Origin of the sequence: Bradyrhizobium sp. 956_D2_N1_4 (assembly GCF_052076025.1) — a bacterium.
Taxonomy (GTDB): Bacteria; Pseudomonadota; Alphaproteobacteria; order Rhizobiales; family Xanthobacteraceae; genus Bradyrhizobium; species Bradyrhizobium barranii.
Genome location: NZ_CP197237.1, coordinates 976,175 through 1,091,517, shown reverse-complemented (window position 1 = coordinate 1,091,517; position 115,343 = coordinate 976,175). Strand labels below are relative to the sequence as shown.

Sequence of the window (115,343 nt, the reverse complement as noted above, 5' to 3'; positions counted from 1 at the left end):
AATCCTCGACACGCTCGCCGGTCAGCGCTTCGTACAGCCGCGTGGCGTTGGTCGCCCGCACGTCGTTGGCAAACGGGCTGCCGAGCGTGACGACGTAACGGACCATCTCGGGCGCCTGGAGCGCGAGATCGCGGGCATAGACGCCGCCGAGACTCCAACCGACCAGGCTGACCTTGCGTCCGCTCGTGGCGTGGATTTCGGCAAGGCGCTTGCGCAGGGCTTCCCTCATCCGTTCCAGCCCACCGAGATTGCGCCCCATCCGCCAGGCATGCGCCTCATAGCCGAGCTCGCTGAGATAGCGCCGCATCGGCGCCATCGAAAGATCGCTGGCAAGAAAGCCCGGCAGCGCCAGCACCGGATGGCCGTCGCCCCTGGGCGCGCGCATCAGGAGCGGCGACAGCATTACGCTGGCGTTGAATTCGAAAAGTCCACGGGCTTCGGCCAGCAGCAGGCCGAGGCTCGGCGGACGAAGCCGGCCCGACCCCTGCGGCTCGTCCGGCCCGGGCGACATTTATTTCTTCTTGTCGCCGCTGCGCGGGCTGCCGAGACCGGCCATGGTGACGAACATGTCCTGAAACCGCTCGGCGATCTTGGGATCGAAGGTGAACCAGCTCTGGATCAGCGATTCCGGCGAGACCTTGTCGATATTGGACATCATCTGCTGTTGCAACTTGTCCATCACGGCGGTCTGCATCGGCATCACGTCGGGTAGTCCGAAGAACTGGCGGGCTTCAAGGGGGGTGCAGTCAATTTCGATGTTAACTTTCATGTCCCCTCCAGATGAGATTCGAGCGGCCTGTCGCAGTATCGCCGCGAGACGGTGTGCAACGCAAGCGACCTGAGGCTGGCGGCCGGCCTTGCTTCCGCGATCGGCGGATATGGTCAATGAAATCGCGCCCGCCATGAGCCCGCTTCCTCGGCGCCCGGCGGGGCACGAGGGCCCCGCGGCCGGGGACTTCACCGATCGAAAGTCGAATATCGCCCGCGAACCCCTCGCCGCCAGATTGTCGGCCAGCATTGCTGCACAGCGGCGCAACTTGGCGCGTTCCTTGCTGGAATGGCGCTTGCACGGGTCGTGGACTCTGGGCAACATGGATTGGGACGCCCGCCGAACAATCAAAAATCACGGCGCGGCAGAGTGGAGAGGGTCAAGAATGTCAGTCGGTCGAACTCTGTTTGCGGCGACGCTCGCCGGTACGTTTGCGTTGACGGTCTCGTCGGCGTCGAGCCAGACGCTACGTTATGCCAACCAGGGTGACCTGAAGTCGCTAGATCCCTATACCCTCAACGAGAGCACCACTCACGCCCATCTCGGTCACGTCTATCAAGGCCTCACCGCGCGCGACAAGGACCTCAAGATCATTCCGGCGCTGGCGGAAAGCTGGGAAACCCCGGAGCCGACCCGCTGGCGCTTCCATTTGCGCAAAGGCGTGAAATTCCACAACGGCGATCCCTTCACCGCCGACGACGTGCTGTTCTCGGCCGATCGCGTCCGCAAGAAGGGGTCCAACATGCAGACCCGCCTTGCTCCGGACGTCAAGGTGATCAAGGTCGACGACTACACCGTCGATTTCGTCCTGCCCTCGCCCAATCCCATCCTGCATAACGCGTGGGATGTCTGGTACATCATGGACAAGAAATGGGCCGAGGAGAACAACGTCGTCGACCCGACGCCGGTGGCGGCGACCACGCCGAGCTACGCCTCGCTCCACGAAAACGGCACCGGTCCCTTCATCATCGAGAGCCACCAGCCCGGCGTGAAGACGGTGTTCAAGGCCAATCCCAATTACTGGGGCAAGGTCGAAGGTAACCTGAAGGAGATCATCTTCACCCCGATCGCCTCCGACGCCACCCGCGTCGCCGCGCTGCTGTCGGGCGAAGTCGACGTCATCGAGCCGGTGCCGATCCAGGACATCTCCCGCGTCGATTCGAGCCCGAACGCCCAGGTGCTGAAGGGGGCGGAGCTGCGCACCATCTTCATCGGCTTCGATCAAGTCCGCGACGAGTTGCTCTACTCCAGCATCAAGGGCAAGAACCCATTCAAGGACATCCGCGTCCGCGAGGCCTTCTACAAGGCGATCGACATCGAGCTGATCAAGACGCGCGTGATGCGCGGGCTGTCGACGCCGTCGGCGTTGATGATCGCTCCGGAATTGTTCCTGCTGTCCAAGGAGTTCACCCGGCCGAAATTCGACCCTGAAGGCGCCAAGAAGCTCCTGACCGAGGCCGGCTACCCCGACGGCTTCGAGGTCACCATGGATTGCCCGAACGATCGCTACGTCAACGACGCCGCGATCTGCCAGGCCGTCGTCGGCATGCTCGCCCGCATCGGCGTCAAGATCAATCTGCTGGCGCAGCCCAAGGCGCAATACTTCGCCAAGGTGTTGAAGCAAGGCGGCTACCAGACCTCGTTCTACATGCTGGGCTGGACGCCGAGCACGATGGATTCCCACAACGTGCTCTTTGACATCATGGGCTGCCGCGACGATGCCAAATCCTCGCGCGGCGAAGCCAATCTCGGCGGTTACTGCAACAAGGAGTTCGACGCCATCACCGACAAGGTGCTGGTCGAAACCGACACCGCCAAGCGCAACCAGCTGATCAAGCAGGCCTACGAAATCGGCAACAAGGACTGGTCCTACATCCCGCTGCACCAGCAGGCGCTGGCCTGGGGCGTATCAAAGAAGGTCAACCTGCCGCAGCGCGCCGACAATCTGGTCATGTTCCACTGGGCGACCAAGAAGGAATAGCGACAGTTGAACACGAGGTCCCGGCAGCGTCAGGCTTCCGGGACCTTTCCTTTTCCGGCTGACAAAGACGTCAGCCAAACGCACACCCAAGGATAGTGGAAGGCATGCTCGCTTTCACTCTTCGCCGCGCCCTTCAGGCCATCGGCGTCATGTTCGCCGTCGGCATCATCGCGTTCTCGATGTTCCGCTTCGCCGGCGACCCGGTCAACCAGATCGTCTCGATCGATACGTCGGCGGCCGAACGCGAAGCCGTGCGCAAATCGCTCGGCCTCGATGATCCCGTGCCGGTGCAGTTCGTCCGCTATTTCGGCAACGCCGCGCAGTTCAAATTCGGCGTCTCCTATCAGTTCCGTCAGCCGGTCTCTACGCTGTTGATGGAGCGCATGCCCGCGACGCTGGAACTGGCGATCTGCGCGACCGTATTCGCAATGGTGTTCGGCATCCTGATGGGCGTCTATTCGGCGCTCAAACGCGACACCGTGCTCGCCAAATTATTCCAGGCGGTTTCGCTGATCGGCATCTCGTTGCCGACTTTCCTGATCGGCATTCTCCTGATCTATCTGTTCGCGGTGACATTGGGCTGGTTGCCCTCGTTCGGTCGCGGCGAGGTGGTCAAGCTCGGCTGGTGGACGACGGGGCTGCTCACGCTGTCGGGCCTGAAGGCGCTGATCATGCCCTCGATCACGCTCGGCCTGTTCCAGATGACCCTGATCATGCGGCTGGTGCGCGCGGAAATGCTGGAAGTGCTTCGGACCGACTATATTCGCTTCGCTCGGGCCCGCGGGCTGACCACCCGTGCCATCCATTTCGGCCACGCACTGAAGAACACGCTCATTCCCGTCATCACGGTGGCCGGACTACAGTTTGGCTCGGTTATTGCATTTTCGATCATCACCGAAACCGTATTCCAATGGCCCGGCATGGGACTTCTGTTCGTGCAGGCCGTGCAAAACGTCGATATCCCGATTATGGCCGCCTACCTGCTGATGGTCTCTCTGATTTTCGTCACCATCAATCTGGTGGTCGACATCCTCTACACCGTGGTCGATCCGCGCCTGCGCTCGACCATCGGCCGCGCCGCATGAGGCAGCCTCCATGTCCGACGTAGTCGCCTCAAATTCCGACAAGCAGAGCACGCTGCCGACGCATGCCGCCCGCAGCTGGCTCAGCCGCGCGCTCGACAGCGACATTTTCTATTCGTTCCGCCGCTCCAAGCTGACCATGGTGGCGGCGGCCATTACCGTGCTGTTCTTCCTGCTCGCGATCTTTGCATCGGCACTCGCGGTGCAGAACCCGTTCGATCCGGCGCAGCTGCAATTGATGAACTCGCGGATCTCACCGCTCTGGACCGCCGACGGCCAGAGCCCGTTCCTGCTCGGCACCGACGAGCAGGGCCGCGACGTGTTCTCCGCCATCCTCTATGGCTTGCGCATCTCGCTCGCCGTCGGCGTCGCCGGCGTGGTCTTCGCCGGCGCGCTCGGAATCGCACTCGGCCTGACCGCCGGCTATTTCGGGGGCGCGGTCGACGGCGTGATCATGCGGATCGCCGACGTGCAGCTGACCTTCCCCGCCATTCTGATCGCGCTGCTGATCAACGGCATCGCGAAATCGATCCTCGGCAACCGGCTGGATGCCAACAGCATGCTGGTGGTGCTGGTGATCTCGATCGGGCTTAGTTTCTGGGTCGGATATGCCCGGACGGTGCGCGGTTCCGTGATGGTCGAGAAGAACAAGGATTACGTGGCCGCAGCGCAGCTGATCGGCCTGCCCGCGCCAAAGATCATGCTGCGACACGTACTGCCCAACACGATGGGACCGATCCTGGTCATCGCCACCATCAACCTCGCGCTTGCCATCATCACCGAGGCGACCCTGTCCTTCCTCGGTGTCGGCCTGCCCGACACCATGCCGTCGCTCGGGACGCTGATCCGCATCGGCAACAACTATCTGTTCGCGGGCGAATGGTGGATCGTCGCCTTCCCCGGGCTTGCGCTCGCCGCGCTGATCCTGTCGATCAACCTGCTCGGCGACTGGCTGCGCGACGCGCTCAACCCGAAACTTCGATGAGCAAAGCTTCGATGAAAACGCCTCGCCCATGACCGAACCCGTTCTCTCCGTGCGCAATCTTCAGGTCGAGTTCGCCTCTCGCCGCGGCACGCTGCGCGCGATCGACGGCGTCTCGTTCGACATCGCCAAGGGCGAGGTGCTCGGCGTGGTCGGCGAATCCGGCGCCGGCAAGTCCGTCACCGGCCTGGCGGTGATCGGCCTGATCGATCCGCCCGGTCGCATCGCCGGCGGCGAGATTCGTCTCGCCGGCCAGCGCATCGACAATTTGCCCGCCGAGCAGATACGCCGCATCCGGGGAAAACGGATCGGCATGATCTTCCAGGATCCCCTCACCTCGCTCAATCCGCTGTACCGCGTCGGCGACCAGATCATCGAGACGATCAAAACCCACCTGAACCTGTCCGAGACGGCCGCCCGCCGCCGCGCCATCGACCTGCTCGCCGAGGTCGGTATTCCCGCGCCGGAAAAGCGCATCGACGGCTATCCCCACGAATTCTCCGGCGGCATGCGCCAGCGCGTTGTGATTGCGCTGGCGATCTGCGCCGAGCCCGAGTTGATCATCGCGGACGAGCCAACCACCGCGCTCGACGTCTCCGTGCAGGCGCAGATCATCTCGCTGATCAAGCGGCTCGGCCGCGACCACGGCACCGCCGTGATGCTGGTGACGCACGACATGGGCGTGATCGCGGAGACCTCCGACCGCGTCGCGGTGATGTATGCCGGCCGCGTCGCCGAGATCGGCCCGGTACAGGACGTCGTCAGGAATCCGCTGCACCCTTACGCCAAGGGCCTGATGGGCGCGATCCCGACGCTTGCCGGGGACGACAAGCGCCTGGTGCAGATCCCCGGCTCCATGCCGCGCCTGTCGGCGATCCCGCGCGGCTGCTCGTTCAATCCGCGCTGCGCCTTCGCCTTCGATCGTTGCCGGGTTGAACGGCCGGAGCCACTATCGCGCGGCACACAGTCCGTTGCCTGCCATCTCTACGACACCGTGCCTGCGGAGAGCGCGGCATGAGCACGCCCTTCGTCCAGGCCACAAATCTGCGCCGCGTCTTCGACGTCTCAAAACCCTGGCTCAACCGCGTGCTCGAAGGCGGGCATCTCGAATATCTCAAGGCTGTCGATCACGTTAGCTTCGACATCAGGAAGGGCGAGACCTTTGCTCTGGTCGGCGAGTCCGGCTCGGGCAAGACCACGGTGGCGCGGATGGTCGTCGGCCTGTTGCCGCCGAGTTCCGGCAACGTGCTGATCGACGGCATCTCGATGACCGATCCACGGCAGGCGCAGGCGCGGCGAAAACTGCGCCGCCGCATCCAGATGATCTTTCAAGACCCCTATGCGAGCCTGAACCCGCGCTTCCGGGTCGATGCCATCATCTCCGAGCCGATCCGCGCCTTCGACCTGATCCAGGGCGAGCGCGACATCCAGGCGCGCGTCGGCGAACTGCTCAGCCTTGTCGGGCTGCATCCCGACGACCGGTTGAAATTTCCACACGAATTCTCCGGCGGCCAGCGCCAGCGCATCGCGATCGCGCGAGCGCTCGCCTCCGATGCGGAGTTCATCGTTTGCGACGAGCCGACCTCGGCGCTCGACGTCTCCGTGCAGGCGCAGATCCTGAACCTGATGCGCGACCTCCAGGACAAGTTCGGCCTGACCTACATGTTCATCAGCCACAACCTCGCCGTGGTCCGCCACATGGCGAGCCGCGTCGGCGTGATGTATCTCGGCCGCATCGTCGAGATCGCGGAGGGACGCGAGCTGTTCGCCCGACCGCGCATGCCCTACACCAAGATGCTGCTGGGCGCCGTGCCCGATCTCGCAATGTCGGGCCGCCAGCGTATTCCAGTGAAGGGCGAGATCCCGAATCCGATCAATCCGCCGCCCGGCTGCGCCTTCAATCCGCGCTGCCCGCTGGCGTTCGATCTCTGCCGCAAGGAAGCCCCGGAACTGATCGCCGGCGTCGCCTGCCATGCGGTGAACACCGCGCCGGTCCCGGCGTGACGCGCGCGTGCCATGCGGCCTGCGCATTGGCGGCACGGCATTGCCTGTGATCAATTGCGCGCGCGACAAATAAGGTAGCGAAATCCCATGGCCAGCAACGTCAATCCCGATCCCTTCACGACGCGCCCCGAGATCGAGGGCACATTCGGGGTCGTCGCCACCACACACTGGATCGCGACCGCGGTCGGCATGGCCATCCTGGAAAAGGGCGGCAATGCCTTCGACGCCGGCGTCGCCACAGCGTTCACGCTCCAGATCGTCGAACCGCATTTGAACGGCCCCGGCGGAGACGTGCCCATCATCGTGCATGACGTCAAACGCGCACGCACCGAGGTGATCTGCGGCCAGGGCCCGGCGCCGGCGCGCGCCACCATCGCGCATTACAAGAGCGAAGGCCTCGACATGGTGCCGGGCACCGGCCTGCTCGCGGCCTGCGTCCCCGGCACGTTCGAATCCTGGATGATGCTGCTGCGCGACTACGGCACGATGCGCGTGCGCGACGTGCTGGAGCCGGCCATCTCCTACGCGCGCGACGGCTATCCGCTGGTCGAGCGCGCCTGCGCCACGATCCAGACCGTCGAGCAACTGTTCCGCAAGCATTGGCCGACCTCGGCGGCGGTCTATCTGCCCAATGGCGAAGTGCCGAGGCCCGGCACGCTCTTCACCAACAAGACGCTGGCTGCGACCTACGCCCGCATTCTCAGCGAAGCTGAGAGCGGCGGCGGTGACCGCGACGCCGAGATCGAGCGCGCGCGAAAGGCCTGGTCGCAAGGTTTCGTTGCGGAAGCCATCGACAAGTTCTGCCGCACCCAGGAAGTGATGGATGTCAGCGGCTCGCCGCATCGCGGCGTGCTCTCGGCCGACGACATGGCGCGCTGGCAGCCGACGATCGAGGCACCGCTGACCTACGACTATGGCCGCTACACCGTCTGCAAGGCAGGCGTCTGGAGCCAGGGTCCGGTGACGCTCCAGCAGCTCGCGCTGCTCAAGGGCTTTGCGCTCGACGGGCTAGATCCGACCGGGCCGGAATTCATCCACCTCCAGATCGAATGCGCCAAGCTCGCGTTTGCCGACCGCGAAAAATTCTACGGCGATCCCAAATTCAGCGAGATCCCGATCGCGACGCTGCTGTCGGATGCCTATAACGACGAACGTCGCAAACTGATCTCAGAGAAGGCATCGCTCGACTTCCTCCCCGGTTCGGTCGAAGGTTTTGGCGGCGTGGTCAAGCTGCGCCGCGCCGAGGGGCAGCGTGAGGCGGTCGGCGCGCTTGGCGCGGGCGAGCCGACAGTCGGGCGCTTCGGCGAGGTGCGCGGCGACACCGTGCATTTCGACATCATCGACAAGGCCGGCAACATGGTGTCCTCGACGCCATCGGGCGGCTGGCTGCAATCCTCGCCGATCATTCCGGAGCTCGGCTTCTGCCTCGGCAGCCGCGCGCAGATGTTCTGGCTGGAGGAAGACCATCCCGCCGCGCTTGCGCCGGGCAAGCGGCCGCGCACGACGCTGTCGCCGACCATGGCGCTACGCGACGGCGAGCCGTATCTGGCCTGGGGCTCGCCCGGCGGCGACCAGCAGGATCAGTGGATCACGCAGTTTTTCCTGCGGCACGTCCATTGCAACCTCAATCTGCAGGAAGCGATCGACGCGCCGGCCTGGCACTCCGAGCACTTCCCGATCTCGTTCTGGCCGCGCACCGCGCGCCCCGGCGTGCTCGTGGTCGAGAACCGCGTGCCGAAGGCGACGATCGAGAACCTTCGCGAGCGCGGACACATTGTCGAGGTCGGCCCCGACTGGTCGGAAGGTCGCCTCACCGCGGCCTCGCGCGTCGGGGTGCGCCGCCGCGCCGCCGCCAACCCGCGTGGCATGCAGGGCTACGCCGCAGGGCGCTGAAGGCAGCACATGACCTGGTCGATCATCGCGCGAGACCCTGCCACCGGCCAGTTCGGCATCGCTGTAGCTACCCGCTTCTTCGCCGTCGGAGCGCGCGTGCCCTACATCGCGGCCGGTCTCGGCGCCATCGCGACCCAGGCCTTCGTCAATCCCTATTACGGCATCGACGGCGTCAAGCTGCTGCGCGAGGGCCTGAATGCGCATAACGTTCTCGCCACCCAGCTCGCGACCGACGACGGCCGCGAGAGCCGCCAGATCCACATCATGGACGCCAGCGGCGCGATCGCCGCGCATACCGGGCGCGACTGCGTCGACTGGTGCGGGCACATCGCCGGCAGCGGCTTCTCGATCGCCGGCAACATGCTTGCCGGCGCCGACGTGCTCGACGAGACCGCGAAGACCTATATCGCCAATGACAGCCTGCCCTTCCCGCGCCGCCTGCTCGCCGCCATGCGCGCGGGCGAGGCCGCCGGCGGCGACAAGCGCGGCAAGCAATCCGCTGCGCTCCTGATCCACGGCGAGGAGGAATGGCCGGCGCTGGACATTCGCGCCGACGATCATCTCGATCCGCTGGGCGAACTCGAACGGCTGGAGCGCGTCAGTCAGGAACTCTGGGTGCATTTCCGCTCTTCCATGCCGACGCGGCAGAACCCGGCAGGCAACACCGATCGCAGCGTCATCGACGCCAGCATTGCTGCGAGCCGAGCAAGGCAATCATGAGCGCAAGTCCTCTCATCGAGATCAAGGATCTGCGCATCCGCTTCCACGGCGACGACGGCCGCGTGACCCACGCCGTCGACAGCGTCGATCTCAGCGTCGCCAATGGCGCGACGCTCGGCCTCGTCGGCGAATCCGGTTGCGGCAAGAGCGTGACGTCGCTGGCGATCATGGGGCTTTTGCCGAAGCAAAGCGCGGAGATCTCCGGCGTAATCCGCTTCGACGGCTTCGACCTGCTGAAGACTCCTGACCAGACGCTGCGCGACCTCCGCGGCAACCGGCTGGCGATGATTTTTCAGGAGCCGATGACGTCGCTCAACCCGAGCTTCACCATCGGCGACCAGATCATCGAGACCATTCTGCGCCATCGCGGCGGCTCCCGGCGCAGCGCGCGCGAGCGGGCCATCGAGCTGCTGCGGCGCGTTCACATCCCCTCGCCCGAGCGGCGGATCGACGAATATCCGCACAAGCTCTCCGGCGGCATGCGCCAGCGCGTGATGATCGCGATGGCGCTGGCCTGCGACCCGCGGCTGCTGATCGCAGACGAGCCGACCACCGCGCTCGACGTCACCCTGCAGGCGCAGATTTTGGAGCTGATGCGCGAACTGAAGGCGGCGAGCGGCGCCGCTATCATCCTGATCACCCACGATCTCGGTGTCGTCGCCGAAGTCTGCGACGAGGTCGCGGTGATGTATGCCGGCGAGATCGTCGAGCGCGCGCCGGTCGACGAGCTGTTCGCCATGCCGCAGCATCCCTACACCGTCGGCCTGCTGGGCTCGATCCCGCGGCTCGATCATCGCGCCGAGCAACTGGCCACGATCGAGGGCATGGTGCCGAACATGGCGCAGCCACCCGCTGGCTGCCGTTTCGCCGCGCGCTGCCCCTTCGTGCTGGACGCCTGCACCAAGGCGCCGCCACCGCTGGTCGAAGTCAGCCCCGGCCACCTCTCGCGCTGCATCCGCGCGCCGCTCGAACTTCTGGTGTCGTGATGGCGCTTCTCGAGGTCGAAGGCCTGGTCAAGCATTTTGTCGCCGGGCGCTCGCTGTTCGGCCGGGCACTGGGGCATGTCAAAGCGGTCGATGGCGTCAGCTTCTCTCTCGACGCCGGCAAGACGCTGGCCCTGGTCGGCGAATCCGGTTGCGGCAAATCCACCGTCAGTCGCCTGGTGCTGCGGCTGATCGAGCCGGATGCAGGCACGGTGCGTTTCGCCGGCCGTGACCTGCTCTCGCTGGACGCCGGGGCGCTCCGCGCCTTCCGCCGCGAAGCACAGATCATCTTCCAGGACCCCTACGCCTCGCTCAATCCGCGCATGACGGTCGGCCAGATTCTCGCCGAGCCGCTGGCGCTGCACGATCTGGTACCGCCGGCGCAACGGCGCGAGCGCGTCGCGGAAATCCTGCGACTGGTCGGCCTCGAGCCGCGGCTCGAGCGGCGTTATCCGCACGAATTCTCCGGCGGCCAGCGCCAGCGCATCGCCATCGCCCGCGCGCTCGCGGTCGAACCAAAACTGATCATCTGCGATGAGCCGGTCTCGGCGCTGGACGTCTCGATCCGCTCGCAGATCCTCAACCTCCTGCGCGAGCTGCAGGACCGGCTTGGGCTGGCCTACATCTTCGTCTCGCACGATCTGGCTGTGGTCAAGCACATCGCCGACCATGTCGCCGTGATGAATCTCGGCCAGATCGTCGAGACTGCCGAGGCGGACGCCCTGTTCGCGGCACCCCGCCATCCCTACAGCCGTGCGCTGCTGTCCGCGATCCCCATGCCTAAACCGCGGGCAAAGCGCAGCCGGATTGTGCTGCAGGGAGAGATCCCGAGCGCGCTCAACCCGCCGCCGGGATGCCGCTTCCACACCCGCTGCCCCTACGTCGTCGACCGCTGCCGCAGTGAAATGCCGCAGCTGGTGCCGGATGGCATCGGACATGCAACGGCCTGTCACCGAACGTCGGAACTGCCGTCCTCCGCGGCGATCGTCCCGTCCGACGGCGGCTTTTCGCCGGTCCTTGAAAAATTGGTCGCCGCCTTCAGCGGCGGCCCGGAAGCAGTCCGCGGCAGCGGGGTTAGTTCATTGGGAACGGACCCGGCATAGCCGCAAAACAGAGGTTGAGAGCGATGAGTTTCATGCGTTTGACAATCCTGGCGTCGGCTGTGCTGACGTCGCTCGCGGGCGCAGCCCAGGCTCAGACCACGCTTCGCATCGGCATCGCCGAAGACCCCGACATCCTCGATCCCAGCATCGGCCGCACCTATGTCGGCCGCATCGTCTTCTCCGCCTTCTGCGACAAGCTGTTCGACATCGACGAGAAGCTCAACATCGTGCCGCAGCTCGCGCTGTCCTACGAGACCTCGGCCGACGGCAAGGAGATGACGATCAAGCTCCGGCCCAACGTCAAATTCCACGACGGCGAGCCGCTGGACGCCGAAGCCGCAAAATTCTCGATCGAGCGTCACATGACGCTGCCGACCTCGTTCCGGAAGTCCGAGCTTGCCAGCGTCGACCATGTCGAGGTGGTCGATCCGCTGACCATCAAGCTGGTGCTGAAGACGCCCTACTCGCCGCTGATCGCCCAGCTCACCGACCGCTCCGGCATGATGGTCTCGCCGAAGGCGGCGAAGGAAGCCGGCGACAAGTTCGGCCTGCATCCGGTCTGCGCCGGTCCCTACAAATTCGTCGAGCGCGTCCAGCAGGACCGCATGGTGTTCGAGAAGTTTGCCGACTACTGGAACAAGGACAACATCCATATCGACCGCGTCGTGTTCCTGCCGATTGTCGACGCGACGGTGCGCCTTGCCAACCTCAAGTCCGGCGGGCTCGATCTGATCGAGCGCGTGCTCGCCACCGACATCAAGGACGTGCGCGCCGATTCCCGCCTCGTGCTGTCGACCGCGCCGGAGCTCGGCTATCTCGGCCTGACCGTCAATATCGGAAACGACAAAACCAAGGGGCCGCTGAGCCAGTCGGCGAAGGTCCGCCAGGCACTCGATCTCTCGATCGACCGCGAAGCGCTCAACCAGGTCGTCTTCAACGGCGAGTTCACGCCTGGAAATCAGTGGGTCAGCCCGAAGCATCCCTATTACCAGAAAGCGTTCCCGGTTCGCGGTCGCGACATCGCGAAGGCCAAGGCGCTGCTGAAGGAAGCCGGCGTCACCACGCCGGTGACGGTGGATTACATGATCCCCAAGGGCGCGGAGAACGAAGCCGTCGCCCAGGTCGTCCAGTCCATGGCCGCGGAAGCGGGTTTTGACATCAAGATCCGCGCGGTCGAATTCGCGACGACCTTCAAGCAGGCTCAAGCCGGCGAGTTCCAGATCTTCCAGATCAACTGGAGCGGCCGCATCGATCCCGACGGCAATTCCTACATCTTCATGCGCAGCAAGGCGCCGCAAAACGACGGCGTGTATTCGAACCCCGAGGCCGACAAGCTGATGGAAGATGGACGCATGACGTCCGACGTCGAGGAGCGCAAGGCGATCTACGAAAAGCTGACCAAGATCCTGCTTGACGATTTTCCGATCATCTACATCTACCACCGCACACTGCTGATCGCGCACACGAAGAAGCTCGACGGCTACAGGCAGATGCCCGATGGGCTGGTGCGTGTGGTCGGATTGAAGTTCAAGTGATCACGGCAGCGGTTGGGACGCGCGTGGAGCCATGCTGAACTTCCTCGCCCACCGAATCGCGCAGATCGTGCCGACACTGTTCTTCGTGTCGGTGCTGATCTTCTCGCTCCAGCAATTGCTGCCGGGCGATCCCGCGCTGGTGATGGCCGGCGAGGAGCGCGATCCCGCCGTGATCGAACAGATCCGCCAGCAGTACAAGCTGGATCAGCCGATCCCCGTGCAGTACGTCTATTGGCTCAAGGGCGTTCTCTCAGGCAATTTCGGCGAGTCGTTGCGCAACAAGATGCCGGTGCGCGAGCTGATCGCACAGAAGCTGCCGGTGACGCTCCAGCTCGGCTCGATGGCGATCCTGATCGCGTTCCTCATCGGCATTCCCGCCGGCATCATCTCCGCGGTGAAGAAGGGCACGGTTTGGGACTATGGTGCCAACCTGTTCGCGCTGTGGGGTATCTCGACGCCGAATTTCTGGCTCGGAATCCTCATGATCTTCCTGTTCTCGATTCACCTGGGCTGGCTGCCGGCCTCAGGCTACGTGCCGCTGACCGAGGACTGGCGCGCGAGCCTGGCAGCCACCATCATGCCGGCCTTCGTGCTCGGCAACGCAATTTCGGCGGTCCTGATGCGGCACACGCGCAGCGCCATGCTCCAGGTTCTGGAGAGCGACTATGTCCGCACCGCGCGCGCGAAAGGTCTCTCCGAGCGCTCGGTGATCCTCAAGCATGCGATGCGCAACGCGCTCACGCCGATCATCACCCTCGGTGCGCTCGAGCTCGGCACGCTGTTGTCGGGCGCGGTGCTGACCGAGCAGATCTTCTCCATTCCCGGCTTCGGCAAGCTGATCGTGGATGCCGTCTTCAACCGTGACTATGCGGTGGTGCAGGGCGTGGTGCTGGTGACGGCCACAGTCTACATCACACTGAATCTCGTTGCCGACGTCGCCTATGTCCTCGTCAATCCGCGGCTGCGAGGTTAGACGATGACCGACGCCGCACTGCCAGCCAGTCCCGCCTCCCAGGCCTACGAGCTGGACAGCCCGGCGCGCCGTGCGCGGCGGCGCCTGTTCAAGCGCAAGGCTGCGGTCTTCGGGCTTGTCGTGATCACGGCCTTCATCCTGCTTGCGGCCCTTGCGCCGCTGGTCGTGCCCTATGATCCCATTGCGACGAGCTGGAGCCTGGTGCGCAAGCCGCCCACCGCCGCTCACTGGTTCGGCACCGACGATCTCGGCCGCGACATCCTGAGCCGCGTCATCTACGGCGCGCGGGCCTCGCTGATGGCGGGTCTGATCTCGGTCGCGATCGCGCTCGGGATCGGTGTCCCTCTTGGCCTCCTCGCCGGCTATCGCGGCGGATTTGTTGACGCGCTGATCAGCCGGATCACCGATGCAATGTTGGCCTGCCCGTTCCTGATCCTGGCGATTGCGCTGGCCGCCTTCCTCGGTCCCAGCCTCGGCAATGCCATGATCGCAATCGGCATCTCGGCCACGCCGATCTTCATCCGTCTGACGCGCGGGCAGGTCTTGAGCGTCAAGGCCGAAGACTATGTCGAGGCGGCGCGCGCGCTCGGCAATCCGCCGTGGCGCATTGCCTTCTCGCACATCCTGCCGAACATCCTTCCCGCGCTATTGGTGCAGGCGACGCTGTCGATCGCCGCCGCCATCATCGCCGAAGCCGCGCTGTCGTTCCTCGGCCTCGGCCAGCAGCCGCCCGCACCGTCCTGGGGCAGCATGCTCAACGCGGCGCAGCGCTTCCTGACCCAGGCGCCGTGGATGGCGATCTGGCCGGGCCTTGCGATCTTCCTCGTGGTGCTGTCGCTGAACCTGCTCGGCGACGGCCTGCGCGACGCGCTCGACCCGCGTCAGCGCTAGATCACGGTCTCGCGCATCACGCGGCGACAATCCATCTCGTATTCGAGATCGACCACTGGCGGACGGGCAAAATGCCAGGTCAGGCCGGAGCGCAACGCGCCGCGGCGGACCAGTTCGTCGACCAGCGCGTGGTGGAAATCGTGCACGGAATAGGCCTGCACGCCGGTGGTGTCCTTCCAGCCGAAGCCGAAGGCCGTCATCCGGTTTTCCATCTGCGACGTGGTGGTGAAGCGCACCTTTTCGCGCAGCCCCTCCGGACTGAGGTCGCGGTAGCGCACGGTGCGCTCGACATAGGTCCCGCCGCCCTCGCGCGTCTCGGCGCCACCGGCGATCACGAAACTTGGCGCCTTCGATGTCGTCGGACGCGTGAAGGAGAAGGCATAGAACGACGGCTCGGACGGCGGATCGATCTCCGGACAGACATTGCTGCGCGCCACCGGATTGGTGGTGCCGTCGAAGATGCCCCATTCGGACAGCGTCTTCACATAGTGCAGGTTGAATGCGCGAAAGCCGTCCTCGCTGAAGGCCGCCGGTGAGCGCAACTCGCAGGCACAGAACGCCGTCAGCGGCCGGCCTGCTTCCTGGATATACTTCGCCGCGAGCGCAAATCCCTCGGCCAGCGGCACCAGGCGGTCGAACCGAACCCGCTCGATCTCGTAGCCGTCGTCAGCGGCGGCACCCGCCGAATACTGGAACACGGACGGAATGAAACGATAGTTGCCGGCGGAGAAATCACCAATCATGTCGAACTCCTATTCCAGTTTCATGCGGACACCCTTGGCGCCGTTGAGCAGGCGCTTCAGGTGAAAGCCGGCCAGGGAATCGTCGGCGTGGATCCCGACCAGCGCGGCAAAGGCCGGCATCGCCGCGACGTCGCCGGCTTCCATCTTGGCAAAAGCCTCGGAATATTGCGCCGTCCTTGGCGCTTCGAATTTTTCCTGCAGCAACGGTTCGAACGCGCGCAGCGGTTCGCTGCGTCCGCGCAGCATCAGATCACCCACGGGACGGCCTTGAAAATGCTCGGCCGCCTTGGCGACGCTGGCACTGGCGCAGATGCGTGTTCCCAGATGCTTGTTGGCGGCCTCCAGTCGCGCCGCGATGTTGATGGTGTCTCCATACGCGGTGTAGTCGAAGAAGCGGTTGCCTCCGAAATTGCCGACCAGAGCCGGCCCGGCGTGAATGCCGATGCGGGTGGTGCCGAAGTTCACGCCCACGGCCCTCTGGCGCGCGCAGAAATCCTGCGCCCAGGCATCGAGGTCATGGGCGCAGGCGACCGCACGCGTCGCATAGTCCGGCTGATCGCCGGGCGCATTGAAGAGCACCTGGATCGCATCGCCGATGATTTTTGCGACCGTCCCCTCATGCGCGAAGATGGTTTCGGTCATCCCGCCAACATATTCGTTGAGGAGCGCGCCCAGCGTCTCGGGCGGCGCGCTCTCGACCAGGGAGGTGAACCCGGTGATATCGGTGAAGATGGTGGCGACATCGCGCCACTGCACCTCGATCCCCTCACCCTCGCCGCCAGCCACCAGACGCTTGGCGAGCTCGGGCGAGAAATGGCGCGATAGCGCGGCATGGGCCCGCTCCGCCTCCATCTGACGGCGCCGTACCTCGCGCAGCATCTCGATATGGCGAATGGTCTTCTCGATCGTGGCTTCCAGGTCGGCGAAGTCGATCGGTTTGGTGAGGAAGTCGAACGCGCCGCGGTTCATGGCGGTGCGGATGTTGCTCATGTCGCCATAGGCCGAGACGATGATGGTCGACTTCTTGTCCTCGGCCTCCTGGAGCTTCGCCAGCAGCGACAGCCCATCCATCCGCGGCATGTTGATGTCGGAGACCACCATGTCGACATGCGGGTTCTGCTCGAGGGATTCCAGCGCCTCGACGCCGTCGCGTGCAAACATGATGTCGACGAGCCCGTCGCGGATCTGCCTGCGAAACTTTTGCAGGATCAGCGCCTCGAGGTCTGGCTCGTCATCGACGAAGAGGATGGTCGAAGTCATGCGGCTTGCTCGAGCCTCGTGTCGATCTCCTGCCGCAGCAGCGCAAAATCGATCGGCTTGGTGAGGAGCCCGATGGCGCCACGCTCGATCGCCTTCCGGCGCGTCTCGGCGTCACCATAGGCCGTGATCATGATGACGGGAACGTCCGGATGCTCGGCGCGCACCTTGGGCAGCATGTCGAGCCCGCTCATGCCGGGCATGTTGATGTCGGACAGGATCAGGATCAACGAGGGGTCGCGCACCTCGGAGGCGAGCCTGAGCGCATCGGACGCGGACGGCGCGAATTCCATCTGGAAGCGTCCGGCGCGCAGGTCACGCCGGAACTGCTGCCGGAACAGCGCCTCGACGTCGGGCTCGTCATCGACGACCAGGATGTAAACGTTCAATTCTTGCCTCCGGGAGTATCGTCCGCCGCCATCTGGCGCGGCAACGTGATGATGAATTCGGTGAATACACCGGGTGTGGTGTTCACGTCGATCGTGCCGCCGTGCTGTTTCACGACGATGTCATGACTCATGGACAGGCCAAGCCCGGTGCCCTCGCCGGCCGGCTTGGTGGTGAAGAACGGATTGAACAGTTTCGCCTTCACCTCGGGCGGAATCCCTGTGCCGTTGTCGCGGATCCGGATCTCGACCTTGTCGCCGAGGTTTTTGGTGGCCGCGTTCAAGGTGGGCTCGAAGCCGTCCGTCGCGCTCTCCTTGCGCTTGGCCGCAGCATAGAAGCCGTTCGAGATCAAATTGAGCAAGACGCGCGCGATCTCCTGCGGATAGACATCGACCATCCCGGCCCCGGGATCGAACTCGCGCTCGAGCGTGACGTTGAAGGCGGGCCGTTCCGCGCGCGCGCCGTGATAGGCGAGATTGAGGCTTTCCTCGACGATGGCATTGATATCGCTGGGACGATGCTCGCCGGAACCCGCGCGCGAATGCAGCAGCATGTTCCTGACGATGGAATCGGCGCGCTTGCCGTGCTGCACCACCTTCTCGAGATTGCTCTTGAGCATGCCGGTCAGCTCGTCGACCTCCTCCTTCGTCTTGCCGTCGAGCGAAGCCGATTGCAGGGCCTGGTTGAGTTCATCGATCAGCTCGGTCGAGACCGAGGAGAAATTGTTGACGAAATTGAGCGGGTTCTTGATCTCGTGGGCGATCCCCGCCGTGAGCTGGCCGAGGGAGGCGAGCTTCTCGGTCTGGATCAGGCGATCCTGCGCGGTACGCAGATTGTCGAGCGACTGCGACAGCTCCGTGGTACGCTCACGAAGCTGCTTGAGCAGTCGAGCGTTCTCGATCGCAATCACAGCCTGTTTGGTGAAATTCTCAACCAGTGCGATCTGCTTGTCGGCGAACGGACGGACCTCCTTGCGATAGACCGCGATCGTGCCAATCAGCTCGTTCTCCTTCAGCATCGGCACGATGACGATCGTACGGGCGCCGGCGACGTCTGAGATCGCGCGAACGGCAGGCCCACCAGCAAGATAGGCAGGTGTGTTTCGCACATCGTGAACGTGGACGACCTCACGTGTCCTGACGACCTCGGCGAGCGCGCTGTTCGGACGAGGTCGGATTTCCACATCTTTTCGCGAAGCAGCGAACGCAGCCGGCACATTGTAATCCGCCGCAATCGTGAAGCTTTCACCGTCCCAGAGATTCATGACGCCGAAACTTGCGCCACAGACCCGCGTCGCATTTTCGAGCATTTTGTAGAACACGGGAGCGAGTTCGCCCGGAGAGGAACTGATGACCTCCAGCACCTCAGAAGTCGCCGTCTGTTGCTCGAGCGTTTCGGACAATTCAGCCGTCCGCCGCTCGACCTTGTTTTCCAAATCCGCATAGGATTCCTGCAATCGCGCGCCCATGTCGTTGAACTGGTCGGCGAGTCCTTCGAGCTCGTCGCCGGTCTTGATCGAGATGCGCTGCGAGAAATCGCCGCCGCCGATCCGCTCGGCGCCGCTGCGCAGGGCCTGGATCGGTCCGACCATGCGGCGTGCGAGAAAAATCCCGGCGAGCACCGCGAAGATCGACGCTGCGAGCAACACGATCGCCAGCCGCTGCAGCGAAGCATAGAGCGCCGCATAGGCCTCCTCGACCGGCAGCTCGACGAGCATGGTCCAATGCAGCGGCTCGATCGGGGCCGATGTGGTCAGCACCTTCTGCCCCTGGATATTGCGCGCTTCGGGGAGCGCGTCGGACAGGGTGCCGCCTCCAGCCTGCGCGGCGCGCACCTGCGCGAGGCCCGACATGTCGGTGTTGCGCAGCACCAGGCTGATGTCGGGATGCGCGATCAGGCGTCCCTCCGGGCCGACCACATAGGCGTGCCCGTGTTCGCCGACCTTGATCTGGGACACGACGTCCCAGATCAGCTTGAGATTGACCTCCGCGATGCTGACGCCGGCATCCTTGCGCGCGCCGGCCAGCGCGAGCGTCATGTAGGGCTCGGACTCCCTGCGGAAATAGACCGGGCCGTAATAGACCTTGTGCGCGACCGCCTCGGTGAACTTCGGGTCGGCCGACAGGTCGATCCCGCTGTCGATCGCGTCCATGGCCAGCCGCGAGACCCGCAAGCGCTCCTTGCCGGTCGCATCCACCTGGGCGAGCTCTGTGACCGCGGGCACCTGGCGCAGCAGCCGTTGTGCGTCGAACCGGCGCTGCTCGATCGAGCCCGCCGACCAGGGCAGCTGCGTGGTCCAGCCTAGCTGGCTCTCGATCTCCTTGACGAACTGGCCGATCTTGGCCGCCGCCGCCTCCGCCTGCTCATGCTGGACCCGGATCAGCGCGGCCTTGTGCTCGCGATAATAGAAGAAGACCTCGAACAGCCCGTTGGCCAGCAGCGCAATGGCGACGACGGCCACGAAGAGCGCGACATATTTGGTGAAAAGCCGGGTCCTGATCCCGCGCCCCGCCGCCTCGCCGGGCACGACGCCAGCCGCGGCCGCGCTCGGCGCCGTCCTGGCTTGCGGGGTGTCGGGGTGGAGGGAGATGCTCATCCCGGCGAATCTAGCAAGAAGGCCGGAACTTGTCTCTCGCCAACGCGGAAAGGGCTCCCCCTAAGCCTGACGGCGTCCGCAGGCTGCGGGGCAAATGAAAAGGGCGGCAACGGATGCCGCTGCCGCCCTCTGGTTCGCTGACCTGCGGCTCAGGTCGGTCGCAGCGCCTTGGAATTGAGGTCGAGATCGTTGACCTCCTTGTTCCGCTCGGAATCGGCCGCCGCGCGGTGGTCGGTTGCCAGCACGACGTAGACTGCGGGCAGCACGAACAGCGTGAACAGCGTACCGATCGACATGCCGGCGACCACCACGAGGCCGATCGAGAAGCGGCTGGCCGCGCCCGCGCCGGACGCAGTCAGGAGCGGGATCAGGCCGGTCACCATCGCGGCCGTGGTCATCAGGATCGGCCGCAGACGAATGCGGGCCGACATCTCGATGGCCGAGCGGCGGTCGAGCCGCTCGTTGACCTGGAGCTCGTTGGCGAACTCCACCATCAGGATGCCGTGCTTGGTGATCAGGCCGACCAGGGTCAGCAGACCGACCTGGGTGTAGATGTTCATGGTCGCCATGCCAAAGAACAGCGGGATCAGCGCACCCACGATCGCCATCGGCACCGAGATCATGATCACGAACGGGTCACGCAGGCTCTCGAACTGCGCCGCCAGCACCAGGAAGATGATGATCAGCGCAAAACCGAAGGTGATCGCAAGCTGGTTGCCCTCCTGCACGTATTGCCTGGAGTCCGCGAGATAATCGTGGCTGAAGCCGGCCGGCAGCTTCTTGGCCTCGCCTTCGAGGAAGTCGACCGCCGATCCGACCGTCACGCCGGGCATCGGCACAGCCGAGAACGTCGCCGAATTGAGCTGATTGTAATGCGTCAGCGAATTCGGATCAGTCTTGGTCCTGACCGAGACCACGGTCGACAGCGGGAGCTGCTGGCCCGTGTTGGTCGTCACATAATAGCCGCCGAGCGATTCCGGCGAGAGCCGGCTGCTGCGCGGCACCTGTGGGATCACCTGGTAGGACCGGCCCTCCAGATTGAAGCGGTTGATGTAGTTGCCACCGAGCAGCACCGCGAGCGTAGAGCCGAGGTTCTGCATGTTAACGCCGAGATCCTGCGCCTTGGTGCGGTCGATCGTGACCTCCACGTTCGGCTGGTTGTAGGCGAGGTCGCTGTCGGAGACGATGAACATGCCGCTCTTGCGCGCGGCGTCCTTCAGCTTCTCCATCTGCTCATAGACCGTCTGGAAGCCCGCGGTGGAATTGATCACCATCTGAACCGGCAGACCGCCGGGGCCACCCGGCAACGGCGGCAGGTTGAACGCGAAAGCCTGCACGCCCTCGATCTTGGAAAGCTCGGCCTGCACCAGCGGCTTCAACTGGATCGACGAGCGCTTGCGCTCGTCCCACGACTTCAGCAGCATGCCGGCGATGCCGCCCTGCGGGCCGTTGATGCCGTTCAGCACGAAGCGCAGATCGGTTTCGGGGAACTTCTGGAATTTCTCGTCGAGCTTCTCGCCGTAGAAATCGACATAGTCGATGTTGGCGTATTTCGGCGCCTTGGTCACCGCGAACACGATGCCCTGGTCCTCCTCAGGCGCCAGCTCTTTCGAGGTGTGCATGTAGAGGAAGCCGACCAGCCCGAGGATCGTCACCGCGAACAGACCGGTGATCGCCTTGTAATCGAGCGAGCGGTCGAGCCTGCGCCCATACCAGCGCGTCAAAGCGCCGAACACCTTGTTGACCAGCTTGGCGAAGCGGCCCTCTTCGGTATTCTTGAGCAGAATAGAGCACATCATCGGCGACAGCGTCAGCGCGATCACACCTGACACGATCACCGAGCCCGCGAGCGTAAAGGCGAATTCGCGGAACAGCGAACCGGTCAGGCCGCCGAGGAAGCCGATCGGCGCGTACACCGCCGCGAGCGTGATGGTCATGGAGATGACCGGCCCAACGATTTCGCGCGCGCCTTCCAGCGCCGACTGAACCGGCGTCTTCCCCTCCTCCAGATGGCGATGGATGTTCTCCACCACGACAATGGCGTCGTCGACCACGAGGCCGATCGCGAGCACCATCGCGAGCAGGGTCAGAAGGTTGAAGCTGAAACCCAACGCCAGCATCAAGGTGCAGACGCCGATCATCGACAGCGGAATGGTGACGACGGGAATGATGACCGAACGGAGCGAGGCCAGGAACAGGAAGATGACCACGATCACGATGATCACGGCTTCACCCAGCGTCTTCTCCACCTCGTCGATCGAAGACTGGATGAACTTGGTCGAGTCGTAGGCGACCTTCATCTTCATCGACGGCGGAAGATTGCGCTCGAGTTCGGGGAACAGTGCGCGCACGCCCTTGACCAGCGTCAGCGGGTTGCCCTGCGGCGTCGCGTTCACGCCAATGAAGATCGCATGCTCGCCATTGAAGGCGACGCTGGCATCCGTGCTTTGGGCGGCGAGTTCGACTGTGGCGATGTCCTCCATCCGCACAAAGCCGCCGTCCTTGGCCTTGACGATCATCTTCCTGAACTGGTTGACGTCAGTCAGGCTGGTGTTCGTCGAGATGTTGGAAACGATCAGATAGCCCTTGGTCTGCCCCGCTGCGGACTGGAAGTTGTTGGCGGCGATCGCGGCGGCGACATCGGCCGGCGACACGTTGCGGCCGGCCATCTTCATGGGATCGAGCCACAGCCGCATCGCAAAGGTCTGGCCGCCCAGAATGTCGGCCGAGGCCACGCCGTCGACCGTCGACAGCACCGGCTGCACCACACGCGTCAGATAGTCTGATATCGCCGAGCCCGACAGCTCTTCGGAGGAGAAGCCGAGATACATCACGGCCGTGGTCTGGCCGGTGGTCTTGGTGACGATCGGGTCGTTGGATTCCTTTGGAATCAGGTACTTGACCGAGTTGGTCTTGGCGAGCACCTCGGTGAGCGCCTGGTTCGGATCGAAGTTCAGCTTGATGTAGACCTGGATCGTCGAGGTGCCGAGCACCGAGGACGAGGTCATGTAGTCGACGCCTTCGGCCGAGGCGACCGCCTGCTCGATCGGCGTCGTGATGAAGCCCTGGATCAGGTCTGCGGACGCGCCGGGATAGACGGTCGTGATGTTGATGACCGTGTTCGACAGCTTCGGATATTGCCGGATCGGCAGCACCATCGCCGCGCGCAGGCCGATCAGCAGGATCAGCAGACTGACGACGACCGACAGGACCGGTCGCTTGATGAAAATATCGGTAAAGCGCATCGCGGCGATCTCGATTTCTTTGTCTCAAGAAAAGTGACCCGGCGAGGCCGGATCACCTGGATGTATTGGATCAGTAGCGCGGCGGCTGCGCCGGGATCTGCGGCGCCGGATCGGTCGAGATCGCAACTGGGGCGCCCGATTGCAGCTTGAGCTGGCCGACAGCGACGACCTTGTCGCCCACCTTCACGCCCTTGATGATTTCGACGCGACCGTCGACCCGGCTGCCGGTCTGCACGAACGTGCGCACTGCGGAGAGGCTGGTCTTGCCGTCCTCTTCCTTCTTCTCGGTGATCACGAACACGGAGTCGCCGTACAGCGTGTAATCGACCGCCGTTTCCGGCACGGTGATCACGGCCGGCTTCGCCGGCAGCACCACCGTCGTGGTCACGAACATGCCCGGCTTCAGGATCTTCTCCGGATTGGCGACCGTCGCCTGCACGCGGATGTTGCGGGTGTCGGCCGCGACCTGCGGCTCGATCGTGGTGATCTTGGCATCGAAGGTGCGGCCGGGGTAGGCGTCGACCTTGAGCCGGACCGGCTGGCCGACCTTGAGGTTGCCCGAGTCCTTTTCGGTCACCGTGAAGTTGGCCCACAGCTCCGACAGATCGGTCAGCGAGACGATCGCCGTGCCGGCCGTCAGGTACTGGCCGACTTCGACCTTGCGGACGCCGAGATCGCCGGAGAACGGCGCACGCACCAGCTTCTGCGAGATCACCGCCTCGGTCTTGGCGATGCCGGCCAGCGCCTGATCGTAGGCGGCCTGCGCGTTATCGACGGTCGCCTGCGGGCCGAACTGGCGCGATGCCAGCTGCTTGGCGCGGTCGAGCGAGAGCTGTGCGACGGTTGCCTGCGCCTTGTAGTTGGCGAGGTCGCCCTGCTCCGGCATGTCGAAGAACTGCACCAGTGGCGTGCCGGAATCGACATGCGTACCCGGCTCGAACTTGATCTCGGTGACGCGGCCGTTGACGTCGGCGCTGACGTCGACCTGGTGCACGGCGGCAAGGCCACCGACTGCGGTGAGCAGGTTCGGCACCACCTCGGACTTCGCCTCGGCCGCGCTGACCGCGGTCGGCGGCGGCTTGTTGTTGGCGAAGAACTGCTTGATCATCTGGCCGCGGAAGTAATTGAACCAGACGAGGCCGCCAACGAGCACGCCCAGGAGCGTGCCGACGATGATGAACCACAGCACCGGCCTGACCGGACGCTTGGGAGCCTTGGTGTCGATCGGTTCGCCCGAAATCTTGTGTTCGGTTACGATGTTCATGTCATGCGCTTTCTGCAATCGCCGTCTTGCCCGCATCCGCGGCCTGATCGCGGCCCAAATGCGAAGCAATTGCGGCGTCGTTAAGTCCGATACCCCTCAGGAGAAACTCACAGAGCTGCCGCTCCAGATCGTTCGCCTTGCCGTAGACGAGGCAGGGCGTGGCCGGCAGCCTGGTCAGCGCAGCCATCATCACCGAATGATGCGCGAACCAGAACAGGTTGAGCGGATCGCCGCTGAACGGCCGCGCGTCACCGCTGGCAACCGCGCGCTCGAGCGAGGCGAGGAAGACCGCCCCGATCAGCTTCTCGATCTTGGCATATAGCAGACGGGCGAATTCGCCGTCATCCAGATGGCTGGTGGCCATCAGTCGCAGGCGCTGCGCCTCCTCCTGATCGGGCCCGTCGGCGATGTGGAGGAAATGCTGGACCATGCCGCGGATCAACTCGACCAGCGTGGCCGTCGAGGGCTCCCGCTCGAGCAGGTCCGTCAGTGCCGGATCGGCTTCGCACTCGTCGCTGAGGATCTCGGCGTAGAGCGCCGCCTTGGACGGAAAATGCTTGAACAGCAGCGCCTCGGAAATGGCAGCGGCGGCCGCCACGCTCTTGGTCGTGGTGCCGGTATAGCCGTGTCGGGCAAAGCAGCGTTTTGCGGCACCGAGGATCAATTGACGCCTCAGGTCGCTCGTCATTCGCAGTGAGCTCATGTTAGTGAGTAAGCACTCACCCACGCAAAAGTCAAGCAGAATGCTGCGACGCAACCTACGTGGGTGCAAACTTGTTGGAAAATGGTCACACTTCCCCGCCCGGAGGGCCCGGAACGTTGCTCAGGACGGAGCCAAGCAGGGCTAGATCGGCTGGAAGCCGAGATCGCCACGGATCCGGTTGACGATGTAAGTCCCGTCCCGGACTGGGAGAATCCGGTCCAGGCTGGCGCTATCGATCTTCACATTGGCAAATCGCGGCCCCGCCGAGACGTTGTGGACGGCTTTGGCGAAGGCCTCGACCTCGGCCATGGTCGAGATCGCGCGGGCGTCCCCGATGCCGCAGGCCCTGGCGACGCCGACGAGGTCGGCAGCTGCGGAGGTGTGGCTGGTCTGGCCACCGGTCTCGCCATAGGCCTCGTTGTCGAGCACCACGATCGAGAGGTTGGACGGCTTCTGCAGGCCGATGGTGGCAAGGCTCCCCATCCCCATCAGCATCTCGCCGTCGCCGGTGATGACCAGCACCGGCAGTTTTGGTTGCGCCAGCGCCAGACCAAGCCCGATCATCGCCGCGCCGCCCATGCCGCCCCAGAGGTAGAAGTTGCGCGCGTGGTCGCCAGCGGCACACATGTCGTTGGTGGAGGCCCCGAGGCCGCCGATTGCGACGACGTTCTTGCGGTTCGCAAGCAGGGTAGACACCACCTGGCGGCGGTCGAGGAGATTGGCCTTGCTCATTTGGTGAAAACCTTGGCGCCGATCAGGCGCTGCGACAGCAGGACGGCGGTGGGCGTGAGCGCGTTGTAGGCCTGCGCTGCGGCCGCCTCCAGCACGGCCGGCACCTCGGCCGCATTGGACGCGCGCAGCACCTGGACGCCAGAGAGCTCGAACACGCAATGCGTGGTCGATCCCATCGGCACCTGCCATGGATTGAACTCGCCCCACTCGCCGCGCATGGTCACGAGCGTCAGGAACGGAAAGCGCAGGATCGGGATCAGCGACAGCATGTTGATGCAATTGCCGACCCCGCTCGACTGCATCAGAAGCACGCCGCGCTGTCCGCCGGTCCAGGCCCCGGCCAGGAGCGCGACGCCCTCCTCCTCCGTCGTCAGCGGAATGCCGCGCATCGTGGTTGAGGCCAGCACGCGCTGAATCAACTTCGAATGGCCGGCGTCGGGCACGTAAGGCGCCTGCCGGACGTCGAAGCGTTGCAATGTCGCGAAAATATCGTCGGGCCAATGCGGGGCCGTGTCGGCAGCGTCAGCGCGGGCGTGCATTTTCCTGTCCGGTCGGCTTGCAAATCACGACACGACTGTAGACGGTGAGCCGAGCCGCTCGAAAGAGCGAAAACAGCATATCGGTCTCAACCGGCGAGTATGGCGGCGATGAACGCAAGTGCGAAAGAACTGGCGGCCAATTTCGATCTGGAGAAGCTGACACCCGAATTCTACGACGATCCCTACCCGACTTATCGTGCACTGCGGGAAAACGAGCCGGTCAAGCGCCTCCCCAACGGCACTGTGTTCCTGACCCGCTATGACGATCTCGTCACCACCTACAAGAACACAAAGTCGTTCAGTTCGGACAAGAAGCGCGAGTTCGCGCCGAAATACGGCGACACCCCGCTTTACGAGCACCACACCACGAGCCTCGTCTTCAACGACCCGCCCGCCCACACCCGCGTGCGCCGCCTGATCATGGGCGCGCTGTCGCCGCGCGCGATCGCGGGGATGGAGCCCGATATCGTCAAGCTGGTCGACGGCCTGCTCGATGCCATCGCCGCCAAGGGGGCTTGCGAGCTGATCGACGACTTCGCCGCGTCGATCCCCATCGAAGTGATCGGCAATCTGCTCGACGTTCCCCACGACGAACGCGAGCCGCTGCGCGACTGGTCGCTGGCGATCCTCGGTGCACTCGAGCCGGTGGTGTCGCCCGAAGTGGCTGCGCGCGGCAACAAGGCGGTAAAGGACTTCCTCGCCTATCTCGAAACCCTGGTCGCGCGCAGGCGCCAAAAGCCCGGCAATCCCGAGCGTGACGTGCTGACGCGCCTGATCCAGGGAGAAGGCAACGGCGAGGAAAACGGCGAGCGGCTGACGGAGAAGGAGCTGCTGCACAACTGCATCTTCCTGCTCAACGCCGGGCACGAGACCACCACCAATCTGATCGGCAACGGCCTCGTCGCGCTGCACCGGAATCCGGACCAGAAGCAGCGGCTGATCGAAAACTCCGACATGATCAAGACTGCCGTCGAGGAGATGCTGCGCTACGAGAGCTCGAACCAGCTCGGCAACCGCATGACGACAGAGAAGATCGAGCTCGGCGGCGTCATGCTCGACGCCGGCACGTCGGTGACGCTGTGCATCGGGGCGGCCAACCGCGATCCCGCCCAGTTTCCGGAGCCCGAACGCTTTGACATCGCGCGCACGCCGAACCGGCATCTCGCCTTCGCCACCGGCGCGCATCAATGCGCCGGCATGGCGCTGGCGCGACTCGAAGGCGCGATTGCGATCTCGCGCTTCCTGGCGCGCTTCCCGAACTATGCCGTGAGCGGCCATCCGGTGCGGGGCGGACGGGTGCGGTTCCGCGGCTTCCTGAGCGTGCCCTGCTCTATAGGTTGAGGCCCGCGGGCATCGTTTCGAACGAGCGACGCATTATCTGTTAGAATGCGTAAGACACGTGAGCTGGAGTGACGAATGAGTAGTCCGCCAGTCGCTGATTTCATCTCGAGGGAGGCGCGCTTCGGCGCCCGCAATTACGAGCCGCTTGGCGTTGTCCTGTCGCGCGGCGAAGGCGTTTTCGTTTGGGACACCCAGGGCAACCGATATCTGGATTGCCTCTCCGCCTATTCGGCGGTCAACCAGGGCCATTGCCACCCGAAAATCCTGGCCGCCATGGTCGAGCAGGCCGGCCGATTGACCCTGACCTCGCGTGCATTCCACAACGACCAGCTCGCTCCCTTCTACGAGGAGATCGCGGAACTCACCGGCTCTCACAAGGTGCTGCCGATGAACAGCGGAGCCGAAGCCGTTGAGAGCGCGATCAAGTCCGTGCGCAAATGGGGCTATGAGGTGAAGGGGGTGCCCGACGGGCAAGCCGAGATCATCGTCTGCGCCAACAATTTCCATGGACGCACCCTCGGCATCGTCGGCTTCTCGACCGACGCGGCCACGCGCGAACATTTCGGCCCCTTTGCGCCGGGCTTCAAAATCATTCCCTTCGGCGATCTCGCCGCGCTGGAAGACGCAATCACGCCGAACACCGTCGCCTTCCTGGTCGAACCCATCCAGGGCGAAGCCGGAGTCATCATTCCACCGGCAGGCTATTTCACGGGGGTGCGCGAGCTCTGCACGGCGCACGACGTGATGCTGATCCTCGACGAGATCCAGACTGGACTCGGCCGCACCGGCAAGCTGCTTGCGGAACAGCACGAGGGCATCGAGGCGGATGTGACGCTGCTCGGCAAAGCTTTGTCCGGCGGTTTCTATCCCGTCTCGGCCGTGCTTTCCAACAACGAGGTCCTCGGCACGCTGAAACCAGGTCAGCATGGCTCAACATTCGGTGGCAATCCGCTCGCCTGCGCGGTGGCGCGGGCGGCGCTCCGCGTTCTCGTCGAGGAAGGGATGATCGAGAACGCTGCGGTGCAAGGTGAGCGCTTCCTGAAAGGCCTCAGAAGCATCCGCGCCAACACGGTGCGCGACGTGCGCGGACGCGGGCTGATGCTGGCGGTCGAGCTCAACCCTGAAGCCGGCCGTGCGCGCCGCTACTGTGAGGCTCTGCAGACCGAAGGCATCCTCGCCAAGGATACCCACGAGCACACGATCCGCTTCGCCCCGCCGCTGGTGATTACCAGTGACCAGGTTGATTGGGCCTTGGAGAGAATCGCTGCCACCCTGACGCAGGATTTCGCCTGAGCTCTGCCTGCGTCGGAAGACCGCAAGGCCGCGGGCAGTCAACAACGAACGATTTCGCCACCTGCGCGTTGAACGGTTCCGGGCGACTGGGACGAGCGTGGAGTTGCGATCATGCTTCCGCGTGCCGTGTGCCTTTCGGCGTTTTTGGTCGGTGTGTCGATGCTCACGGCGAGCGTCGGTGCGTCCGCCCAGGACCATCATGGTCGGGGTGGGCCGCCGGGAGCGGCTGCCCGACCGGCAGCGCCGCCTGCGATGGCCCGACCGGCGGCGCCACCTGCGATGGCGCGTCCCGCTGCGCCGGCATTTCATCCTCCGGCCATGCCGCAGCGACCGGCCATGGCGCCGAGTCCGGCGCCTCGCATGGCCTCACCGCCACCGCGCCCGGCCCCGCACTTCGCGGCACCACCGCAGCGAGCTGCCCCGCACGTGGCGGCACCGCGACCTGAATTCCATCGCGCGCCGGCAGCTCCGCAACGTCCGGCGATGGCACCGCCGCCGACGCCGCATATTGCCGCCCCCTCACACCCCAGCGCGCCGCCGGCCGTGAGCGAGCGGCCGGAACGGCCGCGCGAGACGCTGTCGCGCCAAGCCTCGGAACGCCAGGGCCGCATCGACCGCTTGCAACAGCGTGTGCAGACATTGCAGTCGCAAAAGCCGGAAGGCGCGGGAGCGCAACGCGAGCAGCAGCGATTGCTGCAGTCGCAGAATAGGCTGCTGGAGCGCGAGCAGCGCGTACAACAGCGTGAGCAGCACGTCGAGCAGGGACAGCGCGAGATGCTGTCGCGCCAGACCGCGGAGCGCCAGACCCGCATCGATCGCCTCCAGCAGCGTGTGCAGACGTTGCAGTCGCAAAAGCCGGACGGCGCACGCGCGCAACGCGCACAAGAACGCGCGCTGCAGGCGCAGAACCGTCTGCTGCAGCACGAGCAACGGGCGCAGCAAATCGATCTGGCGCGCCAGCAGAGGCTGGGGCTGCAGGCCCCCGCTGCATCAGTTGCAGCGGCGGCCGCCGCGCGCGGGCGGTTTGCCGCGCACTTCCGCGAGCGGGCGGCCGGACAAACCCAGGCGGCCCTCGTCGCCCGCCACAGCGGCTGGGCTCCCCGGCAGGCCTGGCGACACCGCCATCCCGCGGTGTTCGTGGCATGGCTTGGGCCCGTGTTCTGGCCTTACGCCTATTCCGACATTTTTGACTACACGTTCTGGTCCTATGCCTACGAGCCCGGCTATTGGGCGTACGCGTATGACGACTTCGTCGACACCATGTTCTGGGGCGATGACAGCCCCTATTCCGCCTATGCCAGCACCAACCCGAATGACTATCCGCAAGCCGGCGGCGGCACCCGCGCGCGCCAGCGCGCCAGCGTGAGCCCGCAAACGCTGCAGCAATTGTGCGGCACACCGGACAAGGGCGTCACCGCTTGGCCGCTTGACGATATCACGCGGGCAGTGCGGCCGACGGCGGAGCAACGCGCGCTGCTCGACGCGTTGAAGACCGCGGCGGCCAACGCCGCCGGTGTTTTCAAGGACTCCTGCGCAGAGACATATGCACTGACGCCGCCTGGCCGCTTGCGGGCGATGATGAACCGCGTCAGCGCGACACTGGATGCTGTCAAGATCGTGCGACCGGCACTGGAGACTTTTTACAACTCGCTCAGTGACGAGCAGCAGGCCCGCTTCAACGCGCTCGGCCCCAAAATCGGCGACCGCTCGCCTCGGCAGCAGGAAGCCAATGCCCAGGAAGCCAGTGCCGAAGGCTGCGGCGATCCGAAGTCCGGCCTGACCCAGTTGCCGATCCAGAGGATCGAGGCTGTCCTCCACCCCGCGGGCAAGCAGAAGGAAGCGCTCGACCGCCTCGGCGAGGCGACGGCGAAGGGCGTTGAGGGCCTACAGGCGGCCTGTCCGAACGATGTACCGCTGACGCCGGTCGGACGACTAGAGGCGATGCAGCACCGGCTCGAGGCCATGCTTCAGGCCGCCAAGCTGGTCGAGCCCGCCCTGGACGAGTTCTATGCCACGCTGAGCAGCGAGCAGAAGGCGCGCTTCAACACGCTGCAACAGCTCGCAGGCCCGTGACGGCAGCAGCGTCGCATTCCCTCGTTGCAATGTGCGCAGCGGCCGAGCGACGCGGGGTGCCATCATCGCCCTGCTCCACAGTTCGGCCAGAACATACGTGTCCGGGCCGCTTCTCTCTGTGAGAAATGCGGTGGCACGGAATGCAAACAACCGCCTCGCCTTGACCTCACGCGACGGAAATCGTCTTCGGTCCAGCGTCAGTCGCGGTTGGGATCGCTTGAGGCCGCTCTTTCTCATCCGAGCTGATGGCGCTGCATTGCTGGGAGTGAGCAGACAACTCAAGATCGGCCAGGTGGTCCCAGTATTCTGCTTCTGCGAGCAGCTTCCATTTGTTCATGCTGTTGTACGCGGCCTGTTGGCGGCACAGCGAACTCATCGCACGCAAGCGCTGCACTCTCTCCACTGCCTCCACTGCGAACCTCCCTTCGCGCCAGCTTGTTTACAAGCGCACTTATGTTGTCACAATTTCGCAGATTGAATTGACGAGTGATAGTCCGGTGTTTGACGGTCAATCGATGATAGCGCAATCGTCTGACTTTTCACCGACGTGAGCAGCTCCAGCCTGAGAGCTAGTCGAAGTTCTCAGCGCCGTAGCCCCTTCGGCCAGCGCTGTACGCAGGCACGCAACAAGACTCGCGTCGGACGACGGGTTCCCAAGTCGCTGGTGCATTCCATTTCAGGACTGAAATCTTAATTGTCAGCGGCCTTCCCGGGATAGTGGTTAGCTGGCGATTAGACCGGGCCGGACAAGGTTTGATCCCGAAACTATTTTGGCCCGGCACATTGGACTGCAAGACCGCCTTCGGGCGGTCTTTCCTTATTGCCGCAATAGAACGGGCCTGGGGCTGGAACACGCCGGGGCCTCCGGCAAAAGTCGCTAGCCTTGCCCCGCCGATCACAACAATGGCCCCGACGATTGCGCGCCGGGGCCATTCAAGATCATCAGGCGTGGGTACATCCGCCGTGCCTGCCGATCGTTGATGCCACTGATTACCGCATCCGATCTGGCGCAGACCGTGGCGAGGCTGCGGCATCGGGATGATATCATTCTGCCTGAAAGCTGACGGCTGTCCACCTCTCGTTGGTGGTACTCCAACCGGCTCGCTGAGCGAGCCCGCCGCTTCGGTGCCGTGAAGGGGAAGGCGCGCTTCAACACGCGGCAACAAGTCGCAAGCCCGTGAGGACAGCGCGCGTGGGAGCTAGACCACCGTCCTGTGCCGCGTAATGCACGTGCGCAGCACCTCGTCCATCGGCTTGCTCCACCAGTCGTTGGAGAAGATCTCGATCTCCGAATAACCGGCATAGCCTTGCGCTTCGACAGCGGCGCGCGCCGATTTGATGTCGATCACGCCGTCGCCCATCATGCCGCGGTCGTTGAGGATGTCCCTGGTCGGCACCAGCCAGTCGCAGACATGGAAGGCCAGCAGGCGATCCTTGCCGGCACGCGCGATCTGGGCCATCAGCTCCGGATCCCACCAGATGTGATAGACGTCGAGCGCGACGCCAAGCATGCCGCTGCGGCCCGGGTCGAGCCGATCGCAGATGTCGAGCGCCTGTTTCGTCGTGTTCACGCAGGCGCGGTCGGCAGCGTAGGCCGGATGCAAGGGCTCGATCGCCAGCGGCAGCTTTGCCTGTCTGGCATAGTCGAGCATCTCGGCGAGAGCCTCCTCGACCTGACCGCGCGCTGCGACGATGTCCTTGGACGCCTCGCTGCCCGGCCGCGAATATTGCGGCAGACCGCCGACGACGAGAACGATGCAGGGCGCGCCCAGCGCCTTGGCTTCGTCGACGCAGCGGCGGTTGTCGTCGCGCACTTCGCCGCGACGCGATGCGTCCGAGGTGAACATGCCGCCGCGGCAATAGCCCGACAGCTCGAGGCCGGCGTCGCGCACCGCGCGTGCGGCGCGGTCGAGACCGACGGCAGCGACCTGATCGCGCCAGGGGTCGATGGCGCGGATGCCATGCTTCGCACAGGCGTCGATGATCTCGACGAGGTCACCCTGCTTGCGGACCGTCGCCGTGTTGAGCGACAGCCAGCGATGGTCGGACGAAAAATCGCGCATCAGGAGTCCAGCCCGTGAGAGGCCAGCACTGTTTTCATGCGACGGGTCGCCAGTTCGGGGTTGGCCAGCAGCCCGGCCTGATCGGCGAGGCGGAACAGCTCGGCCAGATGCAGCATCGAGCGCGCGCTCTCCTGTCCCCCGACCATGGTGAAATGATCCTGGTGGCCGTTGAGATAGGCCATGAACACCACGCCGGTCTTGTAGAAGCGCGTCGGCGCCTTGAAGATATGACGCGACAGCGGCACGGTCGGCCCCAGCACGTCGTGGAAGCCGGCCTCGTCGCCTGCCGCGAGGCGTGACAACGCATAAGAGGCAGCCGGCGCGATGGCATCGAAGATGCCGAGCAGTGCGTGCGAAAAGCCCTGGTCGTCGCCGGCGATTAGCTCCGCGTAGTTGAAATCGTCGCCGGTGTACATCTTGATGCGCTTGTCCAGGCGCCTGCGCATGTCGATCTCGCGCTGCTTGTCGAGTAGCGAAACCTTGACGCCGTCAACCTTGGCCGCGTTGTTGTTGATGATGGCCACCGCAACGTCCATCGCCTTGTCCAGGTCCTTGGTGCCCCAATATCCGGTCAGAGCGGGATCGAACATATCGCCGAGCCAGTGGATGATCACGGGCTCGCGGACCTGCGACAGCACGCGGTTGTAGACCTTGGCGTAATCGTCGGCGCTGCGGCCGAGTTTTGCGAGAGCACGCGACGCCATCAGGATGATGCGGCCGCCGACCTTCTCGACGGCCGAGAGCTGCTCCTCATAGGCGCGAATGACGTCGTCGAGGCTCTTGGCATCCTCGACCGCAAGATGATCCGTACCTGCGCCGGAGAACACCAGCGCATTGCGCCGCTTGGCGGCACCGACCGAACGTGTGATCAGCTCCAGCGAGGTCGGCCAGTCCAGCCCCATCCCACGCTGCGCGGTGTCCATGGCTTCGGCGACGCCGAGGCCGAGGTCCCAGACATGCTCGCGGAAGGCGATGGTCTTGTCCCAGTCGATGGCAGCCGAGAGCCAGGGATCGTTGTCCGCAAAGGGATCGACAACCGTGTGCACGGCCGAGAACGCGATGCGGTTCAAAGGTCCTTCGAGCTTCGCGGGGAACGTTCGCGACGCCGCGAGCCGGTAGGTCTCGATCGAACGATCCGCTTTCGGGAGCTTGAGCGACAATGACGACATTGGTTGGACGGGTTTGTTCATGATTTCAGACCTCTCCCCGTCATTGCGAGGAGCGAAGCGACGAAGCAATCCAGACCGTCGCCGCGGAGGGACTCTGGATTGCTTCGCTTCGCTCGCAATGACGGCTTGGTAAACATCGCGGCTTATCCAACTGACCTCAGGCCTCGATCGGGGCGACGTCGATCCAGCGCCGCTCCTTCCAGCTCTTCAGCGCGCATTCGGCGAGTTGCACGCCCTTGACGCCTTCGAGCAGCGTGAACTTGTAGGGCGCGTCCTCGTAGACGTGGCGGATGAACATCTCCCACTGCTCCTTGAAGCCGTTGTCGTAGGTGACGTTGTCAGGCAGCTTCTGCCAGTCGCCGTAGAAGTCGTGCAGCCGCTTCTCGTCGGGATTCCACACCGGCCGGGGCGTTGCCTGCCGCGCCTGGATCATGCAATCCGACAGGCCCGCGACCGCCGAGCCGTGTGTGCCGTCGACCTGGAAGGTGACGAGGTCGTCGCGATAGACGCGCGTCACCCAGGACATGTTGATGTGCGCGATGACGCCGCCCTCGAGCTGGAAGGTCGCGTAGGCGGAATCATCCGCGGTCGCCTTGTACTTCTTGCCCTGCTCGTCAAAACGCTCGGGGATGTCGGTGTTGCCGATGCAGACCACGCTCTGGACGTTGCCGAACAGGTTGTCGAGCACGTAGCGCCAGTGGCAGACCATGTCGAGGATGATGCCGCCGCCGTCCTCGTCGCGGTAGTTCCAGGACGGCCGCTGCGCCTCCTGCCAGCCGCCTTCGAACACCCAATAGCCGAATTCGCCGCGCACCGAGAGGATGCGGCCGAAGAAGCCGGAGTCGCGCAGGAAGGCGATCTTCTTCAGGCCCGGCAGGAACAGCTTGTCCTGCACCGTGCCATGCTTGACGCCCTTTGCGTTGGCGAGCTTGACGACCTCGAGCGCCTCCTCGAAATTCGTCGCGATCGGCTTCTCGCAATAGACGTGCTTGCCGGCGTTGATGGCCTGGGTCAGCAGACCGGGCCGCGCCTGCGTGGTCGCGGCGTCGAAGAACATGGTGTCGTTCTTGTCCGCGAGCGCAGCATCGAGATCGGTGGTCCAGCGCGTGATGTTGTAGCGCTTGGCGAGGGCTTCGACCTTGTCGGCGCTGCGGCCGACCAGGATCGGATCGGGCATCACGCGGTCGCCGTTCTTCAGCCGGACGCCGCCCTGCTCGCGAATCGCGACGATCGAGCGGATCAGATGCTGGTTGAGACCCATGCGGCCGGTAACGCCGTTCATGATGAGGCCGAGGCGTTGGGTGGTCATGCCAATTACTCCCAAGGTGATTTTGGCTGTTCGAGCGGGCGGAGCGCCGACCAGTCCGGATGGACCGACGTCGCAAAGCCCGTTGCATGGAGCGATCCCGTCAGGAGATCGCCGTTTTGAATGGAGAGGCGGATGCCCTGCCCGGCATCGGCGTAGAGATCGGGATGCGCGAGCGCGAAAGCCTGCGCTTCAGCGGTCGGCGTCTCGCCAAATCCGTCGACATAGTGATGGCCGTTGCGCTCCGCATGGGTGACGCCGATGAAGGCGCCGAGCGCGAGATCCTGCTGCACGGCAAGGCCGGCCTGGCAGGTCAGGTCCTCGCCCGTCACGAAGAACCGCGCGCCGCCCGCGCTCCATTTCGACGCGCGCGTCGCGTTGACGATGGATTTGTAGAGGCCCTTGCAGGACTTCGAGGAAATGCCGCAATAGCCGCGCGCACGCGCCGCCGGGAAGGCATCGTAGGAATCGTCGGCCTCGTCGATGATGAAGCCGTGCGCGGCGAGCGAGCCGAGCGGGCATTGCCGGGTGATGTCTCGCGGCATCGGCTGTTCGACATAGAGCAAGCGCGAGGCGATCGGGCGCAGCGCGGAATCACGATCAAGCCGATCCATCAGTGCCTGTAGTGCGGCAAGATCGGCGTACTGCTCGTTCGCGTCGAGCGTCACCTTGTAGTCGCGCCCGAGCGTGTCGAGTTCCTTGCCGATCCGCGCCAGCCGTCCTGCATCGGCAGCGGGATCGCCCGACAGTTTCAGCTTGAAGTAATACGCACCGGCGTTCTCGCGTGCATCGGCAACACCGCCCTCACCTTCGACGGTATCGTCGAGGCCCACGGTGTGCCTGATGGCAACGCGCGGCAGCGGCTTCCGGCCGGCGAGAAACGCCGTGAGGTCCGCTTCCTTGAGGTCCGGCGAAAGCCGTGCATCGATGCCGGCAATGTTGCCGGCCATCCCGTCGAAAAAGTTGGTCTCGCCTGCGCGGAGCAGTGCGTCGAGGATCGCCTTGTCGATCTCCGCCGGGCCATAAGCCGCCGCAAGCGCTGGAATATTCTTCTTTGCACAAGTCGCGACCTGGGCACCGATGCACGAGGCATGCAGATCGAACGCCGTCAAGAATCCAGTCCGCGCAAGATAAAGGCCCCGCGCAATTTCCAGCGAACGCCGCAGGCCGTCGACCGTCTGCGCCGGCGACAGCTCCGGCCGCTTGTCGAACCATTTTGGCACCAGCAGCTCGGCACTGGCGCCGACCGCATTCCCGCTGCCCTCGACCTCGATCTCGACCCGCACGAACAGCTGCGGCGTTGCATTGATGGTGATCGCGCCAAAGCGGAACGGCCGCGCAAAATGCACGGGACGTTCAAAGAACGCGATGTCTCGCAGCTTCAGGCGCGGCGCCATGACTTTAATCCAGCGAACCTTGCGAGAAAAAATGCCTGCGGATGCGTTGCACGAGCTCGGTGAAGACAGGATCGGCCATTACATCGAGCGAGCGCGGGCGCGGCAGCGGCACGTCGTAGATCGCCGCGATCGCGCCGGGCCGCTCGGTCATGACCAGCACGCGGTCGGCGAGGAACACGGCCTCGGGAATCGAATGCGTGATCAGGAGCACCGTCTTCCTAGTCTCGCGCTGGATCCGCATCAGCTCGACATTCATGCGCTCGCGCGTCAACGCGTCGAGTGCGCCGAACGGCTCGTCCATCAGCATGATCTTGGGATCGTGCACCAACGCGCGACAGATCGAGGCGCGCTGCTGCATGCCGCCCGAGAGCTGCCAGGGCAGCTTCTTCTCGAAACCTTCGAGGCCGACCAGCTTCAACAGCGCCTTGGCGCGATCGAGATAGTGTTGTCGCGGCAGCCGCTTCATGTCGATCGGCAGCATCACGTTCGCGAGGATGTTGCGCCAGGGCAGCAGCAGCGCGTTCTGGAAGACGATGCCGACATTGCCGTGCGGCTTCGTCACCTTCTCACCCTCGACCAGGACCTCGCCTGATGTCGGCGGCAGCAACCCCGAGATCAGCTTGAGTAGCGTGGACTTGCCGCAGCCGCTTGGGCCGACCACGACGAAGAACTCGCCGTCATTGATGTGGAAGTCGAGCGGACGCAGCGACGGCACGTCGCCGTCGCGCGTCCGGTAGGTTTTCGACACGCCGGACAGTTTGATGCCCGACGCATCGCCGGCAGCCCGGTCGCTCACCAGTCTCAGATGCGCGGCGTGCTGCACGATTTCGCTCACGACTGCGGCTTGCTTCACGATCCGCTCTTCGGCAGATAATCGTTGGTGTAGAAGGCCTTCGGGTTCTCCTTGGCCTTGGCATCCAGTCCGCCATATTCGACCATCAGATTGACGGAGTCCGTCATGTTCTGGTCGGTGACCTGGAACGGCCGCTTGCTCTTGGTCTCCGCGGTCCGGTAGAGCGGAATGGTCAGCTCAAAGCCCTGCGTCAGGGTGTCGATCTTGCCGCCCTTGGGGTTGGCATCGAGGATCGATTGCGCAGCCGCTTTCGGCTCCTTCTCGGCGGCTTCGACCGCCTTGGTCGTCGCCGACATGAAACGGCGGACGAGATCGGCATTGGCCTTCACATAGTCGGCGTTGGCGATGATGCCCGAGGAGACCATGTTGATGCCGTAGTCAGCGAACTTGATCGGATAGACGTCCTTGCCGGTGGCGTCCTTGATCTTCATCGACTGGTCCATGACGTAGCCGAGCAACAGATCGGCCTGGCCGTTGATGACGGCGTTGAGCTTGGTCTGGCCGTCGCCGGCAACGGTCTGGAAGTCGCTTTCCTTCAGGCCGGTCTTCTTCAGGAACAGCGGCCAGATCTGGGTCATGGAATCGGCCGGCGTGATCGCCACCGTCTTGCCCTTGATGTCCTCCGGCTTCTTGATGTTCTTGTCGGCAAAGCCCATGGCGGACATCGGGCTGGTCTGGAGCAGCACGCCGGTCGCGACGACAGGTGCGCCCTTGATCGCGGCGCGCATCATGGTGGGGACGTCGACATAGCCGAAATCGGCGGTCTTGGCGGCCACGGCCTGCGTGGTCGCAGCCGAGCCGCGGCCTTCCTGGATTTCGAGGTCGATGCCTTCGGCCGCGTAAATGCCCTTGGCTTTGCCGTAATAGAACGGCGCGTGCTCGCCATAGACGTACCAGTTCAGCATCAGCACGACCTTGTCGGCGGCCTGCGCGGGCATCGCCGCAAACACCATCAGCGCAGCCGAGACAGCTCCTATCCACCGCTTCATCGTTTCTCTCCCTTGCCCTTGTTGCGTCGGCCGTTGATGGCCGTTCGTTGCCTTAGTTTTTGTTACGAGGCGAAAATCACGTCTTCACGCTGGCTGACATGCCAGGGAATGACCAGCTTCTCGATCCGGTCCACGATCCAGAACAGGATCACGCCGAGCAGCGCCAGGATCACCAGCGCCGCGAACATCGTCGGCAGATCGAACGTGCCGATCGAGCGCTGCATCACGTAGCCGATGCCGGAATTGGAGCCGACGAACTCGCCGACGACGGCGCCGACCACGGCAAGCGTCACCGACACTTTGAGGCCTGAGAAGATCGCCGGCAGCGCATGCGGCAGGTTCACCGCGAGGAAAACCCGGAACCGGCTGCCCTGCATGGCGCGGGCGAGATCGACCATATCAGGATCGACCGATTTGAAGCCCTGCACGGCGGAGACCACCACCGGGAAGAAACCGAGCAGGAAGGCTGAAATCACTTTGGGAATGATGCCGAAGCCAAACCAGACCACGAACAGCGGCGCGATCGCGATCTTCGGCACGGATTGCGAGAACACCAGCAGCGGATAGACATAGCTCTCCACCGTCTTCGAGCCCGCGATCAGCATCGCGACGGGAATGCCGAACAGCGCCGACAGCAGGAAGCCGCAGACGGTGGCATAGGTGGTCGGCCAGGACTGGCGCAGCAGTTCCGGCCATTCGGTGCGCAGCACCGCGACGACGTCGGCCGGCGCCGGGATCTGATAGGCGGGAATTTTGAACAGCCGGATTGCGAGGTCCCAGGCGACGACGATGAAAACCAGGAACAAAAACGGCCGGACCCAGGCCGCATTCAGCATCTTGGATACCGCACCTTGCGGCTTCAACTCAGCCACGTCTCACTCCCGGCATTCTTCTTCGTTCGGGGGAGAAATTAACTCGTTGGATAAATACTGTCCAGAGCTTTCCCTGTGACGTTTTGTGCCGGTTCCTGGCCTCCTCTCGTGTCCCGGACGTGCTGCTGCGCTACGTCCGGGGCACGAGACCGCCTCACCCTCGGTGTCATTCCCCGCGAAGGCGGGGAATCCAGTACGCCGCGGCTTCTCGGTTCAATCTCAACCGTCTCTGGAATACTGGATTGCCCGCCTTCGCGGGCAATGACGGCGGAGATTGAGGAAACGACGGACGATTGGTCCGCCAACGCGCGGACTAGGCCGCTAAACCGTCTGCGCGACCGCGCTGCGCGACTTCGGCGCCTTGGCGATCTCGAACAGCGCGGTCGATCGGCCCGTCAGCGCGGCCAGCACGAGGCCGACCATGTGCGAAAGCCGTTCGTCCTTGGCTTTCTTGTCCAGCAGGTCGCGGCCGAAGATCACGCTCAACGTGGCCGAATTGGAGAGATAGAAGAAGCAGAGCCCCGCGATCGAGATGTAGAGCTGCACCGGATCGACCGCGACCTGGAAGTCGCCGCTGTCGACGCCGCGCAGCACCACGGTGCGGATCATCTCGACGAAGGGCGAGTGCATCGACTTGACCTTGGTCGAGCGCTTGAGGTGCTTTGCGCGCGCGAGGTTCTCGGTCTGGAGCAGCGACAGGAATTCCGGGTTGCGCAGGAAGTAGTTCCAGGTGAACTCGATCAGGCGCCGGATCGCTTCGGGCGGATCGAGATGCTCGAGATCCAGCCCCCGCTCCTCGCTGCGGATCTTGTCATAGGCGCCTTCGAGCACCGCGAGATAGAGCTCGTCCTTGTTGCCGACGTGATAGTAGAGCATGCGCTTGTTGGCGCCGGCCTTCGCCGCGATGCGGTCGACACGCGCGCCCGCGAGCCCGTGGGTGGAGAATTCCTGCTTGGCAGCCTCGAGAATGCGCAGCCGCATCCCCTCGGGGTCGCGCTGCCATTTCAGAGTTCGCTTTGCCGTTGCTTTCGCCAAACCGGGTGCCCGCTGGGTGATCGTCCAGATCGCATTTATCATGCGCGAGGCCCGCCGCATAGTTTCGTCATTGCGAGCGCAGCGAAGCAATCCAGACTGCCACCGCGAAGACAGCCTGGATTGCTTCGTCGCAAGAGCTCCTCGCAATGACGAACGGGAGGCCGCCCCCTCAATCCGCCGGCTTCGGCGAGCGCTCCAGCAGCACCGTCTGGATCCCGCAGGTCCCATTCCGCACCGTCATGATCCGCGTGCCCGGCTTGCGGCCGTTGCGCACCTCGGTGACGTCGAGGCCGGCGGCGAGCAGGCGGGCGCGCGTGGCGTCGATGTCGGCGACCCGCCAGCTCAGGCCCCAGAGACGGTCATGCACGGAATCCCCGCCCGCCACGGGGCGGCGCACCACTTCGACGATGAGGTCGCCGCAGCGGAAGAACATCAGCTGGCCCCAATCCTGGTGCGAGCGGTCCAGTGCGAGATCAAGGCCGAGCCGCGCGCCATAGAGCGCAGCGGCGCGGTCGGAATCCTCGGTGGTGACCACGACGTGGTCGAGCCCATCGATCGGCGCGATGTCGGTCGCAGTCGACAGCGGCCGCTCCTCGGCGAGCTCGAGGAAGAACATGCGCACGCCGCGCGTCAATTCGGTCGCGGCACGCGTGCGTTTCCAGTGCAGGACTGCGCCGCTCGCGACGTCGCTGCTTTCGACCTCGGCGACCGGATCAGGCCTCAAGGCCACCCGCTCCAGCCGCCGGTGCATCTTGCCCATGTCTGCGACACGAAAGCACAGGCTGGCGAGCACGCCCTCGCGGTCGTCGAGCAGCGCGCGGATCCGGTCCGCCGCAACGTTAAAGCCGCTCGGCGCCATCAGCTCGATCGTCACGTTCGCAAGCGTGAACAGCACGCGATCGGCGCCCTCGCCGGAATTCTGCCAGGCCGGCGCGCGCCCGAGCAGCGTCTGATACGCCGCCTTGGCCGCACCGATATCGCTCACCAGGGCAACGATGTGATCGAGGCCGGTGATCATCATTCCCCCCTTTGATCGACCTGGAACCATATTCCGAAGGACGGCGTTTGTCCGGGCTTGGCATGGACCGGTGATGGTCGTATTCCGGCCCCATGCCGACCTCAAGCGCTCGGGCGGCAGATTTGCGAATAATTTCAGCGTCCCCAGAGCGGAACCGGTGTTAGAGTAAGCCCGCCGGCCGGGACCACCCAGCGCATCACGGACAACCAATGCAGGCTCTCTTTATCGGTCAGACCTATATCGACGTCGTCTTCATCACCGACCACATGCCGACCGGCGACGAAAAGCACGTGGCAACCGACTACGCGGTCTCCTTCGGCGGCAACGCGGTCACGGCGGCGTTCTGCTGCGCCAAGCTCGGCATCGTGCCCGATCTCATCGCCACGGCGGCCAATGACTGGCTGGGGCGGATGTTCCAGGACATGTGCGCGAAATACGCGATCTCGCTGCACGGGCGGAAGGTGAACCAGTCCTCGCTGTCCTTCATCATGCCCAAGGACGGCAAGCGCGCCATCGTCCGCTGCCGCGACGACGAGCACATCCATCCGTTCCCCATGCTCAATCTCGGCGGCTGCCGCGCCCTGCACATCGACGGCCATCAGCCCGATGCCGCGATCCACTATGCAAAAGTCTGCCGCGAGGCCGGCATCCTGACCTCGCTCGACGGCGGCGGCCTGCGCACCAACACGCATGAGCTGCTCGCATTCATCGACGTCGCCATCGTCGCCGAACGCCTATGCGAGCAGATGGACCTGACGCCCGAGAAGATGCTCGACTACCTCAAGAGCCGCGGCTGCAAGATCGGCGGCGTCACCATGGGTGAGAAGGGTCTGCTCTGGTACAATGAAACGGGTGCGGTCGAGGTCATGCCGGCGATGCCGATCCCGCGCGAGCGCGTGATCGACACCAACGGCGCCGGCGACGTCTTCCACGGCGCCTATGTCTATTCCTACCTCGCCCATCCCGGCAAAAGCTGGCGCGAGCATTTTGATTTTGCCCGCGCCGCCTCGACCTTCAAGATCCAGCGCCTCGGCAACGAGGCCGGGCTGCCGACCCTTGTGGACATCGCCAAAGTCAGGCACGAGTTCGAAGTCAGGGTCTAGGGTTTTGTAAGGGCATATCATGGGGCGCGTCTTTATCGCCGGCAGCATCAACATGGATGTGGTGGCGACCGCCGATCGCCACCCCAAAGTCGGCGAGACCGTCGCCGGCCGGCAGGTGCTGTATTTTCCTGGCGGCAAAGGTGCAAACCAGGCCGTCGCGGCGTCGCGACTCGGCGTGAAGACCACGCTGATCGGCCGGCTTGGCAAGGATTCATTTGGCGCTGAGTTGCGGATGTTCCTCGGTGCGCAGGGCATCGAGCTCGGCTCTGTTCGGGACGCCGACACGCATAGCGGCACCGCGATCATCACGGTGGCGGCCTCCGACAACACCATCGTCGTCATCCCCGGCAGTAATGCGCTGGTCAGCGCCGACGATGTCGCGAACGTTCCGCTGGCGAAGGGCGATGTGGCCGTCAGCCAGTTCGAGATTCCGCTGCCGACGATTGCCGCCTTCTTCCAGCGCGCCCGTAGCGCCGGCGCCACGACGCTGCTCAACCCGGCACCGGCGCAAAAGATGTCCGCCGAGCTGCTGGCGCTCGTCGACATCCTCGTGCTGAACGAGACCGAGCTCGGCTTCCTCGCAGGCGTGGAGCTCTCCGACGGCGACGAGGCCGCAACAATCATCGACGTCGCGCGACAACTTCAGGCACGCGAGGACCAGATCATCTGCGTGACGCTCGGCAAGCGGGGCGTGCTCGCGCTCGCCGGCCGCGAGGAATTCGCGGTGCCCGGCCGCGTGGTGAAAGCGGTCGACACCACCGGCGCCGGCGATTGCTTCGTCGGCGCGCTCGCGGCGCAGCTGGCGAAGGGCGTGTCCTTGCGTGCCGCGCTCGCCTTCGCCAACGCGGCCGCCTCGATCAGCGTGCAGCGGATGGGCGCCGGGCCGTCGATGCCGACGGCCGCGGAAGTCGCCGCGGTCGTCAAGGCCAGCTGATCAGGCCAGCGCGCTCTTCAGGTCGAAGCCTTCGTCCGCGGCCTGCTCCGGCGTGATCGAGCGCTCCAGTCCGAACAGGCGTCGGCCGAACATGTGGTCGCCGGCACGGTTGACCGACTCGATGCCGAGCAGTCTGTCGCCCTTGTAGCAGAACGCCGAGAACGCTTTCTTCTCGGGATCGCCACGCAGCACGACGCGGTCGTAGCCGGTGGTCAGCCCCGCCATCTGGAGCTTGTCGTCGCCCTGGTCGCTCCAGAACCAGGGATGACTGTCGTAGGCCTTGCGGTCGCCGGTCAGCCGCGCCGCGAGGCAGCGGGCGTGATCGGTGGCGTTCTGCACCGATTCCAGCCGCTGCGATCCGCCGAAGCGCGGACTGGCGAACAGCGCGCAGTCGCCGATCGCGGAGATGCCAGGATCGGACGTCGAGAGATATTCGTCGACGATGATGCCGGCGGCGACGGCAAGCCCCGCCTCCGCCGCAAGCTCGATGTTCGGCAGCACGCCGACACCGACCACGACGAGGTCGGCCGGCAGATGCCTTCCATCGCTCAAGGAAACGCCGGTGACCTTGCCGCCCTCAGCCTCGATCGAGGTTGCCTGCACACCGAGGTGAATGCGGATGCCGGCCTCGCGATGCCGCGCCTGAAAATACTCCGAGACCTCCGCCGTCACCGCGCGCGCCATCACGCGCGGGGCGAGTTCGAGCACGTCGACCTCGAGCCCCTTGATCCGCGCGGTGGCCGCGAATTCCAGGCCGATGAAGCCGGCGCCGATGATCACCGCGCGCTTCTTCGACGGCATGATCTTCCGCAGCGCCTCGCTGTCGTCGAGGATGCGTAAGTATTTCACGTCGGGCAAATTCGCATTCGGCAAATCAAGCAGCCGGTTGCGCGCGCCCGTGGCCAGCACGAGGTGGCCGTAAGGCAGCGTCTCGCCGGATGCGAGATGCACCTTGTGGCCGGCGCGATCGATCGACACTGCGCGGCCTGCGATCAGCTCGATCTTCTGATCCTGGTAGAATTTCTCCGGCCGGAACATCAGGCTCTCCGGCCCGGCCGAGCCCTTGATATAGGCCTTGGACAGCGGCGGCCGCTGATAGGGCAGATGCGCCTCGTCGTTGATCAGGCAGACGCGGTCGGAAAAGCCCGCCTGGCGCAGGGATGCCGCGACCTGGTAGCCGCCATGGCCGGCTCCGACAATGATCACCGGACCACCCGTCATTGGAACAGCCCATTTCCGGAGACACGAGCGTCACCCATGTCGTCTCCTCTCTCGCTGATATTGGCTTGGCTTGCCCAGGAGGAGCCGGCGCTCGTGTCCGTTCCTAAACGAAGGCGGCCCATTTGAGCCCATCATTCCGTCCTGCGCAAGAGCGGCATGCGGGGATTGTCACCCCCGACCTTCTGCGATTTAGTTGCAGCAACGACCTCATGCCGGGGATATTCCAGATGCCAGCTCCCGTCTCCAAACCCGACGATCCCGCCCTGCTGCGGATCGACGGCCCGATCGCAACCATCACGCTCAACCGCCCCGCCGCGTTCAACTCGGTCAACCTTGCAATCGCGCAGAAGCTCGAACAGCTCGCGGCCTATCTCGAAGGCGCCGACGACATCAGGGTCGTCGTGCTCGAAGGAGAAGGCCGCGCCTTCTCGGCCGGCGGCGATCTGCAGACGATCGGCGCTGCGGCCGAAACCGGCACGGTCACGCCGGTCGTTGGCGAGCTGCTGAAGCATTATCACGCCTTCATCGAGATCATCCGGCGCATGCCAAAGATCTCGCTGTCCAGCGTGCACGGCTCGGCGGCCGGCGCCGGCATGGGCCTCGCCTTCGTCACCGATCTCTGCATCGCCGCGGAGGATGCCAAGTTCACGCCGGCCTATGCCAAGATCGGGGTATCGCCGGACGGCGGCTCGACGGTCGGGATCGTCGGTACGGTCGGATCGAGACGTGCGCTCCAGATCTTCCTGTCGGAGGACAATTTTACCGCGCAGCAGGCCTATGAATGGGGCCTGGTTGCGAAGGTCGTCCCCGCCGCGGAGTTGAAGGCGGCCACGCGAAAACTCGCCGAGCGCCTGGCGCAGAATCCGCCGGCGGCGATCGCCGGCACCAAGTCGCTGGTCTACCAGGCCGCGACCACGCCGGTGAAGCAGCAGCTCGATGCCGAGGAGCACAAGATCATCATGGCGATGAATACGGAGGATTTCCGCGCCGCCGTGAAGAAATTCACGAGCAAGGGCAAGTGAGCGTGCCGGCACCGGCGCGCTCGTTCTGCGGCCTGCGCCACGGCGCGACCGACTGGAATAGGCAGGGGCTGTTTCAGGGACGAACCGACAACCCGCTGAACGCGGACGGCCTTGCGCAGGCGCACGAGGCCGCGGACATGTTGCGCGGGATCGGCATCAGCCGAATCGTCGCGAGCCCGCTGGTGCGCGCGGCACGAACGGCCGAGATCATCGCAGACGCCATCTCGGTGCCGCTCTCGATCGATGACGGCATCATCGAGTTCGATTTCGGAAGCTTTGAGGGCCTCCCCGTCCGCGACCTCATGATCAAGCACGGCGTCAACTCGGCGACGGGCCTCGTCTCGATCCTCCCCGCCGACGGCGAAAACTGGGACGCCATGACGGAACGGTCGCTGGCTTGCGTCTCCGCATGGCTCGACCGTCATCCTGACGACGATTTCCTGTTCGTCTGCCACGACGCGGTGATGCAGGGAATTGCGAAGTCACTGTGCGGCAGCTATTTCAAGAACAGCCACGGCACGCCGTTTCGCTACCTCCGTGAAGGCGGGCAATGGCGCGTCGAGTAGCTCGTCACTTAGGACAGATGTAGCCTGTCCCCGCCAGCGACTTGAAGCAGCCGACCGATTCCGGCAGCACTTTCTGCGGCAGCCACAGCACCACGCTCGGGAAATAGATCGCGAACGCGATCGTGGCCAGGAACACCACATAGATCGGCAAGGCGGCGCGTAAGGCCTTGGCAAAACTGATGCCGACGAATTTCGAGGCCATCAGCAGCACCAGGCCGTATGGCGGCGTGATCAGGCCAAAGGCGAGCGTGGCGATCAGCACCACGCCCATGTGCACGGCGTTGATGTCGCCGGCCTCGGTCAGCGCGTTGACCAGCGGCATGAAGATGATGATGGTCGGCACCGGCTCGATGAAGTCACCGACCACAGTGAAGAGCAGCACCATCAGCAGCATGATCAGATGCGGATCGTTGCCGGCAATCGAGGTGATCATGTCGGCGATGTAACTCGCACCGCGTAAGTAAGCGAGCATCCAGCCGAAGGCATTGGCAGCGCCGATCGTGATCAGCGGCAGCGAGAAGATCAAGCCTGCAAGGCAGAAATCATATGGGATCTTTTTGATATGCCCGCGGTTCAGCGCGGGGATCACGACGACGACAATCCAGACCACCGCAACGACGCCGGCTTCCGTCGGCGTGAACCAGCCGGTGAGGATGCCGCCGAGCAAAATGACAGGGATCATCAGCGGCAGGGCGGCGTCACCCGCGGCGAACACCACCTGCCGCAGCGGCGCGCGCGGCTTGCGCAGGCCGGAAGGGCCGAAGAAGTAGCAATAGATCATCAACCCGAAGCCGATCATCAGCCCGGGCACCACCCCCGCCATGAACAGGCCGGCGATCGAGACGTTGCCGACCGCGCCATAGACCACCGCCGTAATGCTCGGCGGCACCAGTGCAGCGATGGTCGAAGCGGACGCGATGATCGCCGCAATGAAGGCGGGCTCGTAGCCCTCGCGTTTCATCGGGCCGCCCAGCGCACGGCTCATCACGGCGACGTCGGCAGTGGTCGAGCCCGACATTTCCGAGAAGAACATGCTGAAGACAACGACGACCTGCGACAGCCCGCCCCTGATGTGTCCGACCAGCGATACTGACAGGTTGGCTATTCGTACCACCACGTTGGCCGAGCTCATGAGCTCGCCGACCAGCAGGAAGAACGGGATTGCCAGCAACGCCTCGGAGTCCACGCCGTCAAATATCTTCTGGATGATCGCGGCCAGCGAGACATCGGAGAGGAGCGCACCAATGAACACGCCGGCCATCAGCGAGAACGGCACGGGCACGCCGAGATAGCCGAACGACAGGAAGCAGATCGACATCAACGCCAGGACAACGGGTGCGCTCACGGCTGCGCCCTCATCTGCACGTCCGTGATGACGGGCGCTCCGTCCTCTTCGGGCGGCTCGTGATGGTCAAAGCCGTTGCGCAAGCCGTTGACGAGCTGCTCGATGGTGAACAGGCCGATCAGCACGCCGGACAGCGGGATGATCGCATAGAGCGAGGCGATCGGAGTGCCCGACGGCAAGCGAAAGCTGCCGAAGCCGCGAAGATAGTTCTGATAGCCGTACCAGATCAGGCAGAAGGCGACGCCGAGCACGACGAGACGAATGATCACTTCGACGATCAGCCGCGCCGTGCCGTGCATCGCTTCGGAGATCGCGGTGAGATAGAGGTGATCGTTGCGCCGGGTCGCGACCGCGGTCCCGACGAAGATCGCATAGATGAACAGCGTCGAGGTGACTTCCTGGAGCCACAGCCAGGGGTGGCCGATGGTGCGTGTGACGATGTCGGCGGTGACCGACAGCGAGAAGCCGAAGCAGAGCACGCCGCAGAGGACCATCAGCGCAAGCTCGAGCCAGTCGAGCCAGCGCCATTTCAGGTGGCGTTGCCGTTGCACCAGCAGTTTGTCGGCGATGGACATTGTTGCTCCCGGCTGCAGCTTTCCGTCATGGCCGGGCTTGTCCCGGTCATCCACGCACTTGGTGCGGGCTCGAAGGAAGAACGTGGATGCCCGGGACATTTGGCGCGAAGGCGCGCTTCGCGCTTCTGCCCGGGCATGACGACTTTGCTGTAACTAGTTCACCGACCGGATCAAATTCTTGATCTTCTCGGCATGCGGGCCGAGCTCCTTGGCGAGCTTGTCGAGATAGGGGTCGGCGATCACCGTGAAGCTCTTCTTGTCGACGTTGTCGACGATCTTCACGCCCATCTTCTTCAGCTTGTCGGCCGCGGTGCGCTCGAGGTCGAACGCCTTCTGCGGCTCTTTCGTGCTGACCTCGTTGGCCGCCGCCTGCACCCACCCCTTCTGCTCCGCCGATAGGCTCTGCCAGAGCTTGTCGGAGACGAACACCAGCGCGTTGTTGGCCTCGTGCTCGGTGATGTTGAGGACCGGGGCGACCTCGTAGTGCTTGTTGACGAGGTAGACATTGATGCTGTTCTCGGCGACGTCGACGACGCCGGTTTGCAAGCTGGTGTAGACGCTGCCGAACGGCATGTGCACGGTCTGGGCGCCGTAGGCCGGGAACATCATGTCCTCGGTCGCGGTCGCCTGGACGCGGATCTTCAGCCCCTTGATGTCGCCGACATTGTGGATCTCCTTCTTGGAGTACATGTGGCGCACACCTTGCGAACCGGTCGCAATCACGTGCAGGCCCTGCGTGGTCTCGTCGATCATGGTCTTGAGCGCTTCGAACACGCGGGGATCGGCCAGCCCCTTGACCACGTGGTTCTCGTCGCGGAACAGGAAGTGCAGCGACATCACGCCGGCCTGCGGCGAAATCGTCGCGGTGTTGGCCGAGGAGATGATGGCGAATTCGATGTCGCCGGCCTTCACGAGCTGGAGCACCTGCGGCTCCTGCCCGAGCTGCGCGCCCGGATACTGGTCGATGATCATGGTGCCCTTGCTCAATTCCTTGAGCTTGTCGGCAAAGAGGTCGCCCGCGATGGAATAGCCGGTGTTGCGCGGCTGATCGTAGGCAAAGCGATAATGCTTCACCTCCTGTGCCCCGGCCCCGGTGACGAAAAGTACGGCGGCCATGGCCACCAACCCACGCATGGATCGTGCAATCATCGTTTCCCCCTGTTTTATCGCCCGCCGCTTGTGCGGTCTGAGCGCTCGTTCGGGTGGTTCGTCACCCCTTCTCAGTCTGCTTCCCAGTCCTCTGCATGAAATCGAAGTCGCAGCCCTCGTCGGCCTGCATGATGGTCTCGTTGAACAGCCAGGCGTAGCCGCGCCGCGCCTCATCGGGTGCTGCCGCCGGCTTCAATGCGGTGCGCCGACGCTCCAGCTCGGCGGCATCGACCAGCAGCTCGATGCTGCGCTTGGCAACATCCAGCCGGATCATGTCGCCGTTCTTCACCAGCGCGAGCGGTCCGCCGACGGCGGATTCCGGCGTGATGTGAAGCACGATGGTGCCGAACGCGGTGCCGCTCATGCGCGCATCCGAAATGCGCACCATATCCTTGGTGCCGCCGCGCGCGAGCTTCTTCGGGATCGGCAGATAACCCGCCTCCGGCATGCCCGGCGCGCCCTTGGGGCCGGCATTGCGCAGCACCAGCACGTCGTCGGAGTTCACGTCGAGATCGGGATGGTCGACCCGCAAGGTCATGTCCTCGACGGATTCGAACACCACCGCGCGCCCGGTGTGCTGCAACAGCTTGGGGCTCGCGGCCGACTGCTTGATGACGGCACCGCGCGGGGCGAGATTGCCGTGCAGGACGGCAAGGCCCCCTTCCTTCTTGATTGGATTGTCGCGCGGACGGATCGCATCCTGGCCAGGCACGTCCTCCGCATTCGCGACGACATCGCGCAGCGTCTGGCCGCTGATGGTCTTCGCGTCGAGATCGACGAGATCGCCGAGCTGCGCCAGCAATTTCGGCACGCCACCGGCGTGGTGGAAATGCTCCATGTAGTGTTCGCCCGACGGCTTGAGGTCGACCAGCACCGGCACTTCGCGGCCAATCCGGTCGAACACCTCGAGATCGAGGCGGTGGGGCGAGCGGTGCGCCATCGCCGTCAAATGGATCAGGCCGTTGGTCGAGCCGCCGATCGCCTGGAGCACGACCTGCGCATTCTTGAAAGACGCCGGCGTCAGCAATTCGCTCGGCTTCGGCCCCTTGGTCTTGGCCATCTCGGCGGCAACCCTGCCGCTCGCTTCGGCAAGGCGAAAGCGTTCGGCATGCGGCGCGGGAATCGTCGCGCTCATCGGCAGCGACAGACCCATGGCTTCGATCATGCAGGCCATGGTCGAGGCCGTGCCCATCACCATGCAGGTGCCGACCGACGGCGCGAGGCGGCCATTGACCTCCTCGATCTCGGCATCATCCATTTCGCCGGCGCGATACTTGCCCCAGAGACGGCGGCAATCGGTGCAGGCACCGAGCACCTCGCCCTTGTGATGGCCGACCACCATGGGACCGACGGGAATGACGACGGTCGGCAAATCAGCACTGATCGCGGCCATAACCTGCGCAGGAAGGGTCTTGTCGCAGCCGCCGATCACGATCACCGAATCCATCGGCTGGGCCCGGATCATCTCCTCGGTGTCCATCGCCATCAGATTGCGCAGATACATCGAGGTCGGATGCGCAAAGCTCTCGGCGATCGAAATGGTCGGAAACACGAACGGCATCGCGCCCGACAGCATCACGCCGCGCTTGGCGGCCTCGATGATCTGGGGGACGTTGCCGTGGCAGGGATTGTAGTCGCTATAGGTGTTGGTGATGCCGACGATCGGGCGCTCCAGCGCGTCGTCGGAATAGCCCATGGCCTTGATGAACGCCTTGCGCAGGAACAGCGAGAAGCCGGCATCGCCATAGCTCGTCAGACCCTTGCGCAAACCACTCGTCATCATACCGCTCCTTCTCGCTTGCCATTGTGCTACAGCCTGCCCCCTGATTGTCAATAAGATTGGGCCAGATCGTCGCGCTTTCTGCCCCAGACACCGCCTTCCGACACAAATTATTGACAATCCGGGTTCTCCCTGCTCCACAAGGCGGACCGGCATGAGCCGGAGGCTGAGGGCATGTCCGACATCCGCACCGCAGACGCCATGCCGGTCCGGCGCGACGATCCGGACGATGTCGTCGCGCGGCTGGAAGAGGACATCATCTTCGGCCGCCTGCCGCCGGGCGCGCGCCTCACCGAAGACGCGCTGATGTCGCGCTACGGCACCTCCCGGCACTTCGTGCGGCAGGCCTTGGTCGATGCCGAGCGCCGCGGCATCGTCCGCCGCGAGAAGAACGTCGGCGCCACCGTGCGGTTCTACTCGGCCGAGGAAGTCCGGCAGATCTACGAGGTCCGCGAGATGCTGACCCGGCAGGCCGCGCTGATGATCCCCCTGCCCGCACCGCAAGGCCTGATCGACGAGCTGACCGCACTGCAACGGCAATATTGCGCGAAGGCCGATGTGCAGGATCTGCGCGGCATCCACGAGGCCAACGACGCCTTTCACCTCGCGCTGTTCTCGGCCTGCGGCAATCCCTATCTGGTGCGGTCGCTCCAGGACTACATGAGCCTGACGCTGCCGATGCGCGCCAAGAACCTCGCCGACCGCGAGGGACTTGCGCAATCGCGGCGCCAACACGAGCTGATGATCGAGCTGTTGAAGGGCCGCGACAGCTGGGCGTTGGCGCAGCTGTGTGTGGATCACATGCAGTTCAGCAAGTCGGATTATCTGGCGAGGATTGCGGGTGAGGAGAGCTGACGCTAGACCAAGGCAACGCTACAGGTCTTACAATGCCGCATGATGTGAGCACGCCACCCCTGCTTGTTGACGTCGCCATCGAAGCGAAGTCCAGGGCCGATCATGAGAAGCTCGTTGCTGCGCTCTTGAAGCTCACCGCCAAGGACGGAGCGCTCGCCGTGTCGGTCGATCAAGACTCTGCTCAGATCATCCTGAAGGGAACGAGCGAAACCCGCATCGAGAGCGCGATCGACGCCCTCAACCGGACCTCTGGAATAGCCGTCAATATTGGTGCCCTGCAGGTGGCATTTCTCGAGCATCCGACCAAACGTGCGGAGGCGGAATACACTCACAAAAAGATCTACGGGCCCAAGGGGGAGTTTGCCGCCGTCAAGCTTGCCATCGAGCCGAATGAGCCTGGCACGGGATACCAGCTTGAACGCAAGACTGGTGTGGATGCGCTACCGAACAAATATATGCCCGGGATCGAGAAAGGGCTCGAAAGCGTACTGGCCTGCGGCGTGATTGCGGGCTTTCCGGTGGTGAACGTCAGGGTCCAGCTGATCGACGGCAAGTATCACGACGTCGATTCTTCACCGCTCGCCTTCGAGATCGCGGCTAATGCCGCGTTCCGCAGGGCGCTGCAAACGGCAGAATCGGTCTTGCTTGAGCCGATCATGAAGGTCGAAGTGGTGACACCGACGCCGTTCGCACAATCGATCGTTGACGACCTGACATCACGGCGTGGGACCGCCCACTCCAGGGTCGTCGACGATGACACGGTCGCGATCGATGCGACGGTACCGCTCATAGCGATGTTCGGCTATGCGAACAGCCTGCGCGTGTTGAGCCAGGGGCTCGCCAGCCACACAATGCGCTTCGACCGCTATGCCGCCGCACCGCAGCCCTGGGACGGCCCGCCATTTCGTCCGGCGATCGGGATGCGTGCCTGACACTCATCGCGATAGAAGAGGCCGCCAACGCAGGCGGCCTCCCAAAATTCTGAACTGACCCGCGCTCTTATTTGAGGTCGAGAGCCCGGCAGTAGTAGCCGCTCTCAACGCCCGTCCAGCCTCGCTCCATGCGGTTACTGCGGCACTCGTAGTAGGACTTGAAGTTGAGGACGTTCTTGCAATTCGCAACCGCGCCGCCGGAGAGCGAGCATCCCGGACCTTGGTTTGGGTTCAGGTGAGCCGCGGGACCGATCGGTGCGGCGCTCACCGGCGCGATCGACAAGGTAGCAAGGATCAACGCTGACATCGCTAACGTCTTCATAGCCATCCTCCCTGTTCTTGTTGCCTGGGACGGCAATGCACGTCCCGGAACAGACGATAGCATGACGCGAGTGACAGGTCCTTCTCAATCAGAGCTTGTTCGCGTTCAGTACCGCCTCAGCAAACCGCGGTCCACGCTGGCATCGCCGTAGTCAGCGCAGCCCCTTGTCGGGTTCTTGATCAAGTCCGTCCGGACGCGCCTGAACGTTTTGCCGGCCGCCTCACGCACCTCGGGGCGGAATTTACCGGGATCGTAGGTCTCGCCGTCGCGGGCCTTGATGGCTGCAGCATAGGCGTCGATCATGGCCATCGCCGCCTCAGGGCTGCCGAGAAGCCGGGCGCCGAGTTGAACGCCGCCGGCGCCGTCGACCTCGTAACCGTCGCATCGCTGCTCCAGCACCACCGATGCGGTGACGAGCTGGTCAAGGAACGTCGCCTCGGCATCGCTGAGGGCTGCGGCTCGCGCCGATCCTGACATGACTCCCGGTACGATCGTCGCGAGCATCGCGACGACTGACAATTTGATTTTCATGCGCAGCAAGATCATTCGGGTCGATCAGGCGCGGCCCTGACGACCCATAACAAGCCCGTACAGGAAGAGGAGAATGATGGCGCCGACCACGCTGCCGATGAAGCCGGCGCCCTCCCCGAACTTATACCATCCCACGGCCTGACCGAGCCACGTCGCGACGAACGCACCGACGATCCCCAAAACCGTCGTCAGGATGAACCCCGTGGGCTCGGATTTGTCGCCGGGCATGATGAATTTCGCGACCACGCCGACGATAAATCCAATGATGATCGTCCAAAGGATACCCATGTCCATCGCTCCATTCGGTCGGTTTGCACATCAACGTCTGAAGGAATGCGTGATCGCTTGATGGGCCAGACGATCCCGGGAACGACGTTGATCTAGATCAATGGGCAGCAGCGGCCGAGCCGAAAGCTGGTCCCTGCTCTTTCTTGTGCGGAAGGTGCTCAACGAGCCCCGCAATGCGAAGCGGATCGATGCATGGCGATCATAGGCGAGATCACGCACACCACGACCTACCGCTATGCAAAGCCGGTGAGGTTCGGCACGCACCGGGCGATGTTCCTGCCGCGGCGCGGCGCCTCGACCCGGCTGCTTCGCTGGTCCGCTGCTACCAGCCTGCCATCAAAGGTGCATTGGGTAACCGACTCCCGCTCCAATGCCGTCACGGTGATGGACTTCAGCGAACCCGGCAGCGAGCTGACATTCACGTTCAGGGTTCGTGGCGTCTATTTTGGCATCAAGGGTCTGGAGACATTTCCGCTGGACCTCCGGGCCGAGGAGGTCCCCGTGCAGTACACCCCGGACGAATGGACCGACCTTGCCGGTTACCTGCGCCCGCATGCCGACGATGCAGACGGCAGCCATGCGGCGTGGACCAAGAGCTTCGTTGCCGGCGATCAGGATCGGACCGCCGACGTGCTGCGCCGAATGCTCGGCAAGTTTCGCAGCGACTTCAGCTATTGCGGCAGAGATGCCGAAGGCACACAGTCACCCGGCGAAACGCTGCGCACGAAATCGGGCACCTGCCGGGACTTCGCCTGGCTGATGATCGAGACGTTGCGCCGGCTCGGCTTTGCCGCGCGCTTCGTCAGCGGTTATCTCTATGATGCGGCGCTCGATGGCGGCGCCGTGGGCATGACCGGCTCCGGCGCGACCCACGCATGGGTGCAGGTATTCCTGCCCGGCGCCGGCTGGCTGGATTACGATCCAACCAACAGTTTGAGCGCTGGCTTCGACCTCATTCCGGTGGCCATTGCGCGGCATCCGGGCCAGGCCGTGCCGCTGACTGGCTCGTGGTTCGGCGAACCCGGCGATTACCTGGGCATGTCGATCAATGTCGCCGTCAACAAGATCGGCGAAATGCTCGATCCTTCGGAAGCATAGGCTACCGAGATGCGCGGCGGTCGCTGACCATGGCATTTTATCGCAACAGTACGAAGGGACATGGGCCGCTCGACGCCGTCGCCGTCCCATTCGAGGCCCTGAAGGGCAGGATCCGGCAACTTTACGAAGGCGACACGTTCGGCTGCATAAAATTCCGATACGCCCTGCTCGCGCTGGACATCGTCACGGTTCTGTTCATCATCGCGACCTCGTTCCTGCCTCGCAACAGGGCCATCGAGTCGCTCGATGTCGTGTTCGGCGTGCTGATCCTTGCGGATTTCGCCGCACGGATGATCATCAGCCGTCAACCGCTGCATGACCTGGCGCGACTTTCGACCTGGACTGACATCGTCGTCATCATCTCGTTCCTTGCGCCGCTCGCCGGAGAGGCCGGCGGCTTCCTGCGCGCATTTCGAACATTGCGGCTGCTGCGCGACTACCAGATGGTGGCGCGGCTCCGGGTCGACAGCCCCTTCTTCCGGCGAAACGAGGAAGTCGTCTTTGCCGTCGTGAACCTCGGCGTGTTCATTTTCGTGATGACCGGGATCGTCTACGAGACGCAGAAGTCTCACAATCATCAGATCGCCAACTATGCCGACGCGCTCTACTTCACGGTCACCGCACTGACCACGACCGGCTTCGGCGACATCACCTTGCCAGGGACCGTCGGCCGCCTGATCACCGTCGTCATCATGATCTTTGGCGTGACCCTTTTCCTGAATCTCGCCAAGGCACTGCTCGCGCCCTCCAAGGTACGCTTCCCCTGTCCGGTTTGCGCCCTGCAGCGCCACGATGTCGACGCGGTGCATTGCAAAGCGTGTGGCACCGTCTTGAACATTCCCGATGAAGGCATGGACTAGGCTGCATGCCGGCACGAGTGCCGCGGAGAGGCCCCCTCACCTCATAACTGTGGAGAGGGGGTATGGCATTTCAGCGCTTATTCCAATCAATGATCCGGCTCGTGTCGCCGTCGAACTCGTTGCTGCAGAACGCGCCGCCCTGGTAGTGGTCGCCGACCGGATCCGGCTTCAGCTTGGTCTGCTCGGCCATCGCGTGCTCGCGGAAATCCTCGGCGCGCCCCGTCGGGCGATAGCCGAATTCGTAGGCGCGGTGGTTGTCCCACCAGGCGCGCTCGTTGAGGGAGGCGCCGTAGAAGACCTCGAAATGGATGTCGGGATGTTCGAGCCCGATGCGGCAGAGCTGCACGAGGTCGTCGGGTTTCAGCCAGATCGAGAGCCGGCGCTGGTCGAGCGGCATGTCGCCGAAATTGCCGATGCGCAGGCAGGTCACCTTCAGGCCGTGCTTGTCGGCGTAGAGCGCACCGACGGCCTCGCCGAACACCTTGCTGACGCCATAACGCCCGTCGGGGCGCGGGGTGACGTCGGTCCCGATCTTGTGATGGCGGGGGTAGAAGCCGACCGCGTGGTTGGACGAGGCGAACACCACGCGCTTGACGCCCTTGCGGTACGCGGCCTCGAACAAATTGTAGCCGCCGATGATGTTGGCCTGGAGGATTTGGTCCCAGGTGCCTTCGACCGAATAGCCGCCGAAATGGATGATGCCGTCGACGCCATCGCAGATCGCCTCGCACTGCGCGAGATCGGCGAGATCCGCCGCTTTGAATTGTTCGTTCGCGCCGAGATCGGCGGGCGGCTTGATGTCGGAGAGCAGGAGATCCGGATAGATCGGCGGCAGCAGCTTTCGCAGGCTCGTGCCGATTCCGCCCGAAGCTCCCGTCATCAAAATACGCGGCATGTCTTCCCTCGCCTGTGGTGACCGATTTGCGGCCGTAGATAACTGATGCTAGCAGACTTGGACAGAGGGAACGCAACAAAGAGACCTGCACATGAACGATGCATCGCCCCACACTCAAGGCTGGCGGCCGGCGACCTATTACCCCGATCCGGCGATAAAAGCACTGGACCCCCGCTTCGAAAAATACTGGCTAAAGCTGTCGGCAGTGGAGCGGCTGGCGACCGGCCTGCGCTGGGCCGAGGGTCCGGTGTGGTTCGGCGACGGACGCTATCTCCTGTGCAGCGACATCCCGAACCAGCGCATCATCAAATGGGAGGAGGAGACCGGAACCGTTTCGGTCTTCCGAAAGCCCTCGAATTTCGCCAACGGCAACACCAGGGATCGTCAGGGCCGGCTCGTCACCTGCGAGCATGGCGGCCGCCGCGTGGTGCGCACCGAATATGACGGCAGCATCACCGTGCTGATGGATTCGTTCGGCGGCAAGCGGCTGAACTCGCCGAACGACGTGGTGGTGAAGTCCGACGGCTCGATCTGGTTCACCGATCCGACCTTCGGCCTGCTTGGCAATTACGAGGGCTACAAGGCGGAGCCCGAGATCGAGCCGAACGTCTATCGGCTCGATCCTGCAACGGGCAAGGCGACCATCGTCGCCGAAGGCGTGCTCGGTCCGAACGGGCTGTGCTTCTCGCCCGACGAGAAGATTCTGTATGTCGTGGAATCGCGCGGCGTGCCGAACCGAAAAATCCTCGCCTATGACGTCTCGCCCGACGGCACCACGATCTCCAACAAGCGCGTCCACATCGATGCCGGCCCGGGCACGCCCGACGGCATGCGCTGCGACATCGACGGCAATCTCTGGTGCGGCTGGGGTATGGGCGATCCCGAGCTCGACGGCGTCGTCGTATTCGCGCCCGACGGCGTCATGATCGGCCGCATCGCGCTGCCCGAGCGCTGCGCCAATCTCTGCTTCGGCGGCGTCAAGCGCAACCGCCTGTTCATGGCGGCAAGCCAGTCGATCTACGCGCTGTATGTGAACACGCAAGGCGCGGTCGGGGGATAGGCGTTCCGCAGAGACGGTCTCGTAGGGTGGGCAAAGCGAAAGCGTGCCCACCGCTTCTTGTTCGTCGCGGAATGGTGGGCACGTCGCTACGCTCCTTTGCCCACCCAACGAGGTCCCTCCTCCGTCATTGCGAGCGAAGCGAAGCAATCCAGACTGTTTTCGCGGAGACAGCCTGGATTGCTTCGTCGCTGCGCTCCTCGCAATGACGACGGAGCAAAACGAAAAACGCCGGAGCGGTTTCCCGCTCCGGCGTCATGCTTGTTCAGGCGAAAAAACTTACGCCGCGTTGAAGCCCGCAACGGCCTTCACTTCGAGGAAGTCCTCGAGGCCGTACTTGCCCCACTCGCGGCCGTTGCCCGACTGCTTGTAGCCGCCGAACGGCGCGGTGCGGTCGTTGGGCACGCCCTGGAGATTGACGTTGCCGGCGCGGATCTGGCGACCCACGCGCTTGGCGTCCTCAACCGAAGCGCCCGAGACGTAACCCGCGAGACCATAGGGCGTGTCGTTGGCGATGTGCACGGCCTCGGCTTCGTCCTTGGCGCCGATGATGGTGAGCACCGGTCCGAAGATCTCTTCACGGGCGATCGTCATGTCGGGGGTGACGTCGGCGAAGATGGTTGGACGGACGTAGAAGCCCTTGTTGACGCCTTCGGGCAGGCCCGGGCCGCCGGCAACGAGCGTTGCGCCCTCGTCGATGCCCTTCTTGATCAGGCCCTGGATCTTGTCCCACTGGCCGCGGTTGACGACCGGACCAATGGTAGTGCCTTCAGCGCGGGGATCACCGGCCTTGGTCTTATCGGCGACAGCCTTCGCGATCGCGGCGACTTCCTTCATCTTCGACAGCGGCACGATCATGCGCGAGGGTGCGTTGCAGGACTGGCCGGAGTTGTTGAACATGTGCATCACGCCGCCGGTCACCGCCTTGGTCAGGTCGGCGCCTTCGAGGATGACGTTCGGCGACTTGCCGCCGAGCTCCTGGCTGACGCGCTTCACGGTCGGCGCGGCGCGCTTGGCCACATCGATGCCGGCGCGGGTCGAGCCGGTGAACGAGATCATGTCGATGTCAGGATGCTCGCTCATAGCGGCGCCGACCTCGGGGCCGAGGCCGTTGACGAGGTTGAACACGCCCTTCGGCACGCCGGCTTCATGGAGGATTTCCGCGAAGATCAACGCCGAGGTTGGGGTGAACTCCGACGGCTTCAGGATCATAGTGCAGCCGGCGGCGAGCGCAGGCGCAACCTTGCAGGCGATCTGGTTCAGCGGCCAGTTCCAGGGCGTGATCATGCCGACCACGCCGACCGGCTCGCGCAGCACCATGGCGGTGCCGACCGGTTCCTCGAAATGATAGTTCTTGAGCACGTCGAGCGTGGTCATGAGGTGGCCGAGGCCGGCGCCGGCCTGGAGCTTCTCCGCCATCGGCAGCGGCGCGCCCATCTCGTCGGAGACGGCGGCGCCGATCTCCTTGAGGCGGCCCTTGTAGATCTCGATGACTTTCGTGAGCAGCGCGACGCGCTCCTCGCGGCTGGTCTGGGAGAAGGTTGCAAAGGCGCGCTTGGCAGCAGTGACGGCCTTGTCGACGTCAGCCTTGGAGCCCAGCGCAACCTCGTACATCGCCTCTTCCGTCGCGGGATTGACCACGGCGGTGGACTTCTTGACGGCGGGATCGACCCAGGCGCCGTCGATGTAGAATTGCATGCGATTGACCATCGTTAACCTCTTCTTGGGGGCTTGGAGGGGGCGTTTCGGCAGGCATCCTTGCACGAAAGCGCCGGCAATTGAACCCGCCATATGCGGGGCCAGCGTTGCTGCGGACGGAGGATATATGAGCCGATGGCGGGAACGAGGCAAGGCTCCCTCAGGTGTCATTCCGGGACGCGCTACTTGGCGCGGGCCCGGAATCCATAACCACGATCGGGAGTATGGATTCCGGGCTCGACGCTACGCGTCGCCCCGGAATGACAGGGCAGTTACCTCAACTACACCGCCATCTTCCGGTGCAGCACCGGTGCGCCGGTGGTGAGGCTTTCGGCCGCATCGATGATGGCGTTCGCATCGATGCCGTAATGGCGGTAGAGGTCCGCGATGGTGCCGGTCTGGCCGAACTGCTCGACGCCGAGTGCCTCGACGCGATGACCGCGGACGCTGCCGAGCCAGCCGAGCGCGGAGGGATGGCCGTCGATCACGGTCACGATGCCGCAGTCGCGCGGCAGCGGCGCGAGCAGCTTTTCGATGTGGCTGAGATGCTGCACACCCCGCCGATCGCGCCGCAATTTCCGCGCAGCGGTCCAACCCGCATGCAGGCGATCCGCCGAGGTGATCGCGAGCAGACCGATGTCACGGCGGCTCTCGCCGATGAAGCCGGTCGCCTCGATCGCTTCGGGCGCGACCGCGCCGGTATAGGCGATCACGAGTTCGGCATTGGGCCCCGGCTTGCGCAGCCAATAGGCGCCGTCGGTGATGCCCTGCGCAAGCTCCGGCGTCATGATCCGCTGCGCCTGCTCGATGCTGCGCGTCGAGAGCCGCAAATAGACCGAGCCGCCCTCGCCCGGATCGCGCTGCATGTGATTGAAGCCCCACGCCATGATCACGGCGAGCTCGTCGACGAAAGCCGGCTCGAACGAGGCGAGCCCGTCCTGCGCCATGCCGATCAACGGCGTCGCGATCGACTGGTGCGCACCGCCTTCAGGCGCCAGCGTGATGCCCGAGGGCGTCGCGGCCACCATGAAGCGCGCATCCTGGTAGCAGGCGTAGTTCAATGCATCGAGGCCGCGCTCGATGAAGGGATCGTAGAGCGTGCCGACCGGCAAAAGCCGCTCGCCGTTGATCTGGTGCGACAGACCGAGCGCCGAGAGCATGATGAACAGGTTCATCTCGGCGATGCCGAGCTCGAGATGCTGCCCCTTGGGCGAGAAGTCCCAATTGAACGTGGAGGGAATTTTCTCGCTGCGGAATAAATCCGCCTTCTCGCCGCGCGCGAACAGGCCGCGCCGGTTCACCCACGGACCGAGATTGGTCGAGACCGTGACGTCGGGCGAGGTCGTGACGATGCGCCTCGCCAGCTCGCTGTCGTCGCGCGCGATCTCGTTCAGCACGAGGCCAAAGCCCTGCTGGGTCGACATCTGCGGCGACGGCTTGAACGCGAGTTGCTGGGGCACCCCGACCACGGGCGCGGTCAGCCGGCGGCCGTCCTGGTTGAACGGCACGCGCGCGAGGAAGGCGTCGAGCTCGGCGGCGTCCTGCGCGAGGCCCTCGTACTTGTCCCATTCATGGCCCGCACGAATGTTCTGGCTCTCGCGATATTTCTCCATCTGCGTGACCGTCATCAGGCCGGCGTGGTTGTCCTTGTGGCCCTGGAACGGCAGGCCGACGCCCTTGATGGTGTAGGCGATGAAGCAGACCGGGCGATCGTGATCGATCGACTCGAACGCCTCCAGCATGCTCGCCATGTCGTGGCCGCCGAGGTTCGACATCAGCGCCAGCAGCTCCTCGTCGCTGCGCCTGTCGATCAGCTTGGTGATCGGGCCCTGGTCGCCGATCTCGTCGTGCAGATGCTTGCGGAAGGCGGCGCCGCCCTGGAAGCACAGAGCCGCGTAGAGCGCGTTCGGGCAATTGTCGATCCAAGCTTTAAGCGCCTCGCCGCCGGGCTCGGCGAAGGCCTCGCGCATCAGGCGGCCATATTTCACGATCACCACGTCCCAGCCGAAATTGCGGAACATGGTCTCAAACTTTTCCCAGAGCCCCTCGCGCACAACGGCGTCGAGCGACTGCCTGTTATAGTCGACCACCCACCAGGTGTTGCGCAGGCCGTGCTTCCAGCCTTCGGCGAGCGCTTCGAAAATGTTGCCCTCGTCCATCTCGGCATCGCCGACGAGGGCAATCATCCGCCCTTCGCGGCGATCCTTCATCCAGCCATGCGCCTTGACGTAGTCCTGCACCAGCGATGCGAACAGCGTCTGCGCGACGCCGAGGCCGACCGACCCAGTCGAGAAATCGACGTCGTCGACATCCTTGGTGCGCGAGGGATAGGACTGCGCGCCCTTGAAGCCGCGAAAGTTCTCCAGCTTCTCGCGAGTCTGCCGGCCGAACAGATACTGGATGGCGTGGAACACCGGGCTCGCATGCGGCTTCACCGCAACGCGATCCTCAGGGCGCAACACGCTGAAATACAGCGCCGACATGATGGTCGCGAGCGAGGCAGACGAGGCTTGGTGTCCCCCGACCTTGAGCCCGTCCGCGTTGGCGCGGATGTGGTTGGCGTGATGGATGGTCCATGACGACAGCCACAGCGCCTTGCGGGCCAGCGCGGTCAATGTGTCCAGACGGGCGGTATCAACGGGCATCGCAATGGCTCCCGGAAACAGGTTGGACGATGATACGCCCGCGGGCGGCGCCAAACTTCTCAATTTTTCGCGCCATACCTCCAAATATTGGGATACTTTACCAATGGATCAGCACTTCAGACAGGTTTCATCCCAATGCCAGACCTCGACGCCATCGACCGGAAAATCCTCGCTTTGCTCCAGAACGACAGCCGGCTGACAATGCAGGAACTCGCCGACAAGGTCGGGCTCTCGGTGTCGCCCTGCCATCGCCGGGTCAAGCTGCTGGAGGAGCGCGGCGTCATCAGCCGCTACATCGCGACCGTCGACCAGAAGGCGCTGGGGCTGCATGTCAGCGTCTTCATCTCGATCAAGTTGGCGCGGCAGAAGGAGGAGGATCTGAATCGTTTCGCCCGCGCGATCTCGAAATGGGACGAGGTGCTGGAGTGCTATCTGATGACCGGCAACCGCGACTATCTCCTGCGCGTGGTGGCGGCCGACCTCGCCTCCTACGAGACCTTCCTGAAGACCAAGCTGACCCGGCTGGACGGCATTGCCTCGATCGAGTCGAGCTTCGCGCTCAGCCAGGTCAAATATTCGATCGCCCTGCCGGTCTGACGGCCCCGCCGGGCTATTTCGGAACCGGTGTCACATGGGCGCAATAAACCCCGCCGATGGTCACGGGCGACAGGCACCCTGCCGAAAGAAGGACCCATGACCGCATCCGACCGCACCCCTGAAATGGCCAAACGCGAGCGCATCATCCGGGAAATGACCGACGATCTCGACGAAGAGCTGGAGATGGAGCTCGATGACAGCAGGCTCGACGAGCTGCTGGACGAGACCGACGCGCTCCGCCCGACGGTTGATCGCAGGCTCTATTTCCGGGAACTGCTGCGGCTCCAGGGCGAGCTGGTCAAGCTCCAGGACTGGGTGCAGAGCGAGAAGAAGAAGGTCGTGGTGCTGTTCGAGGGCCGCGACTCCGCCGGCAAGGGCGGCGTCATCAAGCGCATCACCCAGCGGCTCAATCCCCGCATCTGCCGTGTCGCGGCGCTTCCGGCACCAAGCGAGCGCGAACGCACGCAATGGTACTTCCAGCGCTACGTGTCGCATTTGCCGGCCGGCGGCGAGATCGTGCTGTTCGACCGCAGCTGGTACAACCGCGCCGGCGTCGAGCGCGTGATGGGCTTCTGCACCGAGGAGCAATACCAGGAGTTCTTCAAGACGGTGCCGGAGTTCGAGCGGATGCTGATCCGCTCCGGTATCACTCTCGTCAAATACTGGTTCTCGATCACCGACGACGAGCAGCAGTTCCGCTTCAGCATGCGCATCAGGGATCCGCTGAAGCAATGGAAGCTGAGCCCGATGGACGTCGAGGCGCGCAGCCGCTGGGAGGCGTACACCAAGGCCAAGGAGACGATGCTGGAGCACACGCATCTGCCGGATTCGCCGTGGTGGATCGTCGACGCCGTCGACAAGAAGCGCGCCCGCCTCAACTGCATCGCGCATCTGCTCAGCCAGATGCCGTACCAGGAGGTCGCCCGCGTGCCCGTGGTGCTGCCGCCGCGCGTCCGTAATCCCGACTATCACCGCGGCCCGATTCCGCCGGAGATGTACGTGCCTTCGAAATACTGACGGCACCCGCCGCGCCTGCCGTCGGGCGAGCTTGCCGATGAGGAAAGCGAGATGCCCGTGCCGAGCGATCTGAGCGTGAGGAGAGACGCGTCGTCTCGCCGCCGGAATCGCTTTGGCCCGTGGCTCGCGCTCGAAAGCGTGCTCTCGGTGCTCACCGTCGTTCTTGCCCTCGCCTATTGGCTCTGGCAGCCGGCGACGCTACGCATCGCGGTCGGGCCGGCCGGCAGTGACGACCAGGCGCTGATTGCGGCGGTGGCGAAGGCGTTCGACGCCAGGGGTGGCGCGGTGCGGCTCGTGCCGATCGAGACCGACGGCACACTGCAAAGCCTCAATCTGCTCGGCGCCGGCAAGGCCGACCTCGCGGTGGCTCGCGGCGACTTCGCCATGCCGGCCGACACCAATTCGGTGGCGATCCTGCGGCGGAATTTCGTGGTGTTGTGGGCGCCAGCGGCGCGCAAGGGCGCCGCCAGGCCGAAGATCATGGAGATCGCCCCCCTCACGGGGCGCCGCATCGGTGTCGTCGGCCTTGGCGATGCCAATCTCAATCTGCTTCGTGTCATCCTCGCCGAGTCAGGCGTCAACCCGCAGAAGGTCACGATCGCACAGTTCAGTATCGACCGCATCTCCGAGATGGCCCAGGACTCAACGCTCGACGCCTTCATGATGGTGGGCGCACTCGGCGACAAGGCGATCGCAAGCACGATCGCCACCACCGCACGCCTGCGCGGCGAGCCCAAGTTCCTGTCCGTCGACGTCTCCGACGCCATCGCCGAGCGGCACCCGCTCTACGAATCCGAGGAAATTCCCGCGAGCGCATTTTCCACGACGCCGCAGCGGCCGGACGACAAGATCGACACCATCGCCGTCAATCATCTGATCGTCGCGCCCGCTTCACTGTCCGAGGACACGGTCGCTGCCTTCACCCGCGAGCTGTTTACGGTCCGTCAGTCGCTCGTGAAGGACTTACCCGGCGCCAGTCACATCCAGAAGCCTGACACCGACAAGGACGCCGCGCTGCCGGCCCATCCAGGAGCTGCCGCCTTTATCGACGGCAACGAGCGCAGCTTCATGGACAAGTACAGCGACTACATCTGGGGCGCAGTGCTGCTGCTCTCGGGCTTCGGCTCGGTGGCCGCGTGGCTGCGGCACTATCTACGGCGCGAGGAGCGCAGCGAGAACGCGCTGCATCGCGACAGGTTGCTGACGGCGATCTCCAGCGTGCGGGAGGCGACGTCGCTCGACGATCTCGCCGCCATGCAGAGCGCAGCCGACGACATACTGCGCGAGACGCTGGCCTGTCACGAGGACGGCGCCATCGAAGACGGCGACCTCACCGCCTTCGGTCTCGTGCTGGCGCAATTCCATCAGGCGATCGTCGACCGCCGGGCCGTGATCGCCCAGATGAGCGATGCCGACGTCGCCGCGAAACCCGATGGCGGCGTGCTTCAGCCGTTCCCTATTTCCACGGCTGCACGATGATCTTGGTGTGCGCCTCAGGATTGGCGAGATCAGCGAACGCCTTTGCGACGCCGTCGAGGCCGACCTCGGCGGTGACCATCGCGGCCGCATCCACCTGCCCTTCTGCGATCAGGCGCAGTGACGCTGCGAACTCATCCGGCGTGTAGCCGAGCACATATTGGACATTGAGCTCCTTCATGATGCCGAGCATGGGTTCGCTCCTGTCGGTCTCCATGCAGACGCCGACCACCACGATGCGCGCATCACGCGGGGCGCCCTCGAACACCTGTTGCAACAGGCCGGGCACGCCGACACATTCGAAGATGATTGCGGGCTTCAGTGCCGGCAGCATGGCCTGCAACGGCGGGCGCGCCGCCTTCTCGGCCTCCGACATCTGCGCGTGCTCGGCCCAGGTCGCGTAGGGCTGCGTCACCCTGGGATCGACGACGATATCGGCCCCCAGCTTTGCGGCCAGTGCACGCCGCGCCGGCGAATAGTCGGCGGCGACGATCGGATGCAGGCCCTTGATCCTCAGCGCTGCGATCACCGCGAGCCCGACCGGGCCGCAGCCGATCACGAGCGGTACCTCGCCGCCCCGGATGTTGGCTTTCGCCACGGCGTGGACACCGACGGCGAGCGGCTCGGTCAGCGCCGCATGTTCGGACGCGAGACCGTTGGGCACCTCAAGCAGCAGGGGCTCGCTGAGCAGCATCGCCTCGGCATAGCCGCCGATATTGTCGTTGGAATAGCCGATGCCCTCGATGCCTTGCGGCGTCACGAGCGCTGGGAGCGAACAGACGCGGGTGCCGGGCTTGAGCTTGCGCGCGGTTCCGGGACCGTAATCGACGATCTCACAGCAGAACTCATGGCCGAACACGACGTCGCGGGCGAGGTCCATCGGCTTGCGGCCGGTCTTCTTCGCCATCTCCACCATGCGGGGGGCATGCTGGCGGGCATGAAGGTCGGAGCCGCAGATGCCGCAGGCAAGCGTCCTGACCAGCACCTGACCGTTACCTGGCTTTGGCTCGGCCATCCGGTCGACGACAATCTCACCGTTCCTGAAAATCGCAGCGCGCATCCGGCTCCTCCCGTGTTGTTGGAGCCGTTGATAGCACGAAGCGGGACGCGCGAACTTGCGTCAGGGGTTCGGGGAACGCTCTTCCAGCACCAGCAGCTGGGCGCGGCGGATGCGCTCGCGATGGGCGATGTAGAGACCGCTGGCGACGATGAAGGCAGCACCAGTGACGGTCCAGACGTCAGGCACTTCGCCGAACAGGAAGAAGCCCAGAATGCTGACCCACAGCAACTGCGTGTACGAGAACGGCGCCAGCACCGAGGCATCGCCGTAGCGATAGGCCAGCACGATGATCCACTGGCCCACGGTGGACGCGACGCCGATCACGATGCCGAGCCCGATCGCGGTCCAGCTCGGCGTCACCCAGACGAACGGCACCATCAGGCTGAGGATCGCAACGCCCGTGAGCGCCGAATAGGCCATGGTGGTGAGGACGGCTTCGCGCCCGCTCATCATGCGCGTCAGGATCAGCGCAGCAGCCCAGCAGAATGCCGAGATGATCGGGAAGAACGCGGCGGCGTGGAACGCATTGGAGCCCGGACGCAGGATGATCATCACGCCGATGAGACCGATCGCGGTCGCGATCCAGCGGCGCATGCCGACCGTCTCGCTCAGGAAGATGATCGACAGCGCGGTGACGAACAGCGGCGAGACGAAGCCGGTGGCCGAGGCTTCCGCGATGGGGAGGAAACGGAGACCGGTGATGAAGAACAGCGAGGAGCCGAGCAGCGCGACGCCGCGCATCAATTGCAGGCCGAGGCGATCGGTGCGCATCGCATGCAGCGGCGAGCCCGGCAGCATCACCGGCGTGAACATCAGCGCGAATGTGACGAAACGGATCCAGGTGATCTCGATCGACGGCAGGCTCGTCGACAGATACTTTGCGGTGACGTCGGAACAACCGAGGAATACCGTCGACAACAGCACCAGCGCGATGCCCTTGAAGGGATGATCGACGCGCGCAGGCGCGCGGCGAACCTCCTGCTTCTTCTCCGGCACGGGCATGGGAATACTGTCGAGCCTTGCGGCTACGGCGGGCGGCGGTGTCACGGCTGGAACCTGGGAAAACGACGATTCGGGAACGATCGTAAAAAACGACAAATGCGCCGCTTTCACAACTTCCGAAAACAGGATGCCGATATGCGCTGACGACCCCGCGCGTCAATACTCCATTAATAATAGGCGTTTGTGCACTACAACATGGGTAGGCTGCGCGGCTTCGGACCGCGCGGAAACGCCGCATCGAGCGCCGAAATCTCCTCTTTCGTCAGCACGAGATCGCCGGCCGCCGCATTCTCGCCGGCATGTTCCGCGGACGAGGCCTTCGGGATCGCGAACACCGTAGTCGCACGGGTAAGGAAGCTCAGCGCGACCTGCCGCGGTGTCATACGACGCGCCTCCGCGATACGTGCCAGCACCGCGCCTCCCTTGCTGTTGCTTGCGGGAAAATCGTCGTGGCCGAACGGAGAGTATGCGACGACAGCGACGCCACGCTTCTCGCACCACGGGATCACCGCATGCTCGATCGCGCGCTCCTTGAGATGATAGAGCACTTGATTGCACGCGATGCGGCCTTCGCCGGAGACGTCGAGAATTTCGTCGAGATCGTCGGCGTCGAAATTGGAGACGCCCCAGGATTTGATCTTGCCGGCCTTCACCAACTCTTCGAACGCGGCAACCGTGTCTTCGAGCGGATAGGAACCGCGCCAGTGCAGCAGATAGCAGTCGAGACGATCGGTCTTCAGCCGCTTCAGCGAGCGTTCGCACGCCGTGATGGTGCCGCCGCGCGAGGCGTTGCTCGGCAGCACCTTTGAAACCAGGAACACTTCATCGCGGCGGCCTGCGATCGCATCGGCGATGACGAGCTCGGCATCGCCGTACATCTCGGCGGTGTCGATGTGGGTCATGCCGAGATCGAGCCCGCGCTGAAGCGCCGCGATCGCGCGCTTGCGGTCGCCATGGTCGAGATACCAGGTGCCCTGCCCGATGACGGAGACGTTCGCGCCGGTCTTGCCGAAGGGTTTTGTGTTCATGTCAAAGCTCACAGTCCGCTGATATCCGCAACCAGCACGCTGCCGGTCCCTGACTCCGTGATATAGAGCCGATCTTTCTTGGCGCCACCGATGGCGACATTGGTGCAGCTCGGACCCGCGCACGACTTGATCCGCGCGATCAGCTCTCCGTTCGGCGCGAACACGAAGACGTGGCCGAGCGAAGCGTGGCCGACGAACAGGCGACCGGCCGCGTCCATGGTCATGCCATCAGGACCGCTGGTGCCGAACAGCGAGCAGAAGCGGCCGACCTTCGACACGCTGCCGTCCTTCATGAACGGCAACCGCCACACCGCATTGTCGCGGGTCATGGCGACGAACAGCACCGTTTCGCTGGGGTCGAGCACCAGGCCGTTCGGGCTGATGCCGGTGTCGAGCAGGCAATCGAGCCGGCCGCTCGGCGTCAGGCGATAGACACGGCCGCTTGCGTCGTGCAGGCCGGTCTGGCCCTGATCGGTGAACAAGATGTCGCCGTTGGAGGCGAGATGCAGATCGTTGCAGCCACGGAACGATTCCGAATTGCGCGCGGTCAGGATGGGCCTGATGCGCCCTGCCCCGGCGTCGAGTTCCATGATGCCGTGCATGTAGTCGGCCACGAGGATGCGGCCGTCGGCCGCGATCTTCAATCCGTTCGGCCAGCCCTCATATTCGATCACGAGCGACCACGCGCCATCAGGCGCGATGCGGAAGATGCGGCCGAAGGGAATGTCGACGATATGGAGGTTGCCGTCTTTGTCGAACGACGGCCCTTCGATGAAACTATCGGTCGGCACACCCGGCCGGTTGGCATCGGCCCAATCGGTCCGCACGCCCTTGCGGCGGAAATGGTCGGGCATGGCGGAGAAGATCTTGGTTTCGATCAGGCGCGGCGGCGTTTCCAGGTACATCATTGTTGTTTTTGTGCATGTGGAGGGGGATCGCGGCAACATAGGGCACAATCGTTGGCGCGTCGATTGGGCGAAGGACATGGCTGCGTCCACGTCACTCTCGTGTCCCGGACGCGCTGCAGCGTGAAACGCTGCTGCGCAGAGCCGGGACCCAGAAAGGCCAAACACTCTGCTGTGAGATGGGCCCCGGCTCTGCAGCGCATCACTTCGTGCTGCGCAGCGTCCGGGGCACGAGACAGTCTCCCAGTCTGGAGAGATCCCCTACCCCGCAGCCGCCGCGACCTTCGCCTGCTTCGCCGGCGCCACTTCCGTCGTCGCGATCAACTGCTTCAGCTCGGGGATACATGACCCGCAATTGGTGCCGGCCTTGAGCTTGGCGCCGATCTCGGCCGCCGTGCGCGCGCCGCTCGCGATGGTGTCGCAGATGGTGCCGCGGCCGACGCCGAAGCAGGCGCAGACGATGGGGCCGGTCGAGGCCGCGCCCTCCGTCGATTTGCCTGACAGCAGCATGCGGCGCTGCTCGTCGGTGACGTGATCGGCCACGAACAGGCTCTTCACCACCTCCCAGTCGCCGGCATCATGCGCGGGGCCGACGAATAGGCAGGTCTCGATGCGGTCGCCCGCGAACGAGGCCGCGCGATAAACGCCGCCGCCGAAGTCGCGATAGTCGGCGACATCCTCGCCGGCGACACCGTCGAGCCAGGCCGGCCAGCGCGACAGATCCGCATTGTCGGCGAAGAGATAGCCGAAGCCGCCCGAAACCGTGACACGGGTCCACATCAGGTTCGGCGGCAGATCGAGCTGCTTGCGCGACAGCGCAAAGCCGCGGAAGACGTATTCATAAGGCGAGATCGCCGCCGGCGTGGCTTTCGACTCCGGCTGGCCCGAGAACGGATCGGTGAAGGACTGCACGAGCGCCCCGACGCGGCCGTGCGAGGCGCTCATCGCACTCCAGTGGATCGGCGCGAACAGCGTGCCGCGCTGCTGACGGTCGCTGACGACGACCTTCAGGATGCACTGGCCGTAATCGGTGGTGATGCGGGCGTAGCCGTCATGCGCGATGCCGTGTTTGCTGGCATCATCCGGGTGGATCTCGACGAACGGCTCCGGCAGATGCGCGCCGAGACGCTGGCTGAGCCCCGTGCGCGTCATGGTGTGCCACTGGTCGCGGATACGTCCGGTGTTGAGCCGCAGCGGGCGCGACGGGCCGGTTTCGCCGCGCAGCGACGGCACCTCCGGCGCGACGAAGCGGCCTTTGCCGTCATTGGTGAAGAAGCCGCCGTTCGCGAAGAAGCGCTCGCCGGCCGCCTCGCCTTCGCGCGCCGGCCATTGCACCGGCTTCAAGGCGTCGAAGGCCTCGTCCGAGAGCGCGGTCAGCGCGCCGATGTCGAAATCGCGGCTGCCATCGTTCTCGAACGCCGAAAGCGCCGCGTGCTCGCGGAAAATATCAGCGGCGGATTTGTAGTTGAAGCTGTCGCCGAAGCCGAGCCGCTTTGCGGTCTCGCTCAGAATCCACCAGTCCGGCCGCGCCTCGCCCGGCGCCGGCAGGAACGAGCGCTGGCGCGAGATGCGGCGTTCGGAGTTGGTCACCGTGCCCGACTTCTCGCCCCAGGCCAGCGCCGGCAGCAGCACATGCGGGCCGGCCTCGACGGTGTCGTTGGAGAGCACGTTCTCGGACACCACGAACAGCTCGAGCTTCTTCAGCGCTTCACGTACGACGTCCGCGTCCGGCAATGACACCGCCGGGTTGGTGCCCATCACCCAGAGCGCCTTGACCTCGCCGCGGTTGATCGCCTCGAACAGCTGCACCGCCTTCAACCCTTCATGGGTGGCGATGCGCGGCGCCTTCCAGAACCGCCTGACACGGTCGATGTCGGGCGGCGTGAAGTTCATATGCGCGGCGAGCTGGTTGGCAAGGCCGCCGACCTCGCGGCCGCCCATCGCGTTGGGCTGGCCGGTGAGCGAGAACGGCGAGGCGCCCGGCTTGCCGATGCGTCCCGTGGCAAGATGGCAGTTCAGGATCGCGTTGACCTTGTCGGTGCCCTGCGCCGACTGGTTGACGCCCTGCGAATAGAGCGTGACGACTCGCTCGGTGTCGCGGAACATCTTGAAGAAGGTGGCGACGTCCTGTTCGGACAGACCCGTCGCCAGTGCGGTCGCGGAGACACTGCCGGCGATGTTGCGCGCGCGCGTCAGCGCGTCATCGAAGCCCGACGTGTTCTGCGCGATGTAATCCTGGTCCAGCGCGCCATTGTCGGCGAGATGGACGAACAGGCCGGAGAACAGCGCGGTGTCGGTGCCGGGCTTGAGGCCGAGGAACAGGTCGACGTCGCTGGCCGTGTCGGTCCGGCGCGGATCGATCACGATCATGCGCGCGCTGCGTTCCTGCCGGTTCTTCAGCATGCGCTGGAACAGCACGGGATGGCACCAGGCCGCGTTCGAGCCGACGAACACGAGCAAGTCAGCCTGGTCGAGATCCTCGTAGCAGCCGGGCACGGTGTCCGCACCGAAGGCGCGGCGATGGCCGGCGACCGAGGACGACATGCAGAGCCGCGAATTGGTGTCGACATTGGCCGTGCCGACAAAGCCCTTCATCAGCTTGTTGGCGACGTAATAGTCCTCGGTCAGGAGCTGGCCCGAGAGATAGAACGCGACCGCATCGGCGCCGTCGCGCGCCACGATGTGCTGCATGCGATGGGCGACGTGATCGAGCGCGTCGCTCCAGGCGACACGCTCCAGCACGCCCTTGCAGCGGATCATCGGATAGAGCAGCCGGCTCTCCAGCCCGACGGTCTCGCCGAGCGCGGAGCCCTTCGAGCACAGCCGGCCGAAATTGGCGGGATGATCCGGGTCGCCCGCGATCGCCGCGCCACCGTTGCCGTCGGGCGTCGCCAGCACGCCGCAGCCGACGCCGCAATAGGGACAGGTCGTCTTGGTGGCGCGGAGCGTGGGATCGATCGCCGTCATATCGAGCTGCCTTATCAAGCCGCCTTGGAAGGACGCGCCAGCGCGCGGCCGAACATCATGTCGGTGCGGATCGCCGTCACCTTGTCGCGATTGCGGATCAGCTCGAGATACCAGAGCGCATCGACGGTATCGCCGATCAGCACCGCGCCGGTGAGCCGGCCGTCGGCGATGACGAGCTTCTTGTAGGTGCCGCGCCTGCGGTCTGACAGCACCAGGCTCTCGCTGCCGTCCCCACCCATGAAGTCGCCGGCGGAGAAGACGCTGACGCCGGAGACCTTCAGATTGGTCGAGACCACGCTGCCCTGATAGGCGGCGGGACGGCCGGCGAGATGCCGCGCCAGCACGCGCGCCTGCTCGTAAGCGGGCTCGACCAGGCCGTAGCAGGTGCCGCGATGCTCGGCACATTCGCCGAGCGCGTAGATGTCGGGCGAGGCCGTCTGCATCTCGTCGTTGACGACGATGCCACGGTTGACCGCGATGCCCGCCTCTTTGGCAAGCGCCACATTCGGCCTGATGCCGGCGGCGAAGATCACGGCATCCGCCTCGATGCGCGTGCCGTCGGCGAGCTCGACGGCTTCGACATGGCCCTCGCCGTGAATGCGGGCGGTGGAGGCGTTAAGCAGGATGCGGATGCCCTTGCGCTCGACCAGCGTCTTCAGCAGGTCGGCCGCCGGCAGATCGAGCTGGCGCTCCATCAGCCGGTCCATCAGGTGCAGCAGCGTCACCGGCGCGCCGGCTTTCGCAAGGCCATAGGCCGCTTCGAGTCCGAGCAGGCCACCGCCGACCACGACGACACGCTTCTTCGCCGCAGCGAGCGTCAGCAGCAGATCGACGTCGCGCGTATCGCGAAAGGTGTGCACCCCGGTGAGATCGGCGCCCGGCACGTTGAGCCGCAGCGGCGTCGAGCCGGTGGCGAGCACGAGCTTGGAATATTCGACGCTCTCTTCACCTTCGATCTTGAGCTCACGGCGGCCGGTGTCGATCTCGGTGACGCGATAGCCGTAGCGCACGGTGACGCCGCGATGGCGCCACCAGTCAGCCGGCCTCAGCTCGATCTCGTGCGAGCCGGTCTCGCCGGCCAGCACGGAGGAGAGCAGCACGCGATTGTAAGCGAGCCGCGGCTCTTCGCCGATCACCGCGACCGCGTAGCGGCCGAGCGAGGTCTTGGCGAGCTCGTCGACCAGACGCGCGGCCGCCATACCGTTACCGACGATGACCAGCGGTTCACTCACAAGGCATCTCCTATTCGGCGGCCTGCGCCTGTGCGCCATAGGCCTCGGAAATCATGTAGCCGGACAGGACGCCGTAAGCGTCGGTCCAGGCCGTGGCGAGTTCGGGCGTCCAGGCCTCGCCGAGGCCCTTCTCGAGGGTCCAGAGCAAGGTCGCGCCGACCACCGGATAGTGCTCGGCCTTGGCGCCATAGGCGACGTGACGCTTGGCGAGCGCCGAGGCCGCGGGAAGAATCGTCTCGAGCTTCGACAGGCCGCCGACGACGGCCGCGAGCATGCCCATCAGCTTCTTGCGCTGCTCGGTCATGTCCTCGGGAAACATCGCGCGCACGGACGGCGCCACCTCGAACAGGCGATCGTAGAACAGCACCGCGGCCGCCTCTGAAATCGGCGCGACCTTGGAAAAGCTCTGCTGGACGAGGGCAATCTGTTCTGAAGTCATGATGTTCTCCTGTCTGTTTCGGTCTGCCTTTGTCCGCGCCGTTGCGAACAAGGTTCATGGGTCAAACGTCATCAGAGAGTCTTCTCCCCGCGTACGGGGAGAAGCGACATTCGTGCCAAACTCAGACTCGCGCTTCCGCGAGGCTTGACGCGCCCTCACCCTGCGGGCTGCGACGCAGGTAGAACCACCAGGTCAGTCCGAGGCAGGAGGCGTAGAAAGCGAGGTAGATCGCGAGCGCGAGCGAGGGACCACCGGTCATGGCGATCGACTTGCCGAAACCGGTCGGGATCAGATAGCCGCCGACCGCGCCGATCGCGCCGATGAAGCCGACCGCCGCACCGCTCTCGATGCTCGCGGTCTTCAACGCCGCCGCGCGCGCCGCATCGCCCTTGCCACGCACCCTGAACAGGTTCTGCTCGCGGAAGATCGAGGGGATCATGCGGTAGGTCGAGCCGTTGCCGATGCCCGTCGTCACGAACAGGATCAGGAACATCGCAAGGAAGCCGGTGAAGTCCTTGTGCCCGACGAAGTAGAGCACGCCGACGGTGGCGCCCGCCATCGCGATGAAATTCCAGAAGGTGAGGATGGAGCCGCCGATCTTGTCGGCGAGCAAGCCGCCGAGCGGTCGCGACAGCGAACCGACCAGCGGCCCGAGGAACGCGATCGAGATCGAGATCGCCGGAAACTGCGTCTTGATCAGCAGCGGGAACGCCGCCGAGTAGCCGATGAAGGATCCGAATGTTCCGATATAGAGATACGCCATGATCCAGGTGTGCTTGCGCTTGACCACCGCAAGCTGGTTCTTGATCGACGACTTGGCCGTGGTCAGGTTGTTCATGAAGAACACCGCGCCGAACACCGCGATCGCGATCGGCAGCACCCACATCAGGCCGGCGTTCTGGAGGAAGATGCCGTCGACGGGGGACGCCTGGAACAGGTTGATGACCGCGAGCGTCATCAGGATCGGGGTCAAGAGCTGCACGCTGGAGACGCCGATATTGCCGCCGGCCGCGTTCAGCCCCAGCGCCCATCCCTTCATCCGGTCAGGGAAGAAGAAGGAGATGTTGGTCATGCTGGAGGCGAAATTGCCGCCACCGAGACCCGCGGTCGATGCGATCAGCAGCATCAGCCAGAACGGGGTGTCGGGCTGGCCGACGAAATAGGCGAGCGACAGCGTCGGGATGAACAGGACAGCCGCGCTGAAAATGGTCCAGTTGCGGCCGCCGAAGGTCGTGACCGCGAACGTATAGGGGAAGCGCATCAATGCGCCGATCAGCCCGGGCACCGCGACGAGCTGGAACAGCTGGTCGGTGGTGTAGTGGAAGCCCGCCTGCGGCAGCTTGGTGGTGACGATGCTCCAGATCAGCCACACCGAGAAGCCGATATGCTCGGCCACGATCGACCAGATCAGGTTACGCCGGGCGATCACTTTGCCGCCCGCATTCCAGAACGCCTCGTCTTCGGGGCGCCAATCAGAAATCCACGTCGGATTTCGAGTCGGATTCGTCGTCATTGATAATCCCTTCTAGGCTCACCGCTGCGTCGTTGCAGGCTCAGCCTCCACGCGGAGGCGCGCGCCGAGGCCATGCCCCGGTGGCGAGTTCACGATGCTGATTGATGATGTTGAGGGACGTCGTCGTTGGCGTCGGAAAAGGTATTTCAATTTCCGTGCCAATTGCGCGCGTTCGGGAAATACAGGGAATTCAGGGGCTTGTTCGCATTGCCCGAAATTCTTCCAGGTGTATTTCGCTCGCAAATTTTGCGATTCGCTCAATCCTTGTGCGGCGCACAAGGATTGAGCGAGGTGTCGATTATTTAGGCGCGTTTATCATCCACGTTAAACCTTGGTTTACGCGGCCTCGACGAATCGATGACGCTCGTAGAGGAACTCGAGCACGCGGTGGCGGCACTTCAAATAGGTGGAGTTGGTCGCAAGATCGAGCCGCTTGCGGGGACGTGCGAGCGGCACCTCCAGCACCTCGCCGATGCGCGCGCTCGGCCCGTTCGTCATCATGACGATGCGATCGGATAGCAGCACCGCCTCGTCGACGTCGTGGGTGATCATCAGGATGGTGTTGCCGAGCTTCTGATGCAGCGCCATCACCGAGTCCTGCAGATGCGCGCGGGTCAGCGCGTCGAGCGCGCCGAACGGCTCGTCGAGCAGCAGCACCTTCGGTTCCATCGCCAGCGCACGGGCGATGCCCACGCGCTGCTTCATGCCGCCGGAGACTTCCGAAGGACGCTTGTCCCTGGCGTGGGCCATCTGCACCAGGTTGAGATTATGCATGACCCAGGCGTCGCGTTCGGCGCGGGACTTGGTCCTGGCAAAGACCTTGTCGACGCCGAGCTTGACGTTCTCGTAGACGGTCAGCCACGGCAGCAGGCTGTGGTTCTGGAACACCACCGCGCGATCGGGCCCCGGCGAGTTGACCTCGCGGTTCTCGAGCAGCACGCCGCCGGTGGTGGCGCCGGTCAGGCCTGCGATGATGTTGAGCAGGGTCGACTTGCCGCAGCCGGAATGGCCGATGATCGAGACGTATTCGCCCTTCTCGATCGTGAGATTGATGTCCTTCAGCACCTCCGTGCTGGCGGCACCGCGGGTAAAGACCTTGTCGATATGGTCGAGCTTCAGATAGGCGGTCATGTGCCCTTCTCCCTCAGTTCTGCGCCGTGCCGCGGGTGACGATCTTGCCGAGACCCGCGATCAGGCGATCGAGCACGAAGCCGACGATGCCGACATAGAACAGCGCAAGGATGATCTCGCTGATATGCGAGGAATTCCAGGCGTCCCAGATGAAGAAACCGATGCCGACGCCGCCGATCAGCATTTCGGCTGCGATGATGGCGAGCCAGGACAGGCCGATGCCGATGCGAAGGCCCGTGAAAATGTAGGGCGCCGCCGCCGGGATCATGATCTTGCCGAAGAACTCGAGCGGATTGAGCTGTACCACCGCGGCGACGTTGCGGTAGTCCTGCGGGATGTTGCGGATACCGACCGCGGTGTTGATGATGATCGGCCAGATCGAGGTGATGAAGATGACGAAGATCGCCGATGGCTGGCCGTCGCGGAACGCAGCGAGCGACAGCGGCAGCCAGGCCAGCGGCGGGATGGTGCGCAGCACCTGGAACAGCGGATCGAGCCCGCGCATCGCCCAGACCGACTGCCCGACCAGCACGCCGAGCGCGATGCCGGCGATCGCCGACAACGAATAGCCGAGCGCGACGCGCTGAAGGCTTGCAGAGAGATGCCAGAACAGGCCCTTGTCGATGCCACCATGATCGAAGAACGGATCGAAGATCAGTTCCTTGGTGTCCTTGAACACCTTTGACGGCGGCGGCAGCGCCGAGCCGGCGCGGCGGCACACCAGCTCCCACACCAGCGTCAGCAGCGCGATCACGACCAGCGGCGGAATCACGCGCACGGCGGTCTCCCTCGCCATACGCGCGTAGGCCTCTCTGCGCGGCGGACGCTTGAGCGTCATCGCGACGACCGGCGCGGAAGCACCCGCAGGCGTCGCAGTCTCAACCTCAATCTTCGTGGCAGGCATGTTCATTGAAAATCCCTCTCCGGCTTCAAAGGACGACGCGGCCGCCTGACGGCGGCCGCGGGTTCCATCAGACTTCGACGCGCTTGATCGCGAGCGATTTCAGATAGGCAGCCGGATTTTCGGGATCGAACACCTTGCCGTCGAAGAAGGTCTCCTTGCCGCGCGAGGTGGAGGCTGGAATCTCCGAGGCTGCGACACCGAGGGTCTTGGCCGCATCGCGCCACATGTCTTCGCGGTTGACCTTGCCGATCAGGGCCTTGCTGTCGAAGGAAGCTTCATATTTGCCCCACCGGATGTCCTCGGTCATGAACCAGAGATCATGGCTCTGGAACGGATAGGAGGCGAAGTCGCGCCAGTACTTCATGATATGCGGTGAGTTCTCGACCACCTTGCCGGCATTGCCGTAGTCGAACTTGCCCTTGGCGCGATCGGCGATGTCCTCGACCGGGCAGTTGATCCACTGCCGTTTCGCCATGATGGTCGCGAGCTCTTCCTTGTTCTCCATCTTGTCGGCCCATTGCTGCGCCTCCATCACGGCCATCAGGATTGCCTTGGCAGCCTTCGGGTTCTTGTCGACCCAGGCCGCGCGCATGCCGAGCGACTTTTCGGGATGCTTGCTCCAGATCTCGCCGGTGTTGACGGCGGTGTAGCCGATGCCCTGATGCACGAGCTGCCCGGGCCAGGGCTCGCCGACGCAGAACGCGTCCATGGTGCCGACCTTCATGTTCGCCACCATCTGCGGCGGCGGCACGGTGATGGTCTCGACGTCCTTGTCGGGATCGATGCCGCCGGCGGCGAGCCAATAGCGGACCCAGAGGTCATGCGTGCCGCCCGGGAAGGTCATCGCGACCTTGGCCGACTTGCCATCGGCCTTCTTCTTCTCGAACGCCGCCTTCAGCACCGACGCGTCGGCACCGACCTTGAGGTCGGCATATTCCTTGGCGACCGAGATGCACTGCGCATCGAGATTGAGCCGCGCCAGGATGTACATCGGGGTCGGCTGGTTGTTCTGCGTCACCTTGCCGGCGGAAATCAGATACGGCATCGGGGTCAGGATGTGCGCGCCGTCGATGCCGTTCCCCTCCGAGCCGAGCACGAGATTGTCGCGCGTGGTGCCCCATGAGGCCTGCTTCTGCACGTCGGTGTCGGGCACGCCGAATTTGGCGAACAGGCCCTTGTCCTTGGCGACGAAGAGCGGACCGGCATCGCTCAACGCGATGAAGCCGAGCTTGGCGCCCTTGACCTCGGGGCCTGCGTCCTGCGCGAAGGCGCCGGCGGGGAAATTCAGCTTGGCGGCGGCGAGAAGAGCGGCGGTGCTGCCGGCGGCCTTCAACAATTGACGGCGGCTCAGGCCCGAGGGCTGGCGGGTGCGCTTGGTCATAGGCAGTGTCGTCCTTTGCATCGTTGCAGAATTGATGGCGTCAGTGCGCGCGAGTGGCCCGTCCGTCCGTGACGCCAGAAACAGGCGCATGCGAACGCATGGCGGGGGAGACCCCCGTCTGGTGGCGTCGGCAAATCGGATGAGAAGTCTCGCGGGACGGCTTCAATGGCGTCGGCTTGAATGATTCAAGCTTCATGCCAAGCCCGCCACTCCGAAAAATGTCGAAAAATGAATGGGTTATTGACGCCGCGCCAGACTGTCGCAGGCCTGCTGCGCACGCGGATTTTGCGGATTGCTCATTCCTTGTGCGCCGCACAAATCTTATGCAGCCGCCCAAGCAAAAGGCCGCGCGTCCGCAAAAGTCAGCTGAACGCGTGCGGCATCTGATTGATATCGCTAGCCTTTTCCAACACACCCACACGGCACGCAACTTGCTTCTTCACCGACGTCAACGAAGACTGCGGCTTGCCGCATTGTTGCAGCCTCTGGCGGCTGCATCCCGGAAGCTCAACTGCTTCGCGGCCCTCCCGGCTCAGTCCTCGTGACGCGATTCCCAAGGCTTCCAGACCTTCCATAGCCCTCGTGCGCGGCAGAGCTGTCCGCACGGCCAATGATGTTCAGCTGCGCTCTCTCGGGCGTGTCGATCTCACTTACGAAGCAAAAGGAACCATTGATGTCGTATCTCGCGCCTTCGGAATTCGTCACCAAGATGGTGGATGCGGGCGAGTCCAAGATCTTCATGTCCACCCGGGATACTGCCATCCGCGCCTTCATGGCCGGCGCCATCCTCGCACTCGGCGCATGGTTCGCCATCACCATCAACGTGAACACCGGCCAGCCGCTGATCGGCGCGATACTGTTTCCCGTCGGCTTCATCATGCTGTACCTGCTCGGCTTCGATCTGCTCACCGGCGTGTTCGTGCTCTCGCCGCTCGCCCTGATCGACAAGCGTCCCGGCGTCACGCTTGGCGGCGTGCTGCGCAACTGGGGCCTCGTCTTCGTCGGCAACTTCGCCGGCGCCTTCACCGTCGCCTTCATGATGGCCTTCGTGACGACGTTCGGCTTCACGCAAGACCCCGACAAGGTCGGAGCGGCGATTGGAAACATCGGCGAAGGCCGAACGCTCGGCTATGCCGCGCACGGCGCGGCCGGCATGGCGACGCTGTTCATGCGCGGCATGCTGTGCAACTGGATGGTCTCGACCGGCGTCGTCGGCGCCATGATCTCGACCTCGGTCCCCGGCAAGGTCATCGCGATGTGGATGCCCATCATGCTGTTCTTCTACATGGTGTTCGAACATTCCGTCGTGAACATGTTCCTGTTCCCGTCGGGCCTGATGCTCCATGCCAAATTCTCGATCATGGATTATCTGATCTGGAACGAGATCCCGACCGTGCTCGGCAACCTCGTCGGCGGCCTCGCCTTCACCGGCATGACCCTCTATGCCACCCACGTCATGACCAAGCCGAAGCGCCAGGCCGGCAAGGCTGCGCCGACCCGCGTTGCGGCCTGATACGTCTCGACAGAGGAGCCTCGCCCGACCAGGGTGAGGCTCCCTTCGCCTGGTGATGACGATGACCCGCGGACTCCTGATCTCTGTCGGCCAGCACTCCGACAAGGGGCGCAAGCCCGTCAATCAGGATTTTCACGGCGTCCTGATTCCGGAAGAGCCTCTGCTCAGCCTGAAGGGCATCGCGGCCGTTCTCGCCGACGGCATCTCGAGCAGCACGGTGAGCCAGATCGCCAGCGAGTCGGCGGTCAAGAGCTTCCTGATGGACTATTACTGCACGTCGGAATCCTGGACGGTGAAGACCTCCGCCCGCCGCGTGCTGGACGCGACCAATTCCTGGCTGCACGCGCAGACGCGCAAGAGCCAATATGCCTATGACCGCGACAAGGGCTATGTCTGCACCCTGACCGCCATGGTCATCAAGGCGACCACGGCGCACATCTTCCACGTCGGCGACTGTCGCGTCTACCGCGTCGCCGGCAAGGCGCTCGAGCAGCTGACCGACGATCACCGTATCATCGTGTCGTCGGAGCAGACCTATCTCGGCCGCGCGCTCGGCATCAATCCGCAGATCGAGATCGACTACCAGGCTTTCGAGATCGAGGCCGGCGATACCTTTATCCTGGCGACCGACGGTGCCTATGAATTCGTCGACCAGCGCTTCATCACCAGCGCACTCGGCGAGCACGCAGCCGAGCTCGACGGGGCGGCAAAGGCGATCGTCGAGGAAGCCTACCGGCGCGGCAGCGACGACAACATCACCGTCCAGATCCTGCGCATCGACGCGGTGCCGCAGCGCGAGCCGGCCGGCATCTTCAATCAGACGTCACAGTTGCCGCTTCCGCCGCTGCCGGAGCCGCGCGCGATCTTCGACGGCTACAGGATCATCCGGGAAATCCACGGCAGCAGCCGCAGTCATATCTATCTCGCCGTCGATGTGGAGACCGAGGCGCCGGTCGCGCTCAAGCTGCCGTCGATTGATCTGCGCGACAACGCCGCCTATCTCAAGCGCTTCCTGATGGAGGAGTGGATCGCGCGCCGGATCGACAGCCCGCACGTGCTGAAGCCGCTGTCACAGTCGAGACGGCGCAGTTATCTCTACGTCGCGACCGAATTCGTCGAAGGGCAGACGCTGAAGCAGTGGATGACCGACAATCCGCGCCCCGATCTCGAAACCGTCCGTGGGCTGGTCGAGCAGATCGCCGCGGGGCTGCGCGCCTTCCACCGCATGGAAATGCTGCATCAGGACCTCAGGCCCGATAACATCCTGATCGACAAGACGGGCACCGCGAAGATCATCGACTTCGGGTCGGTCAGGGTCGCGGGCGTCGCGGAAGCCGCGCCGCGAGACGAGGCCGACGACATCCTGGGAACGGTCCAGTACACGGCGCCGGAGTACTTTCTGGGGCAAGGCGGCTCGCCGCGCTCCGACATGTTTTCGCTGGCCGTGATCTGCTACCAGATGCTGACGGGAACGCTTCCCTATGGCACCCAGATCGCCAGGATCCGGCGCAAGGCAGACGTGCGGAGACTTCAATATCGCCCGGCCGGCGACGATCGCAACGTGCCGGCCTGGGTCGACGGCGCGCTCAGGCGCGCGCTCCATCCGGATCCCTACAAGCGGCACGAGGATCTGTCCGAATTCGTCTTCGAGCTTCGCACGCCCAATCCGGCCTATCTCGACACACGGATCACGCCGCTCTTGGAGCGCAGCCCGCTGATGTTCTGGAAGCTGACCACGGCAGCGCTTGCTTGCGCAGTCGTCGTGCTGCTGGCGCTGCTGCACGGGCGATAGGGCGCAGACGTCCACTTCTAGCGGCCAAGTGGAACCATTATCGTTCGCCAGAGCATTGCCGCTGGTGACCCATATGCGACATCGGCCAAATAGCCCAAACATCGCGCGATTAGCCGGGTTTAAAGGTTGATTGCGGCTAGACGTTTTTGCGCTCGACTATGCCGTCGTGACGGCGTTGAATCCGCTACGCGGGCTCTTTTGTTTCAAGGAGGGAGGACCGAAAAGTGAAGACAACGATCATCGCACTTTGTGCCGCCGCTCTCATCGCCGCCGCACCAGCCGCGCTTGCGCAGGGTGTACCAGGCAAAGCACTTGGTCTGCAGCATAAGATCTCTAAGAGACATCACCCGGGCGTCCCCGGCTACGCTCCGCTGCATGAGCTACAAACAATGGGATCGAAGAAGGGCTATCCGGGAGCTTTCGGTTACGCGCCTAATGAACCCAGTCGTTTAGACAGAAATCTCGAAGCGTCCAGACAAGCTGGTGGTGGCGGCGGCGGTGGCGGAGGGAGTGGCATGTGAACCCACGCGCTGCACGAACAGGCGGTATCCGTCCTGCTTGATCGGGACGCTCCGGGGGCGTTAAGGCCGGCTCGCCTCGCGTCTTCTTTATGTTCGCAGTATGTTTGTTGTTGGCCCAACTCGGACATCCAGTGAGGTCCGCTGTTGCGCAGCTACCAGAAGCACAGCGGACGTCGCACGCGCCCTGACTACCGAGCGGTCTAGAAGCGCGCTCTAGCGAGAATTCCTCACGCCGGCTCCGCAGCCTTCACCCCCAGCGGCTTCGGCGCCATGCCGCCGCCGGGCTTGAGGTGGAATTCGTAGGTCATCAGGTGCCACTGCCCGTTTGCCTTGGCGCCGTCGGGCATCTCAGGGTCGTTGCGCGGCTCGACCTTGGCGACGAGGTCGTCCTTGACGCCGAACACCACGTCGGAATCGAGATATTTGTCGCCGTCCATGAAGACGTGGGTGATCAGCGGCTCATAGCCTTTCGCATTGACGAGGAAGTGCACATGAGCGGGGCGCATCGGATGGCGCTTGGTCTGCGTGATCATCTCGCCGACAGGGCCATCGGTCGGGATCGGATAGCTGCACGGCAAAATGGTGCGGAAGAAGAAGCGGCCGTCGGCGTCGGTGATGAAGCGCGCCCGCGCCGAGGCACCGACCTCGTCGTAGTTCGGTTTTTGTGAATCGTAGAAGCCGTCATCGTCGGCATGCCAGACGTCGACGGGAACGCCCGCAAGCGGCTTGCCCTTGAGGTCGGTGACGCGGCTCTGCACGAACATCCGTTCGCCGGTCTGATTGTTCGGCGAGATGTCGGTGCCGTGCGCGGTGACCTTGTGCTCGCCGACATAGAACGGGCCGAGCACCGTGGTCTGGGTGGCGCCCTCGCGATCCCTGTGGTTGACGGCGTCGACCAGCATGGAGACCCCGAGCACGTCGGAGAGCAGGATGAATTCCTGCCTTGTGTCGGTGCATTTGTGGCCGGTGCGGGTCAGGAAATCGATGGCGTATTCCCATTCCTCGAAGGTGAGACCGGTCTTGCTCACGTAATCGTGCAGCGACTTCACCAATTCCTGGAGCAGGAATTTTGCCCGCGCATCAGGCGTATTGTCGAAGCTCTTGACGACGGCTTCGGTGAGTTCGGTCTCGTTGAACTGGGTCATGGTGCGTTTGCCCTGAATTTTCTCGTTGGCCCGGATGGGCTCCTTGGAGGCGTTCCACAGTGCAGCCTACACCAGCAGGCCCGGCCGCGTTAAGCGCAACCGGCTTGGAATGGGGCCGGCATTTCGCTATCAACTTTCCGACAAAACGCCCCGGAGGAACTGATGCTCGCCCCTACCCCCGCCTCGCCCGAATCCGTGGGCATGTCCAAGGCCGCGCTCGACCGCGTCGATGCGCATCTGAAGAGCCGCTACATCGATGCCGGCCGCTTCCCGGGCACGCACCTGCTGGTCTATCGCCGCGGCAAGGTCGCCCACAGCTCGGTGCAGGGCTTTGCCGACGTCGAGCGCAAGGCGCCGGTCAAGGACGACACCATTTACCGCATCTATTCCATGACCAAGCCGCTCACCAGCGTCGCCTTCATGATGCTGGTCGAGCAAGGCCTCGTGGCGATCGACGAGCCCGTCGCCAAATACATTCCGGAATGGAAGGATCTCGGCGTGTTCGTCGCCGGCACCGCGCCGGCCTTCCTGACCCGGCCGCCGTCCCGGCCGATGCTGATCGTCGACCTGCTGCGGCACACCGCCGGTCTCACCTACGGCTTCCAGCAGCGTTCCAACGTCGATGCCGCCTATCGCACCGAAAAGATCGGCGAGGTCGAGAAGTCAGGCACGCTGCAGAGCATGATCGAGGCGCTGGCAAAAATTCCGCTGGAGTTCTCGCCGGGCGAATCCTGGAACTACTCGGTGGCGACCGACGTGCTCGGCTATCTCGTCGGAAAAATCTCCGGGATTCCCTTCGAGCAGTTCCTTAAAACGCGCATCCTCGATCCGCTCGGCATGACCGACACTGATTTTCACGTGCCGGCCGCCAAGGCGCATCGCTTCGCCGCCTGCTACTCCGCCGACCCGGGTGGCGGCATGACCTTCCATGCCGGCCAGCGCCGCGAGGGCCTGACGCTCCAGGACGACCCGACCAAGAGCTCGTTCCTGTCGCCGCCCTCGTTCATCTCGGGCGGCGGCGGACTATGCTCGACGGTCGCCGACTATCTCACCTTCTGCCGCGCGCTGCTCAATGGCGGCGAGCTGGGCGGCGTCCGCCTGCTCGGGCCGAAGACGCTGGCGCTGATGACGAGCAACCACATTCCAGGCGGCCGCGCGCTGCCGGAGGTGTCGCGCTCGCTGTTTTCGGAAGCCACCTATAACGGCATCGGCTTCGGCCTCGGCTTCGCCGTGACCATGCGGCCGGCGGAGACGCTGATCGCCGGCAGCCCGGGCGAATATAATTGGGGCGGTGCGGCCACGACCTCGTTCTGGATCGACCCGGCCGAAGAGCTGATCACCATCTTCATGACGCAGGTGCTGCCGTCGAGCGCCTATCCGCTCCGGCGCGAACTGCGCAGCATGGTCTATGCGGCGATCACCGAGAGCAATCTCTGAGCTGCGTCTCAACAAGAACGGGCCCTCGCGATCGATCGCGAGGGCCCGTCGTTGTAGTGCATATGGCCGACCAGATAAATTCCGCCGCCGAGCACCAGAACGGCGGGCACGGCCCACAAAATCAGAACTGCGTCATCCTCCTCAGTTGGACGTGCAGACCTGACGGTCTTCATGCCGCTTTCAGCCTCGGTGCGCGACTTGACGCCCGCGACCGCGCTGCAAAATCTCTCCCTGACGTGCTCGCCGGACGCGAAAATCGTGGCGCGGTGGAAGTCTCACCCGTATGGTCTCCCCAAAATCATAATCCGGCGCCGCTGCGCTGGAACCGGGACGCCCGCGTTTGTCAAAGCTCACTCTGCCGGTCCGGCTCGCTCTTCTGGTCACGGGAACGATGTTGCCGCTGATCGTCTTTGCGGTCGGTATTGCCTATTCCAACTATCGCCAGGACCGCAGCGACGCGACACGACGCGTGCTGGAGACGGTGCGAAGCATGCGCCTCGTGCTCGATTCCGAAGTGCAGCGGATGACCGGCGGCTTGCAGGTGCTGGCGCTCAGCAACGCCCTGCAAAGCGGCGACTTCGACGACTTCCGCCGGCTGGCAACCGGGTTCATCAGCCAATATGGCGAGGACAGCGTCCTGCTGGTGGCGGACGGGAGCGGGCACCAGCTGTTCTCGACCGTCACGAGTGAAACGACAAACCTGCCACCCCGCAACAATCGCGAGATCGTCGAGCGGGTATTTGCGAGCAAGTCACCGCAATATTCCGACCTGTTCACCGGCTCGACCAAGAACCGGCCGATCGTGACCGTCGAGGTTCCCGTGCTGCGCAACGATGAGGTCGTCTACGCGCTCTCCTTCAGCCCGCCGATCGCGACATTCCAGAAACTGGTCGAGCAGCAGCGGCCGAACGATCAGTGGACGGTGTCGCTGCTGGACACCAAGGGTCGCGTGTTCGCGCGCGCGCCCAATCCGGCCGAGACGTTCGGCAAGCAGGCCTCCGGCGCACTGAACGATGCGATGGCCCGGACGCCGGAGGCGACCCTCTCCACCGTTTCGCTCGACGGCGTCGCGCTGTCCTCCGCCTATACGAGATCGCGGCTGACCGGCTGGACGGTCGTGGCCGGTGTCGCCGAGAGATCGCTGATCGCCCCGCTCTGGCGCGACATCGCGATCACCAGCCTGATCGGCGGCATCCTGCTGCTGACCGGCCTGACCTTCGCGGTGCGGATGGCGACCACGATCGCGCGCGGCGAGATGCTGCACAATCTGCTGATCGAGGAGCTCAACCATCGCGTCAAGAACACGCTGGCCTTGATGCAGGCGATCGCAGTGCAGACCTTCCGAAGTTCAAGCCGGGACGAGCGGACCAAGTTCGAGGGACGGCTCGGTGCGCTCGCCGAGGCGCATAATCTCCTGAGCCAGGAGAAATGGGCGGGCTCGGAGCTGAGGGACGTGATCGCGCGCGTGCTCCAGCCGTTCCTGCTGAGCAATCCCGATCGCATCCGCATGGCCGGCCCCACCGTGCCGCTGTCGCCGCGGCTCGCCGTGGTGCTGTCGATGATCGTGCACGAGATCGCCACCAACGCCGCGAAATACGGCGCGCTGTCGAACGAGACCGGCCGGGTCACGCTGGAATGGGAGGTCATCGCCGACACGCCGAAGCCCCGGCTGCGGCTGATCTGGAGCGAGATCGGCGGACCGCCGGTGACGGAGCCGGTGCAGCGCGGTTTCGGATCGCGCCTGATCGAGCGCAGCGCGCGCGACCAGCTCGGCGGCGAGGCGACCGTCGACTTCCTGCCGCGCGGCGTCGTCTGCACGGTGACGTGCGTGCTGGACGAGGCGCGGTGAACGGATTGAAGGAACATCGGCGATGAAGATCACCAAGGTGCGCACGCACATCCTCGAAGCAAAGCTCTCGCAGCCCTTCGCCTATTCGCGCGCCTGGTACGACACGCGCACCGCGATGCTGGTCGAGATCGAGACGGATGACGGCCTGACCGGCTGGGGCGAATGCTACGGGCCGGCGCGGATGACGGCGGCGGTGGTGCAGAGCATCGCGCCCTTGCTGATCGGCGAGGATCCGCTGCGCACCGACGTGCTGTGGCAGATGGTCTACGCACGCTTGCGCGATCACGGCCAGAAGGGCGTCGTGATCCAGGGCCTGAGCGGCATCGATATCGCGTTGTGGGACATCAAGGGCAAGCATTTCGGCGTGCCAGCGCATCAGCTTCTCGGCGGCGCCGCGCGCAAGGAGATAGCGGCCTATGCGACCGGGCTCTACCGGCGCAAATCAGGCGATCCGCTCAAATACCTGCCGGAGGAAGCGGCCGGCTACGCCGCGGAGGGTTTCCGCGCCGTGAAGCTGAAGGTCGGCTTCGGCATCGCCGAGGACGCCGCGGTCACCCGCGCGGTGCGCGAGGCGATCGGCCTGGATGTCGCGCTGATGGTCGATGCGAACCACGCCTATGACGCAGTGGCGGCGATCCGGCTCGGCCGCATGATTGAGCGCTACGACATCGGCTGGTTCGAGGAGCCGGTGCCGCCGGAGGATGTCGCGGGATATCGCGCGGTACGATCCGCGCTGACGATTCCCACGCCGGCGGCGAATGCGAATTCACCCGTTTCGGTTTTCGCGACCTGTTCGCATCGCATGCGCTGGACATCGCCCAGCCCGACACCTGCGCCGCGGGTGGCCTCTCCGAATGCAAGAAGATCGCCGACATGAGCGAGGCGTTCGGCATCCGCTACAATCCGCATGTCTGGGGCACCGGGATCGCGATCGCGGCCTCGCTCCAGCTCCTCGCCGTGCTGCCGTCACACACGCCGACCTCGCTTGCGCCGATCGAACCGATGCTCGAGTTCGACCGCACCGAGCATCCGATCCGGCAGGCGATTTTGAAGGAGCCGATCGAGCACGAGAAGGGTTTCGTGCGGGTGCCTGACAGACCGGGGCTAGGTATCGATATCGACCGCGAGGCGCTCGCGCGCTTCGCGGTTCAATAGAAAAAGCGGTCGACGCCGTTAATTCGGCGGCACGTCGATCGGAACGAGAAACGCGAAGCCATATTTGGCGTCCTCGCCGCGCGCCTCATCGAGGCCGCGTCCGAGTTCCACCGCGGCAATCTCCGCCGGAAGCGCGAGCCTGACGTGTCGGACATGATCCGGGCACAGGAGAGGACGCCCACCTGAACACATGCTCTCCAATTCCTCGACGAACCAGGCTTCCTGCACGCGCGCCCGGGCGGATCGCAGTGAGCTGGCCGAGAACGCCAGAACCGGTCTCTGGTTGATCTCCAGCACGAAGCAGCGCTGTCGCGCCGCCTGTGCGGCGCGATTGCTCTTGCGTGCCGTCGATCTGCCTTCAGCCCGGCCACTCGCGCGTGTCATCTCAACACCATCAGAAGTTCGCCGTGGCTGACAATCTGAACACACGTGGAGACCCCGGCGTGATGTTGTTATTCCCGTCCGCGGTCGAATAGTACTTCCGGTCGAGGAGATTTTCGATGTTGAGCTGGGCGCGCCAGGTCTCGTTGAGCCTGAAGAACACGGCGGCGTCCACCCGCGTGAACTCCGGAATCAGCACGGTGTCGTCGGACGATGCGAAGAAGTTCGAGTAGTGGATCACACCGAGGCCCGCGGCCCACTGCTCCGTGAACTGATACCTGTTCCAGAGGGAAAAGGTATTGTACGGCACAAGTCCCACGCGGTTGCCGGCGACAATGGTCGCGGAGTTGTTGCTGGTGATCCGCGCATCCGTGTAAGCGTAGCCGCCCGTGATCTGCCAGGCGTCCGTCACGTAGCCTGTCAGAGACGCTTCGAGGCCGCGGGTCTTGGTGGCTCCGCTCAGGATGAAGAATCCCGCATTGTTGGGATCGGCAAAGCGCTGATTGGTCCGGTCCAGTTCGTAGATCGCCGTAGCGAACTGCAGGCTCGGGAAGATGTCGTATTTGAGCCCGACTTCCTTGTTCACGAACTTCTCGGGCGCTGCGATGGCCAGGCCCGGTGTCAGAGCGCTGAACTGGTCGCCGGCGCTCGGCAGATACGAGATGCTGTAGCTGCCGTAGATCGACAGGTTTTCGAGCGGCTTGAACAGGACACCGACGCGTGGCGACACCAGATCATCGACCCGGTTGAGCTCGACGAATGTGCGGCGGTCTCGCGACGTCAGGTCGAAGTGATCGAACCGCAGGCCGCCGATCAGCTCCAGATAGCGCGTGATCTCGACCTGGTCCTGGACGTAGACGGCGCCGAGATTGAGCTTGTAGGTGTTGTTGGCATCGGTCCCCCCGTTATTGGCGAAAGTGACCGGAACGTACGACGTCGGATTCCTCGGATCGATCGTGATGGTCGACGATACGCCATTGAAGAGCCCGCTCTGCCGGTAGTTCAGGCCGTTCTGACGGCCCAACTCGGCGCCGAAGACGACGGTGTGACGAATTGGGCCCGTCCCGAATTTGTAGGTGAGATCGGTCTGGTTGAAGTAATTCGTCCGGTCGGTCTCGTTGTTGTATGCTTGCAGATTGCTCGAGGTTCCGGCGGCATTGACGGCACCGGAATTGGCTCCTCCGCCCGGATAGATGTTCTGGTAGAACTTGTCGTAGTTGGCGATCTGCGACGAATTCTTGATCGTCCACCCGTTCTCGAAATCGTGCTCGACGACAGCGGTTCCGATATCCACATCGGCGAGCGCATAGTTGAGGTTGGGGTTGCCGAAGAACGCAGACGGCGACGTATCGTAGGGATAGCGAGGGAAGGCGTTTCCGGGGCGGATCTGCGAAGGGATGCCGCGATCGACGGTACGCCGGTCGTGCAGATGCTCGTAGCTCAGCTTGACCGTCGTGGTGTCGTTCGGCGCAAAGGTCGCGGTAGGATTGATCGCCCAGCGTTCGAGGTTGACGAAATCGCGATAGCTCTGCGTGTTTTCGTACATCGCGTTGAGGCGGAAGGCCCAGTTCTCGTTGATCGCCTGGCCGACGTCGGTGGTCACGCGGGCGCCGGGATAGGAATTGCCGCCGACCGTCACCTCGCGAATGGTCGTACCGTCGGCCTCCTTGAGTACGCGGTTGACGACGCCACCGCCGCCGCCGCGGCCGAAGATCATCGCGTTCGGCCCCTTCAGGACCTCGAGCCGCTGAATGTTGTAGAAGTCGCGAAAATACTGGACGTCGTCGCGGATGCCGTTGGTGTAGAAGTCGGCGTTGCTGCGCTGGCCGCGGATGACGAGGTCGTCGCGATGCGATTCGCCCTGGTGATAGATCACGCCGGGCACATAACGGGTCGCCTCGCCGATCGAGGTGAAGGCCTGGTCCCTGATGAAATCCTTCGTCAGCACCGTCACCGACTGCGGCACGTTGAGGAGAGCCGTATTGGTCTTCGTCGCGCTGGTCACGCTCCGCGTGATATAGCCCTTCTGGCCGGTACGCGCGTCCTGATTGTTGACGCTCGGCGGCTTCTTCTCGACCGGTGCGACGGTGGCCGTCCGACGATTCGATCGCGCTGCGCGCGAGGTGGTCGCGGTCTGCGCCCGGCGGGCGCGCTGCTGCGGGGCTGAAACGACGACTGACGGCAAGGCTCCCGCCGCCTGCCCCTGCTGCGCAGAGGCCGGGCCGGCCTGCATCGTCAGCCCACCACTGAATGACAGCGCTGCCGTCGTCGACAGCAGAAAACCACGCAACGCCTTGCGGCCAGCCCAACAACCCAATTCCATCTGCAACGCCCCAAAAATTTCGCGTGCCGCTCTGAAAGACGGCTTCGCGGTCCCGAACCGGGGCGCATCTGCAATGCGAAGAATTAGATGAGGATTAGATCGGATTTAGAATAGGTCGAGCCTCTCTCCGCTCACGCCCAAATTTGTAAGAGTTCTAAATTGAGGCGCAGGCGGTTGACCATTTGGCCGCGGTGTCGAATGTGGCGCTTGGTGCTGCGACGCGCCACCACTCCAACACAGCGATTTTCCCTGAATCAATGCGCCTCCTGCTGATCGAAGACGATCTGATGTTCGGCAAGGCGCTCGTCCGCGGATTGAAGCGAAACGGAATGACCGTGGACTGGACCCGCGACGGACAGGACGGCTACGCCGCGCTACAACGCGCCGAGCACGCGATCACGCTGCTCGATATCGGACTGCCCGGCATGACTGGCTTCGAGATTCTCAAGGCTGCGCGCAGCAGGAAGGCTTCGCCCATCCTGGTGATCACGGCCCGCGACCGGGTCGAGGACATGGTCGCGGGACTCGATCTCGGCGCCGACGACTTCATCGTCAAGCCGTTCGAGTTGCGCGCCCTGCTCGCGCGCATCCGCGCGGTCATGCGCAGGGTCAACGACCGCTCCAATTCGCTGATGAGCAGCAAGGAGATCACGCTCGATCCATCGACCCATGTGGCGACCTTCCGCGGCATCCAATCGACGCTTTCCGCGCGGGAGTTCTCGGTGATGTACGCCCTGATGGAGCGTCCCGGAACCATTCTGTCGCGAGGCCAGATCGAGAGCCGGATCTACGGCTGGGGCGACGAGGTGCAGAGCAACGCCGTTGACGTCGTCATCCACGGCTTGCGCAAGCGGTATGGCAAGGACGTCATCCGGAACATCCGCGGTGCCGGGTGGATGGTCACGAAGTCCGGATCATGAGCTCTCTTCGCAAGACGATCATCACGCGTGCGACGCTGTTGCTGGCCGCCATCGGCCTCCTGGCAACGGCAACATCGTTCGGCCTTGTCGCCTATGAGATGAACAAGTTCCTCGACGCGCAGTTGCAGGAGATCGCCGTCAATGTCGGTCCAGGCGACCGCAACGGTGCGGGTCCGCTGCTCGAAAGCGAAGACGAGGATCAGTTGGTCGTCCGCATCTGGGATCGCTCCGGCGCGCTGGTGCATCGGGCGGGTCCTCCGATCGATATTCCCTGGCAATCAGTGCCGGGATTGTCCGACGTGACCGCCGACGGGCAGGATTGGCGCGTCTATCGCTGGAGCCACGCGCAGCACGATATCCAGATCGCGCAAGCGTGGAGCGCCAGGCACGAGATCGCGCTGCACGCGGCGACAGGCGCCGCGCTTCCGCTGCTGCTCGCCATCCCGCTGGTCTGGGCCGTTCTGGGTTGGTCGATCAGCCGCACGATGAGCGGTCTGCAACGGCTGTCGGCCGAAATCGGCCAGCGCAGCGTCGATGCGCAGGAGCCCCTGCGTCCGGTGGGCGTACCGGCGGAAGTGGCTCCGCTGATCGTTGCCATCGACAAGCTCGTCGATCGTCACCGGTCGGCACTCGACGCGCAGCGCCGCTTCGTGGCGGACGCGGCGCACGAACTGAGGACACCTCTGGCCGCGCTCCAGATTCAGGCGGAAAACCTGATCGCCGCAGAACTGTCCGGACAGACTCGCGAGCTTGCCGACGAACTTCGGGACGGCGTGCGGCGCGCATCGCATCTGGCGAGCCAGTTGCTCGAAATGGCCAGAACGGAAGGCGCCTCGATCCGGAAGCGCGACGACGTCGATCTTGCCGCGCTCGCGACATCGTTGCTGGCCGACTTCTATCCGCTGGCTGAGGCGCGCAACGTCCAGCTCGCGATGACGGCGGAGACACCGTGCAGGTTCCTCGGCGATCGCAACGCGATCGCCAAGCTCATCGCCATCCTGCTGGACAACGCCATTCGCTATTCAGGTTCAGGCGGCTCCGTGGAACTCAGGGTCGTCAATGACGGCAAGATTTGCGCGCTGGAGATCGTCGATGACGGCCCAGGCATTCCCGAGGATGCAATGCCGTTCATCTACGACCGCTTCTTCAGGGCTGCGCCCCAGGGCGTCGAGGGGACCGGGCTTGGTCTTGCGATCGCCAAATCCACCGCCGACCGGCACGGCTTCAGGCTGATGCATCAGAACCGGAGTGGCGCGACCGGCATCGTCGCGCATGTCCGGTTTGACCTGACTGCCGTGCCGACAGCGTGAGCTAACCGATCGTCTGCAGCGCCGGAAACGTCTCGAGCAGCCAGATGCTGACATTCGAGACCGTGCCGGTGAGGAAGCCGATGCCAGTGATCACCATCAGGACGCCCATGGCGCGCTCGACATTGACGAGCTGGCCCTTCATGCGCGCGAACAGCTTCGAGAACTGCTCGATCATCAGGGCGGCGATCAGGAAGGGAATGCCGAGGCCGGCCGAATAGACTGCGAGCAGGCCCGCCCCCTTCGTCACCGTCGCCTCCGCCGCGGCGATCGAGAGGATCGCGGCGAGGATCGGGCCGATGCAGGGCGTCCAGCCGAAGGCGAAGGCGAGGCCCATCACATAGGCGCCCCACAGGCCGACAGGCTTGGGCGCGGTCAGGCGCCCCTCGCGCATCAAAAGGCCGATCCGCGTCAGTCCCAGGAAGTGCAGGCCCATGATGATGATGACGATGCCGGCGAGGATCGACAGCTCGGCCGACCAGGCACGAATCAGCCCGCCGATCAGCGAAGCGCTGGCGCCGAGCGCCACGAACACCGTGGAGAAGCCGAGCACGAACAGGAGCGCCGACATCATGATGGCGCGCTTGGACGCCGAGGCCGGCTCCTTGTTCTCGACATGCTCGATCGTGGCGCCCGTGAGATAGATCAGATAGGGCGGAACCAGGGGCAGAACGCAGGGAGAGAGGAAGCTGACGAGGCCGGCAATCAGGGCCGCCGGGATCGAGACATTTTGCATGATGCAGTCGGAGCCATCTCAGGCTCTTTGGCCGCGCACCGGGAATGCGCGCGGGCGGGAGCCGAACCGGCTCTGGTGTAGCCGATGCCGGGGAATGCGCACAACAGAGGCGCACGAAACCAGGCTCCTCCCGATGCCGTCTGCGATCACAGATGCGGCATCGGGACGCGCACAAACCTCGCCAAAAAGCGAGACTCGGCGGCGCGGCTACTTCACCACGCGGAGCAGCGGACGCCGGGGCTGGTCCTGCGTCTGCTTGGAGGGGGGCTGCGGTTCGCTTCCAGCGCTCCGCAACATTTCGTCGCACAGCGCCTTGAGATCGGCACTGTCAATTCCTTTGAGCTTCATCCGCACGTCGAGGATGACGATGGACAGCAGCTCGGCCGACTCGCGGTTATTGCTCTCGTTGAGAACCTTGCGGCACTCCTCAAGCGTTTCCAGCACCGACTGCAACTGTTCGTCTGAATGCGACACCGGCGTTCTTTCCGTTAGTTCGGCCTGCGAGACGTGTTTGTGGAAATCCCCTCGGCCCCCATGGGATACCGAGAATAACACGAGGCGCCGACGCCTCCGAACATGATTTCAGTATGATTTTGCCGGGAAACCGTGGCTCCCGCGAACATCGACCCGCTGCGCGGGACGCCATTATCGTCGTGGCCGGGAGTCGAACGCGCGGCACTGGATGATCGACCCATTCCGCGCGGCGACAGCTCGCGCGCAAGGACTTCCGTGACGGAAAACGCCGACAATCCTGCAGCCATTTCAGGGCTCGCAACGGAACTCACGCCACACCCCTCATTCCAACGTTGGTCGGCCGATTCGATTCTCAGCCTTGGTAACACTCGGATACCGCCCACGAGGCAGTAACGATGGCGTTCAAAAGTCGCCGTTCCCCAACCCGCAGTGGTTGTGGTTTGCGCCCAATTCTGCCAGTTTAGCAACCCGAAGGGACTTGTATGCACTCCTTGGCGGAAAGGGGCGTTCCACAGGAGGAACGCCCAAAGATCAACATCAGCGGCCTCTCCGATTGGGATGCGGCCCGCATATTCCTGGAAGTCGTTCGATGCGGCAGTTTTCGCTCGGCGTCTGAACGCCTGTCGCTGTCGATCAACGCCGTCCGCCGCCGGATTGATGATTTCGAGCGCCAGACCGGCACCACCCTGTTCACCCGCGACGTCCACGGCACGCATCTGACCGATGAAGGTGCACTGGTGGTCTCCGCAGTCGAGCGCATGGAGGCGGCCGCCTTCGACGTGCTGCGCACCAGCGATTCGACGGCCAACGCCCTGTCCGGCGAAGTTCGCGTGGCCGTCACCGAGGGTCTCGGGACGTTCTGGCTCGCCCCGCGGCTGGTCGAATTCCAGCAGGCCTATCCGAAGATCCTGGTCGACCTGCATTGCGCGATGCGCTCGGCCGATGTCTCTCGTCACGAGGCCGACGTCGCCATCCATCTGTCGCGTCCCTCCGCGCTCGACGTCAAGCTGGTGCGGCTCGGCCGCATGCACCTGATGTTCTGGGCTTCGGAAAAATACCTTGAAAAACACGGCACGCCGCGCTCGGCGCTCGAATTGATCAAGCACCGCCTGGTGCTGCAATTCGCCGACCAGCTTGCCGCCAAGGAAACCTTCGAGAGCTTCTTCCCAGGCGTTCCGGAACGTGACCTGCTGGTCATGAAGACCAACGTCTCAAGCGCCAATTATTGGGCGGTCGCGAATGGCGCCGGCATCGGCGTATTCCCGAGCTACGCCATTGCGCTTGGCGGGAAGTTGATTCCACTGGAGGTCGAGCTGAACAGGCCGCTGGATATCTGGTTGTCCTACCACCCTGGTAGCGGCCGGATTCCACGTGTTCGGCACATGATTGACTGGCTGATCGAGGCTTTCAATCCGGCGCGATTCCCGTGGTTTAAGGAAGAGTTCGTGCATCCGCATGAATTCAAGGACGAGTATATGGGCGAACCCCTGACCCAGCTCTTCGGGGGATTTTCAACCGAAGAACAAAGGTGAGAGTATGAAAGCAGCGGCGAAAAGAATGAAGCAGCGCAGCGCCGGCAAGCCGGACATTGAGCTTGGCAAGCGGATCCGTCTGCGGCGCGTCGAGATGAAGATCTCGCAGGCCGAGCTCGGCGAGAAGCTCGGCGTGAGCTTCCAGCAGGTCCAGAAATACGAGAAGGGCGTCAATCGCGTCGGCGCGGCTCGGCTTCAGCAGATCGCCACCGCCCTCGATGTGCCCGTGACCTTCTTCTATGACGGCGACAACAAGGCGCGCGAAGTCGAGAGCCTGCTGTTCCTCGATTCCGCCTTCAGCCTCCGCCTGCTGCGCGCCTACAGCAAGATCAAGGACCAGACGGTGCAGCGTCAGCTCGTCTCGCTGATGGAATCGATCGCAGCGAACGAGGCCTGAGCCGATCGGGCTCCGACCTTTACGGCCGATGTTCAATCCGCCGCGTCACGGGGGCGCGGCCGGATTGAACGAGACCCAGTCCGCGCGCTTGCGCGCGGCTCTCCTTTCGGGGCGGCCAAGCCGCCCTTTTTTCTTGCGGATTTCTTGCTGCGGGTTTCCCGGCAATTTTGCCCGCCATCGCCGCGGATTTCGCGAACCCATCCCGCCCCTGCTGCGACCCAATCGAGACGCCCCGCCGCGAACGCGCGGGCTTTCGACTGCCGTGCTTAATGGGACCTCAACTCCGGGGCTCTAGCTTCCCGCCGATTTTTGCGAATCGGCGCACGCAGCGCGGCGAGCGGGAATTGCCAATGCGAGCGCCCGTCCGGGCCTCGTCCTCGTGGGGAAAATGGGACACATGTCGAAACGCCATGCGATGATCGTTGCCGTCGGCGTGCTCGCGAGCGCTTCCGCGCTGGCGCAAACCGAAACCACGGGACAGGCAAACCCGAGGCCGGCAACGGCGGCCGGTACGGTGCCCGCAGCGGCGAACCCGGCCCATGCTGCCGCGCCGAAGGCTGCCGCACCCGCTTCGACGGCGGAGAGCCGCTCCGCCGCGGCGCTCGCGCTGACGCACGAGCCAACCTATGACGAGGGCTCGGCCCAGCGCATCAAGGATGCCGCGCTCAGCTACTCCGATCTTGCCGTACGCGGCGGCTGGCCAGCCATCCCTGCCGATGCGAAGTTCGCCCTCGGCGTCCAGGGCGCCAGCGACGAGCTGCTGCGCAAGCGTCTGATCGTCTCCGGCGATCTCGCCGCCGACAAGGCCAGTGGCGCTTTCGATCAGGATCTCGCCGACGCCGTGAAGCGCTTCCAGGCCCGCCATGGCCTGGCGCCGACCGGCACGGTGACGCCGCGCACGGTCGCGGCGATGAACGTCTCCGTGCAGAAGCGCATCCGGCAGCTGGAGGCTTCGCTCCAGCGGCTCGAGAACATGAATTTCGGCTTCGGCCAGCGCTATGTCGTGGTCAACATCCCCGCCGCGTTTGCCGAAGCGGTCGAGAACGATGTGGTGGTACGGCGCTATCGCGTGATCGTCGGCAAGACCGAAAAGCCCTCGCCGACCCTGACGGCCCAGATCACCAGCGTCGTGCTCAATCCGACCTGGACGGTGCCGTCCTCGATCGCCAAGACCGAGATCTCGGCGCATATGCGCAAGGATCCGACCTATTTGTCGCGCATGCACATGGAGGTGCTCGACGCCCACGACAATCCGATCGACCCGCATTCGGTCGACTGGTCGGGCACGCACACGCCGAACTTCACCGTGCGCCAGCACAACGGCACCTTCAACGCGCTCGGCGCGGTGAAGATCGACATGCCGAATTCCTATTCGGTCTATATGCACGACACCAACCAGCGCAATCTGTTCAGCGACGACTACCGCTTCGATTCCCATGGCTGCTCGCGCGTCGACAATGTGCGCGATCTCGCCGCCTGGCTGCTGAAGGACCAGCCGAAATGGAGCCGCGCCGCGATCGATACGGAGATTGCGAGCGGCCAGCACCTCGAGGTCGCCATGGCGAAGAAGGTGCCGGTGGCCTGGATCTACCTCACCGCATGGATGACCAAGGACCAGACCGTCCAGTTCCGCAACGACGTCTATGATCAGGACGAGCAGTTGCTGGAGGCCACCGCCGAAGAGGCGGCGTTCTTCAGCAATGCAGGCAGCCATCCCCTGACCGCGCACATGCACGCAACGCAGTAGAGCATGATCCGGAAAAGTGTGCAGCGGTTTTCCGAAAAGATCATGCTCAAGGTATAACCGCTTCTCGCGCCATGCAATCGCGGCACAGGCGGATGCAAAGCCGCGTCCCTCGTCGCGGTTGACCCGGGCCGCGCCCCGGCCGCACATTGCGCCCGGCCTACGACAGCGAGCGCGCAATGCCTGACATTTCCAGCACGACCGAAACACCCCATGCCGACGGCAAGATCCTCAAGCAGGTCATCGACGGCGTCGGCGTGATCACCTTCAACAATCCCGACAAGCGCAACGCAATGTCGCTGGAGATGTGGGAGGGATTTGGCGAGGCGCTGACGAGCCTGCGCGATGACGAGACGGTGCGCGTCGTGATCCTGCGCGGCGCCGGCGGCAAGGCATTCGTCTCCGGGGCCGACATCAGCCAGTTCGAGAAGACCCGCCACAACGCGGCGGCGTCCGAGGAATATGCCAGGCGCAGCGCCGCACAGCGCGCGCTGCTCGCCGACTATCCCAAGCCGACCATCGCCTGCATCGAGGGCTTTTGCCTCGGCGGCGGCATGCAGGTCGCGATGCTCGCCGACATCCGCCTCGCCGCGCATGGCAGTCAGTTCGGCATTCCCGCGGCAAAACTCGGCATCGCCTACGGCTATGACGGCTTGAAGCATCTGGTGTCGCTGGTCGGTCCGTCCTGGGCACGGCTTCTGATGTACACGGGCATGCGGATCGATTCCGCCGAGGCGCTGCGCATTGGCCTCGTCGAGCGCTTGTTCCCGATCGACGAGTTGTGGGGTGAGACGATGACGATCGCGCAGACCATCTCCGAGAACGCCCCACTCGCGATCAAGGCCGCCAAGATCACCATCGCGCAGGTGTTGAAGGACGAGAGCCAGCGCGACCTGGAGGCAATCAGGGCGATCGGTCACGCCTGCATGGACAGCGCGGATTTTCGCGAGGGCCGGCAGGCCTTCATGGAAAAGCGCAAGCCGCAGTTTACGGGCAAGTAGCCTCGGCGTCCGGGCTCAGCAAGGCGCGGGCGTCAGCTTCTGATCACCAAACACCTCGATCAGGCGAAAGCGCTCGCACATCAGCATCATGTCCTCGCTGAATCGCCCGAGCCGGCCGAAATAGGTCCGATGGGCGCTGCGCCAATAGGCGAGGCTTCGATCGCCTTCGCCCTCATCGTGCGCAAACGCGGCATCGACGTCATTGAAGCGCCGATAGGTGATCTCGACGGATTCGATGACGCAGCGCGGTTCTCCCCGTCCGTCAAGCACGACCCAGAGTTCACCGGGCGTGGACGTGTTCGGTTCGTCCTCCGTGCTGCAAGTCGCGGTCTTGACGCCCTTGACGACGAGTTCGACCAATTCATCCGCGAGCGCAGGATTGTCGCCGAAGGCGAAGGTCCTGAGGTGCCGATAGTGCTCGGGAACCGGATTGCTCATTGACTTCCGGCTCCTCCGATATCGACCGCCTGCGGTAACTACAGCGCAGCGAGCACCGCTTTCGTAATGTCAGCCGTGCCATTGCTGCCGCCGAACTCCATCGGCTTGATGCCGCCGGCGTAGATCTGATCCACTGCACGCTCGATCTGCTCGCCGGCTTCCGCCGCGCTCTCGACGCCGTGCTTGTCGGCGAGCCAGTCCAGCATCATCGCCGCCGACAGGATCATGCCGGTCGGATTGGCCTTGCCCTGCCCCATGATGTCTGGTGCGGTGCCGTGGCAGGGCTGGAACACGGCATATTTGTCGCCGATATCGGCGGACGGCGCCATGCCGAGGCCGCCGATCAGGCTCGCGGTGATGTCGGAGACGATGTCGCCGAACATGTTCTCCATCACCATCACATCGAAATCCCAGGGACGCTTCACCAGCATCGCCGAGCAGGCATCGACATAGAGCCGGTCGGTCTTCACGTTCGGATGCTTCTTCTCGATCTCGTCGAAGATGCCGCGGAAGAATGCAAAGGCCTTGAACACGTTCGCCTTGTCGACGCAGGTCAGCATCCCCGGCTTGCCGCGCGCCTTGCGCCGCTCGGCGAGCCGAAACGAGAACTCGAACAGGCGCTCGGAGGTCTTGCGCGTGATCACCATGGTCTCGCGCGCGTCCTCATGGGTGACGATGCCCTTGCCCATCGAGGCGAACAGGCCTTCGGTGGATTCGCGGATCACGACGAGATCGATGCCGCGCTGGTCGGCGCCGACGATCGGGCTCGGCACGCCCGGAATGAGCCGCGCCGGGCGCACGCCGGCATAGAGATCGAAGATGAACCGCAGCTCGATCTGTGGCGCGATCTCGGTATTATCGGGGTAGCGGACCGACGGCAGGCCGCAAGCGCCGAGCAGGATCGCGTCGGCCTCCTCGCAGAGCTTGATAGTGGAATCCGGCATCGACTTGCCGGTCGCGAGATAATTGTTGGCGCCGGCGGGCGCCTCGGTGAAGCGGAAGCTCAGGCCGGACTTCGCCTCGATCTTGCGCAGGACTTCGATGGCCGGTGCCATGACTTCGGGACCGATGCCGTCACCGGCGAGCACGGCAATGTGGAAGGCGTTGTTTGCGGACATTTGAGAGACCTTAGGAAGGACGAGCCAAGGACGTCATTGCGAGGAGCGAAGCGACGAAGCAATCCAGACTGTGTCCGCCGAGGGATTTCTGGATTGCTTCGCTTCGCTCGCAATGACGGAGGAGAGAGCGTTTATTACGGCGTCAGCACCGTGCGACCGACCACCGCGCCCTGCTGCAATTGCACCAGCGCGTCGTTGGCCTTGTTGAGCGGCTGGCGCGTCACCGGGATCGGCGGCACGTTCTTCGCGCGCACGAGGTCGAGCAACTCCTGGGTCTCGCGCAAATTGCCGACATAGCTGCCCTGGATCGTCACCGCCTTGATCGGGATCAGCGGCAGCGCCCAGGTCGCGCCGCCGCCGAACAGGCCGACGATGACGAGCTTGCCGCCCTTGGTCAGGCAATCGAAGCCGAGTTGCGTGGTCGCGGCGTTGCCGACGAGATCAATCACGGCGCGGATCGGCCCGCCCGCCTTTTTGGCAAGCTGCTCCAGCGCGTCCGGCGCCTTGGGATCGACGGTCGCGAGCGCACCGGCCTTTTCCGCGGCCTCGCGCTTCCTGGCGTCGATGTCGACCATGATCGCGCCTCTTCCGCCCATTGCCTTCAGCAGCGACAGCGCCATCAGGCCAAGGCCGCCGGCGCCGAACATCACGATCGGCGTGTCAAAATGCTGCTCGACCTTCTTCAGCGCGCTGTAGGTGGTGACGCCAGAGCAGGCGTAGGGCGCCGCCGAGGCGGGATCGAGCCCCTTCAGGTTGAGCAGATAGCGCGGATGCGGCACCAGCATGTGGTCGGAATAGCCGCCGTCGCAATAGACGCCGAGCGAGCGCGGCGTCAGGCACATGTTCTCGTCACCGGCCAGGCACGTGGCGCACTTGCCGCAGCCGATCCAGGGATAGACGAGGCCGACATCGCCGAGCCTGAGATCGCCCTGGTCGGTCGGCTTCACGTCGGGGCCGAAGGCTGCGATTTCGCCGACCGTCTCATGGCCCATGGTCAGCGGCAGATTGATGCCGCGGTCCTTCAGCGACAGCGGCTTGCGGCCGTGGCCGAGATCGTAGCCACCTTCCCAGATGTGGAGGTCGCTGTGGCAGACGCCGGCGGCCTTCACCTTGATCAGCACCTGCGTGCCCGACGGCTGCGGCGTGGCCTCGTCGAACTCCTGCAGCGGCGCCTTGAAATCGGCGACCTTGAAACTCTTCATCGGCGTCCTCCCGGCATACTTCTTGTCGTCGCCACCATGCCATGACCGGCGGGGCGAAACAAATCCGGGAGCCGTCTTACAGCGTTTTCGAGCGAAGTGGATACCGGTTCGCGTAAAGAAAACGCGTCAAAACGAGAATCTAGAGCCCCGTTCCGATCACATCGGAACGGGGCTCTAGTTTAGGCCAGCGGATGGTGGCAAGCCGCGAACTGGCCGGGTGCGACCTCGCGCAACTCCGGTATCTCCGCGCTGCACCGCTGGTCGGCCCGCGGGCAGCGGGTGCGGAAGCGGCAGCCGGACGGCGGCGCAATCGGCGATGGTGGCTCGCCGGTCGCCACACTCTCGACGGGACGCACGTCCGGATCGGGCACCGGGATCGCCTGCAACAACAGGTCCGTGTAGGGATGCGCGGGCCTTGCGAACAATTGCTCCGACGGCCCGACCTCGCAGAGGCGGCCGAGATACATCACCGCGACGCGGTCGCTGACCGCTTTCACCACCGCGAGATCATGCGCGATGAACAGCAGCGTCAGGCCGAAGCGCGCTTTCATCTCCTCGAGCAGATTGAGGATCTGCGCGCGGATGGAGACGTCGAGCGCCGAGACCGGCTCGTCGCAGACGATGAATTCGGGGTTGAGCACCAGCGATCGTGCGATGCAGATGCGCTGGCACTGGCCGCCGGAGAATTCGTGCGGCAGGCGGCCCGCCACGATGTCAGGATCGAGCCCGACCGCGGACAACACCTCGTGAACGCGCCGCTTGCGTTCGGCGGCATCCTTGACGCCGGCGATGATGAGCGGCTCGGCGACGATATCGCCGATGCGCCGGCGCGGATTGAGCGAGGCGATCGGGTCCTGGAAGATCAATTGCACGCGGCGGCGCATCTTGCGCAGCGCCTCGCCTTCCATCGCGGTGAGGTCCTCGCCGTCGAACAGCACGCGGCCGGATTTGGCGCGGCGCAATTGCAGCACCGCGCGCCCCAGCGTCGACTTGCCGCAGCCGGATTCGCCGACCAGGCCCAGCGTCTCGCCGCGCGCGACCTGGAGGCTGACGCCGGAGACCGCGTGCACCGTCTTGTTGCCGAGACCATATTCGACGACGAGATTGTCGACGTTCAGGAGCGGCTCGGCGGGCATGGCAAACTGCATCATGCGTCAATCCCCTCCGTCATCTGGATGGGGTTGAAGCAGGCATAGAGATGCCCCGGCATCTCCGCGCCCTTCAATTCGGGCTTGGCCTCGTGACAGCGCCCTGCGGCATAGCGGCAGCGTGGCGCAAACGAGCAGCCTTTAAGTGGCCGGGTCGGATCGGGCGGACGGCCGGAGATGGCGGGCAGCGGCGTATGCGGCGCGGTCTCCAGCTTCGGGATCGCCGCCAGCAGCGCCTCGGTATAGGGCATGTGCATGCGCTTGAACAACGCCTGCGTCGGCGCGCGCTCGACCACCCTGCCCGCATACATCACCGCGACCTCGTCGGCGCGGCCGGCGACGACGCCGAGATCGTGGGTGATGATGATCATCGCCATGTGGCGGCGGCGCTGCTCGCGCGCCAGCAGATCGAGGATCTGCGCCTGGATCGTGACGTCGAGCGCCGTGGTCGGCTCGTCCGCGATCAACAGTTTCGGCTCGCAGGACAGCGCGATCGCAATCGCGATGCGCTGGCGCATGCCGCCGGAACATTGATGCGGATATTGCGCGAGCCGCTGCTCCGGCGCCGGAATGCCGACGGCGGCGAGCAGCTCGATGCTGCGCTTCCGCGCCGCCGGCGCATCCAGTTCGAGATGCTCCTGGATCGTCTCCATCAGCTGGGTGCCGATGGTCAGCACCGGGTTGAGCGAGGTCATGGGGTCCTGGAACACGACCGCGAGGTCGCGCCCGCGCAGGCGCCGCAGGCTTTCGGCATCGAGCCGCACCAGGTCCTGGCCGTCGAACATCACGCGCCCGGTCAGCTTCGCCTTCTTCGGCAAGAGCTGAAGCACCGCGCGCGACAGCATGGTCTTGCCGCAGCCGGATTCGCCGACGATGCCGAGCGTGCGGCCCGCCTCCAGCGACAGATCGACATGATCCACAGCGCGCAAATTGCCGCGGGGGGTCGGCAGTTCGACCGCCACGTCCTCGATGGTCAGAAGCGGCGCGCTCACAGCGCCCCCTGACGCGGGTCGGTCAGCGCCCGCAAGGTGTCGCCGACCAGGTTGAAGGCCAGCACGGTCAAGAACAGCGCCGTTGCCGGCAGGAAGGCCAGCCGCGGCGCGACGTCGAGGCTGTCGCGCCCCTCGCCGATCATGCTGCCCCAGCTCGCCATCGGCGGTGGCACGCCGAGCCCGAGGAAGGACAGCGCGCCCTCGACCACAATAGTGACGGCGACGCCGAGCAGGAAGAAGGCCAGCAGCGGCAGGATCACGTTCGGCAGCAGCTCGCGCAGCAGGATGCGCGCATGGCTGGCGCCGAGCGCCTCGGCAGCGATCACGAACTCGCGCCGCGCGAGCGTCAGCGTGGCCGCGCGCGCTACCCGCATGAAGGCGGGAATGCCGAGCACACCGAGGATCAGGGTGAGATTGGGAATCGACTGGCCGAGATAGGCGGTCACCGCGAGCGCGAAGATCAGCGGTGGAAACGCCAGCAGCACGTCCATGCTGCCGACCACCAGCGTCTCGAACCGGCCGCGGAAATAGCCGGCGAGGAGACCAAGCGCGCCGCCGAGCGCAAGGCCGATCATCGGCGCGATCAGCCCCACCGTCAGCGACACCCGCGCGCCAAAGATCAGGCGGGCGAATTCGTCGCGGCCGAGCCCGTCGGTGCCGAGCCAGTGTTCCCCGGAGAACGCCGCACGGCGCTCCGGCATGTCCATGTCTACAGGATTCTGCAGCGGCAGCACCGGCGCGAGAATCGCGAGCGTCAGGACAATCGCGAGCCAGGCACTTGCCGACCAGAACAGAATGCCGAGCTTGCGCCGGCGCCGAACCGGCTCGGAGACCGCCTCGTCCTGCATCGACAGCTCAAGCGTGGCCATGGCGGATCCTGGGATCGAGCACGGCGTAGAGCATGTCGACGATGAAATTGACGAGGACGAAGCCGCAGGCGACCAGCAGCACCACGCCCTGGAGGATGACGAGATCGCGGGTGTAGATCGCGCCAACCAGCAAGCGGCCGATGCCCGGCAGCGCGAAGATCGATTCCACGATCAGCGTGCCGCCCAGCAGGCGACCGATGTTGATGCCCGTCACCGTCACCAGGGTCAGCGACGATGGCTTGAGCGCATGCACAAACAGGATGCGCGCGGGCTTGAGGCCTTTCGCCTTGGCGAGCGCGATATAGTCCTCCTGCAAGGTCGCGATCATGTCGGAGCGCAGCACCCGCATGATTCCAGGCCATTCCGCCAGCGCCAGCGTCAGCGCCGGCAGCACGAAGAAGCGCAGGTTCGACAGCGGCTCCTCGGTGAACGGCACATAGCCGGTCGCCGGCAGCCAGCGCAACTCGACCGCGAACAGATAGATCAACAAAATTGCCATCAGGAAGGACGGCATCGACAGCATGGCGAAGGCGCTGCCGGTCATGAAGCGGTCGAAGGCGCCACCGGCGCGCGCAGCGCAGGCGATCGCGAGCGGAACGCCGATCAGGAGCCCGATGAATTCGGCCATCAGCATCAGCTCGAGCGAGACCGGAATGCGCTCGGCCACCGCCTGCAACACCGTCTGCCCGGTGCGGAAGGAGCGGCCGAGATCGCCCTGAAGGACATGGCCGAGCCAGCTCAGGTAACGCCACCACAGCGGCTGGTCGAGCCCCATGTCACGGCGCAGCGCCGCGACATTCTCCGGCGTCGCCTGATCGCCGAGGATGACATAGGCAAGGTCGCCCGGCAGCAACGCGGCGATCAGGAAGGTGAGCAGCGAGACGGCGAGCAGCACCGGCAGGATGGCAAGGAGCCGCCGCACGACGAAGTTCAGCATCGCGCGGTCATTCCAGCCAGGTGGTCGAGACGTCGATCACGCCGTTGTAGATTTTCGGAAAGCCCTTCAGCTTGGCGCTCGACAGCGCGTAATAGGTGTTCTGGAAGGTCCAGAACCAGATTGCCTCCTTGTTGATCAGGCGGCTGATCGCGCAATAGTCCTCGATACGCGCGGCGGGATCGGCGGTGACGCGGGAGTGGTCGAGCAGCCGATCGAGCTCCGGATCGGCGAAGTTGGCCAGCGCCAGCGGGCTGCCGCTGCGGAAGTTCGCATACATCTGCGGATCGGGATCGGCGAGGTCGACGATGCGCCAGGGTATGAGCTGGAACTGACGCATGAAGGCGCGCGGCGGGATGGTGGCCTGGTCGACCTGCTCGATCTCCATGTTGGCGCCGGCGCGCTTCCAGAATTGCTGGAGCACCTGGCCGATCATGCGGCCGCGGGGCGTCGCAGTCACCATCGTCTTGAATTCGACCGGCTTGCCATACTCCTTGATCAGCGCCTTGGCCTTCTCGACGTCGAACGGCAGCGCGCCGTCGTCCTTGCACTTGACCCAGGAGCCGTCGCCGTAGGGATTGGTCGCGGGCCGGCTCAGGCCGTTGCTGATCGCCTGCGACATCTTCGGGCGGTCGATCGCCATCACCAGCGCCTGCCGCACGCGGACGTCGTCGAACGGCGCCACCTTGGTGTTGAAGGCATAGACCTGCGCGCCCGAGCCTTTATAGGTGTGCACGGTGAGCTTGGAGTCCTTCTGCGCCTTCATGATGTTGTCAGCGTCGTTCTCGTCGTCCCAGATGATGTCGGCCTCGCCCGATTGCAGCGAGGCGAAACGCGACTGGGCGTCGGGCAGCGGCTTCAGGATGATGCGGTCGAGATAGGGACGGCCCTTGTCCCAGTAGCCCGGGTTCTTCTCCAGAACCATGCGATCGCCGGCCGTCCATGATTTCAGGATGTAGGGACCGGTGCCGACGGGATTGCGATTGTAGTCGTCGCCCTTGGTCTTCCACGCCGTCGGCGAATGCACGACGTTGTTCTGGCTCTGGATGGTGTTCGTCGCCGGCAAATTCACGGAAGGATCGGTGAGATTGTAGACGACAGTATATTCGTCGGGCGCCTGCACCTCCCTAACGTTGGTGATGTAGAAGGCGCAGCGGCACTTGTTGGCGGGGTCCTTCTGCCGATCGAAGTTCTCCTTGAAGGCTTGCGCATTGAACGGCGTGCCGTCGTGGAATTTCACGCCCTGGCGCAGCTTGAAGGTCCAGGTCTTGTAATCGTCGGAATGGGTCCAGGACACTGCCAGCTTGGGCGCGGCCTCGCCCTTGTCGTCGAGCGTGGTGAGCGTATCGAAGATCGCGGCCGCAGCGGTGAAGGTCGAGGTGTCGTAGACCCCGACCTTGAGCGGATCGAAGCCCGTAATCTCCAGCTCCTGACCGACGGTGATGCTGCCGCCCGCCTTCTGCGCCTGTGCCGGCTCAGCCGGCGGAAGGAGAGCAAATGCCGCAACAAGGAAAATCGGCGCGTGCTTGCGCGCCGCGGCAGCAAGGTTCGTCATGGTTCCTCCCGGGATCCCTCGTCCGATGTTTCGGATCGTTGAATGACTCGGGCGAGATTGGCGATAAATGTTCGCCACGGCAAGAGGAACACGCGAGTGATCAAACGCTGTAGTGGTGCTGCGATGCGCTCAGTTTGTCGCAGCCGTTTTGCCTGACGGAATTGGCGCATCGCCGGCGAGGCCGATCTCCTCGCACAATTCGTCCGTGTGCTCGCCGAGCACGGCCATCGTCTTGGCGGGCGTGGTGTCGGCGCCCGACATCCGGAACGGCAGATTGAGCACCTGGAACGAGCCACCCTCGTCCTCGACGGACGAGAGCGCCTGCCGGTGCGCGAGTTGCGGATCGGCCAGCGCCTCGGACGCGGTGCGATAGGCCGAGGCCGGCACACCAGCCGCGCCAAGCGCGACAAGACACGCGTCGGTCGTGAGCGGCCGCGACCAGGCCTCGACGCCGTCCATCATGTCGGCCCAGTTCTCGCGGCGCGCGGCGTAGGTGGAGAAGCGCGGATCGGAAATCCATTCGGGACGGCCGATCACACCCATCAGGCACTGAAACGTCTTCTCGCTCGCGACCGTGATCATGACATAGCCATTGGCCGTCTCGGTCGGCCCGAACATCGGGCGCGGCGGTGGCTTCACCGCGAATTGCGAGCTCTGCAGCTCGACCACCGTCAAGGTCAGCATCGATTCCAGCATCGAGACGTCGATGTGCTGGCCCTGCCCGGTCACCGTGCGCTGATAGAGCGCCGACGCAATCGCGCCGAAACCGTAAGTGCCGGTGACGACGTCGGCATGGTAGATGCCGCAATAATCCGGCCGGCTGCGGCCGGGCTGATAGGCGAGATGCGCCATGTCGTAGCCGGAGGCCGCATGGATTACCGGCGCGTAGGCCGGCAGCTCGGCCGAGGGACCGGTCTGGCCGTAGCCCGAGATCGAGCAATAGATCAGCTTGGGATTGACCGGGCGCAGGCGGTCATAGTCCAGCCGCAGCCGGTGCATCACGCCGGGGCGAAAGTTCTCGACCAGGATATCGGCGGTCGCGGCGAGCCGGCGCACCGCCTCCTTGCCCTCCTCGGACTTGAGATCGAGCACGACGCTTTTCTTGCCGACGTTGAGCTGGCCGAATACGGTGCTGCACCCCTTGCGCAGCGGCGGCCGGGTGCGCATCGTCTCGCCGCCGTCGGTCTCGATCTTGATGACCTCGGCGCCCATGTCGGCAAGCATCCGCGCACAGTGGGGGCCGGCGATGGTGGTCGAAAAATCCAGGACCCTGAGGCCCGCGAAGGCCTTTGTCGTCGTCCCCTCATGCTTATCTGCTAACGGCATGCCTGCTGCGCCCCTCGGCCTCTTAGGAACTATCGAAGTTCTCTCTTGTTGATGCGCCGACCCTAGAGGGCGGCGGGTGCGTAGGAAAGTCTTTACCGAACGGACGCGTCTCACGGGCGGGCTTGGGAATTCCAGGACAACTGGACCCGTTCTTGCATAGCAACAGACGGGATCGGAAGAGGGCAGCTGTTCTTGAGGGTCTTGTTCGTCACAACCGAGATGGACGATTTCGTCCGCGTTGGCGGACTCGGCGCCGTTTCCGCTGCACTTCCCAGGGCGCTTCGCCCTCTCGCCGATATCCGGGTCATGTTGCCCGGCTACCGCGACATCATCGAACAACTCACGCATATTCAGATCGTTGGCCGCTGCCCGGCGTTTGCGGAGATGCCGGCCTGCTCGCTCGGGCGGGCTGCGACCAAGGACGGGCTGCCGGTCTATGTGCTGTTGTGCTCACAACTCTACGACCGGCCCGGCAATCCCTATGGCGACGAGTCCGGACGCGACTGGCCGGACAACGACATCCGCTTCGCGCGCTTTGCCTCGGCTGCCGCTGAGCTGGCCATGGGCAAGCTGGACAAGAATTGGGCAGCAGACCTGGTCCATGCCAATGACTGGCAGGCCTCGCTCGTGCCGGCCTACCTCGCGTGGCGCGGGGCCAGGCTGCCGTCGATCCTGACCATCCACAACCTCGCCTACCAGGGACTCTTCCCGAAGGACTCGCTGCGGCGGATCGGCGTCCCCGAGAGTTCCTTCCATATCGACGGCGTCGAATTCTACGACCAGCTCTCCTTCCTCAAGGCCGGGCTGGTCTATGCCTCGCACCTCACTACCGTGAGCGGCACCTATGCACGCGAGATCACGACGGAGGAATTCGGCTGCGGCCTCGAAGGCCTGCTTCGTGTCCGCTCCGACGCGGCCGAGCTCACCGGCATCCTCAACGGCATCGACGAGAGCTGGGACCCGCGCTCCTGCTCCCAGCTGGCCCAGCAGTTCGGCGCCGGCGACTGGGTCGGCAAGAAGGCCAATGCGGATTATATCCGCAAGCAGTTTGGCCTGGCGGTCTCGCGCGGGCCGATGTTCGCGATCGTCGCACGCCTCGTGCACCAGAAGGGCATCGACCTCGTGCTGTCGGCCGCCGACGAGATCATCGATGCCGGCGGGCAGATCGTGGTCACCGGCTCCGGCGAGCCGGCGCTCGAGCAGGCGCTGATCGACGCGCATCGCCGCCGCCCCGACGCGATCGGGGTCACGATCGGCTTCAACGACGCCCAGGCGCGGCGCATCTTCGCGGGCAGCGATTTCACATTGATGCCGTCGCGCTTCGAACCGTGCGGGCTCAGCCAGATGTACGCCCAGCGCTTCGGCTCACTCCCGATCGGTCACCAGACCGGCGGCTTGGCCGAAACCATCACCGACGGCGAGACCGGCTTTCTGTTCTCGCAGCCCTCGCGCGCGTCCTTCCTCGGCGGCGTCCGCCGCGCCTTCTCAGCTTTCGTGGCGCATGACCAGCTCGACTCCATGCGTCGCAGCGCGATGGGACGTTCGTTCTCCTGGAGCATCTCGGCCGGCAGTTATAGCGCGCTGTATAGGAGGCTGGCGTCGGTGTGAGGCGACCTCCCCGTCATTGCGAGGAGCGAAGCGACGAAGCAATCCAGACTGTCTCCGCGGCGACAGTCTGGATTGCTTCGCTGCGCTCGCAATGACGATGTGGAGAGAGGCGCGCCACTCTATCGCCCGTCACTCCAAGAGCTGAGAACCTCACCCCTTCCCGCGCACATCCATTTGCGGCCGCCCGATCCAGGCGCGATTGAGACACCGGGTCATCCAGTCGGGCTGCGGCTCGCCCCGCAGCCGCGCCTGCGCTTCCTGGTAGGGACCGACATAGCGCAGCCGGTCTGGCAGTTTGGGATAGACGCGCCTGATCCATCTCAGCGCATTGTCGGCTGCCCGCTTGTCGCGCTCGTCGAATTCAAACCCGAAGCCCGCTCGCAGGCGCTCCGGCAACAAGCTCGCCGTGAGCGCGCGATACCATCGCGGTGGTCGCAACCACGGACGGGCGCCGCCAAGGATCTGCGCGGCGATCTCGCGCGCCGCCGGGCTGACGGTCAGCGTATCCGACTGCGCCATCGCCGCGGTGTAGGCCGCAAAGCCGGACCAGTCCGCGGGCAAATCGTCGGCCGTCAATCCGAACAAGGCGCCGAACATCCGGCTCTCGCTCCAGTAGCGCTCGCGCTCCTCCGCCGAGAGCGGCGGAAGGACCAGGTCATGTGCCATCACCGCGGTCTCGACCAGCGTCGCATGAACCCAGCGCAGCGACGGAATGTCATTGGCGCAGTAGCGCGAGCCTGCCGCGAACGGACCGACGGCCTCGGGCATCGCGCCGACGATCATGCTGTGGCGCCGATGCAATTGCCGGGACGACAACTGCGCCCGGTCGAGCGAGCCGAACACCATCGCAAAGACAATGTCGAAGGTACGATGGAAGCGACCGATCGGATCGGCAAGGGTCCGCGAATGCTCCGCGATGGCGGCAGCGACCCAGGGATGCGCCAGCTGCAACAACAGCGCACGGCCGGCGCCAAGAAAGATGACGGCCTCCCGGTCGATCTGCCAGGTCACCGTGTCAGGGCCGAACACGCCCGCAACCGGTCCCGCCGCGTCAGCGCGGACCTGATCGAGGGCCAATTCCAGATCGTTCCCGGATACCAACTGCAAGGCCTCTCAAAAGCGGACGACGACCGACAATCCGCAGGGCCTGTGGCAATTCGATGAAAGCGGACGCGGCCCTACTCCGCCGCCATCGGCATCTCGTCCATATGCTCGTGCAGCACCACGCCGGCGAGCGGATCGAATTCGCCGATCCACGGCTTTCGCGCGAGCACTGATTTCGTGTGAACATAGCCAGCATGCCAGCGCCGCGTAATGCCTGACGGACTGAAGTCGATATCCTTGGTATGGGTTTCGCGATCGAGCTGGGGCGCCAGCAGTCGCACCACATGCATGCGGGTCGGACAGCCGTAGCTCACCAACTCCCTCACCGCGGGATCGTTGCGCTCGGTCTCGGGCAACCGCGCGGCAAGCTGGTTGATGACATGGCGCAGGCGATGGGCCTGCTGCTGCCGCACGATCTGGCTCGCGATGCGGCTGGAGTACTGCACGTCCTTGTGGCGGTTCAAGACCTCCGCCATCGTGATCGGCTCGGCGCCGACGGGATTCCATAGATGCACGGAGAAGATCAGCGAATCCCTGCGTGGGTTGTCGTCGAATACGGCCTCCGTCGGCGTGTTCGACAGGATGCCGCCGTCCCAATACAGCTCGCCATCGATCCGCACCGCCGGGAACGCGGGCGGCAGCGCGCCCGAAGCCATGACATGCTTCACCGTCAGCTCGCCGTCGCGGCTGTCGAAATAGCGCATTTCGCTGGTGCCGACATGAGCCGCACCGACCGTCAGTCGCGGCGCGCAGCGATTGGCCAGATCGAAATCGACCAGCTCGCTCAGCGTCTTCTCCAGCGGTGCAGTCGAATAGAAGCCGGCATGATCGGCGCCGAGCGGAAAGGAATCTCCCGCATGCGCCAGCGGGGTGGGCCGGAAGAAGCCGGGAATGCCGTTGGTGACAGTCGACAAATAGGCGAGCTTCTCGCTGAAGTCGGGAAAGGCGCCGCCCAGAGCCCAGACCGGATTCTGCTCCATCCGCTTCCAGAACTCCTTCAGGCGCGCGAGCCTGTTTTCCGGCGCATTACCGGCGATCAGGCTCCCGTTGATGGCGCCGATCGAGGTGCCGATGACCCAGTCCGGCTCGATCCCGGCCTCGTGCAGGGCCTGATAGACGCCCGCCTGATAGGAGCCGAGCGCACCGCCGCCTTGCAGCACCAGCACGACCTGTCCCGGCAGATCGTTAGGCCCGCACACTCCGAAATTTTTCTGCATGCTCGTCACGCTCCTGCTCCGGAGAGCCTGCCCCGTCGCTTCTACGCAAAATCTTCCGGCATTGTTACGCCCGGCGACCGCCGGCCGTCCAGCGACCATGTCCGAAAAGGGCAGCGCGGAACCAACGGAGCGTTAACGCTTGACCGGGGCGTCCTGCGGCGGCTCGTCGTCGGCGATAGCCCGCCACGCCGCGCCGTCGAGATCGTCATATTGGCCGCTCCGCAGCGACCAGAGGAAGGCGACGAGACCCGCACCGCCGAGCATCAGCGCCAGCGGCACCAGGATGACCAGGATTTCCATCACACGATCTCCCGCGCAGCTCCGCGCGCGCGCAACGAATTCAGCATCACCAGGATCGAGGATCCGCTCATGGCCGCCGCCGCGATCAGGGGCGTCACCACGCCGCTGATCGCGACCGGAACTGCGAGAACGTTATAGCCGATCGCCAGCCAGAGGTTCTGCCGCATCAGATGCAGCGCCTTGCGCGCGGAGTCGATCGCGGCGACGACAGGCGCCAGCGGCCGGCCGAGGAAGACGAGATCGGCGGTCGCCTGGCTGAGATGCGCGGCCGAGATCGGCGACATCGAGACATGGGCCGCCGCCAGCGACGGCGCGTCGTTCATGCCGTCGCCGACCATCAGCACTTTTGCGCCGCGCCGCTTCAGTTCCTCGATCCGTGCGATCTTGTCGGCCGGCGTGACACCGGCGCGCCATTCGGCGATGCCCAGCGCATGGGCCGCCGCGATCACCGCGGGCTCGCGGTCGCCGGAGAGAATCTCGATGCCGATATTGCGCGCCTTCAGCGCCGCGATCACGGCCTGCGCGTCCGGCCGCAGGCCCTGGCGCACCGAGAGGATGAACTTTTCAGTCCCTTTGCTGAAAGCCACGATAGAGGCCTCGGGATCGAGCGTGGCGCTGCCGACCAGCGCTTCGGCGCCGCAGAATAACGGACGGCCAAGGCGAAGCTCGACACCGTCCACCACAGCGCGCACGCCCTGCCCGGCCTCCTCGACCGCGCCAACGATCGGCGACCTTGCACCGGCGGCCTGCGCGACGGCGGCGGCAACGGGATGGTGGCTCGACAGCGCGAGCCGCCCGGCAAGTGCAAAAATGTCGGCGGGAATATCGGCCGCGTTCATCACTTCGAGATCGGGCAGCGTCAGCGTGCCGGTCTTGTCGAAGATGACGTGGTCGGCCTCGGCGAGCCGCTCGATGGCGTCGCCGGAATTGAGCAGCACGCCAGCTTTGAACATCGCGCCCGAGGCCACCGTCTGCACGGTCGGGATCGCGAGCCCGAGCGCGCAGGGACAGGTGATGATCAGCACGGCCACGCCGGTCACGATCGCATCGTGCCAGCCGGCGCCCGCGATGACCCAGCCCAAAATGGTGATCAGCGCGGTCGCATGCACGACTGGCGCGTAGAGCCGCGAGGCGCGATCTGCGAGCCGCATGTAGCGCGAGCGTGCCTGCAGCGCGTTGTCGAGCAGCCGCGTGATCTCGGCGAGCAGCGTCGCCTCCGACGCAGCCGAGACCCGCACCCGCAGCGTGCCGGAGATGTTCATGGAGCCCGCATAGACCGCCGTGCCCTGCTCCGCCGTGACATACAGCGTCTCGCCGGTGATCAGGCTCTGGTCGATCTCGGAACGCCCCTCGATCACGGTGCCGTCGACGGCGCAACGCTCGCCGGGCCGGAGCAGCACGATGTCGCCGGGATGGATCGCCGCGACCGGCACCTGCGAAATCTCGTCGGGCCCGACGAACTTGGCCGCGGTCTCCGCCTTCAGCGCGGCGAGATTGCCGGCGACCGCGCGGGTCCGCCGCCGCATGTTCTGGTCGAGGACGCGGCCGACCAAAAGAAACGTGAGCAGCATGATCGCCGCGTCGAAATAGGCGTGCTCGGCGTGATGGATGGTCTCGACCACGGACATGCCGAGCGCAAGGCACACCCCGATCGAGATCGGCACGTCCATGTTGGTGGTCTTGGCCGACAGCGCGCGCCAGGCCGAGCGGAAGAACGGCTGGCCGGCATAGGCTGCCGCCGGCAGCGCGATCAGCGCCGACAGCCAGTGGAAGAAATCGCGCTGCTCCGGCAGCATGTCGGAGACGTTGCCGGACCAGACCGGGATCGACAGCATCATCACGTTCATGGTGGCGAACGCGGCGACGCCGAGGCAGCGCAGCAGGAAGCGGGATTCCGCCACTTCCGTCGCTTCCGCGCTCTCGGTCTCGTAAGGATAGGCCTTGTAGCCGAGCTCTTCCAGCCGATCGATGAAGCGGGCCGGGTCG

99 protein-coding genes and 1 pseudogene (2 of these 100 running past the window's edge) are annotated in these 115,343 nt (G+C 64.4%); 39 read left to right on the top strand and 61 right to left on the bottom strand.

What is annotated here, in order from left to right:
• Both AB7535_RS05125 and AB7535_RS05120 read right to left on the bottom strand, forming a co-directional pair.
• On the bottom strand, positions 1-511 hold the 5' portion of the coding sequence (locus AB7535_RS05125) for an esterase/lipase family protein (RefSeq protein ID WP_085404384.1). It extends 290 nt beyond the left edge of the window; 511 of the gene's 801 nt are visible here — the first part of the coding sequence; it begins with the start codon at positions 509-511; its stop codon lies beyond the left edge, outside the window.
• Complete coding sequence (locus tag AB7535_RS05120; RefSeq protein WP_071915885.1) at positions 512-769, bottom strand: DUF6489 family protein; 258 nt, start codon at positions 767-769, stop codon at positions 512-514.
• Positions 770-1,154: 385 nt separating this feature from the next.
• On the opposite strand from AB7535_RS05120, the gene AB7535_RS05115 reads away from it, so the two are divergent.
• The 12 genes from AB7535_RS05115 (at position 1,155) to AB7535_RS05060 (ending at position 14,916) form a co-directional block, all read left to right on the top strand.
• The gene (locus AB7535_RS05115) at positions 1,155-2,750 is read left to right on the top strand and encodes an ABC transporter substrate-binding protein (protein ID WP_085404385.1); all 1,596 of its coding nucleotides are present in this window, start codon (positions 1,155-1,157) and stop codon (positions 2,748-2,750) included.
• A 104-nt stretch (positions 2,751-2,854) separates the two neighbouring features.
• The gene (locus AB7535_RS05110) at positions 2,855-3,835 is read left to right on the top strand and encodes an ABC transporter permease (protein WP_063984746.1); all 981 of its coding nucleotides are present in this window, start codon (positions 2,855-2,857) and stop codon (positions 3,833-3,835) included.
• Between the two features lie 10 nt (positions 3,836-3,845).
• Positions 3,846-4,817 (top strand): ABC transporter permease, encoded by a 972-nt coding sequence (locus AB7535_RS05105; protein WP_085404386.1) that lies wholly within the window; start codon positions 3,846-3,848, stop codon positions 4,815-4,817.
• Positions 4,818-4,845: 28 nt separating this feature from the next.
• Entirely contained in the window at positions 4,846-5,832 is a 987-nt protein-coding gene (locus AB7535_RS05100; protein WP_085404387.1) for an ABC transporter ATP-binding protein, read from the top strand.
• The gene (locus AB7535_RS05095) at positions 5,829-6,818 is read left to right on the top strand and encodes an ABC transporter ATP-binding protein (protein ID WP_085404388.1); all 990 of its coding nucleotides are present in this window, start codon (positions 5,829-5,831) and stop codon (positions 6,816-6,818) included. The genes AB7535_RS05100 and AB7535_RS05095 overlap by 4 nt, the downstream gene beginning before the upstream one ends.
• An 87-nt stretch (positions 6,819-6,905) precedes the next feature.
• On the top strand, positions 6,906-8,711 hold the full coding sequence (locus tag AB7535_RS05090; protein ID WP_085404389.1) for a gamma-glutamyltransferase family protein: 1,806 nt from the start codon (positions 6,906-6,908) through the stop codon (positions 8,709-8,711).
• Positions 8,712-8,720: 9 nt separating this feature from the next.
• A complete protein-coding gene (locus AB7535_RS05085; RefSeq protein WP_085404390.1) occupies positions 8,721-9,431 on the top strand; it encodes a DUF1028 domain-containing protein in 711 nt (236 codons plus the stop codon).
• The gene (locus tag AB7535_RS05080) at positions 9,428-10,417 is read left to right on the top strand and encodes an ABC transporter ATP-binding protein (protein ID WP_135215964.1); all 990 of its coding nucleotides are present in this window, start codon (positions 9,428-9,430) and stop codon (positions 10,415-10,417) included. Before AB7535_RS05085 ends, AB7535_RS05080 begins: the two co-directional genes overlap by 4 nt.
• Complete coding sequence (locus tag AB7535_RS05075; protein WP_085404392.1) at positions 10,417-11,517, top strand: ABC transporter ATP-binding protein; 1,101 nt, start codon at positions 10,417-10,419, stop codon at positions 11,515-11,517. The genes AB7535_RS05080 and AB7535_RS05075 overlap by 1 nt, the downstream gene beginning before the upstream one ends.
• Before the next feature lie 23 nt (positions 11,518-11,540).
• On the top strand, positions 11,541-13,052 hold the full coding sequence (locus AB7535_RS05070; protein WP_085404393.1) for an ABC transporter substrate-binding protein: 1,512 nt from the start codon (positions 11,541-11,543) through the stop codon (positions 13,050-13,052).
• Between the two features lie 31 nt (positions 13,053-13,083).
• Positions 13,084-14,025 carry an ABC transporter permease gene (locus tag AB7535_RS05065; protein WP_071915894.1) on the top strand — a complete coding sequence of 314 codons (942 nt, stop codon included), beginning with the start codon at positions 13,084-13,086 and terminating at the stop codon, positions 14,023-14,025.
• A 3-nt stretch (positions 14,026-14,028) separates the two neighbouring features.
• Positions 14,029-14,916, top strand: coding sequence for an ABC transporter permease (locus AB7535_RS05060; RefSeq protein WP_085404394.1), 888 nt, complete (start codon positions 14,029-14,031; stop codon positions 14,914-14,916).
• Here the strand turns inward: AB7535_RS05060 and cnbZ are convergent.
• The 9 genes from cnbZ to AB7535_RS05015 form a co-directional block, all read right to left on the bottom strand.
• A complete protein-coding gene (cnbZ, locus tag AB7535_RS05055; RefSeq protein ID WP_085404395.1) occupies positions 14,913-15,659 on the bottom strand; it encodes a 2-amino-5-chloromuconate deaminase CnbZ in 747 nt (248 codons plus the stop codon). The genes AB7535_RS05060 and cnbZ overlap by 4 nt on opposite strands.
• A 9-nt stretch (positions 15,660-15,668) precedes the next feature.
• A complete protein-coding gene (locus AB7535_RS05050; RefSeq protein WP_085404396.1) occupies positions 15,669-16,919 on the bottom strand; it encodes an adenylate/guanylate cyclase domain-containing protein in 1,251 nt (416 codons plus the stop codon).
• The gene (locus AB7535_RS05045; RefSeq protein ID WP_014496960.1) at positions 16,916-17,305 is read right to left on the bottom strand and encodes a response regulator; all 390 of its coding nucleotides are present in this window, start codon (positions 17,303-17,305) and stop codon (positions 16,916-16,918) included. The genes AB7535_RS05050 and AB7535_RS05045 overlap by 4 nt, the downstream gene beginning before the upstream one ends.
• Positions 17,302-19,899 carry a sensor histidine kinase gene (locus AB7535_RS05040; RefSeq protein ID WP_085404397.1) on the bottom strand — a complete coding sequence of 866 codons (2,598 nt, stop codon included), beginning with the start codon at positions 19,897-19,899 and terminating at the stop codon, positions 17,302-17,304. Before AB7535_RS05040 ends, AB7535_RS05045 begins: the two co-directional genes overlap by 4 nt.
• A 149-nt stretch (positions 19,900-20,048) precedes the next feature.
• The gene (locus AB7535_RS05035; protein ID WP_071915899.1) at positions 20,049-23,144 is read right to left on the bottom strand and encodes a MexW/MexI family multidrug efflux RND transporter permease subunit; all 3,096 of its coding nucleotides are present in this window, start codon (positions 23,142-23,144) and stop codon (positions 20,049-20,051) included.
• Between the two features lie 70 nt (positions 23,145-23,214).
• Positions 23,215-24,408: an efflux RND transporter periplasmic adaptor subunit gene (locus tag AB7535_RS05030; protein ID WP_085404398.1), complete on the bottom strand. Its 1,194-nt coding sequence runs from the start codon at positions 24,406-24,408 to the stop codon at positions 23,215-23,217.
• A 1-nt stretch (position 24,409) separates the two neighbouring features.
• Positions 24,410-25,111 carry a TetR/AcrR family transcriptional regulator gene (locus tag AB7535_RS05025; RefSeq protein ID WP_085404399.1) on the bottom strand — a complete coding sequence of 234 codons (702 nt, stop codon included), beginning with the start codon at positions 25,109-25,111 and terminating at the stop codon, positions 24,410-24,412.
• Between the two features lie 141 nt (positions 25,112-25,252).
• Complete coding sequence (locus AB7535_RS05020; RefSeq protein WP_085404400.1) at positions 25,253-25,843, bottom strand: thiamine pyrophosphate-dependent enzyme; 591 nt, start codon at positions 25,841-25,843, stop codon at positions 25,253-25,255.
• On the bottom strand, positions 25,840-26,382 hold the full coding sequence (locus tag AB7535_RS05015) for a phosphonopyruvate decarboxylase (protein ID WP_439037233.1): 543 nt from the start codon (positions 26,380-26,382) through the stop codon (positions 25,840-25,842). The genes AB7535_RS05020 and AB7535_RS05015 overlap by 4 nt, the downstream gene beginning before the upstream one ends.
• A 108-nt stretch (positions 26,383-26,490) precedes the next feature.
• Between AB7535_RS05015 and AB7535_RS05010 the strand changes: the two genes are divergently transcribed.
• The 3 genes from AB7535_RS05010 (at position 26,491) to AB7535_RS05000 (ending at position 31,089) form a co-directional block, all read left to right on the top strand.
• Complete coding sequence (locus tag AB7535_RS05010; RefSeq protein ID WP_014496967.1) at positions 26,491-27,723, top strand: cytochrome P450; 1,233 nt, start codon at positions 26,491-26,493, stop codon at positions 27,721-27,723.
• Positions 27,724-27,798: 75 nt separating this feature from the next.
• On the top strand, positions 27,799-29,016 hold the full coding sequence (gene rocD, locus AB7535_RS05005; RefSeq protein WP_085404402.1) for an ornithine--oxo-acid transaminase: 1,218 nt from the start codon (positions 27,799-27,801) through the stop codon (positions 29,014-29,016).
• A gap of 543 nt (positions 29,017-29,559) precedes the next feature.
• Complete coding sequence (locus AB7535_RS05000) at positions 29,560-31,089, top strand: Spy/CpxP family protein refolding chaperone (protein WP_244623357.1); 1,530 nt, start codon at positions 29,560-29,562, stop codon at positions 31,087-31,089.
• Positions 31,090-31,255: 166 nt separating this feature from the next.
• On the opposite strand, the gene AB7535_RS04995 is transcribed toward AB7535_RS05000, so the two are convergent.
• The 10 genes from AB7535_RS04995 to AB7535_RS04950 form a co-directional block, all read right to left on the bottom strand.
• A complete protein-coding gene (locus AB7535_RS04995; RefSeq protein ID WP_343287559.1) occupies positions 31,256-31,501 on the bottom strand; it encodes a hypothetical protein in 246 nt (81 codons plus the stop codon).
• 787 nt (positions 31,502-32,288) lie between these two features.
• Positions 32,289-33,152: a sugar phosphate isomerase/epimerase family protein gene (locus AB7535_RS04990; RefSeq protein ID WP_085404403.1), complete on the bottom strand. Its 864-nt coding sequence runs from the start codon at positions 33,150-33,152 to the stop codon at positions 32,289-32,291.
• Positions 33,152-34,342: a dihydrodipicolinate synthase family protein gene (locus AB7535_RS04985; RefSeq protein WP_085404404.1), complete on the bottom strand. Its 1,191-nt coding sequence runs from the start codon at positions 34,340-34,342 to the stop codon at positions 33,152-33,154. The genes AB7535_RS04990 and AB7535_RS04985 overlap by 1 nt, the downstream gene beginning before the upstream one ends.
• Positions 34,343-34,478: 136 nt before the next feature.
• Positions 34,479-35,630, bottom strand: coding sequence for a Gfo/Idh/MocA family protein (locus AB7535_RS04980; protein WP_085404405.1), 1,152 nt, complete (start codon positions 35,628-35,630; stop codon positions 34,479-34,481).
• 5 nt (positions 35,631-35,635) lie between these two features.
• Positions 35,636-37,024 (bottom strand): hypothetical protein, encoded by a 1,389-nt coding sequence (locus AB7535_RS04975; protein ID WP_085404406.1) that lies wholly within the window; start codon positions 37,022-37,024, stop codon positions 35,636-35,638.
• Positions 37,025-37,028: 4 nt separating this feature from the next.
• The gene (locus tag AB7535_RS04970) at positions 37,029-37,877 is read right to left on the bottom strand and encodes an ABC transporter ATP-binding protein (protein ID WP_085404407.1); all 849 of its coding nucleotides are present in this window, start codon (positions 37,875-37,877) and stop codon (positions 37,029-37,031) included.
• Positions 37,874-38,866, bottom strand: coding sequence for an ABC transporter substrate-binding protein (locus tag AB7535_RS04965; protein WP_085404408.1), 993 nt, complete (start codon positions 38,864-38,866; stop codon positions 37,874-37,876). The genes AB7535_RS04970 and AB7535_RS04965 overlap by 4 nt, the downstream gene beginning before the upstream one ends.
• 62 nt (positions 38,867-38,928) lie before the next feature.
• The gene (locus AB7535_RS04960; protein WP_071915912.1) at positions 38,929-39,738 is read right to left on the bottom strand and encodes an ABC transporter permease; all 810 of its coding nucleotides are present in this window, start codon (positions 39,736-39,738) and stop codon (positions 38,929-38,931) included.
• A 321-nt stretch (positions 39,739-40,059) separates the two neighbouring features.
• Positions 40,060-40,815 carry a TetR/AcrR family transcriptional regulator gene (locus AB7535_RS04955; protein ID WP_193560924.1) on the bottom strand — a complete coding sequence of 252 codons (756 nt, stop codon included), beginning with the start codon at positions 40,813-40,815 and terminating at the stop codon, positions 40,060-40,062.
• 127 nt (positions 40,816-40,942) lie between these two features.
• Positions 40,943-41,791 (bottom strand): VOC family protein, encoded by an 849-nt coding sequence (locus AB7535_RS04950; protein WP_135216305.1) that lies wholly within the window; start codon positions 41,789-41,791, stop codon positions 40,943-40,945.
• A 209-nt stretch (positions 41,792-42,000) separates the two neighbouring features.
• On the opposite strand from AB7535_RS04950, the gene AB7535_RS04945 reads away from it, so the two are divergent.
• Positions 42,001-42,894, top strand: coding sequence for a sugar kinase (locus AB7535_RS04945; RefSeq protein ID WP_014496984.1), 894 nt, complete (start codon positions 42,001-42,003; stop codon positions 42,892-42,894).
• A 19-nt stretch (positions 42,895-42,913) separates the two neighbouring features.
• Positions 42,914-43,828, top strand: coding sequence for a ribokinase (locus tag AB7535_RS04940; protein WP_135216297.1), 915 nt, complete (start codon positions 42,914-42,916; stop codon positions 43,826-43,828).
• Here the strand turns inward: AB7535_RS04940 and AB7535_RS04935 are convergent, their stop codons facing one another.
• Positions 43,829-45,049: an NAD(P)/FAD-dependent oxidoreductase gene (locus AB7535_RS04935; RefSeq protein ID WP_085404410.1), complete on the bottom strand. Its 1,221-nt coding sequence runs from the start codon at positions 45,047-45,049 to the stop codon at positions 43,829-43,831.
• 227 nt (positions 45,050-45,276) lie between these two features.
• Between AB7535_RS04935 and AB7535_RS04930 the strand changes: the two genes are divergently transcribed.
• Together AB7535_RS04930 and AB7535_RS04925 are read left to right on the top strand one after the other, a co-directional pair.
• Entirely contained in the window at positions 45,277-46,071 is a 795-nt protein-coding gene (locus AB7535_RS04930; RefSeq protein WP_085404549.1) for an enoyl-CoA hydratase/isomerase family protein, read from the top strand.
• Positions 46,068-46,637, top strand: a complete 570-nt coding sequence (locus AB7535_RS04925) for a histidine phosphatase family protein (protein WP_085404411.1) — start codon at positions 46,068-46,070, stop codon at positions 46,635-46,637. Before AB7535_RS04930 ends, AB7535_RS04925 begins: the two co-directional genes overlap by 4 nt.
• 4 nt (positions 46,638-46,641) lie before the next feature.
• Here AB7535_RS04925 and AB7535_RS04920 read toward each other — a convergent pair whose 3' ends face one another.
• The 4 genes from AB7535_RS04920 to AB7535_RS04905 form a co-directional block, all read right to left on the bottom strand.
• Positions 46,642-47,982 (bottom strand): TRAP transporter large permease, encoded by a 1,341-nt coding sequence (locus AB7535_RS04920; protein WP_085404412.1) that lies wholly within the window; start codon positions 47,980-47,982, stop codon positions 46,642-46,644.
• Positions 47,979-48,557: a TRAP transporter small permease gene (locus tag AB7535_RS04915; protein ID WP_085404413.1), complete on the bottom strand. Its 579-nt coding sequence runs from the start codon at positions 48,555-48,557 to the stop codon at positions 47,979-47,981. The genes AB7535_RS04920 and AB7535_RS04915 overlap by 4 nt, the downstream gene beginning before the upstream one ends.
• A 153-nt stretch (positions 48,558-48,710) precedes the next feature.
• Positions 48,711-49,706 (bottom strand): TRAP transporter substrate-binding protein, encoded by a 996-nt coding sequence (locus tag AB7535_RS04910; RefSeq protein ID WP_063984777.1) that lies wholly within the window; start codon positions 49,704-49,706, stop codon positions 48,711-48,713.
• Positions 49,707-49,767: 61 nt separating this feature from the next.
• A complete protein-coding gene (locus AB7535_RS04905; RefSeq protein WP_085404550.1) occupies positions 49,768-51,486 on the bottom strand; it encodes an IlvD/Edd family dehydratase in 1,719 nt (572 codons plus the stop codon).
• 174 nt (positions 51,487-51,660) lie between these two features.
• On the opposite strand from AB7535_RS04905, the gene AB7535_RS04900 reads away from it, so the two are divergent.
• Together AB7535_RS04900 and AB7535_RS04895 are read left to right on the top strand one after the other, a co-directional pair.
• Positions 51,661-52,341 carry a GntR family transcriptional regulator gene (locus tag AB7535_RS04900; protein ID WP_085404414.1) on the top strand — a complete coding sequence of 227 codons (681 nt, stop codon included), beginning with the start codon at positions 51,661-51,663 and terminating at the stop codon, positions 52,339-52,341.
• A gap of 32 nt (positions 52,342-52,373) precedes the next feature.
• Entirely contained in the window at positions 52,374-53,273 is a 900-nt protein-coding gene (locus tag AB7535_RS04895) for a hypothetical protein (RefSeq protein WP_085404415.1), read from the top strand.
• Between the two features lie 67 nt (positions 53,274-53,340).
• On the opposite strand, the gene AB7535_RS04890 is transcribed toward AB7535_RS04895, so the two are convergent.
• The 3 genes from AB7535_RS04890 to AB7535_RS04880 form a co-directional block, all read right to left on the bottom strand.
• The gene (locus AB7535_RS04890) at positions 53,341-53,595 is read right to left on the bottom strand and encodes a hypothetical protein (RefSeq protein WP_135216299.1); all 255 of its coding nucleotides are present in this window, start codon (positions 53,593-53,595) and stop codon (positions 53,341-53,343) included.
• Positions 53,596-53,700: 105 nt separating this feature from the next.
• The gene (locus AB7535_RS04885; protein WP_085404551.1) at positions 53,701-54,126 is read right to left on the bottom strand and encodes a hypothetical protein; all 426 of its coding nucleotides are present in this window, start codon (positions 54,124-54,126) and stop codon (positions 53,701-53,703) included.
• A gap of 24 nt (positions 54,127-54,150) precedes the next feature.
• The gene (locus AB7535_RS04880) at positions 54,151-54,414 is read right to left on the bottom strand and encodes a GlsB/YeaQ/YmgE family stress response membrane protein (RefSeq protein WP_028146794.1); all 264 of its coding nucleotides are present in this window, start codon (positions 54,412-54,414) and stop codon (positions 54,151-54,153) included.
• A gap of 192 nt (positions 54,415-54,606) precedes the next feature.
• Here AB7535_RS04880 and AB7535_RS04875 point away from each other — a divergent pair, with 192 nt between their 5' ends.
• Positions 54,607-55,512 carry a transglutaminase family protein gene (locus AB7535_RS04875; protein ID WP_085404417.1) on the top strand — a complete coding sequence of 302 codons (906 nt, stop codon included), beginning with the start codon at positions 54,607-54,609 and terminating at the stop codon, positions 55,510-55,512.
• 29 nt (positions 55,513-55,541) lie between these two features.
• Positions 55,542-56,372, top strand: coding sequence for a potassium channel family protein (locus AB7535_RS04870; RefSeq protein ID WP_193560925.1), 831 nt, complete (start codon positions 55,542-55,544; stop codon positions 56,370-56,372).
• Positions 56,373-56,442: 70 nt separating this feature from the next.
• Here AB7535_RS04870 and AB7535_RS04865 read toward each other — a convergent pair whose 3' ends face one another.
• Complete coding sequence (locus tag AB7535_RS04865; RefSeq protein ID WP_085404418.1) at positions 56,443-57,267, bottom strand: NAD-dependent epimerase/dehydratase family protein; 825 nt, start codon at positions 57,265-57,267, stop codon at positions 56,443-56,445.
• 91 nt (positions 57,268-57,358) lie between these two features.
• Here AB7535_RS04865 and AB7535_RS04860 point away from each other — a divergent pair, with 91 nt between their 5' ends.
• Positions 57,359-58,327, top strand: coding sequence for an SMP-30/gluconolactonase/LRE family protein (locus AB7535_RS04860; protein WP_085404419.1), 969 nt, complete (start codon positions 57,359-57,361; stop codon positions 58,325-58,327).
• A gap of 276 nt (positions 58,328-58,603) precedes the next feature.
• Here the strand turns inward: AB7535_RS04860 and AB7535_RS04855 are convergent, their stop codons facing one another.
• A complete protein-coding gene (locus AB7535_RS04855) occupies positions 58,604-60,034 on the bottom strand; it encodes an aldehyde dehydrogenase family protein (RefSeq protein WP_085404420.1) in 1,431 nt (476 codons plus the stop codon).
• A 269-nt stretch (positions 60,035-60,303) separates the two neighbouring features.
• A complete protein-coding gene (locus AB7535_RS04850) occupies positions 60,304-62,667 on the bottom strand; it encodes a transketolase (RefSeq protein WP_135216300.1) in 2,364 nt (787 codons plus the stop codon).
• A gap of 135 nt (positions 62,668-62,802) precedes the next feature.
• On the opposite strand from AB7535_RS04850, the gene AB7535_RS04845 reads away from it, so the two are divergent.
• The 3 genes from AB7535_RS04845 to AB7535_RS04835 all read left to right on the top strand — a co-directional run bounded on the left by AB7535_RS04845 (position 62,803) and on the right by AB7535_RS04835 (position 65,760).
• A complete protein-coding gene (locus AB7535_RS04845) occupies positions 62,803-63,264 on the top strand; it encodes an Lrp/AsnC family transcriptional regulator (RefSeq protein WP_014497003.1) in 462 nt (153 codons plus the stop codon).
• A gap of 96 nt (positions 63,265-63,360) precedes the next feature.
• Entirely contained in the window at positions 63,361-64,281 is a 921-nt protein-coding gene (gene ppk2 / locus AB7535_RS04840) for a polyphosphate kinase 2 (RefSeq protein WP_085404422.1), read from the top strand.
• 51 nt (positions 64,282-64,332) lie between these two features.
• Positions 64,333-65,760 (top strand): TAXI family TRAP transporter solute-binding subunit, encoded by a 1,428-nt coding sequence (locus AB7535_RS04835; RefSeq protein WP_085404423.1) that lies wholly within the window; start codon positions 64,333-64,335, stop codon positions 65,758-65,760.
• On the opposite strand, the gene AB7535_RS04830 is transcribed toward AB7535_RS04835, so the two are convergent.
• The 11 genes from AB7535_RS04830 to AB7535_RS04780 all read right to left on the bottom strand — a co-directional run bounded on the left by AB7535_RS04830 (position 65,738) and on the right by AB7535_RS04780 (position 79,319).
• Complete coding sequence (locus tag AB7535_RS04830) at positions 65,738-66,817, bottom strand: zinc-binding dehydrogenase (protein WP_085404424.1); 1,080 nt, start codon at positions 66,815-66,817, stop codon at positions 65,738-65,740. The two genes, AB7535_RS04835 and AB7535_RS04830, sit on opposite strands and share 23 nt — an antisense overlap.
• 60 nt (positions 66,818-66,877) lie before the next feature.
• Positions 66,878-67,819, bottom strand: a complete 942-nt coding sequence (locus tag AB7535_RS04825) for a DMT family transporter (protein WP_085404425.1) — start codon at positions 67,817-67,819, stop codon at positions 66,878-66,880.
• Between the two features lie 188 nt (positions 67,820-68,007).
• Positions 68,008-68,847, bottom strand: coding sequence for an aldo/keto reductase (locus tag AB7535_RS04820; RefSeq protein ID WP_085404426.1), 840 nt, complete (start codon positions 68,845-68,847; stop codon positions 68,008-68,010).
• 8 nt (positions 68,848-68,855) lie between these two features.
• Positions 68,856-69,752, bottom strand: coding sequence for an SMP-30/gluconolactonase/LRE family protein (locus AB7535_RS04815; RefSeq protein ID WP_085404427.1), 897 nt, complete (start codon positions 69,750-69,752; stop codon positions 68,856-68,858).
• A 261-nt stretch (positions 69,753-70,013) separates the two neighbouring features.
• A complete protein-coding gene (locus AB7535_RS04810) occupies positions 70,014-72,719 on the bottom strand; it encodes a nitrate reductase (RefSeq protein ID WP_085404428.1) in 2,706 nt (901 codons plus the stop codon).
• A gap of 14 nt (positions 72,720-72,733) precedes the next feature.
• A complete protein-coding gene (locus tag AB7535_RS04805) occupies positions 72,734-73,951 on the bottom strand; it encodes an NAD(P)/FAD-dependent oxidoreductase (protein WP_167768250.1) in 1,218 nt (405 codons plus the stop codon).
• A 10-nt stretch (positions 73,952-73,961) separates the two neighbouring features.
• Positions 73,962-74,390 (bottom strand): globin family protein, encoded by a 429-nt coding sequence (locus AB7535_RS04800; RefSeq protein ID WP_014497011.1) that lies wholly within the window; start codon positions 74,388-74,390, stop codon positions 73,962-73,964.
• 121 nt (positions 74,391-74,511) lie between these two features.
• On the bottom strand, positions 74,512-75,903 hold the full coding sequence (locus tag AB7535_RS04795) for an MFS transporter (RefSeq protein WP_085404430.1): 1,392 nt from the start codon (positions 75,901-75,903) through the stop codon (positions 74,512-74,514).
• 336 nt (positions 75,904-76,239) lie between these two features.
• Positions 76,240-77,034: an ABC transporter ATP-binding protein gene (locus AB7535_RS04790; RefSeq protein WP_085404431.1), complete on the bottom strand. Its 795-nt coding sequence runs from the start codon at positions 77,032-77,034 to the stop codon at positions 76,240-76,242.
• Between the two features lie 13 nt (positions 77,035-77,047).
• A complete protein-coding gene (ntrB, locus tag AB7535_RS04785) occupies positions 77,048-77,944 on the bottom strand; it encodes a nitrate ABC transporter permease (protein ID WP_085404432.1) in 897 nt (298 codons plus the stop codon).
• Positions 77,945-78,005: 61 nt separating this feature from the next.
• On the bottom strand, positions 78,006-79,319 hold the full coding sequence (locus tag AB7535_RS04780; protein WP_085404433.1) for a CmpA/NrtA family ABC transporter substrate-binding protein: 1,314 nt from the start codon (positions 79,317-79,319) through the stop codon (positions 78,006-78,008).
• A 673-nt stretch (positions 79,320-79,992) separates the two neighbouring features.
• Here AB7535_RS04780 and AB7535_RS04775 point away from each other — a divergent pair.
• Positions 79,993-80,832 (top strand): formate/nitrite transporter family protein, encoded by an 840-nt coding sequence (locus AB7535_RS04775; RefSeq protein ID WP_028146778.1) that lies wholly within the window; start codon positions 79,993-79,995, stop codon positions 80,830-80,832.
• Between the two features lie 55 nt (positions 80,833-80,887).
• Positions 80,888-82,624, top strand: coding sequence for a bifunctional protein-serine/threonine kinase/phosphatase (locus AB7535_RS04770; protein ID WP_167768251.1), 1,737 nt, complete (start codon positions 80,888-80,890; stop codon positions 82,622-82,624).
• Between the two features lie 748 nt (positions 82,625-83,372).
• Here the strand turns inward: AB7535_RS04770 and AB7535_RS04765 are convergent.
• Positions 83,373-84,290: an intradiol ring-cleavage dioxygenase gene (locus AB7535_RS04765; RefSeq protein ID WP_085404435.1), complete on the bottom strand. Its 918-nt coding sequence runs from the start codon at positions 84,288-84,290 to the stop codon at positions 83,373-83,375.
• Positions 84,291-84,452: 162 nt separating this feature from the next.
• Here AB7535_RS04765 and AB7535_RS04760 point away from each other — a divergent pair, with 162 nt between their 5' ends.
• The 3 genes and pseudogenes from AB7535_RS04760 to AB7535_RS04750 all read left to right on the top strand — a co-directional run bounded on the left by AB7535_RS04760 (position 84,453) and on the right by AB7535_RS04750 (position 88,731).
• A complete protein-coding gene (locus tag AB7535_RS04760; RefSeq protein WP_085404436.1) occupies positions 84,453-85,727 on the top strand; it encodes a serine hydrolase domain-containing protein in 1,275 nt (424 codons plus the stop codon).
• A 391-nt stretch (positions 85,728-86,118) separates the two neighbouring features.
• Positions 86,119-87,576, top strand: coding sequence for a sensor histidine kinase (locus tag AB7535_RS04755; protein ID WP_085404437.1), 1,458 nt, complete (start codon positions 86,119-86,121; stop codon positions 87,574-87,576).
• A gap of 22 nt (positions 87,577-87,598) precedes the next feature.
• A pseudogene (locus AB7535_RS04750) lies at positions 87,599-88,731 on the top strand (mandelate racemase/muconate lactonizing enzyme family protein).
• Positions 88,732-88,749: 18 nt separating this feature from the next.
• On the opposite strand, the gene AB7535_RS04745 reads toward AB7535_RS04750, so the two are convergent.
• Positions 88,750-89,115 (bottom strand): hypothetical protein, encoded by a 366-nt coding sequence (locus AB7535_RS04745; protein WP_085404439.1) that lies wholly within the window; start codon positions 89,113-89,115, stop codon positions 88,750-88,752.
• Between the two features lie 10 nt (positions 89,116-89,125).
• Positions 89,126-91,435 (bottom strand): TonB-dependent receptor, encoded by a 2,310-nt coding sequence (locus AB7535_RS04740; protein ID WP_094184428.1) that lies wholly within the window; start codon positions 91,433-91,435, stop codon positions 89,126-89,128.
• Positions 91,436-91,692: 257 nt separating this feature from the next.
• Here AB7535_RS04740 and AB7535_RS04735 point away from each other — a divergent pair, with 257 nt between their 5' ends.
• Complete coding sequence (locus AB7535_RS04735) at positions 91,693-92,355, top strand: response regulator transcription factor (RefSeq protein WP_085404440.1); 663 nt, start codon at positions 91,693-91,695, stop codon at positions 92,353-92,355.
• Positions 92,352-93,665: an ATP-binding protein gene (locus AB7535_RS04730; protein WP_085404441.1), complete on the top strand. Its 1,314-nt coding sequence runs from the start codon at positions 92,352-92,354 to the stop codon at positions 93,663-93,665. Before AB7535_RS04735 ends, AB7535_RS04730 begins: the two co-directional genes overlap by 4 nt.
• A gap of 1 nt (position 93,666) precedes the next feature.
• Here the strand turns inward: AB7535_RS04730 and AB7535_RS04725 are convergent, their stop codons facing one another.
• Together AB7535_RS04725 and AB7535_RS04720 are read right to left on the bottom strand one after the other, a co-directional pair.
• On the bottom strand, positions 93,667-94,398 hold the full coding sequence (locus AB7535_RS04725) for a cytochrome c biogenesis CcdA family protein (RefSeq protein ID WP_085404442.1): 732 nt from the start codon (positions 94,396-94,398) through the stop codon (positions 93,667-93,669).
• A gap of 207 nt (positions 94,399-94,605) precedes the next feature.
• The gene (locus AB7535_RS04720) at positions 94,606-94,872 is read right to left on the bottom strand and encodes a hypothetical protein (protein WP_028152051.1); all 267 of its coding nucleotides are present in this window, start codon (positions 94,870-94,872) and stop codon (positions 94,606-94,608) included.
• 482 nt (positions 94,873-95,354) lie between these two features.
• On the opposite strand from AB7535_RS04720, the gene AB7535_RS04715 reads away from it, so the two are divergent.
• The 4 genes from AB7535_RS04715 to AB7535_RS04700 all read left to right on the top strand — a co-directional run bounded on the left by AB7535_RS04715 (position 95,355) and on the right by AB7535_RS04700 (position 99,546).
• The gene (locus AB7535_RS04715; RefSeq protein WP_038943246.1) at positions 95,355-96,404 is read left to right on the top strand and encodes a LysR family transcriptional regulator; all 1,050 of its coding nucleotides are present in this window, start codon (positions 95,355-95,357) and stop codon (positions 96,402-96,404) included.
• Positions 96,405-96,429: 25 nt separating this feature from the next.
• Complete coding sequence (locus AB7535_RS04710) at positions 96,430-96,801, top strand: helix-turn-helix domain-containing protein (protein ID WP_014497036.1); 372 nt, start codon at positions 96,430-96,432, stop codon at positions 96,799-96,801.
• 397 nt (positions 96,802-97,198) lie between these two features.
• The gene (locus AB7535_RS04705) at positions 97,199-98,548 is read left to right on the top strand and encodes a L,D-transpeptidase family protein (RefSeq protein WP_135215077.1); all 1,350 of its coding nucleotides are present in this window, start codon (positions 97,199-97,201) and stop codon (positions 98,546-98,548) included.
• A gap of 176 nt (positions 98,549-98,724) precedes the next feature.
• Entirely contained in the window at positions 98,725-99,546 is an 822-nt protein-coding gene (locus AB7535_RS04700; protein WP_085404443.1) for an enoyl-CoA hydratase, read from the top strand.
• 15 nt (positions 99,547-99,561) lie between these two features.
• Here AB7535_RS04700 and AB7535_RS04695 read toward each other — a convergent pair whose 3' ends face one another.
• The 9 genes from AB7535_RS04695 to AB7535_RS04655 all read right to left on the bottom strand — a co-directional run bounded on the left by AB7535_RS04695 (position 99,562) and on the right by AB7535_RS04655 (position 109,128).
• Complete coding sequence (locus AB7535_RS04695; RefSeq protein WP_085404444.1) at positions 99,562-99,984, bottom strand: ASCH domain-containing protein; 423 nt, start codon at positions 99,982-99,984, stop codon at positions 99,562-99,564.
• A gap of 38 nt (positions 99,985-100,022) precedes the next feature.
• A complete protein-coding gene (locus AB7535_RS04690) occupies positions 100,023-101,102 on the bottom strand; it encodes an isocitrate/isopropylmalate dehydrogenase family protein (RefSeq protein WP_085404445.1) in 1,080 nt (359 codons plus the stop codon).
• A gap of 134 nt (positions 101,103-101,236) precedes the next feature.
• Positions 101,237-102,304, bottom strand: a complete 1,068-nt coding sequence (locus AB7535_RS04685) for an alcohol dehydrogenase (protein WP_135215076.1) — start codon at positions 102,302-102,304, stop codon at positions 101,237-101,239.
• 179 nt (positions 102,305-102,483) lie between these two features.
• Positions 102,484-103,455 carry an ABC transporter ATP-binding protein gene (locus AB7535_RS04680; protein ID WP_085404447.1) on the bottom strand — a complete coding sequence of 324 codons (972 nt, stop codon included), beginning with the start codon at positions 103,453-103,455 and terminating at the stop codon, positions 102,484-102,486.
• Positions 103,452-104,444: an ABC transporter ATP-binding protein gene (locus AB7535_RS04675; protein ID WP_085404448.1), complete on the bottom strand. Its 993-nt coding sequence runs from the start codon at positions 104,442-104,444 to the stop codon at positions 103,452-103,454. The genes AB7535_RS04680 and AB7535_RS04675 overlap by 4 nt, the downstream gene beginning before the upstream one ends.
• Positions 104,441-105,313, bottom strand: coding sequence for an ABC transporter permease (locus AB7535_RS04670; RefSeq protein ID WP_439037232.1), 873 nt, complete (start codon positions 105,311-105,313; stop codon positions 104,441-104,443). The genes AB7535_RS04675 and AB7535_RS04670 overlap by 4 nt, the downstream gene beginning before the upstream one ends.
• Positions 105,300-106,250: an ABC transporter permease gene (locus AB7535_RS04665; protein WP_071915956.1), complete on the bottom strand. Its 951-nt coding sequence runs from the start codon at positions 106,248-106,250 to the stop codon at positions 105,300-105,302. Before AB7535_RS04665 ends, AB7535_RS04670 begins: the two co-directional genes overlap by 14 nt.
• A gap of 7 nt (positions 106,251-106,257) precedes the next feature.
• Positions 106,258-107,802, bottom strand: coding sequence for an ABC transporter substrate-binding protein (locus tag AB7535_RS04660; protein ID WP_085404450.1), 1,545 nt, complete (start codon positions 107,800-107,802; stop codon positions 106,258-106,260).
• 129 nt (positions 107,803-107,931) lie between these two features.
• Positions 107,932-109,128: a CaiB/BaiF CoA transferase family protein gene (locus AB7535_RS04655; RefSeq protein ID WP_354114745.1), complete on the bottom strand. Its 1,197-nt coding sequence runs from the start codon at positions 109,126-109,128 to the stop codon at positions 107,932-107,934.
• 192 nt (positions 109,129-109,320) lie between these two features.
• Here AB7535_RS04655 and glgA point away from each other — a divergent pair, with 192 nt between their 5' ends.
• Positions 109,321-110,736: a glycogen synthase GlgA gene (glgA, locus tag AB7535_RS04650; RefSeq protein ID WP_085404452.1), complete on the top strand. Its 1,416-nt coding sequence runs from the start codon at positions 109,321-109,323 to the stop codon at positions 110,734-110,736.
• Between the two features lie 150 nt (positions 110,737-110,886).
• On the opposite strand, the gene AB7535_RS04645 is transcribed toward glgA, so the two are convergent.
• The 4 genes from AB7535_RS04645 to AB7535_RS04630 form a co-directional block, all read right to left on the bottom strand.
• On the bottom strand, positions 110,887-111,837 hold the full coding sequence (locus AB7535_RS04645) for an oxygenase MpaB family protein (RefSeq protein ID WP_085404453.1): 951 nt from the start codon (positions 111,835-111,837) through the stop codon (positions 110,887-110,889).
• 77 nt (positions 111,838-111,914) lie between these two features.
• Positions 111,915-113,057, bottom strand: a complete 1,143-nt coding sequence (locus AB7535_RS04640) for a patatin-like phospholipase family protein (RefSeq protein ID WP_439037231.1) — start codon at positions 113,055-113,057, stop codon at positions 111,915-111,917.
• Between the two features lie 132 nt (positions 113,058-113,189).
• Positions 113,190-113,357 (bottom strand): cbb3-type cytochrome oxidase assembly protein CcoS, encoded by a 168-nt coding sequence (gene ccoS, locus AB7535_RS04635; RefSeq protein ID WP_014497059.1) that lies wholly within the window; start codon positions 113,355-113,357, stop codon positions 113,190-113,192.
• Positions 113,357-115,343, bottom strand: partial view of a cation-translocating P-type ATPase gene (locus AB7535_RS04630; protein ID WP_085404455.1) — the 3' portion only. The gene runs 203 nt beyond the window's last position; the window shows 1,987 of its 2,190 coding nt (coding positions 204-2,190); its start codon lies off the right edge, out of view — the gene reads right to left on this strand; the stop codon is at positions 113,357-113,359. Before AB7535_RS04630 ends, ccoS begins: the two co-directional genes overlap by 1 nt.

Excerpts from the sequence above, each read along its gene's own strand:
- AB7535_RS04885 (WP_085404551.1), bottom strand. The coding sequence starts at position 54,126 with ATGAAAATCAAATTGTCAGTCGTCGCGATGCTCGCGACGATCGTACCG.
- AB7535_RS04845 (WP_014497003.1), top strand. The coding sequence starts at position 62,803 with ATGCCAGACCTCGACGCCATCGACCGGAAAATCCTCGCTTTGCTCCAG.
- AB7535_RS04810 (WP_085404428.1), bottom strand. The coding sequence starts at position 72,719 with ATGACGGCGATCGATCCCACGCTCCGCGCCACCAAGACGACCTGTCCC.
- AB7535_RS04770 (WP_167768251.1), top strand. The coding sequence starts at position 80,888 with ATGACGATGACCCGCGGACTCCTGATCTCTGTCGGCCAGCACTCCGAC.
- AB7535_RS04910 (WP_063984777.1), bottom strand. The coding sequence starts at position 49,706 with ATGATTGCACGATCCATGCGTGGGTTGGTGGCCATGGCCGCCGTACTT.
- AB7535_RS05025 (WP_085404399.1), bottom strand. The coding sequence starts at position 25,111 with ATGAGCTCACTGCGAATGACGAGCGACCTGAGGCGTCAATTGATCCTC.
- AB7535_RS04670 (WP_439037232.1), bottom strand. The coding sequence starts at position 105,313 with ATGGCCACGCTTGAGCTGTCGATGCAGGACGAGGCGGTCTCCGAGCCG.
- AB7535_RS04705 (WP_135215077.1), top strand. The coding sequence starts at position 97,199 with ATGTCGAAACGCCATGCGATGATCGTTGCCGTCGGCGTGCTCGCGAGC.
- AB7535_RS04980 (WP_085404405.1), bottom strand. The coding sequence starts at position 35,630 with ATGACCACCCAACGCCTCGGCCTCATCATGAACGGCGTTACCGGCCGC.
- AB7535_RS04715 (WP_038943246.1), top strand. The coding sequence starts at position 95,355 with ATGCACTCCTTGGCGGAAAGGGGCGTTCCACAGGAGGAACGCCCAAAG.
- AB7535_RS05115 (WP_085404385.1), top strand. The coding sequence starts at position 1,155 with ATGTCAGTCGGTCGAACTCTGTTTGCGGCGACGCTCGCCGGTACGTTT.
- AB7535_RS04745 (WP_085404439.1), bottom strand. The coding sequence starts at position 89,115 with ATGACACGCGCGAGTGGCCGGGCTGAAGGCAGATCGACGGCACGCAAG.
- ccoS (WP_014497059.1), bottom strand. The coding sequence starts at position 113,357 with ATGGAAATCCTGGTCATCCTGGTGCCGCTGGCGCTGATGCTCGGCGGT.
- AB7535_RS05085 (WP_085404390.1), top strand. The coding sequence starts at position 8,721 with ATGACCTGGTCGATCATCGCGCGAGACCCTGCCACCGGCCAGTTCGGC.
- AB7535_RS04700 (WP_085404443.1), top strand. The coding sequence starts at position 98,725 with ATGCCTGACATTTCCAGCACGACCGAAACACCCCATGCCGACGGCAAG.
- AB7535_RS04935 (WP_085404410.1), bottom strand. The coding sequence starts at position 45,049 with ATGACGGGTGGTCCGGTGATCATTGTCGGAGCCGGCCATGGCGGCTAC.
- AB7535_RS04965 (WP_085404408.1), bottom strand. The coding sequence starts at position 38,866 with ATGAAGCGGTGGATAGGAGCTGTCTCGGCTGCGCTGATGGTGTTTGCG.
- ppk2 (WP_085404422.1), top strand. The coding sequence starts at position 63,361 with ATGACCGCATCCGACCGCACCCCTGAAATGGCCAAACGCGAGCGCATC.
- AB7535_RS04665 (WP_071915956.1), bottom strand. The coding sequence starts at position 106,250 with ATGCTGAACTTCGTCGTGCGGCGGCTCCTTGCCATCCTGCCGGTGCTG.
- AB7535_RS05040 (WP_085404397.1), bottom strand. The coding sequence starts at position 19,899 with ATGAGCATCTCCCTCCACCCCGACACCCCGCAAGCCAGGACGGCGCCG.
- AB7535_RS04990 (WP_085404403.1), bottom strand. The coding sequence starts at position 33,152 with ATGCGCGATTTTTCGTCCGACCATCGCTGGCTGTCGCTCAACACGGCG.
- AB7535_RS05020 (WP_085404400.1), bottom strand. The coding sequence starts at position 25,843 with ATGAGCAAGGCCAATCTCCTCGACCGCCGCCAGGTGGTGTCTACCCTG.
- AB7535_RS05060 (WP_085404394.1), top strand. The coding sequence starts at position 14,029 with ATGACCGACGCCGCACTGCCAGCCAGTCCCGCCTCCCAGGCCTACGAG.
- AB7535_RS04790 (WP_085404431.1), bottom strand. The coding sequence starts at position 77,034 with ATGACCGCCTATCTGAAGCTCGACCATATCGACAAGGTCTTTACCCGC.
- AB7535_RS04760 (WP_085404436.1), top strand. The coding sequence starts at position 84,453 with ATGCTCGCCCCTACCCCCGCCTCGCCCGAATCCGTGGGCATGTCCAAG.
- AB7535_RS04895 (WP_085404415.1), top strand. The coding sequence starts at position 52,374 with ATGCCGCATGATGTGAGCACGCCACCCCTGCTTGTTGACGTCGCCATC.
- AB7535_RS04690 (WP_085404445.1), bottom strand. The coding sequence starts at position 101,102 with ATGTCCGCAAACAACGCCTTCCACATTGCCGTGCTCGCCGGTGACGGC.
- AB7535_RS04830 (WP_085404424.1), bottom strand. The coding sequence starts at position 66,817 with ATGCGCGCTGCGATTTTCAGGAACGGTGAGATTGTCGTCGACCGGATG.
- AB7535_RS05050 (WP_085404396.1), bottom strand. The coding sequence starts at position 16,919 with ATGACTTCGACCATCCTCTTCGTCGATGACGAGCCAGACCTCGAGGCG.
- AB7535_RS04680 (WP_085404447.1), bottom strand. The coding sequence starts at position 103,455 with ATGATGCAGTTTGCCATGCCCGCCGAGCCGCTCCTGAACGTCGACAAT.
- AB7535_RS04835 (WP_085404423.1), top strand. The coding sequence starts at position 64,333 with ATGCCCGTGCCGAGCGATCTGAGCGTGAGGAGAGACGCGTCGTCTCGC.
- AB7535_RS05095 (WP_085404388.1), top strand. The coding sequence starts at position 5,829 with ATGAGCACGCCCTTCGTCCAGGCCACAAATCTGCGCCGCGTCTTCGAC.
- cnbZ (WP_085404395.1), bottom strand. The coding sequence starts at position 15,659 with ATGATTGGTGATTTCTCCGCCGGCAACTATCGTTTCATTCCGTCCGTG.
- ntrB (WP_085404432.1), bottom strand. The coding sequence starts at position 77,944 with ATGAACATGCCTGCCACGAAGATTGAGGTTGAGACTGCGACGCCTGCG.
- AB7535_RS05030 (WP_085404398.1), bottom strand. The coding sequence starts at position 24,408 with ATGAACATCGTAACCGAACACAAGATTTCGGGCGAACCGATCGACACC.
- AB7535_RS05075 (WP_085404392.1), top strand. The coding sequence starts at position 10,417 with ATGGCGCTTCTCGAGGTCGAAGGCCTGGTCAAGCATTTTGTCGCCGGG.
- AB7535_RS05070 (WP_085404393.1), top strand. The coding sequence starts at position 11,541 with ATGAGTTTCATGCGTTTGACAATCCTGGCGTCGGCTGTGCTGACGTCG.
- AB7535_RS04870 (WP_193560925.1), top strand. The coding sequence starts at position 55,542 with ATGGCATTTTATCGCAACAGTACGAAGGGACATGGGCCGCTCGACGCC.
- AB7535_RS04930 (WP_085404549.1), top strand. The coding sequence starts at position 45,277 with ATGCCAGCTCCCGTCTCCAAACCCGACGATCCCGCCCTGCTGCGGATC.
- AB7535_RS05090 (WP_085404389.1), top strand. The coding sequence starts at position 6,906 with ATGGCCAGCAACGTCAATCCCGATCCCTTCACGACGCGCCCCGAGATC.
- AB7535_RS04890 (WP_135216299.1), bottom strand. The coding sequence starts at position 53,595 with ATGAAGACGTTAGCGATGTCAGCGTTGATCCTTGCTACCTTGTCGATC.
- AB7535_RS04685 (WP_135215076.1), bottom strand. The coding sequence starts at position 102,304 with ATGAAGAGTTTCAAGGTCGCCGATTTCAAGGCGCCGCTGCAGGAGTTC.
- AB7535_RS04660 (WP_085404450.1), bottom strand. The coding sequence starts at position 107,802 with ATGACGAACCTTGCTGCCGCGGCGCGCAAGCACGCGCCGATTTTCCTT.
- AB7535_RS04795 (WP_085404430.1), bottom strand. The coding sequence starts at position 75,903 with ATGACGACGAATCCGACTCGAAATCCGACGTGGATTTCTGATTGGCGC.
- AB7535_RS05110 (WP_063984746.1), top strand. The coding sequence starts at position 2,855 with ATGCTCGCTTTCACTCTTCGCCGCGCCCTTCAGGCCATCGGCGTCATG.
- AB7535_RS04975 (WP_085404406.1), bottom strand. The coding sequence starts at position 37,024 with ATGGCGCCGCGCCTGAAGCTGCGAGACATCGCGTTCTTTGAACGTCCC.
- AB7535_RS05105 (WP_085404386.1), top strand. The coding sequence starts at position 3,846 with ATGTCCGACGTAGTCGCCTCAAATTCCGACAAGCAGAGCACGCTGCCG.
- AB7535_RS04865 (WP_085404418.1), bottom strand. The coding sequence starts at position 57,267 with ATGCCGCGTATTTTGATGACGGGAGCTTCGGGCGGAATCGGCACGAGC.
- AB7535_RS05120 (WP_071915885.1), bottom strand. The coding sequence starts at position 769 with ATGAAAGTTAACATCGAAATTGACTGCACCCCCCTTGAAGCCCGCCAG.
- AB7535_RS04900 (WP_085404414.1), top strand. The coding sequence starts at position 51,661 with ATGTCCGACATCCGCACCGCAGACGCCATGCCGGTCCGGCGCGACGAT.
- AB7535_RS04640 (WP_439037231.1), bottom strand. The coding sequence starts at position 113,057 with ATGCAGAAAAATTTCGGAGTGTGCGGGCCTAACGATCTGCCGGGACAG.
- AB7535_RS04775 (WP_028146778.1), top strand. The coding sequence starts at position 79,993 with ATGTCGTATCTCGCGCCTTCGGAATTCGTCACCAAGATGGTGGATGCG.
- AB7535_RS04755 (WP_085404437.1), top strand. The coding sequence starts at position 86,119 with ATGTTGCCGCTGATCGTCTTTGCGGTCGGTATTGCCTATTCCAACTAT.
- rocD (WP_085404402.1), top strand. The coding sequence starts at position 27,799 with ATGAGTAGTCCGCCAGTCGCTGATTTCATCTCGAGGGAGGCGCGCTTC.
- AB7535_RS04825 (WP_085404425.1), bottom strand. The coding sequence starts at position 67,819 with ATGCCCGTGCCGGAGAAGAAGCAGGAGGTTCGCCGCGCGCCTGCGCGC.
- AB7535_RS04905 (WP_085404550.1), bottom strand. The coding sequence starts at position 51,486 with ATGACGAGTGGTTTGCGCAAGGGTCTGACGAGCTATGGCGATGCCGGC.
- AB7535_RS04945 (WP_014496984.1), top strand. The coding sequence starts at position 42,001 with ATGCAGGCTCTCTTTATCGGTCAGACCTATATCGACGTCGTCTTCATC.
- AB7535_RS04710 (WP_014497036.1), top strand. The coding sequence starts at position 96,430 with ATGAAGCAGCGCAGCGCCGGCAAGCCGGACATTGAGCTTGGCAAGCGG.
- AB7535_RS04880 (WP_028146794.1), bottom strand. The coding sequence starts at position 54,414 with ATGGGTATCCTTTGGACGATCATCATTGGATTTATCGTCGGCGTGGTC.
- AB7535_RS04860 (WP_085404419.1), top strand. The coding sequence starts at position 57,359 with ATGAACGATGCATCGCCCCACACTCAAGGCTGGCGGCCGGCGACCTAT.
- AB7535_RS04820 (WP_085404426.1), bottom strand. The coding sequence starts at position 68,847 with ATGAACACAAAACCCTTCGGCAAGACCGGCGCGAACGTCTCCGTCATC.
- AB7535_RS05100 (WP_085404387.1), top strand. The coding sequence starts at position 4,846 with ATGACCGAACCCGTTCTCTCCGTGCGCAATCTTCAGGTCGAGTTCGCC.
- AB7535_RS04850 (WP_135216300.1), bottom strand. The coding sequence starts at position 62,667 with ATGCCCGTTGATACCGCCCGTCTGGACACATTGACCGCGCTGGCCCGC.
- AB7535_RS04740 (WP_094184428.1), bottom strand. The coding sequence starts at position 91,435 with ATGGAATTGGGTTGTTGGGCTGGCCGCAAGGCGTTGCGTGGTTTTCTG.
- AB7535_RS04950 (WP_135216305.1), bottom strand. The coding sequence starts at position 41,791 with ATGATCACCGGCCTCGATCACATCGTTGCCCTGGTGAGCGATATCGGT.
- AB7535_RS04655 (WP_354114745.1), bottom strand. The coding sequence starts at position 109,128 with ATGCCGTTAGCAGATAAGCATGAGGGGACGACGACAAAGGCCTTCGCG.
- AB7535_RS05080 (WP_135215964.1), top strand. The coding sequence starts at position 9,428 with ATGAGCGCAAGTCCTCTCATCGAGATCAAGGATCTGCGCATCCGCTTC.
- AB7535_RS04730 (WP_085404441.1), top strand. The coding sequence starts at position 92,352 with ATGAGCTCTCTTCGCAAGACGATCATCACGCGTGCGACGCTGTTGCTG.
- AB7535_RS04815 (WP_085404427.1), bottom strand. The coding sequence starts at position 69,752 with ATGTACCTGGAAACGCCGCCGCGCCTGATCGAAACCAAGATCTTCTCC.
- AB7535_RS04780 (WP_085404433.1), bottom strand. The coding sequence starts at position 79,319 with ATGACCAAGCGCACCCGCCAGCCCTCGGGCCTGAGCCGCCGTCAATTG.
- AB7535_RS04725 (WP_085404442.1), bottom strand. The coding sequence starts at position 94,398 with ATGCAAAATGTCTCGATCCCGGCGGCCCTGATTGCCGGCCTCGTCAGC.
- AB7535_RS05010 (WP_014496967.1), top strand. The coding sequence starts at position 26,491 with ATGAACGCAAGTGCGAAAGAACTGGCGGCCAATTTCGATCTGGAGAAG.
- AB7535_RS05015 (WP_439037233.1), bottom strand. The coding sequence starts at position 26,382 with ATGCACGCCCGCGCTGACGCTGCCGACACGGCCCCGCATTGGCCCGAC.
- AB7535_RS04695 (WP_085404444.1), bottom strand. The coding sequence starts at position 99,984 with ATGAGCAATCCGGTTCCCGAGCACTATCGGCACCTCAGGACCTTCGCC.
- AB7535_RS05065 (WP_071915894.1), top strand. The coding sequence starts at position 13,084 with ATGCTGAACTTCCTCGCCCACCGAATCGCGCAGATCGTGCCGACACTG.
- AB7535_RS04915 (WP_085404413.1), bottom strand. The coding sequence starts at position 48,557 with ATGTCCATCGCCGACAAACTGCTGGTGCAACGGCAACGCCACCTGAAA.
- AB7535_RS05035 (WP_071915899.1), bottom strand. The coding sequence starts at position 23,144 with ATGCGCTTTACCGATATTTTCATCAAGCGACCGGTCCTGTCGGTCGTC.
- AB7535_RS04800 (WP_014497011.1), bottom strand. The coding sequence starts at position 74,390 with ATGACTTCAGAACAGATTGCCCTCGTCCAGCAGAGCTTTTCCAAGGTC.
- AB7535_RS04735 (WP_085404440.1), top strand. The coding sequence starts at position 91,693 with ATGCGCCTCCTGCTGATCGAAGACGATCTGATGTTCGGCAAGGCGCTC.
- AB7535_RS04855 (WP_085404420.1), bottom strand. The coding sequence starts at position 60,034 with ATGGTCAATCGCATGCAATTCTACATCGACGGCGCCTGGGTCGATCCC.
- AB7535_RS04940 (WP_135216297.1), top strand. The coding sequence starts at position 42,914 with ATGGGGCGCGTCTTTATCGCCGGCAGCATCAACATGGATGTGGTGGCG.
- AB7535_RS04875 (WP_085404417.1), top strand. The coding sequence starts at position 54,607 with ATGGCGATCATAGGCGAGATCACGCACACCACGACCTACCGCTATGCA.
- AB7535_RS04985 (WP_085404404.1), bottom strand. The coding sequence starts at position 34,342 with ATGAACAAACCCGTCCAACCAATGTCGTCATTGTCGCTCAAGCTCCCG.
- AB7535_RS04765 (WP_085404435.1), bottom strand. The coding sequence starts at position 84,290 with ATGACCCAGTTCAACGAGACCGAACTCACCGAAGCCGTCGTCAAGAGC.
- AB7535_RS04955 (WP_193560924.1), bottom strand. The coding sequence starts at position 40,815 with ATGATAAATGCGATCTGGACGATCACCCAGCGGGCACCCGGTTTGGCG.